The sequence below is a fragment of the Cupriavidus sp. 21MJTG02-4 genome, assembly GCF_057798975.1.
In genome coordinates this window covers 56,794-170,015 of record NZ_JBYOJP010000001.1, presented here as the reverse complement: position 1 = coordinate 170,015, position 113,222 = coordinate 56,794, and the positions used below count along the sequence as shown (strand labels likewise).

Below are 113,222 nucleotides of genomic sequence, written 5' to 3'. Positions count from 1 at the left end.
CCTGGACGAGGTCATGTCCGGCATGGGCCGCACCGGCTATCTCTTCGCTTGCGAGGAGGATGGCGTGGTGCCCGACATCGTCACCATCGCCAAGGGCCTCGGCGGCGGCTACCAGCCGATCGGCGCGATGATCTCCACGCGCCGCATCTACGACACCATCGTCGGCGGCAGCGGCTTCTTCCAGCACGGGCACACCTATATCGGCCATGCCACGGCGTGCGCCGCCGCGCTGGCCGTCCAGCGCACCATTGCCGAAGACAAGCTGCTGGCCAATGTGCGCGAGCGCGGCGAGCAACTGCGCGCGCGCCTGCGCGAGGTGTTCGGCAACCACCCGAACGTGGGCGACATCCGCGGGCGCGGCCTGTTCGTCGGCGTGGAATTCGTCGCCGATCGCGACAGCAAGGCGACGCTCGACCCCCAGCTCAAGACCCACGCGAAGCTGAAGGCCGCGGCGGTCAGGAACGGCTTGCTGGTCTATCCGATGGGCGGCACCGTCGACGGCGTACACGGCGACCACGTGCTGTTCGCACCGCCGTTCATCTGCACGGCGAAGGACATCGACAATATCGTCGAACGCTTTACCGGCGCGGTCGCGGCTGTCTTGCCGGCATAACCCCAGTCGATCGTGGGGTTGCGGTTGCCTGCGCAATCTGTCTTGTCGCTGCAACGCCGCGGTCCCGACATAGTAATTTCTTTGACCCGTGTAAAAGCGTGGCTTACACTTCGCGCCATAGCGCTGGAAATAGGTCATCCAGCACATAATATGCATCGGAGCGCGGCATGGGACATAGAAGCCCGGCAGTGCGACACGACAGCAGGGTCAAGCGTTTCGGGCTGTCGTTTCGGGTCATTGGGGTAAGCAGGTCTGGGATTGCCGGCGTGCCATGCCGGCATGCGCGCGCGCGTTCGCGCCGCGCCAGGCCGACACGCGGGTTTACGCTGATCGAGCTGATGATCACGGTGGCGATCATCGGGATCCTGGCGTCGATCGCAATTCCTTCCTACACGCAGTACGTCGTGCGCTCGAACCGGGCTGCAGCGGCAGCGCTGATGCTTGAAATTTCCGGCGCACAGGAGCGGTTCCTGCTGGACAACCGCGCCTATGCGGCCAACATGACTACGCTCGGGTATACCACGCTGCCGCCCGAAGTCGCTTCCAAGTACACCGTGACGATCACCCCCGTCGCGGGTCCCCCTCCTGGTTACCGCATCGACGCGGCGCCTCAGGGCGCCCAGTTGAGCGCTGACACGGCCTGCGGCACGCTGACGCTGACCAATGCCGGCGTCAAGTCAGCCTCGGGCAGCGGCACCACCTGCTGGAAGTGACCATGTCCGCCAGAGTCTCGCCTGTGGCGCCGCGCACTTCGTGCAATCCGTTCATTTCCCGCGCGGCTCGCCAGCGCCCGGCGCGTGGCGGCTTCACGCTCGTCGAGCTGATCGCCGTCGTCACCGTGCTGGGCATCGTCGCGTTCATGGCGGCGCCTTCGTTTCAGTCGATGATCGCGATGCAGCGCGTCCGCGGCGCGGCGCTTGACGTGTCGTCTGCGCTGGTGCTGGCGCGCAGCGAGGCCGTCAAGCGCAATGCCACCGTCAGCATGGCGGCGACCGGCGCCGCGTGGACCGGCGGCTGGATCGTCGCGGTCGGCGCCGAGACCGTGCGCAGCTTCGGCCCGTACAACGGGCTCACCATTGCCGCCAGCGCGGGCAACACGCTGAGCGTGGGCAACGACGGCCGCCTCACGGGCGGCGGCACGCAGACCTTCCAGGTAGCGCCATCGAGCGGGGCCACCAGCGCCTCAACCGTATGCGTCCAGATCAGCCAGACCGGCCGGGTCGCATCGTCCGCAGGAGCTTGTTCATGAGGCGTTTCCCCACGCGGGCATCGAGCGCGCGCAAGGCCCGGCAGCGGGGCTTCCTGCTGATCGAAGTCCTGGTCGCGCTCGTCATCCTGCTGGTCGCCCTGATGGGAACGGCGGGGCTGGTCGCGCGCTCCAGCCAGTCCGAGATGGAGTCCTACCAGCGCGTCCAGGCGCTTGCCCTGCTGCAGGACATGGCCACGCGGATCAATGCCAACCGGCAGATCGCCACCTGCTATTCGAATGGCGCCACCGGCATGAGCCTGGGCACTGGCGCTGTAGCCCCCGCGGCTTGCACGCAGGGCACGGCGGCGCAACAGGCCATGGCCACCAGCGACCTGGCGGCCTGGAATACGGCATTGCTTGGCAGCGCCGAAGCGCGGGTCAGTGCAAGTGGTGCGCAGGCCGTCGGCGCCATGATCGGCGCGCGCGGCTGCATCGAGAACGTGGATGTGGCCAACCAGATCTATCGCGTCACGGTCGCGTGGCAAGGCTTTACGCAGACGGTTGCGCCGTCCTTGCCTTGCGGACAGGGACAGTATGGCAATGACGCGAATCGCCGCGCGGTCAGCACGCAAGTCAGGATCGGAGTGTTGTCATGACCAGGGCGCGCCGCAGGCTCTTGCTGCGCCAGCAAGGCGTCTCGCTGGTCGAGTTGATGATCGGCATTACGCTGGGCCTGCTGCTGCTGACGGCGCTGGCCGGCCTTTACTACGCCAACAGCGTCAACCGGTCCGAACTGGTCAAGTCGAGCGAGCAGATCGAGAACGGGCGCTATGCCCTGGACCTGATCCGTCGTGACGTCGAGCTCGCGGGCTTTTTCGGTACGGGCGGCATTACCAAGGGCGCCACGCCGGCGCAACCGCAACCGGCACCATGCGAAACCTCGGTCGCCGCGCTGGGCTTCTCCACGTCGCCTTCTGTCACGTTTCCGCTCCCCGTGATGGGGTACGCGCCCGGAACCGCCGTGCCCTGCATTGCGGACCTCGCGCCAGCCTCCGAGATTGTGGTGATGCGCCGTGTTTCGACGTCGGTAGCTGCCGCGGCAGCCGTCGGGGTGCCGTATATACAAGTGTCTTCCTGCCCTGACGATGGCGCGCTCTTCGTGTTCGATGCCAGTGCCGCCGCCTTCACCATGCGCACCAAGGCCTGCGACCCGACCGTGCGCGCGCCGTTGCGCCAGGCCATGGTGCGCATCTTCTACCTGTCGGCGTGCGACCTGTGCGCCAATGGCGGCGACGGCATCCCAACGCTGAAGATGGCCGAACTTGTCAACGGTGCCTTCCAGACCCAGTCGCTCGCGCAGGGCATCCAGGACATGCACGTGCAGTATGGCGTGGACCTCGACAACAACGGCTCCGCGGATTGCTACGTCGACGATCCGGGGGTGAACAATGCCGCGGCCTGCCCGAGTGTGCCTGGCTATGACTGGAGTGTTGCCCTGACCAACTGGTCCAATGTCACCACGCTGCGGACCAGCGTGCTGGCGCGCAACATCCAGGCGTCGAACGGCCAGGTGGACAACCGCACGTACGACCTGGGCCGCGCGGCAGCAAGCGGGCCTTTCAATGACCGCTACAAGCGCCACGTGTACTCGGCGATTGCGCGGGTGGTCAATGTGGCCGGCGCACGGGAGCAATAAGTGAAATTCTTTCGCCGCAGCCAGTCCGGGGTGACGCTGATCGTCACGCTGATTTTCCTGGCGATGTTCATGCTGATCACGCTGGCTGTCGTCAATTCGGGCCTGACCAATGTCAAGGTGGCCGCCAACCAGCAGCATACGGTGGAGGCGCGCAATGCCGCGCAGCAGGCCGTGGAGCAGGTGATCAGCCAGGACTTTACGGCCGCCCCGGCATCCGCGGCCGCTGCAGTGTCCGTCGACGTGAACGCCGATGGCAAGGCTGACTACACCGCCCAGGTTGCCGCGCCGGCGTGTATCTCGGCCCTGCCGATCAAGAACACGCAACTGAACCTGAACGACCCCAACGATGTTTCCTGCTTCGTCGGTTCGGGCAGCCAGAACACCGGCATCATCACCGGTTCGACCAGCGGCGCGGGGAGTTCCCTGTGTGAATCGACGCAATGGGATGTCGCGTCCACGGTGAACGATGCCGGCGTGACCAATGCCGCCGTGACGGTTCACCAGGGCATCGGCGTACGCGTGCCGGCACCGGCGGTATGCCCTTGACGGACCGAATGCAACGACTGGCGCGATCGCGTTTCTCCGACGCCCGCGCCGGGACCACCATCCAAGACCCAGGATCCAGCATGTCAAATCAGGCTCCTCGTTTCCGTCGCTATGCGGCATGCGCGCTCACCTTGCTGAGCCTTGCCTGCGTCCGCAGCGCACTGGCCGAAGACATCGACCTGTTCACCGGCTTGCAGACCAGTACGACTGGCAAGCCCAACGTTCTGATCATCCTGGATAACGCTGCGGCCTGGGACGCGAACGTTACGGTCAACTGCAAGTCTCCCGGCTATGTCGCGCCCGGCAATGCCACCAGCAATGTTGGCGCCGAACAGTGTGCGTTGCACGCGGCTGTGTCGACTCTGGCGCAGAATCCTGCCATGGCCGGCAACATGAATATGGGGCTGATGATGTTCGACCCCAAGAGCGATGGCGGACGGTTCAGGTTCCAGGCGGCGACACCGCCGAGCCCGCCGCCGGCTCCGGCGCTGCCGCTGATGGATGCCACGGGAACGGCCAACTTCCTGGCCTATCTCAAGACGATTGATCGCCTGAACGACAAGGCTAACAACTCCCAGGTCGGTGGCGCCATGCAGGAGGCATGGGCATTCTTTTCCGGCAAGACCGGCCTGTCGACTACGAGCTATGCCAACAGATCGCCAATCACCGATCCATGCCAGCGGAATTTTGTCATCTACATCGCCAATGCGATGGGCAATGGCAAGCCCCAAGACGGCGGAAAGGTGGACGCCACGATTCTGGCAGCGGCCGGTGCAAGCACGGCACAGCAAAAGCAAATCACGATCCCTGGTCCCTATACGAAGTACCAAAGCAACTGGGGCGACGAGTGGGCCCGATTCATGTACCAGACTGACGTGAACGGGAGCCTGGCGAACAACCAGAACGTCATTACCTACACGATCGCCGTGACCGACGGCAACAACCCGGACTATGTTTCGTTCACCCAGAGCATGGCCAGCAACGGTGGCGGCAAGTCATATGTCGTCAAGCAAGGTGACATCGATGCCATGACCAACGCCCTGCTGGAAATCTTCAGCGAAATGCAGGCGGTCAACAACGTGTTCGCCTCGGTCAGCCTGCCAGTCAGCGTGAACAGCCAGGGCACCTACCTGAACCAGGTCTATATCGGCATGTTCCGCCCGGATGCCACGGCGGCACCGCGCTGGATCGGCAACCTGAAGCAGTACAAGCTCGGCTATGACACCAACAACCAGATCGTGATGCTGGATTCGAGCCCCGCGGGCCCGAACCAGCAGAGCGCCATCAGCAACGCCGGCACCGGCTTCATTTCGCCGAACGCCAAGAGCTACTGGAGTGCCGAGCCGCCACTCACGTTCAGCACTTCAGGCTATGGCAAGACCGGGATCACAAACTGGCCATCGACCGGCTTCTGGGTGAACAGTCCGTCCGGCAACTCGCAGGCGCTCGATCTGGCGGACGGCGAAGTCGTTGAAAAGGGCGGCGCCGGCGAAATGCAGCGCGCACAGTACCTGACCGACCAGAGCGGCCGCCGTCTTCTGACCTGCGCCAGCGGGGCATGCGCCGCTGGCACGGCGCTGGCCTCGTTCGACACCGGCAACAGCTGGCTGATCGGCACCAACGGCCAGACGGCACTCAAGTCCTCCGCCGCGGACGTCAACAACATGATCAACTGGGTGCGCGGAACGGACGTTTATGCGGCCCTCTCGGCGGCATCGGGTTCGTCAGGCAATGGCAAGGGCTCGAGCGGCTCGAGTACGACCATCGTGGCAGGGCCGGAGGCCGAAGTCGGTCCTGGCGGCCTGGTTACGGTGCGCCCGTCGATCCACGGCGATGTGCTGCATTCGCGTCCGGTGGTGGTGAACTACGGCGGCTCCACCGGTATCGTGGTGTTTTACGGCTCCAACGACGGCGTATTCCGCGCGATCAACGGAAACCAGTCGAGCGGCATCAACGGCGTGCGGCCCGGTGGCGAGCTGTGGGGATTCGTGCCCCCCGAGTTCTATAGCAAGCTTGGCCGGATCTATACCAATTTCCCCGCCATCAAGCTGCCCGGATCCACCTACGGTACGCCGCGCGACTACTTCTTTGACGGCACCACGACGCTCTACCAGGACATGCGCGATCCGAAGAATCCGCGCGTGATCCTGTACATCACCGCGCGGCGCGGCGGCTCCTTGCTGTACGCAATGGATGTGACCGACCCGGTCAACCCGAAGTACCTCTGGTCCGTGACGAATGCACAGATTCCGGAACTGGGCCAGACCTGGTCGCAGCCGCGCGTGGTGCTGGTGAAAGGGAACACGAATCCGGTACTGGTCATGGGCGCCGGCTACGACACCGCCGAAGACAGCGACCCGTCGTCCGGGTCGAACACGGTCGGACGCGGTGTGGTGGTGCTGGATGCCATCAAGGGCACGGTTGTGCAGGCATGGCTGGCGAATTGCGGCGGTCTGGGCAGCAGCGTTTGCTCAACCCCGACAGGCCTGAGCCGCGCCATTCCTTCCGACGTGGCCGCCGTCGATCGCAATGGCGACGGCTATGTCGACAAAGCCTATGTCGGCGATGTCGGCGGCAATGTCTGGCGCGTCGATTTCGAGACCAGCAAGGGTTCGGCGACCTCCAACTGGACCATGGGCATGCTGGCGGCGCTGGGCGGCGCGGCCAATACCAACGATGCGCGCAAGTTCCTCTACGCCCCCGACGTAGTGTCTACCGGAACCTACGATGCCATCGCGATGGGCACCGGTGACCGCGAGCATCCGCTCTACTCAGCGTCGACGGCAGCGGGCACGGCCTACAACGTGGTCAACCGGTTCTATGTGATCAAGGACACGGTTGTCACGGGTGGTTTGCCGGCGACATGGACGCCGTTGACGGAAGCGATCCTGTTCAATGCGACCGCCACGCAGTATGTGGACACGACCAGTGGCAAGGGCTTCTACATCACGCTGGGCCGGGGCGAGAAGATCGTGAACGCACCGCTGACGGTGTCGGGCTATACGTACTTCGGCACCAATACGCCCTCGGTGCCCACGCCGGGCGCGTGCTATCCGGACCTGGGCATTGCCCGCGGATATTCCGTGTCGTTCCTGACCGGGCTGGGCCAGAACGCCAACCGCTACGTCACCTTCGACGGCGGCGGCCTGCCGCCTTCTCCGGTGTTCGGCATTGTCTCGGTCACCGACGGCTCCGGTGTGACGAGCAATGTCGGCGTCCTGATCGGCGGTGGCAACCAGACGGGCCCTGGGGGTGGCAACAATACGTCGCCGCTGGGCGGACAGAAGGTCGTGCCCACGGGTGTGGGCAAGCGCAAGCGGCTCTACTGGTACTCGCAGATCGACCAATAAGGTCGGGCCCGAAGGCGTCGCTGGCGACGTCTTCGGGCCCCTGTCACAATACGGGCTTCGTCGTCGCTGCAAGACATTGGCGTTTCTCGTGTTCCTCAAATCCCTGATTTCGGTCCTGGTGTTGCTGGCTGTGACGTCCCCTGCCCGTTCGGCCGGGGGAGGGGGAGCGAGCGCGAGTGCGCCTGCGGCGGCCTCCGCCGTTCAGGCGCCACGACCGACCCGATCCGACCAGTATTCCCTGCGTCCCAACCGTGACGACCGGGCACAAAGCGGCTTTGGCCTGAAGCTGAGGCCATCCGGCGCGGCCCAGGAAGACGGCGCGCGCGGGCCGGGCATGTACAGTCCTTCAAGGTAACGCGGTTCCCCTGAAGCCGCCGCGCCGATACCCGGCATCGCTGGCGGCTTTGCGCTACGCTTGGCATCACTTGCCCACCGCAGGAATGCCCATGCCCGCCAGCCCAAGCCGCCACACGTCCGACCAGTCCGCCCCCGTCGCCCGCCCCACCGTCCGCCACCTGCGCGCCTCACGCATCCGCGAAGTCGCCAATGCCGGCATCGGCCTGCCTGACGTGCTGCCATTCTGGTTCGGCGAATCCGACCAGGCCACGCCGGCCTTCGTCCGCGATGCGGCTGCGCGCGCACTGGGTGGTGGCGCCACGTTCTATACCCACAATCTCGGCATCGCGCCGCTGCGCAGTGCGCTGGCCGACTATGTCGGCGCGCTGCATGGCGCGACGGGCATCGACAACGTGGCCGTGACGAGCGCAGGCGTCAATGGCCTGATGCTGGCCGCGCAACTGGTCGCCGGCCCTGGCGACCGCGTCGTGGCGGTGACGCCGCTGTGGCCCAACCTTGTGGAGATTCCCAAGATCCTCGGCGCCTCGGTCGAGACCGTCTCGCTCGACTATGGCGCGCACGGCTGGACGCTCGACGTCGACAAGCTGCTGGCCGCGCTGACGCCCGGCACGCGCGCGCTGATGGTCAACTCGCCCAACAACCCGACCGGCTGGGTGATGTCGCGCGCGGCACAGCGTACCGTGCTGGACCACTGCCGCCGGCATGGCATCTGGATCATCGCCGACGAGGTCTACGAACGCCTGTACTACGGCGACGAGCCCGGCGGCGGCGAGAGCCGCACCGCGCCGTCGTTCCTGGATATTGCCTCGCGCGAGGAACGCGTCATCTGCGTCAATTCATTCTCCAAGGCCTGGCTCATGACCGGCTGGCGGCTTGGCTGGATGGTGCTGCCATCATCGATGATCGACGATCTCGGCAAGCTGATCGAGTACAACACCTCGTGCGCGCCATCGTTCGTGCAGGAGGCCGGCGTGGCGGCGGTGCGCGACGGCGAGCCCTTCACGCGCGACCTGGTGCAGCGGCTGCGCAATGCGCGCGACCATCTGGTCGGCGCGCTCTCCGCCTTGCCGGGCGTGGATGCACAGGCGCCCGATGGCGCGATGTACGTGTTCTTCCGCCTGGCCGGCGCCGCTGACAGCCTGGCCCTGTGCAAGCAGCTCGTGCGCGAGGCAGGACTGGGCCTGGCACCGGGCAGTGCGTTTGGCGACGAAGGCGAGGGCTTCGTGCGCTGGTGCTATGCCTGTGATCCGGCCCGGCTCGACGAGGGCGTGCGGCGGCTGCGCGGGTTCCTCGGGCGCTGAGCGAGCCAAGCCCTTATTGCATGACCGGCGCCGCCGCAGCGGCGGCGCTGGCCTGCGCTTCTTCCTCCCACCAGCCACCACCCAGCGCCTGAAGCAACGCGGCGGAATCCGCAAGCCGGCTTGCAGTCGCCTGCGCCAGGTCCAGCGAGGCCTGCCGCGACTGGCGCTCCGCATCTAGCAGCGTGAGCTGGCTGACGCCGCCCAACCGGTATTGCTCCGAGACGATGGCCAGCGTGGCGCGCGCCTCGCGCGCATTGTCGGCGCGCGCGCGCAGCGTGACAGCGTCGGCTTCCAGCGCGCGCAGTGAATCGGCCACGTTCTGCAGGCCCTGCAGCACGGCCTGGCGATAGGCCGCCAGCGACTGCTCATAGGCGGCTTCGGATGCACGCTTGCGCGCCAGCAGTTCGCCACCGTGGAACACGGGCTGCACCAGTCCTGCGGCCAGGCTCCAGACATTGAAACTGTCGAACACGTTGCGCGCCGTGGTGGATTGCCAGCCGCCGCTGGCGCTGAGCGTGATCTGCGGGTAGAGATTGGCCGTGGCCACGCCGATATTGGCCGAGGCCTGGTGCAGCAGCGCCTCGGCCGCGCGGATATCCGGGCGGCGGCGCGCGAGCGTGGAGGGCAGGCTGACCGGCAGCGTATCGGGCAGCTGCAGGTCCTCCAGCCTGAACTCGGGCAACTGCGCCGCGGCGGGGGTCTGGCCCGTGTAGACCGCAAGCTGGTGGCGCGTGGCTTCGATCTGCTGCGCGAGCCCCGGGATCAGTGCCTGTGTCTGCGCGTATTCGGCGCGCTGGCGCTGCACGTCGACGCGCGCGATGCCGCCGGTGCGCAGCCGGTCCTCGGCAATCGCTACCTCGCGCTGCTGCGCCTCGGCAATCGCCACGGTCTCGGCCAGCTGCGCGCGCAGGCCCGCTTCGCGAATCGCGGCGGTGGCGACGTTGGCGGCGAGCGCCAGGCGCGCGGCCTCGAACTCGTAGCGCTGGTAATCCACGGCGGCCTGCAGGCCTTCCAGCTCGCGCCGCTGGCCGCCGAACAGGTCCAGCACGTATGAGACCTGCACCGTCGCGCCGTACAGCGTGAACGGCCCGGGACTCGGGATCGCCGTGATGCCGAGCGATTGGAAATTGACCTGCTGGCGCGTGGTGTTGAGGTTCGCGTCCACCGTCGGCCAGCGCGTGGCGCCGGTGCGCGCCGTCAGGTTCTCTTGTGCCTCGCGCAGCTTCGCCTGCGCCTGCGCCAGCGTGGGGCTGCCGTCGAGCGCGGCGCGGATGGTCGCATCGAGCGCAGGGCTGCGGAACAGCGCCCACCATTGCGCGGGCACATCGGTGCCGGCAGCGAATGACTGCGAGTGGCCGTGCGGCAAATTGCCCGGCATGTCGGCGGCAACAGTGGCCTGCGGCTGCGGGCCGGCCACATAGCCGGTGTCAGCGGGCGGCACCGGCGTGCGGAAATCGGGCCCGACCGCGCACGCCGCGAGCAGAAGGCAGGCAAGAAGCGGAACAGGTGAACGCATCGCGTTGGCTCCGTCAGTCGAGCGTGCGGCGGTAGAAGCGCACCGCAATCGTCATCACCACCACGATGAACAGCGCCATCGGCCACACATTGGGCCATAGCTCGGTCCAGCCGTTGCCCTTGAGCAGGATGCCGCGGATGATGCGGTGGAAGTATGTCATCGGCAGGATGTTGCCGATCGCCTGCGCCCAGCCCGGCATGCCCGCGAAGGGGAACATGAAGCCGGACAGCAGGATATTGGGCAGGAAGTAGAAGAACGTGAGCTGCATGGCCTGCAGCTGGTTCTGCGCCAGCGACGACAGCGTGATGCCCACGGTCAGGTTGGCCGCGATGAACAGCAGCGCCGCCATGTACAACACCAGCACGGAGCCGAAGAATGGCACCTGGAACACCCAGCGCGCGGCGATCAGCACGATGGTGGACTGGATCAGGCCAATGAAGATGTACGGGACGATCTTGCCGGTCATCACCTCGATCGGCTTCACGGGCGTGGCGAGCAGGTTCTCCATGGTGCCGCGCTCGCGTTCGCGTGTCATGGCCAGGCCCGTCATCATCACCATGGTCATGGTCAGGATCACGCCCATCAGCCCCGGGATGATGTTGTACTGCGTGATGCCTTCGGGGTTGTAGAGCCGCTGCACCTGCACGTCGAAGGGCGCCTTGCCGCCGGCCAGCGGCGCGAGCGATCCCTTCAGGTCGGTGCGCGCCACGCTGAACGGCAACTGCGCGAGCGCGGCAAGCGCTGCGCTGGTGGCGGACGGGTCGGTGGCATCGGCTTGGACCAGCAGCGCGGGCCGTTCGCCGCGCAGCAGCTTGCGCGTGAAATCGGGCGGGATGCTGACCACGAACTGCACGCTGCCCTTCATCAGCGCCTCGCGCCCGGCGTCTTCATCGGGCAGCGCGCCCACCATCTTGAAGTAGGTGGAGTTCTCCATGCCGGCGATGAACGATCGCGTGAATTCGCTCTGGTCGGCGGAAATCACGGCGGTCGGCAGGTGACGCGGGTCGGTGTTGATGGCAAAGCCGAACAGCAGCAGCTGCATGATCGGCAGCCCCACGATCATGCCGAACGTGACGCGGTCGCGCCGCAGCTGCAGGAACTCCTTGAGCACGATGCTCCACCAGCGCTCGAACGAGAAGGCGAATCGACCGTTGCGTGTCATGGCTGGTCCTTGCGCGCCTTGCGGCCCGCCTCGGTGTTCGCGCCCATGTTGTCTTCGGCGCGGCTCATCATGTGGATGAAGACATCTTCCAGGCTGGTCTGGGTTTCCGCGACGCGCCGGCCGGGGCCGGCCATGCGCCGCAGGGTCTCGCCGAGCAGTGCGCCGTCGCGGCCGGTCACGTGCAGCGCGGTGCCGAAGACCACGGTCTGCTCCACGCCCGGCGCACCGCGCAGCTGCTCGGAGAGCTGGGCCAGGTCGTCGCCCTCGACGCTCCAGGTCGCGAGCTTCTGGCTGGCGACGACTTCTTCGGCGGTGCCTTGCGCAAGCAGCTTGCCGTAGGCGATATAAGCGAGCTTGTGGCAGCGCTCAGCCTCGTCCATGTAGTGCGTGCTGACCAGCACCGAGATGCCGCGCGCGGCCAGCAGGTGCAGCTGCTCCCAGAAATCGCGGCGGGCCTTCGGGTCCACGCCGGCCGTCGGCTCGTCGAGCAGCAGCAACTCGGGCGCATGCAGCAGACAGGCTGCGAGCGCGAGCCGTTGCTTCCAGCCGCCCGACAGCGAGCCGGCAAGCTGCGCGGAGCGCGTGGCCAGGCCCAGGCCTTCGAGCGCGTGGTCAACCGCCTCGCGCCGGTTGGCCATGCCATAGACGCGTGCGACGAAGTCCAGGTTCTCGCGGATCGACAGGTCGTCCCAGTAGGAAAATTTTTGCGTCATGTAGCCGACGCGGCGCTTGATCTCGTCGGTCTCGCGCAGGATGTCGAAGCCGAGGCAGGTGCCTTGTCCCGAGTCGGGCGTGAGCAGGCCGCACATCATGCGGATCGACGTGGTCTTGCCGCTGCCGTTCGGGCCCAGGAAGCCGAAGATCTCGCCGCGCGCGACCTGCATGGTGAGATCGTTGACGACATGCTTGTCGCCGTAGTGCTTGTTGAGGCCGCGCACGTCGATGGCCAGGCCGCCGTTTGCGCCATTCGCGCCATTCGCCCCATTCGTGTGATGGGTGCCGTTTGCGCCAGGCGTGCTGCTCATGGCTGTTGTACCTCCACGGGCTGGCCGGGCCGCAGTTTAGGCGCGTCAGCCTCGGTGGGGCGCGCTTCGATCAGGAACACGAGCTTGCGGCGCGTCTCGTTGCTGTAGATCACCGGCGGGGTGTACTCGGCTTCGTTCGAGACATAGCTGATGGTGGCGGCCACCGGGGCCGGGCAGCCATCGCAATGCACCTGCACCGACTGGCCGTTGCGCAGCGCCCCGACCACGGTCTCGGGCACGTAGAAGCGCACCTTGACGTTGCCGGGCGGCAGCATGCGCACGACGGGGCTGCCCGCGGGGATCCATTCGCCAAGGCGATAGGGCGTGTCATAGACCAGCCCGGCCTGCGTGGCCGATACCGCCTTGCGCGAGAGCTTCCATTCGGCCTGGGCCAGCGCCGCGCGCGCGGCTTCGACCTGCGCGGCCTGTGCGGCTTGCTGGGCGTCGCGGCCCGGCAGGCGCGCGACGTCGATATCGCGCTGCAGTTCGCGCACGCGCGCGGCGTCGCTGGCCGCGGTGGCGCGTGATTCTTCCAGCTGCGCTTGCGAGATGCCGCCGATGTCGTACTGCCGCTGGTCGCGCCTGAACTGCGCGGCGCTGCGTTGCGCCGTGGCTTGCGCCTGCGCGAGCTGGGCGCGGCTGACGTCGACCTCGACCGGGCGCTTGCCGGTCTTCATGTCGGCCAGTTGCGCCTCGGCGGCGCGCACCTGCTCGGCTGCCTGCTGGCGCGCGGCGCGTTCATCGTCGGATTCCAGCACGAACAGCGCCGTGCCCTTGTCCACCTGCTGGCCGCGCTTGACCGCAAGGCTGTCCAGGCGGCCCGCGAACGGCGACGCGACGCTGACGAATTCGCCTTCGACATAGCCCTGCCACGTTGCGGACTTGTCCTGGCTGCATGCCGTGATCGCGAGCGGTAGCAGCAGGGCCAGGGTGCGCAAGGTTCGACGTGTGGTGGCGTGGCTGGCGGTCGGGGAGGAGGCTTGCATGGCAGCTCGGGGCATGGCGTGGGGGCGGTCAGTCGTTGGCGCCGTCGGACGGCGCCTTGGCAGTGGGTGCGAGGCCTTGGGTCAGCAGCGTGCTGACATGGCGGACCAGCGTCTCGGTATCGACATGCTCCGCGCCCGGCAGCCGCTGCCAGATATGCGAGGTGGCCAGCGGCAGCAGCGTCAGTCCGATCAGCGACGGCATCACCAGTGCCGGCTCCAGGTCCGGATTGAGCTTGCCACCGGCGATCGCCGCGGCCAGCGGCGCGCTCAATGCGCCTGCGCGTTGCAGCGCGAAGCGGTTCAGCACGCGTTCGCGCAGCAGGCCGTCGGCGCCGGCCACTTCATGAATCCATAGCCCGGGAAACCATGGCGTGGCGGCGGCCACGCGGATCATCCGGCCGGCAATGCCGACCAGCATGGCCACCGGGTCTTCGGGGTCCGCCGCGGGCGCAAAGATCGCGTCGACGAGTTGCTGCAGGCGTTCGTCGACGATGGCATCGAGCAGCTGGTCGCGGTCGCGGAAGTAGTAGTGCACCAGCGCCGGTGTCACGCCCGCATGCTCGGCAATCGCGCGGATCGGCGTGCCGGCGACGCCGTGGCGTGCGAACAGCTCGGTAGCGGCGTCGAGCAACTGGTCGCGCTGGCCAGGATTCCCGGCCGCCGGGCGGCCAGGCCCCCGGCGTTCGGCACGAGGCTTTGCGGTCTTCCGGGCGGCTGGTGGTGGCATCGGCTGGAATCGCTAATGGCGAGGGAAGCCGTTTGATATTAATTTTTGAGTTAATTAATTCAAGGCTTGTTACAACGTTGATGGTCAGTCACCTGTGCGTTCATGGCAGAATGCTGCGTTGCAGCAAGGGCGGTAGACACGTCATATCGCCTTGGCTATTCTTCGACCCGCCCATAGTCTGGTTCCAGGGTCCGAATCAGAACAACTCCCGCCCATGCGTTTTCGATTCCCGGCTGCATTGCCGAGCCAGATACTTGCCCGCTGCCTTGCCGCCATGCTGTCGGCGGGGGCTTGTGCGCCGGCTCTGTCGCAAGACGCTGCGCTCGCAGCCGACACGGACGCCGCGGCTGAAAGCCCGTTCGCCTTCCACGGCCAGGCCACCTATGTTTGGCAACGCAAGCCGGCGTTCAATGCCGCCTACTCGGGTCCGAACAGCCTGACCACGGATCGCGCCAAGAGCTACTCGTTCACGAGTACGCTCGATCTCGGTTTGCGCCTGTGGCAGGGCGCGGAATTTCACCTCAATCCCGAAGTCGCGCAGGGTGTGCCGTTTTCGCAGTTGCATGGCATGGCCGGGCTCTCCAATGGGGAACTTGCCAAGGGCGCGAGCACCAATCCCGTTGTCTACCGCGCGCGCGCCTTCATCCGGCAGACCTGGGGGCTTGGGGGGGAGACCGAGAAGCTCGACGCGGACTTCAACCAGTTTGCGCGCACGGTGGACAAGCGCCGCGTGGTGCTGACCGCCGGCAACTTTGGCGTGCTGGACGTGTTCGACCAGAACGACTACGGCTCCGATCCGCGCACCCAGTTCATGAACTGGTCGTTCCTCACGCATGGCGCGTTCGACTACGCCGCCGACGCGCGCGGCTACAACTGGGGCGTAGCGCTCGAATACATTGGCGACGACTGGTCCGCGCGCATCGGCCGGTTCCTGCAACCGCTGGAATCGAACGGGCTGGAGCTCGACACGCGGATGTTCGAGCACTACGGCGATGTACTGGAAGTCGAAAGGCGCTACTCCGTGTACGGGCGGCCCGGCACGGCGCGGTTGCTGTTCTTCCGCAACAAGGCGCGCATGGGGGCGTTCAATGACGCGATCCAGTTCGGGCAGGCCAACCATGTCACGCCTGACCTGGCCGACGTGCGGCAGGAGCATGCCAAGGTGGGCGTCGGCCTGACGATGCTGCAACAGGTCAATGATTCGCTTGGGGTGTTCTTCCGCGCCAGCATGTCGGACGACAAGACCGAGACCTATGCCTTCACCGAGATCGGACGGGAAGTGTCGTTCGGCGGCGTGCTCAATGGCAGTTCATGGGGCCGGGCACGCGATGCCGTCGGGATGGCATTTGCCGTGAACATGCTGGGTGCAAACCATCGCTCTTATCTTGCCGCAGGTGGGCAAGGGGCCTTCCTGGGGGATGGGGCGCTGAACTACGCGCCCGAGCAGGTCTTTGAAATCTATTACAGCTTTCAGCCGTTCAAATACTTGAGCATTAGCCCGGATTTTCAGTATGTCAGGAATCCGGGATATAACGCGGATCGCGGGCCGGCCAAGTTTTATGGGGTTCGGTTTCATGCCGAGTTTTGAGGTGTGACTTGGCGTGAATGATTGGGTATTCGTTCTTGGCAGGCGCGGCTGTTTCGCCGGCATAGCTGCGCTGCCTGCCGCGTAGATGATCAGGATAGACACCTCAGATGAGCGAACCCGGATTACTTGGTGGCTCCCGGTAGGACGCCTTCGGCTGCGCTGCGCTCGCTCAGTAAAAACCGAGGGAAGGAAGAAGCGGAAGCACCAGCATCTGCGCCGTTGATGTCGTCGCGTTGTCCGACTTGTGAGCCGCGTAGCAGCCGAAGGCGATGATGCGATATGGTGGGCAGTGTCGGGCCACGGACAGTTTCGGGGCTCGTTCAATCATTGATGGGGAGCCTGCATGCGGATGCGCTCCCCGCGGCAGGCAGCCGGGCAGACTCTGAAGCGAGTCCCCGTACGAAATTCTTCGCACGCTACGATCAATATTCGTCCGTTAGGACAAGTAAACGCGTTTTTTGGTTACTTTTTGTCGCTCGGACAAAAAGTGACTCGCAGGCTGCGCCTGCGAAACAGCCGCGCCTGCCAAGCACGACAACCAACCACCAACCCATCCCCTTACTGCCGGGCATTCCTAAAGTTATCCGGCCAAGCCGTATTAAAGTTAGTCCGAAACGGATTAATATCGAGCCCCCCGCGCCGCGTATATCGCGCATAGACGGCGAGCTTCACCGGCTTGCACTCCCTCATCACATCCATAAAGATCCTCTCCACGCACTGCTCGTGGAACTCGTTGTGGTTGCGGAACGAGATCAGGTACTTCAGCAGTCCTTCCTGATTGATCGGCGCGCCGACATAGCGGATCTGCACGCTGCCCCAGTCGGGCTGCCCGGTCACCAGGCAGTTGGACTTCAGCAGGTGCGACACCAGCGTCTCTTCCACCGGCGATTCGGTCTGGTCCGCGTGCAGCAAATCCGGCGCCGGCTCATAGCGGTCGACTTCAATGTCGAGCCGGTCCAGCAGCAAGCCATCGAGCTCGCCCATCTTCTGCTTGCCCAGGTCGGCCTCGGTCACCAGCCGCACCTGCACCGTCCCGCCCGTCGCTTCCGACAGGTCATGGTGCAGCAGTTGCTGCAACGCTTCGGGCGACGCGATCTTGCTCTGGTTGAACGAGTTCAGGTACAGCTTGAACGACTTGGACTCGATGATATTGGGCGTGCCAGCGGGAATGATGAACGTGGCCAGCGCCACCTGCGGCTTGCCCTTCATGTTCAGCCACGACACCTCGTACGCATTCCAGATATCCACGCCGAAGAACGGCACGGGCTTGCCTTCGGGCAGGCCGATCTCGGTGCGCTTGGGCTGGCGCGGAATCGGGAACAGCAGCGTCGGATCGTATTCGGTCTTGTAGGCCGAGGGCTTGCCCAGCGGCGAGTGTTCGGGAAGGCTCATGCTTGTTCTGCGCGGTCGGAGAGGAACAGCTTGTAGACCGGGTTCTCGGTCTCGTCCCAGTGTACGTAACCCAGCGTCGAAAGGAATGCACGGAATGCGCGCTTTTCGTTCTTGGGCACCTGGATACCGACCAGGATGTTCGACGTATCGCCGCCCTGGTTGCGGTAGTGGAACAAGCTGATATTCCAGTTCGGGCTCATGCTCGACAGGAACTTCATCAGCGCGCCCGGCCGCTCGGGGAACTCGAAGCGATAGAGCAGTTCGTCATGCGCCAGCGGCGAGATGCCGCCGACCATGTAGCGGATGTGCTGCTTGGCCAGCTCGTCGTTGGACAGGTCGAGCGTGTCGAAGCCGTGGCGACGGAAGTTCGCGGCGATCTTGTCGTTTTCGGCGCGGCTGGCAATCTGCACGCCGACGAAGATGTGCGCCATGCGCTTGTCGGCGATGCGGTAGTTGAACTCGGTCACGCTGCGCGTGCCCACCAGTTCGCAGAAGCGCTTGAAGCTGCCGCGCTCTTCGGGGATGGTGACGGCGAAGACGCCCTCGCGTGCCTCGCCCACTTCCGCGCGCTCGGCGACGAAGCGCAGGCGGTCGAAGTTCATGTTGGCGCCGCAAGCGATCGCGACCAGGTGCTGGCCCTTGAGCTTTTCGCGCTCGGCGTACAGCTTGAGGCCAGCCACGGCCAACGCGCCGGCAGGCTCCAGGATGCTGCGCGTGTCCTGGAATACGTCCTTCAGGCCCGCGCAGATCGCATCGGTGTCCACCAGCACGATCTCGTCGACCAGTTCGCGCGTGATGCGGAAGGTCTCCTTGCCGACCAGCTTGACCGCGGTGCCGTCGGAAAACAGGCCCACATCCTTGAGTTCGATGCGCTTGCCGGCTTCGACCGAGCGCTTCATCGCATCGGAATCGACGGTCTGCACGCCGATCACCTTGATCTCCGGGCGCACGGCCTTGATATACGAGGCGATGCCCGAGATCAGCCCGCCGCCGCCGATGGCAACGAAGATCGCGTGGATCGGGCCCGGATGCTGGCGCAGGATTTCCATGGCGATGGTGCCCTGGCCGGCAATGACTTCAGGATCGTCGAACGGATGGATGAAGGTCAGCTTGTGCTTCTTTTCAAGCTCCGCAGCGTGGTTGTAGGCGTCGCTGTACGATTCGCCGTGCAGCACGATTTCCACCCACTTGCCGCCGCGCTCGCGCACGGCATCGATCTTCACCTGCGGCGTGGTGACCGGCATGGCGATGATGGCCTTGCACTGCAGGCGCGCGGCCGACAGGGCCACGCCCTGCGCATGGTTGCCGGCCGACGCCGCGATTACGCCGCGCTTGATCTCTTCCTGCGTGAGCGACGCCATCTTGTTGTACGCGCCGCGCAGCTTGAACGAGAACACGGGCTGGGTGTCCTCCCGCTTGAACCACACCGAGTTGCCGGTGCGCGCAGACAGGTTGTGCGCGAACGTCAGCTCGGTCTCCTGCGCCACGTCATAGACCTTGGCGGTCAGGATCTTCCTGAGATAGTCGGGTTTGGAGGAGGCGGGCTTGCGGTTCATGTCTGCGGGTTGGCGAAGAGCCCTGGCGGCGCGACGGAACGGCGCTGGGAAGGGCAAAAATGGGGCGCAAGAAGGGCGCGCAAAAAAGCCGGAAATTTCGGCGGAAAGCGCCAATGATAAAGGATCGGAACGCCGCACAAGGCCCTGGACGCCAATGGGTATCCCGGCCGGGGTGGCGCCGTGAGCACTGCGAGGCGGGCAGGGCCAGGCCAATGTGACGAGCTGTCCCGTGTAGGACAGCGCCCGGTGGACGCTCGCCAGAATCACATGCTAGGGTTTTACGCGATGCCCCCGTTACCGCTTATCGAACCCAATACCGCGCTTTTTCTCGACTTCGACGGTACCCTGGCCGATCTTGCTCCGCGCCCGGAGCTGGTGCAGGTCGAGCCCGAACTGGTCGGGACGCTGCGCCGGCTCTACGACCGCCTGGAAGGCGCGCTCGCCATTGTTTCCGGCCGCCCCATCGTCGAACTGGACCACTTCCTGCAGCCGCTGCGCCTGCCGGCCGCAGGCATTCACGGGGCGGAACTGCGCACCGGCGGCGCGCAAGTCGAGATGAAGCCGGCGCCCGGCCTGGAGCCGCTGATCCCGCCGCTGGAAGCCCTGGTGCGCCGCTATCCGGGCCTGCGCCTGGAGCGCAAATCCGTGGCGGTTGCCATCCACTATCGCGAAGCCCCCGAACTGGAGGGGCTGGTGCGCGCCGCCGTCACGGACGTGCTGCGCCACGCGAACGGCCTTGAGGGCATGCCGGGCAAGATGGTCGTGGAGATCAAGCCCGCGGGCATCAACAAGGGCGACGCCATTGCCGCCTTCATGAACATGCCGCCATTCGCGGGGCGCGGGCCGGTCTTTGCCGGCGACGATGTGACGGACGAGGCAGGCTTTGCCGTGATCCGCAAGCTCGGCGGCCTCGGCGTGCTGGTTGGTCAGCGCGACACCATGGCCACGGTCAGTGTTACCGGGCCGGCCGCGCTGCGTTGCTGGCTGCACCGCTCAGCGCACGCGCTCGACGGCAGGCCGCATCCGGCTGATCTGCCGCCGGCGCCCAATCCACAACGACATCTTTGAGGGGGATTCGCTGTGACTTCCGCAAGCAATCCAAGTAGTCCGTCGGAGCTCGGCCAGCCGCCGTCCGAAGGCGTGTACAAGACCGTCGATGGCGGCAAGCGCCATGCCGGGCCGTCGCTGTCGCTCGGCATGATCGGCAACTGCGCGTTCTCGGCGCTGGTCGACTGCCGCGGCCGGATCGTGTGGTCGTGCATGCCGCGCTTTGACAGCGAGCCGGTCTTCAACGCGCTGCTCGACCCGAGCGAGAACGCCGGGCACTTCTCGATCGAGATCGAGGACTTCCACGCGTCGAGCCAGTGGTACGAACCGAATACCGCCGTGCTGCGCACGCGGCTGACCGATAGCCACGGCAACTGCCTGGAGATCACCGACTTCGCGCCGCGCTTCTTCCGGCTGGGCCGCTATTTCCGACCCATCACGCTCGTGCGCCGCATCCGCCCGGTGCGCGGGGCACCGCGCGTGCGCGTGGTAGTGGCGCCGCGCTTCGACTGGGGGCGCAAGGAGCCGGAGATCACGCGCGGCAGCAGCCATGTGCGCTACATCGGCGACAGCATGACGCTGCGCATGACCACCGATGCGCCGCTGGCCTATGTGCTGTCGCACACGCCGTTCCTGCTCACGCGCAGCCACAACTTCATCCTCGGCCCGGACGAAACGCTCAATCATGGCGTCGAGGAAACCGCGCGCGATTTCGAGCAGGAGACCACCTCCTACTGGCGCATGTGGAGCCGCCGTCTTGCGGTGCCGCGCGAATGGCAGGACGCGGTCATCCGCGCCGCGATCACGCTCAAGATGTCCTTGTACGAGGAGACCGGCGCGATCGTCGCGGCCATGACCACCAGCATTCCCGAGGCTCCCGGCAGCGGGCGCAACTGGGACTACCGCTACTGCTGGCTGCGCGACGCGTTTTTCGTGGTGCGCGCGCTCAACAGCCTGTCCGAAGTCGGCACCTTGGAGGACTACCTGCGCTGGCTGTCCAACGTGGTGATGCAGTCGCAGGACGGGCATATCCAGCCGCTGTACGGCATCGGGCTGGAGCGCGAACTGCCCGAAAGCATCCTCGACCACCTGCCCGGCTACCGCGGCATGGGGCCGGTGCGCCTGGGCAACCAGGCGCAGGAGCACTTCCAGCACGATGTCTACGGCAATGTCGTGCTGGGCGCGGCGCAGGCCTTCCACGACCACCGGCTGCTGCATCGTGGCGGCCCGGCCGAATTCCGCCGGCTGGAAGAAGTGGGCGAGCAGGCCGTGAAAGTGTTCGGCACGCCCGATGCCGGCATGTGGGAGTTGCGCACGCGTGCGCGCGTGCATACCTCGTCTGCGCTGATGAGCTGGGCGGCTTGCGACCGGCTCGCCAAAGTGGCGGAAAAGCTGGAACTGCAGGCGCGCGCGGAGTATTGGCACGGCCATGCGCAACGCATGAAGGAGCGCATCCTGGCCGAATCCTGGAATGAATCGCGCCAGGCATTTGCCGAAAGCTTCGGCGGCAAGGAGCTGGATGCCAGCGTGCTGCTGATGGCGGAGGTGAGCTTCATCGACCCGCGCGATCCGCGCTTCATGTCCACGGTCAAGGCACTCGAAGAGAGCCTGTGCGACGGTCCCTATATGCGCCGCTACGAAGCGCCGGACGATTTCGGCAAGCCCGAGACCGCCTTCAATATCTGCACCTTCTGGCGTATCGATGCGCTGGCACGCATTGGCCGGCGCGAGGAGGCGCGGGAGATTTTCGAGGCCATGCTGGCGGCGCGCAATCCGCTGGGCCTGCTGTCCGAAGACACCCATCCCGTCACGGGCGAGATGTGGGGCAACTTCCCGCAGACCTATTCGATGGTCGGGCTGATCAATGGCGCCATGCGCCTGTCGGCGCCGTGGGACAGCGTGATCTGACCGGGGGTGGCATCACTAACACGAACAACTCTATATGCCCAGACTAGTAGCGGTATCCAACCGCGTTGCCGATCCGCGCAATGTTGCCGCGGGCGGGCTCGCGGTGGCGTTGTCCGAAGCGCTGCGCCAGACCGGCGGCCTGTGGTTCGGCTGGAGCGGCAAGGCGCTGGAAACCAACCAGGGCGGCACGCCGGGCGAAGGCGAGCTGCACCTGCAGCAAGCCGGCAATGTCACGCTGGCGACGGTGGATATGTGCCGCGAGGACCATGACTCGTATTACCTCGGCTATAGCAACGGCGTGCTGTGGCCCGCGTTCCACTACCGCCTGGACCTGGCCGACTTCGACTCGAACTACCTCAACGGCTACCGCCGCGTGAACCAGCTGTTCGCGCGCAAGCTGGCGCCGCTGCTGAAGCCCGACGACATCATCTGGATCCACGACTATCACCTGATCCCGCTGGCGGCGGAGCTGCGCGCCATCGGCTGTGGCCAGCGCATCGGCTTCTTCCTGCATATCCCGTTGCCGCCGCCGCTGATCCTCGCGGCCATCCCGCAGCACGACTGGCTGATGCGGGCGCTGTTTGCGTATGACCTGATCGGCTTCCAGACCCACACCGACCTCGAGCATTTCTCGCGCTACGTGCAGAACGAAGCGTTCGCCGAACCGATGGGCGAGCATCGCTACCGTGCGTACCATCGCACCGTGCGTGCGGAGGCGTTTCCGATCGGCATCGATGTGGACGAGTTCGCCGAACTGGGGCGTGGCGCGGAGGCGCAGGAAACGTTCGAGATGATGTGCGCGCAGTATGCGCAGCGCCGGCTGCTGCTCGGGATCGACCGGCTCGACTATTCCAAGGGGCTGCCGCAGCGGCTGAAGGCCTTCTACCGGCTGCTCGCCGAGTACCCGGAGAACCGCAAGAGTGCGACGCTGGTACAGATCGCGGCACCATCGCGCGAATCGGTGGATGCGTATGCGGACTTGCGCAGCGAGATGGAACGTCTAAGCGGCGCTATCAATGGCGAATTCGGCGAGCTGGATTGGATGCCAGTGCGCTATATCCACCGCACCACGGCGCGCAAGCGGCTACCGGGCCTGTGCCGCGCGAGCCGCGTCGCGCTGGTGACGCCGCTGCGGGATGGCATGAATCTGGTCGCCAAGGAATTTATCGCGGCGCAGGACCCTGCGGATCCCGGCGTGCTGGTGCTTTCGCGATTTGCCGGCGCGGCGGAGCAGCTTAAGGAAGCGTTGCTGGTGAACCCCTATGACACGTACTCCACGGCGCAGGCTATCCAGCAGGCCTTGCACATGCCGCTGGCCGAGCGGCAGGCGCGGCATGAGAAGCTGCTGGAACGGGTCCGCTGCCAGGATGTGCATTGGTGGAGTCGGGAATACCTGCGCGCCTTGTCGGAAACCGAGGGCGGCTGAAGATTTGTTGCGGCTGCAGAAGGAGCATTGCCATGAGTGAGCAACTGGAAACTCAGACCTGCACGCCGTGCCGTGGTGGCGTTCCACCGCTGGAGCGTGCCGAGGCCGAAACGCTATTGGCCGACACGCCCGGATGGACACTGGCCGATGACGCCGGCAGGCTCGAGCGAAGCTTCACCTTCCGCAACTTCGCGCAGGCGCTGGCATTCGCCAATGGCGTGGGACAACTGGCGGAAGCGCAAGGGCATCATCCCGAGATCAGCTTTGGATGGGGGCATGCCACGGTGTCGTGGCGGACCAAGAAGATCAAGGGCTTGCACAGGAATGATTTCATTATGGCGGCCAAGACTTCTGGACTGGCGGAGCAGTTAGGGGAGGGCAGTTAGCGATCATTTGCCTTGAAATGCTGATGGCGTAACGCTCGTGACGCCGTGGCTCCCCTCTCCCACGCGTGGGAGAGGGGAGCCACCAGGCGGTACAGCATTCATGGCAGCTAGTTCAAATCCCCCGGCAGATCCACGTCCCTGAACGCCCCGTCATCCTCCGTCAGAATCCTCGTCACCGGCTGCGCCTTCAACAGCGCTCGCGCTCCCTCGTCCCCATCGAGCTTCAGCAATTCCTCCCGCCAGGCCGAGCCAAATCCAACCGGGTGCCCGCGCTGCCCGTCGCGCCACGGCGCGGCGATGGTGTCAGGCGTGGTGATGGTCAACGCCACCGCCCTGACCAGTTCCATCGGCAACCACGGCATATCGGCGAGCGCCACCACCCAGCCGCGCGCGTCGGGCGTGGCGGCGACAGCAGCGCGCAACGCAGCGCCCATGCCGGCCTCAGCCGCGGGGGCCTCGACCACACGGCAGCCCCCGCGCCGCAATTCCTCGGCGAGCGCCGGATGGCCAGGCCGGATCACGGCAATCGAGTCAGGCAGCGCAGCGGCCAATGTCCGCGCACTGCGCCACGCGATGGTGCGGCCGTCAGGCAGTTTCTCCAGCAGCTTGTTGCGCTGGCCGTTGGCGTCGAAGCGCCGGCCGAACCCCGCCGCCAGGAGAACCCCGGTCGGCAGGTCGGTCTTGATCAGGGGAGCATTGCGGGCGGCGGTCATGGCGCGTCCTCAGGTGCTGCAGCTGCTGCCGGTGCCGGCGGCCATTTCCCGCGCCGCCTTGGCACCTTCCACCTGCAGGATGTCGGGCAACGAAACATGGTTCTTGGCGGCCACCACTTCGGCCAGGATGGAAATGGCAATCTCCGGCGGCGTGCGGCTGCCGATGAAGATGCCGACCGGGCCATGCAGGCGGGCCAGCTGTACGTCGTTCAGGTCGAATTCCTTGAGCCGCTCGCGCCGTGCCTGGTTGTTGCGGCGCGAACCCAGCGCGCCGACGTAAAACGCGCGCGTGCGCAACGCTTCCATCAGCGCCAGGTCGTCGAGCTTCGGATCGTGCGTGAGCGCAATCACCGCGCAACGCTCGTCGAGGTTCATCTCCGTCACGGTGTCGTCGGGCATGGTCCGCACCATGCTCACACCCGCGATGTCCCACGTTTCCGTGTATTCCTCGCGCGGGTCGCACACGGTGACCTGGAAGCCCAGGCCCACGGCAATCTGGCACAGGTACTTCGACAACTGCCCCGCGCCGATCACGAGCATGCGATAGCGCGGGCCGTGAATGGTGCGCAACGTCTGGCCGTCGAAGGCCAGGCCATCGGTGGCCTCCGCCGGGCCCAGCGTGGCGTGACCAGTGGCCATGTCGAGCGTGCGCGTCACCAGCCGGCCGTTCTCGACGGCGTCGAGCAGTTCGGCGATGCCACTCGCGGGGGCGAGCGGCTCGGTCACCAGTTCGATCGTGCCGCCACACGGCAGGCCGAAGCGGTGGGCTTCCTCGGCGCTGATGCCGTACTTGACCGATTCGGGATGATCCGCGGTGATGCCGAGCCGGCGCACGCGGTCGATCAGATCGTCTTCGATGCAGCCGCCGGACACCGAGCCGACGACAAGCCCGTCATCGCGCACGGCCAGCATCGCGCCTTCGGGGCGGGGCGACGAGCCCCAGGTCCTGACTACCGTCACCAGCAGCACGCGGTGGCCTTCCTGCTGCCACCGAACACTGCTTCTCAGGACTTCGAGATCCACGCTGTCCATGATCGCTTCCGCTTGGGTTCCTCTGTTTGTTGCTCTGTTTGTTGCATATCGCCGCCATCGGGGGCGGCGTCTTGTTGTGGTTCGGCTTCATCGGCCGCCGGCGCAGCCAGTGCCTCGGTGAAACGCGTGAAGAAGGTCTCCGCCATCTTGCGCGCCGCGGCGTCTACCAGCCGCGAGCCGATCTGCGCGATCTTGCCGCCCACCTGCGCGTTGACCGCATAAGTGAGCACCGTTTCATCGCCCTCAGGTTCCAGCGTGACGCGTGCGGACCCCTTGCCGAAACCGGCCGCACCGCCTTGTCCGTCGAACTGGATGGTGTAGCTGTCCGGTGCCTGGATATCCTGCAGCGCCATGCGGCCCTTGAAGTGCGCCTTGACCGGGCCGACCGCCGCGGTCAAGGCGAGCTGGTAGGCATTTTCGCCGTCAGGCTGGATGCTCTCACATCCGGGGATGCACTGCTTGAGCAGCGCGATGTCGTTGAGCGCTTCCCATGCCACTTGCTGGGGCACCGGCAGGCGCTGGCTTTGATTCATTTCCATGGGGGGCGCTCCTTGTCTCTTGTGATTGGTTTCATAGGTGAAGCGAAAGCCGTGCCGGCGTCCGGCTCGGACAGCAAGGTCTGCAAGGCGAGCAGGCTGTCGAGATTGTGCGCCGGTCGCAGCGCATCCACATGCGGCAGGATGGCCTGCACGCCGCGCGCCTGCGGCGCGAAGCCGGGGTAGCGCAGCAGCGGGTTGAGCCAGATGATGCGATGCGCAAAGCGCCGCAGCCGCGCCATCTCCTGGCCCAGCAGGTCGATATGTTCGTGGTCCAGCCCGTCAGTGACAAGCAGCACCGTGGCGCGTCCCGACAGCGTGCGGCGTGCCCACTGGCGGTTGAAGCTCGCCAGCGCTTCGCCGATGCGCGTGCCACCGGCCCAGTCGCGCACCTGGCCGGTGATGACGGCCACGGCTTCGTCGGGATCGCGCTCGCGCAAGGCGCGCGTGATGTTGGTGAGCCGCGTGCCGAACAGGAATACGGATAACCGCTCGCGCGAGAGCGTCAGTGCATGGCAGAAGTACAGCACCGCGCGCGAGTACTGGCTCATCGATCCGGAGATGTCGAGCAGCAGCACCACCGGCGGCTTGCGTTCGGCATGGCGGCGGTATTTCCAGCGCAGCCATTCGCCATGCTGGCGCACGGCCAGGCGCGCGCTGGCGCGCAGGTCGGCACGCGTGCCGCTGCTGGCCGGGCGCAATCTGCGCGTGCGTTCCATGGCCAGGTGGGCGCGGCGCTTGCGCACCAGGTGCTGCAGCGCGCGCCATTCCTGCGCGGTGAGCGTCTCGAAATCGCGCTGCGCCAGCCGCTCCTGGTCCGAGAACGTCAACGGCACCGTCATCCGCTCCGCTTCGGTCTGCTGCGGCCGGGCGGGCAGGTCGGGTTGGCGTGCCGCCAGCGCATCGGCCAGCCTGTTGCTGCGCCGCGGCGGCGGCGCGCCGGCATCGACGCGCGGCAGCAGCATCGCGCGCAGCTTGCCTTCCCAGTCGGGGTCTCGCCAGAACAGGTCGAAGGCGGCATCGAACAGCGGCCGCTGGTCGGGGCCGGAGAGCACCAGCGCGGCCAATGCCGCGCGGACGTCGTCGCGCCGGCCGATGTCCACGTATTGCAGCGCATCGAGCGCGTCGACGGAATGCGCGGGCGACAGCGCAAAGCCGCCGTCGTGCAGCAGCCGCATGAAATGCGCGACGTTGCGCGCCAGCACCGGCAGGGCGGGGCCGGGCTTGCCGGCGCGGGCGGGGTGCAGCGTGGCCATCGATCAGGTCGCGGCGGATGCGCCTGCGAGCAATTCGGCCACGGTCGGGCCATCGGCGCGGGCCAGGTCGTCCTGGTACTTGAGCAGCACGCCGAGCGTGTCGCGCACGGACTGCGGGTCCAGTTCGGTCACGCCGAGCGCGGACAGCGCGCGGCACCAGTCGATGGCCTCGGCGATGCCGGGCGCCTTGAACAGGTCGATGCCGCGCAGCCGGTGGATGAAATCGACCGCCTGCGCCTGCAGCCGCGCGGCGGCTTCCGGCGCGCGGGCGGCAACGATCTGCAGTTCGCGCTCGCGCTGCGGATAGCCCATCCACTGGTACAGGCAGCGGCGCTTGAGTGCGTCGTGGACCTCGCGCGTGCGGTTCGAGGTGACGATGATCAGCGGTGGACGCTCGGCGCGGATCACGCCGATTTCGGGGATCGACACCTGGTATTCGGACAGTATCTCGAGCAGGAACGCTTCGAACGGTTCGTCGGCGCGGTCGATCTCGTCGATCAGCAGCACGCGCGGCGCGCCGGGTGCGGCGGGGTCGGGCAGCAGGGCTTCGAGCAGTGGGCGTTTCAGCAGGTAGTCGTCGTGATAGAGCGACTGCGCCTCGGGGCGCTCGCCGCGCGCTTCGGCTACGCGCAGGGCCATGATCTGGCGCGGGTAGTCCCATTCGTACAGCGCGCTGGCCGCGTCGAGGCCTTCGTAGCACTGCAGGCGCAGCAGGCGCGTGCCCATGACTTCGGCCATGGCCTGCGCCAGGGCGGTCTTGCCTACGCCGGGCTCGCCTTCGAGGAACAGCGGGCGCTGCATGCGCAGGGCGAGGTAGAGCACCGTCGCGGTTTCGCGGTCGGCGAAATATTGGTGGGATTCGAGGAGGGACAGGGTGTGGTCGATGGAGGTGGGAAGCATGGGCTGCAGCGACTGAAGCCGCTGATGAACGCATTGGTTGCTCCCCTCTCCCCAAGGGGGAGAGGAGAGCTAGGCAGAGGCTTGGCGCATGCCGGCTATCCCTTCAACGCCGCCTCCACCGCCCGCGCCGCCAGCACCGGAATCAAATGTGCCCGGTACTCCGCCGACGCATGCAGATCGGCATTGAGCCGCGACGGATCGACCTTTACCGCCTTCGCCGCCGCCGCGGTGAAGTTTGCCGCCAGCGCCTGCTCCAGCGGCTGGCAGCGGAACACGCTGTCGGCCGCTCCCGTGACAGCGACGCGCACGTTGCCGCCAGTGCGCGCGACCATCACGCCGACCAGCGCGAAGCGCGAGGCCGGGTTGCGGAACTTGATGTAGGCCGCTTTCTCGGGCACAGGGAAGCGCACGGCGGTGATCAGTTCGTCGGGCTCCAGCGCGGTTTCATACAGGCCCTTGAAGAAGTCATCGGCCGCAATGGTGCGGCGGTCGGTGACCACACTGGCGCCCAGGCCCAGCACCGCAGCGGGGTAGCAAGCGGCGGGATCATCGTTGGCGAGCGAGCCGCCAATGGTGCCCATCGCGCGGACCTGGCGGTCGCCGATGCCTTCGGCCAGCGCGGCCAGCGCGGGAATGCGCTGGCACACTTCCGCGTTGGCCGCGACATCGGCGTGGCGGGCGGCGGCGCCGATCACCAACTCGTTGCCTTCGACGCGGATATCGCTCATGCCAGGAATGCGGGCCACGTCGATGAGCGTGGACGGCGCGGACAGGCGCAGCTTCATTGCCGCAAGCAGGCTCTGGCCGCCGGCCAGGAACTTGGCGTCCGGATCGGCCTTGAGCTTGGCGACCGCCGCCTTGGCATCCGCCGCGCGTTCAAACTGGAATGCGTACATGTCGGTTTCCTTTACGGTTCGTCGGCGGGCTCAGGGTTGGGCGGCCTGGATGGCCTGCCACACGCGGTGCGGCGTGGCGGGCATCTGCAGGTCCTTCACGCCAAGCGGCGACAGCGCATCGACCAGCGCGTTGATGAACGCAGGCGGCGAGCCGATCGCGCCCGCTTCGCCGCAGCCCTTCACGCCGAGCGGGTTGTGCGTGCAGGGCGTGCCCTTGGCGGTTTCCACGGTGAAGTCTGGCAGGTCGCCGGCGCGCGGCATGGCGTAGTCCATGTAGGAGCCGGTCAGCAGCTGGCCGCTGTCGCGGTCGTAGATGCACTGCTCCAGCATGGCCTGGCCCAGGCCCTGGCCAATGCCGCCGTGTACCTGGCCTTCGACGATCATCGGGTTGATGATGTTGCCGAAGTCGTCGACCGCGGTGAACTTCATCACCTGCGACTCGCCGGTGTCCGGATCGACCTCTACCTCGCAGACATAGGCGCCCGACGGATACGTGAAGTTGGTGGGGTCGTAGAACGCGTTCTCGTTCAGGCCCGGCTCCAGCTTGTCGAGCGGATAGTTATGCGGCACGTATGCCGTCAGCGCGACTTCGCCGAAAGTCTTGGTGCGGTCGGTGCCAGCCACGCGGAACACGCCATTGCTGAACTCGACGTCGGCATCGGACGCCTCCAGCAAGTGCGCGGCGATCTTCTTGGCCTTGGCTTCGATCTTGTCCAGCGCCTTCATGATCGCCGACCCGCCCACCGCGAGCGAGCGCGAGCCATAGGTGCCCATGCCGAACGGCACGCGCCCGGTATCGCCGTGCACGATCTCGACCGATTCCAGCGCGATGCCGAGCCGGTCCGCCACGATCTGCGCGAAGGTGGTCTCGTGGCCCTGACCGTGGCTGTGCGAGCCCGTGAACACCGTCACACTGCCGGTCGGGTGCACGCGGATCTCGCCGACCTCGAACAGGCCTGCGCGCGCGCCCAATGCGCCGGCGATATTCGACGGTGCCAGCCCGCATGCTTCGATGTAGCAGGAGTAACCAAGGCCGCGCAGCTTGCCGCGCTGCTTCGCCTCGTCGCGGCGGGCCGGGAAGCCCTTCACGTCGGCGAGTTCCTGCGCACGTGCGAGGCAGGGCTCGTAGTCGCCGGTGTCATAGGTCAGGCCGACCGGCGTGGCATACGGGAACTGGCGGATGAAGTTCTTGCGGCGCAGCTCGGCCGGGTCGGTCTTCAGCTCGTGCGCGGCGGCTTCCACCAGCCGTTCGACCACGTAGGTGGCCTCGGGCCGGCCGGCGCCGCGGTAGGCGTCCACCGGCGCGGTGTTGGTGAACACCGCCTTGACCTCGGCGTAGATGGCCGGCGTGGCGTACTGCCCGGCCAGCAGCGTCGCATAGAGGATGGTGGGCACGCTGCTGGCGAAGGTCGACAGGTACGCGCCCATGTTCGCCGTGGTGTGCACGCGCATGGCCAGGAACTTGCCGTCGCTGTCGAGCGCGAGCTCGGCCTTGGTCACGTGGTCGCGGCCGTGCGCGTCGGTCAGGAACGACTCCGAACGCTCGGCGGTCCACTTGATCGGCCGGCCGACCTTCTTCGACGCCCACGTCAGCGCCACGTCTTCGGGATACAGGAAGATCTTCGAACCGAAGCCGCCGCCTACGTCCGGCGCGATGATGCGCAGCCGCGATTCCGGCAGGCCTAGCACGAAGGCGCCCATCAGCAGGCGTTCCACGTGCGGGTTCTGGTTGGCCACGTAGACCGTGTAGCTGTCGTCCTGGCGCGCGTAGCTGGCGTTGACCGCGCGCGGTTCGATCGCGTTGGGGATCAGCCGGTTGTTGACGATATCGAGCGTGGTCACGTGCGCGGCTTTCGCGAACGCGGCATCGGTCGCGGCCTTGTCGCCGTGGCCCCACGTGTAGCAGGTGTTGGCGGGCACGTCGTCATGCACGAGCGTGGAGGCGGCTGCGGCATCGGCAGCATTGACGACGGCGGGCAGCTCCTCGTAGTCGACCACGACCTGCTCGGCGGCGTCCTTCGCCTGCGCCAGTGTTTCGGCCACCACCAGTGCCACCTGGTCGCCGACATGGCGTGCCTTGCCCTGCGCGATGACAGGGTGGGGCGGTTCCTTCATCGGCGAGCCGTCGATGCTGTGGATCAGCCAGCCGCAGGGCAGGCCACCCACCTTGTCGGCGGCCATATCCTCGCCCGTCAGCACGGCGATCACGCCGGGCGAGGCCAGCGCGGCGCTCTTGTCGATCGACCGGATGCGCGCATGCGCATGCGGCGAGCGCACGAAATAGCCGTAGCTCTGCTGCGGCAGGACGATGTCGTCGGTGTACTGGCCGTTGCCGGTCAGGAAGCGGAAGTCTTCCTTGCGCTTGACGGGCGAGCCGACGAACTTCTGCGATTCGGGTGCGTTCATGGCTGGGCTCCCTTACTCGGCGCTCGCGGCGGTGTCCGCGCGCATGGCGGCCTGCCCCTGCTGCACGGCCTTGACGATGTTGTGGTAGCCCGTGCAGCGGCACAGGTTGCCTTCGAGCTGCTGGCGGATGGCGGTCGCATCGGCGTTCGGCTGGGCCTGCACCAGCGCGGTGGCGGCCATCACCATGCCTGGCGTGCAGAAGCCGCACTGCAGGCCGTGGCATTCGCGGAAGGCTTCCTGCATCGGGTGCATCGGCGCCCCGTTGCCGACGCGTATGCCGGACAGTCCTTCGATGGTGGTGACCTCGGCCCCATCGGCCTGCACGGCGAGGATATTGCAGGACTTGACCGCGCGCCCGTCCAGGTGGACCGTGCAGGCGCCGCACTGCGCGGTGTCGCAGCCGACATGGGTGCCGGTCAGGCGAAGCTGTTCGCGCAGGAACTGGACCAGGAGGGTATTGGGTTCTACCTGGGCGTCAACGGGCTTGCCATTGACCGTCAGGCGGATCGGAATCGCCATGCTTGTCTCCATGTGGGTGGACGCGCATGACCGATTCCCCGAAATCCCAAAATAAACAGCGCGGGACTGGCCACGACGCGGTACTGCCGTTTGCTACGGCTATTTCGTGATATTGGTGCTGCCGGTGCTGCCCACGGCCATTGCCGTGCGGGAGGAACCCCCCGGCGGCCGGCGAACGTTTGGCCGCGACGGGCTGTAACAGTTAATCACAAATCGCGGGCCACTGCCATGCGGGTTGCCCGTGCCCCGAAAGGGGGACAGCTAGAATGATCGATACCACCCGGGCACTCTCCCCGGCACCGATACCAGCCCCACGACATGGAAGCCTTCTTCGACTGGCTGTTCGACATCGTCGCCCTCCCCAAGGTGGGCCTGCCCGCCATCTTCGTCGTCAGCCTGGTGTCGGCCACGCTGCTGCCACTTGGCTCGGAGCCGGCGGTGTTCGGCTATATCAAGCTCAATCCGCACATGTTCTGGCCCGCCGTGGTGGTGGCCACGCTCGGCAATACGGCGGGCGGCGCGATCGACTGGTGGCTCGGCTACGCGGCCAAGCTTGCGCTGGTGCGCTACCACAAGCGGCGCCGGGAGCGCGAACACGAGCAGGAACACCTCGAACATCGCAAGCATGTGCGCAAGCCCACCAAGCCGAAGCTGGACGCGCGCTATTTCCATTGGATGCGAAGACTCGGCCCGCCCACGCTCCTGTTGTCATGGCTCCCCGCCATTGGTGATCCATTGTGCACATTGGCCGGCTGGCTGCGGCTGTCGTTCTGGCCGAGCCTGGTCTACATGGCGATCGGCAAATTCCTGCGTTATCTGGCCATGACAGCCAGCCTGCTGTGGATACCGGACAGTTTTTGGCACAACATTGCTGAAATGTTTCGCGCCTGGTTCTGAATCCGCATGTGACAGACAGTACACAAGGCGGCGCTAAACCCTTGTTCCGACACGGGTTGTGCCATGTTGCGGCGCGGCGAAACCGTGCCATGCAGTACAATCGCGCTTTAATGAACGATCGGCGCACACCTTCAGTGCGCCAGCAGGAAGCGGTCCCCCATGAACGCCCCACTCGTGCTCGACGCCAAGCTGGCCGCGCAGGACGCCCCTGCGCGCCTGCGTGAAATCCCCTATAACTACACGTCCTTTTCGGACCGCGAGATTGTCATCCGCCTGCTCGGCGAAGAGGCCTGGCGCATCCTGGACGAGCTGCGCGGCGAGCGCCGTACCGGCCGGTCAGCGCGCATGCTGTACGAAGTGCTGGGCGATATCTGGGTAGTCCGCCGCAACCCATACCTGCAGGACGACCTGCTCGAGAACCCCAAGCGCCGCCAGATGCTGGTGAGCGCGCTGCATCACCGCCTGGGCGAGATCGAGAAGCGCCGCGCCGCCGACCGTGCCGAGCACGCCGAGCCGGCCGCCGAGGATCGCTCGCATCGCGTGGAGCAGCTGGTCGCGTTCGCCAAGCAGGCGATCGAGGACTTCAAGAACGAGTTTGCCGCCGCCTACGACCTGCGCAAGCGCGCGCAGCGCGTGCTGGGCCGCGTCACGCAGAAGGACAATATCAAGTTCGATGGCCTGTCGCGCGTCTCGCACGTGACCGACGCCACCGACTGGCGCGTGGAATATCCGTTCGTCGTGCTGACGCCGGACACCGAGGAAGAGATCGCCGGCCTGGTCAAGGGCTGCTTCGAACTCGGCCTGACCATCATCCCGCGCGGGGGCGGCACCGGCTATACCGGCGGCGCCGTGCCGCTGACGCCGATGAGCGCGGTCATCAATACCGAGAAGCTGGAACAGCTCGGCCCGGTCGAGCAGACCGACCTGCCGAACGTCCCGCACAAGGTTGCCACGATCTTCTCCGGCGCCGGCGTGGTGACGCGCCGCGTGGCCGACGCCGCCGACAAGGCCGGCCTGGTGTTCGCGGTGGACCCGACCTCGATCGACGCATCGTGCATCGGCGGCAACGTCGCCATGAACGCCGGTGGCAAGAAGGCCGTGCTGTGGGGCACCGCGCTGGACAACCTGGCCTGGTGGCGCATGGTCGATCCGGAAGGCAACTGGCTCGAAGTCACGCGCCTGGACCACAACCTCGGCAAGATCCACGACGTGCCGGTCGCCACCTTCGAACTGAAGTGGTCCGACGGCAACCGTGCGCCGGGCGAGAAGGTGCTGCGCACCGAGACGCTGGCCATCGAGGGCCGCAAGTTCCGCAAGGAAGGCCTGGGCAAGGACGTCACCGACAAGTTCCTGGCGGGCCTGCCCGGCGTGCAGAAGGAAGGCTGCGACGGCATCATCACCAGCGCGCGCTGGATCCTGCACCGCATGCCGAAGTTCATCCGCACCGTGTGCCTGGAGTTCTTCGGCCAGGCGCGCGATGCGATTCCTAGCATCGTCGAGATCAAGGACTACCTCGACGCCGAGTCGAAGAAGCCGGGCGGCGCCATCCTTGCCGGCCTGGAGCACCTCGACGAGCGCTACCTGCGCGCGGTCGGCTATGCCACCAAGAGCAAGCGCAACGCCTTCCCGAAGATGGTGCTGATCGGCGATATCGTCGGCGACGATGAAGACGCCGTGGCGCGCGCCACCTCGGAAGTGATCCGCATGGCCAACGGCAAGAGCGGCGAAGGCTTTATCGCCGTCAGTCCGGAGGCCCGCAAGAAATTCTGGCTCGACCGTTCGCGCACCGCCGCCATCGCGCGCCACACCAACGCCTTCAAGATCAATGAAGACGTGGTGATCCCGCTGCCGCGCATGGGCGAGTACACCGACGGCATCGAGCGCATCAACATCGAACTGTCGATCAAGAACAAGCTCGCGCTGGTCGACGCGCTCGAGGCCTTCTTCGCGCGCGGCAATCTGCCGCTGGGCCGCAGCGACGACGCCAACGAGATCCCGAGCGCCGAGCTGCTGGAAGACCGCGTGCAGCACGCGCTCACGCTGCTGCGCGAAATCCGCGCGCGCTGGCGCTACCTGCAGGACCACCTCGATGTGCCGCTGGCCACCGCCAAGGCGTCGCTGATCGGGCACGGCCTGGGCCTGCTCGGCCAGGCCTTCGACGCGCGCCTGGTGCAGCAGCCCGATGCCAATGTGTTCCACCTGCTGCAGGACCGCACTATCCGCGTGTCCTGGAAGGCCGAAGTGCGGGCCGAGCTGCGCAAGATCTTCAATGGCGGCGAGTTCAAGCCGATCCTCGACGAAGCGCAGGCCATCCACAAGCAGGTGCTGCGCGGACGCGTGTTCGTGGCGCTGCATATGCACGCCGGCGACGGCAACGTGCACACCAACATCCCGGTCAACTCCGACAACTACGAGATGCTCCAGGATGCCCACCGCGCGGTGGCCCGCATCATGGACCTGGCGCGCTCGCTCGATGGCGTGATTTCCGGCGAGCACGGCATCGGCATTACCAAACTGGAATTCCTGACCGAGGATGAGATCGGCGACTTCCGCGCCTACAAGCAGAAGGTCGATCCGCAGGGCCGCTTCAACAAGGGCAAGCTGCTGCCGGGCGCGGACCTGCGCAATGCATACACGCCGTCGTTCGGCTTGATGGGACATGAGTCCATCATCATGCAGCAGAGCGACATCGGCGCCATTGCCGACAGCGTCAAGGACTGCCTGCGCTGCGGCAAGTGCAAGCCGGTGTGCGCCACGCACGTGCCGCGCGCCAACCTGCTGTACAGCCCGCGCAACAAGATCCTGGCGACCTCGCTGCTGGTCGAGGCCTTCCTGTACGAGGAGCAGACCCGCCGCGGCGTGTCGATCAAGCACTGGGACGAGTTCTCGGACGTGGCCGACCACTGCACGGTGTGCCACAAGTGCGCGACGCCGTGCCCGGTGAAGATCGACTTCGGCGATGTGTCGATGAACATGCGCAACCTGCTGCGCAAGATGGGGCAGAAGAAGTTCAACCCCGGCACGGCCGCGTCGATGTTCTTCCTGAACGCCACCAACCCCGAGACCATCAACCTGACCCGCAAGGTCATGATCGACTGGGGCTACAAGGCGCAGCGCCTGGGCAACGAGGTGCTGAAGAAGTTCGCGAAGAAGCAGACCGCGCATCCGCCCGCCACAGTGGGCAAGCCGCCGGTGCGCGAGCAGGTGATCCACTTCATCAACAAGAAGATGCCGGGCAACCTGCCCAAGAAGACCGCGCGTGCGCTGCTCGACATCGAGGACAACGAGATCGTCCCGATCATCCGCGACCCGAAGTCGACCACGGCCGAGACGGAGGCTGTGTTCTACTTCCCGGGCTGCGGCTCGGAGCGGCTGTTCTCGCAGGTCGGCCTGGCCACGCAGGCCATGCTGTGGCATGTGGGTGTACAGACCGTGCTGCCGCCGGGCTACCTGTGCTGCGGCTATCCGCAGCGCGGCAACGGCCAGTACGACAAGGCCGAGAAAATGGTCACCGACAACCGCGTGCTGTTCCATCGCGTCGCCAATACGCTGAACTACCTCGACATCAAGACGGTGGTGGTCAGCTGCGGCACGTGCTACGACCAGCTCGCCGGCTACGAGTTCGAGAAGATCTTCCCGGGCTGCCGCATCATCGACATCCATGAATACCTGCTGGAAAAGGGCGTGAAGCTCGAGGGCGTGACCGGTACGCGCTACATGTACCACGACCCTTGCCACACGCCGATCAAGACCATGGACCCGACCAAGCTGGTCAATGACCTGATGGGCGGCAACGCGGGCGCCGGCAAGATCGAGAAGAACGAGCGCTGCTGCGGGGAATCCGGCACGCTGGCGGTGACCCGCCCGGACGTCTCGACGCAGATCCGCTTCCGCAAGGAAGAGGAGATGACCAAGGGCGCCGACAAGCTGCGCACCGATGGCTTCACCGGCGACGTGAAGATCCTGACCAGCTGCCCGTCGTGCCTGCAGGGTCTGTCGCGCTACAACGAAGATGCATCGGTGCAGGCCGACTACATCGTGGTGGAGATGGCGAAGCATCTGCTGGGCGAGAACTGGATGCCAGAGTACGTGGCCAAGGCCAACGCCGGCGGCATCGAGCGGGTGCTGGTGTGATACGCGCAGCGGGTTGCCCGCTGTGTGAAGCCGATGGTGGCGAACTCGTCTGGATGGGCGACCGCGCCCGCGTGATCCTGGTCGAGCACGACCGCTTCCCCGGCTTCTGCCGCATCGTCTGGAACGACCATGCGGCCGAGCTGACCGACCTCGAGGATGGCGACCAGGCCTGGCTGATGCGGCTGGTGGCGCGGGTCGAGCGCGTGGTGCGCGAGGTCATGACGCCGGACAAGGTCAACCTGGCTGCGTTCGGCAACATGGTGCCGCACCTGCACTGGCACATCATTCCGCGCTACCGCTGGGACACGCATTTCCCCGAGGCAATCTGGGCCGCGCCGCAACGCGCGGCTGACGCCGCGCGCGTCGCCGAGCTGCAAGGCCGGTTGCCGGCGCTGCGTACGGCACTTTCGGCGCTAGCCACCGACGACTGAGCCAGGCGGGCGCAAGGAACCGCGCCGTGCCGGATGCGTCTGACTCCTGTTGTTATTGCAAGGGCCGCCGCGGCCCTTGCTTATTCCAGAAGAACCAGCCCGCTGCTGCGCCGGCGGGCGTACCGCTGCCGCTATGTCCACGACACCGACTTCCGTCACCGTACCGGGCCCGGCCGTTCCCGCCCAGGCCCTCAAGATCCAGAGCCGGCTGCGCATGGCCGCGACCTGGGCGCTGATCAAGCCCTACTGGAAGTCCGAAGACCGCAAGGCGGGCCTTGGCCTGCTGACGCTGGTGGTCGCGCTTAACCTGGGTATCGTCTATATCAACGTGCTGCTCAACGAGTGGAACCGCGTGTTCTACAACGCGCTGGAGCAGCGCGACTATGCCTCGTTCAAGGTGCTGCTGCTGCGCTTCTCGTGGATCGCGGCGTTCTTCATCGTGGCCGCGATCTCGCGGCAGTACTACACGATGATGCTGCAGATGCGCTGGCGTACCTGGATGACGGGCCGCTTCATGGACCACTGGATGGGGCACCAGGCGTACTACCGGATCGAACAGACCCATACCACCGACAACCCCGACCAGCGGATCTCGGACGACCTGCGCCAGTTCACCGATGGCGCGCTGACGCTATCGCTGGGCCTGGTCAATTCGGTGGTGACACTGCTGTCCTTCGTCGGCATCCTGTGGACGGTGTCGGGCCCGATCAGCCTGGCGCTGGGCGGCAATGAGATCGTGATTCCGGGCTACATGGTGTGGTTCGCGGCGGGCTACGCGGTGATTGGCTCGCTGATCGCGCATATCGTCGGACGGCCGCTGATCGGCCTGAACTTCCAGCAGGAACAATACGAAGCTGATTTCCGTTTCACGCTGGTGCGCCTGCGCGAAAACAGCGAACCCGTCGCGCTGTACCGCGGCGAGCCGACCGAGCAGGCCGGCCTGCGCGCGCGCTTCGACCGCATCCGCGCGAACTGGAACCAGCTGATGCGCTATACGCGGCGGCTGACCTTCGTGAGTTCCGGCTATGCGCAGTTCGCGATCATCTTCCCGATCCTGGTGGCGGCGCCGCGCTACTTCGCCGGCAAGATGACGCTGGGCGGCCTGATGCAGACCAGCTCGGCCTTCGGCCAGGTGCAGGGCGCGCTGTCGTGGTTCGTGGACAGCTACGCCACGCTGGTGGGCTGGAAGGCCGCGGCCAACCGGCTGATCGATTTCCAGGAAGCGATCCGCGTGGCCGAGCGGCAGGACGCGTCGCATACCGGCGTGCGCGATATCGAGGTCGAGCACACTGGCGAGCCGCAGGCCGGCATCCGCGTCGACGGCCTCGGCCTGGCGCTGCCGGTGCGTGCCCAGCGCGGCGCGAACGTCGGCCAGCGCCCGCTGGTGGCGCCGTTCTCGCTGTCGATCGCCCCGGGCGAGCGCTGGCTTGTGAATGGTCCGTCGGGCTGCGGCAAGAGCGTGCTGTTCCGCGCGTTGGCTGGAATCTGGCCATACGGCAGCGGCACCATCACCATGCCCTCCGACGCACGCACGCTGTTCCTGCCGCAGCGCAGCTACCTGCCGATCGGCACGCTGGCCGACGCGCTCGCCTATCCGGACGCGGGCACGGCCCACCCTGCCGCCGCGCTGCAGGCGGTGCTGCGACAAGCGCGTTTGCCGCAGCTCGTGGACCAGCTCGATGTCTTCGACAACTGGTCGCTGCGGCTGTCGCCCGGCGAGCAGCAGCGCCTGGCCTTCGCCCGCGCGCTGCTGCAGAAGCCGCGCTACCTGTTCCTGGACGAGGCGACCAGCGCGCTCGACGAGGAAACCGAGGGCATCATGTACCGGATGGTGGTCGACGCATTGCCCGACGCCGCCATCATCAGCATTGCCCACCGCAGCACGGTCGCGGCGTTCCATGGCCGCCACCTGCGCTATGTGCCGGATGACGGCGCCGGCACCCGAGATGGGCAAGGCGAGGGCGCTGCGGTAAGCTATCGGGTCGTATGCGAGGCGTGAACGCGCACCGCACCACGTCGCATCACGCCAACCCACCAGGCGCCCGCGCCGGCGAACACACTATGGCAGGCCTCGAGAAAGATACCCCCCATCCCAACGCGCTGACGGTGCACACGCAATCGCGCGTGCTTGAAGTCGGCTTCGACAACGGGCGCAGCTTCCGGTTGCCGTTCGAGCTGCTGCGCGTGTATTCGCCGTCGGCCGAAGTGCAGGGACACGGCCCCGGCCAGGAAGTGCTGCAGACCGGCAAGCGCGAGGTCGGCATTGCCGCCGTCGAGCCCGTGGGCAACTACGCCATCCAGATCCGCTTTACCGACGGCCACGATACCGGCATCTATTCCTGGGAACTGCTGTACCGCCTCGGCGACCAGCAGGATGTGCTGTGGGCCGACTACCTGCAGCGCCTGGAAGCCGCCGGCGCCGACCGGGACACGCCCATGGCGGCCGCCGGCGGCCATGGTTGCGGCCATCACCACTGATCTGTACCTGGAGTCTGAGATATGAGCGAAACCCACTTCGGGTTCGACAAGGTCGACGAATCGGAAAAGGCCGGCAAGGTCGCCGGCGTGTTCCATTCGGTCGCCAGCAAGTATGACGTGATGAACGACCTGATGTCGGGCGGCATGCACCGGCTGTGGAAGATGTTCACCATCGCCCAGGCCAACGTGCGCCCGGGCCATAAGGTGCTGGACATCGCCGGCGGTACAGGCGACCTGGCCAAGGCATTCGCGAAGCAGGCCGGTCCGACCGGCCAGGTCTGGCTGACCGACATCAACGAGTCGATGCTGCGCGTGGGCCGCGACCGCCTGCTCGACAAGGGCATCGTCACGCCAGTGGCGCTGTGCGACGCCGAACGCATCCCGTTCCCGGACAACTACTTTGACCTGGTCACGGTGGCCTTCGGCCTGCGCAACATGACCCACAAGGATGCCGCGCTGGCCGAAATGCGCCGCGTGGTGAAGCCGGGCGGCAAGGTCATGGTGCTGGAGTTCTCCAAGGTATGGAAACCGCTGGAGAAGGCCTACGATATCTATTCGTTCAAGGTGCTCCCGTGGCTCGGGGAGAAGGTGGCGGGGGATGCCCCCAGCTATCGTTATCTGGCAGAATCGATCAGAATGCATCCGGACCAGACTTCACTTGTACGCTTGATGGAACAAGTTGGGCTGGAGAAGGTCGAATACTTCAATCTGACGGCCGGAGTGGTGGCGCTCCACGTCGGGCGCAAGTACTAAATCGCCATTTCTGGCTTGAATTCGGCATTTGAGACCGGATTTGAGTGGAAACTGACAGGGGATCACTGAACATGTCTTCAATTCGCGGAAAATTCCTGGTGGGGTCGCTGATTGCCGCGATCGCGCTCGGCGCGGCGCTGGACGCCAATGCCAAGCGCATGGGCGGTTCGCGCAGCATCGGCAAGCAATCGTCCACCGTGACGCAGCAGCGCCAGCAGGCGCCGGCACAGCAAACGCCGTCGCAACAGCCGGCCCAGCAACCTGCGCAGCAGGCTGCGCCGGCCACCGCCGGGGCTGCCGGCGCAGCCGCGGCCGCGGCAAAGCCCAAGCGCAACTGGGCCGGCATGCTCGGCGGCCTCGCCGCGGGTCTGGGCATTGCGGCGCTGCTGTCGCACTTTGGCCTGGGCGGCGCGGCGGCCAGCTTCCTGGCCAACCTGATCCTGATTGCCCTGGTCGCGTTCGTGGTGATCTGGCTGATCCGCAAGTTCCGTGGCGGCAGCCAGCGTAGCCAGCAGCCGGCCTACGCCGGTGCCGGCAATGTGGGCGGCATGGGTAGTAACGCCGAGCCGATGCTGCGCCAGCCGGCGCCGGCTGCGAATCCGGTGATGCCGGCCGCAAGCGCCGCGCCGCTCGCCGGCGATGCCGTGGCCCAGCAGCCGTGGGGCGTGCCGGCCGACTTCGACACCGAAGCCTTCCTGCGCAATGCCAAGGTGCATTTCGTGCGCCTGCAGGCAGCGTGGGATGCCGGCAACCTCGACGACATCCGCGAATTCACGACGCCGGAAATGTTTGCCGAGATCAAGATGGACCTGGCCGAGCGCGGCACCGAAGTCAACAAGACGGACGTGGTCACGCTGGAAGGGCAGATGCTGGGTATTGAATCGTCGCCGACCCAGCACCTGGCCAGCGTGCGCTTCTCGGGCATGATCCGCGAGCGCGCCGGCGAAGCGGCGCAGCCGTTTGCCGAGGTCTGGAACCTGGCCAAGCCGGTTTCCGGGACGGGCGGCTGGCTCCTGGCCGGTATCCAGCAGGAATCCTGAGTGCCGTCACTGCCCCATGGCGGCGACGCCAGCGGGGAGTAGCTTAGAATGGAGGGCCCGTGCGCAAGCGCGGGCCTTTTCCGTTTGGAGGCGGCGCCCGGCGCTTTTGCCGGCCCTGCCTGTCCAGCCGTTCGCAGCAAGCCAATCGCCATGAACCCTCTGCCTTCCGCCCTGGCCGCGCCCGCCGTTGCCGCGCTGAACCACCTGCTCGAACAGGAACCCTGGGCCCGTGGCCAGCTGGTGGCGTTTGCCGGACGCGTGGTCCGCCTCGACGCGGCCGCGTTCGCGCTGTCGCTGCGCGTGACCGAGGACGGTGCCATCGAGCTGGCGCCCGCGGCCGAAGCACCGGCGGTCACGATTTTGGTGCCGCTGCAACAATGGCCGCTGGTTGCCGCCGACATGGCGGACGGCGGCCAGGCCGCGGCGATGCGCCATGTGCGCATCGAAGGCGACGCCGAGCTGGCCAACACGGTTTCGATGCTGGCGCGCAACCTGCGCTGGGACGCGGCCGAGGACTTGTCGCGCGCGTTTCGTGGGATCCTCGGCGGCCCGCTCAGCGACAGCCTGGCCCAGCGCATGGTCGATGGCGCGCGCCAGGCGCATGAGCAGGCCACGCGCGTCGGCCGCACGCTCGTCGAGAACGTCACCGAGTACCTGCTGGATGAAAAGCCGACGCTGGTGCGCCATGGTGCGCTGGACGGCTTTGGCGCCGACGTGGGCCGCCTGCGCGATGACCTGGCCCGCCTGGAGAAACGCCTGGAGCGGCTCGAGCGCGCGCGTCCCGCCGGGTCGACGGCGCTGCCGTCCGCCCATCGCTGATCGCGCCGCCGGCATGACGCCATTTTTTGCTGCCGCCCGCCTCGCGCAGCGCCACTGTTTCCTGAATTCCGTCGCATGACCCGCCTTCTGCGCCTCGGCAAGATCCTCTTCGTTATCCTGTACTACGGGCTGGACGAGCTTGTGCTGTCCGGTTTCCAGAACCGCAAGATCCGTTTCCTGGTCCGCGTCATGACCATCGGGCGCAAGCTGGACATGCCGCGCGGCGAGCGCCTGCGGCTGGCGCTGACCAAGCTCGGGCCGATCTTCGTCAAGTTCGGCCAGGTCCTGTCCACGCGCCGCGACCTGATGCCTCCGGATATTGCCGACGAACTTGCGAAGTTGCAGGACCAGGTGCCGCCTTTCGACTCGGCCGTGGCCGTGCGGATCGTCGAGCGTTCGCTCGGGCGCTCGCTCGACGAACTGTTCGAGACGTTCGAGCATCAGCCCGTGGCCAGCGCGTCCATCGCGCAGGTGCACTTCGCCACGCTGCGGGGCGGCCCGAACCATGGCCGCGAGGTGGCCGTCAAGGTGCTGCGCCCCGGCATGCTGCCGGTGATCGACAGCGACCTGGCGCTGATGCGCGACATGGCCACCTGGCTCGAGCGTTTCTGGGCCGACGGCAAGCGCCTGAAGCCGCGCGAAGTGGTGGCCGAGTTCGACAAGTACCTGCACGACGAACTCGACCTGATGATCGAGGCGGCCAACGCCAGCCAGCTGCGCCGCAACTTTGCCGATACCAACCTGCTGCTGGTGCCCGAAGTGTTCTGGGACTGGTGCAGCAGCACGGTGTTCGTGATGGAGCGCATGCACGGCATCCCGATCTCGCGCACCGAATCGCTCAAGGCGGCCGGCGTCGACATGCACCAGCTTGCCGAGGAGGGCGTCGAGATCTTCTTCACGCAGGTGTTCCGCGACGGCTTCTTCCATGCCGACATGCACCCCGGCAACATCCTGGTATCGGTGCAGCCGGAAACCTTTGGCCGCTATATCGCGCTGGACTTCGGCATCGTCGGCGCGTTGTCGGAGTTCGACAAGAACTACCTGGCGCAGAACTTCATCGCCTTCTTCCGCCGCGACTATCACCGCGTGGCGCTGCTGCACGTGGAATCGGGCTGGGTGCCGCCCGACACCCGCGTGGAAGAACTCGAAAGCGCGGTGCGTGCCTGCTGCGAGCCGTACTTCGACAAGCCGCTCAAGGAAATCTCGCTGGGCATGGTGCTGATGCGCCTGTTCCAGACCTCGCGCCGCTTCAACGTCGAGATCCAGCCGCAACTGGTGCTGCTGCAGAAGACGCTACTCAATATCGAAGGCCTGGGCCGACAGCTCGACCCGGACCTGGACCTGTGGAAAACCGCCAAGCCGTTCCTGGAACGCTGGATGCACGAGCAGGTGGGCTGGAAGGGCGCGTGGGAACGGATCCAGGTCGAGGCGCCGTTGTGGGCCAAGATGCTGCCCGACTTCCCGCGCCTGGCGCATCAGTTCCTCGAACGCCGCGCGCTGAACACCAATGGCGAGCAGGAGCGGCTGCTGGCCATGCTCGTTACCGAACAGCGCCGCACCAACCGGCTGGTCGGCACCGTGCTGCTGCTGGTCGGCGGCTTCCTGGCGGGCATCGTGCTGACCCATCTGCTGGCGTGGTCCGGCTACTGACAGGTCGAAGGAGAGACCACATGAACCCGGCCGACAAGGCAGCCAGCCCGCCGTCCTTCACCACCCGCAATGCCGCAGACCCGGCGTTCTGGGACGAGCGCTTCGAGCAAGGCTTCACGCCCTGGGACCTGCAAGGCGTGCCGGCGGAGTTCCAGCAGTTCGTGACCCGCAAGACGCCGTGCCCGACGCTGGTACCCGGCTGCGGCAACGGCTGGGAAGCGGGCTGGCTGTTCGAGCGCGGCTGGCCGGTCACGGCGATCGACTTTTCGCCGCAGGCCGTGGCCTCGGCCCGCCGTGCGCTGGGCCCGGCCGCTGCGATCGTGCGTGAAGCGGATTTCTTCGCCTATACGCCGGAGCCGCGCTGCGAACTGATCTACGAGCGCGCCTTCCTCTGCGCGCTGCCGCCGGCGCTGCGCGAAGCCTACGCCGAACGCGTGGCGGCACTGCTGCCGGCAGGGGGTTTGCTGGCCGGATATTTCTTCCTGGGCGACAAGCGCGGCGGGCCGCCGTTCGCGATGCTGGCGTCCGACCTTGATGCCCTGCTGGGGCCTGCCTTCGAACGGATCGATGACCGCCCGTCGGCCGCGCCGCTGCCGGTCTTCGAAGGGCAGGAGCGCTGGCAGGTCTGGCGCCGCCGGGCCTGACGCAGGCGCCGGCGCAACAGTCCGGCGCCTGCGCTGTGGCCGTTACGCTGCACGGCCGGCCCGATCGGGCCCGGCACCGGATTTTTCTTCGCCGGCCAAGTTCTGCATCGCTATAATCCGCGTTTTGATTCGGCTACGACCGCAGGCCAAGTGCGCCATCCCGCTCAGGGGACCGGCGTCGCAATGCCCCTCAAGCGGCCCCGACCGATGAATTGGACTCCGGGACGGCAGGCCAGCGCCTGCGCCCCGGCATTCGGTTTCTCGCCACAAGGGCACTTTCTGCATAGGGCAGCGGCATGCTGATCTGGTTCGTCATCATCTACTGGGTAATCTCGGTCGGCATCGGCTTGTGGGCCGCGCTGCGCGTGCGCAACACCGCAGATTTCGCCGTGGCCGGGCGCAGCCTGCCGTTCTACGTCGTCACCGCCACCGTCTTCGCCACCTGGTTCGGTTCCGAAACCGTGCTGGGCATTCCCGCGGTATTCCTGAAAGAAGGCCTGTCCGGCGTGGTCTCCGACCCGTTCGGCTCGTCGCTGTGCCTGATCCTGGTAGGCCTGTTCTTCGCGCGGCCGCTGTACCGGATGAACCTGCTCACTATCGGCGACTACTACCACAACCGCTACGGGCGGCTGGCCGAGGTGCTGACCACGCTGTGCATCGTGGTGTCCTACCTGGGCTGGGTGGCGGCGCAGATCAAGGCACTCGGGCTGGTGTTCTACACGGTCTCCGACGGCGCGCTGTCGCAGGACGCCGGCATGATGATCGGCGCGGCCAGCGTGCTGGTGTACACGCTGTTCGGCGGCATGTGGGCGGTGGCGGTGACGGACTTCCTCCAGATGATCATCATCGTGGTGGGCATGCTCTATATCGGTTACGAGGTCAGCGGCCAGGCCGGCGGCGTGGTGGCGGTGGTGTCGCATGCTGCGGCGGCCGGAAAGTTCGAGTTCCTGCCTTCGCTGGACCTGGTGCAGATCATCGGGTTTGCGGCGGCGCTGTTCACCATGATGCTCGGTTCGATCCCGCAGCAGGACGTGTTCCAGCGCGTCACGTCGTCGCGCACCGAACAGATCGCCGGGCGTGCCTCCGTGCTCGGCGGCGTGCTGTATTTCTTCTTCGCCTTTATCCCGATGTTCCTGGCCTATTCGGCCACGCTGATCGACCCGGGCATGGTGGCGAAATACATCAACTCGGATTCCCAGCTGATCCTGCCGCAGCTGATCCTGCAGCACGCGCCGATGTTCGCGCAGGTGATGTTCTTCGGCGCGCTGCTGTCGGCCATCAAGAGCTGCGCCTCGGCGACGCTGCTGGCGCCGTCGGTGACGTTCGCCGAGAACATCCTGCGGCCGTATTTCCGGCACCTCGACGACCGCAAGTTCCTGCGCGTGATGCAGACGGTCGTGCTGGTGTTCACGGCGATGGTGACCCTGTTCGCCCTGAACTCGCACCTGTCGATTTTCCATATGGTCGAAAATGCCTACAAGGTCACGCTGGTGTCGTCGTTCGTGCCGCTGGCCTTCGGCATGTTCTGGAAGCCCGCCACGCGCCAGGGCGGCCTGGCGGCCATCCTGCTCGGCCTCGGTTCCTGGCTGACCTGCGAGGTCGCGTTCGCCGACGCGACCATGCCGCCGCAGATGGTCGGCCTGCTGTTCTCGATCAGCGGCATGGTGGTCGGATCGCTGCTGCCGCAGTGGATTGCGGACCACGCGCCGGTCCAGGAAGTGCATATCGCCTGACCGCCCCCCGGCGGGACGGCTGCCTGATTGGCACGAAACCGGTCCTGCCGGCTGGATGTGCTGTTTCGTGCCCGTATTTCCGCCCGTCAGGCAACCCCGTAAGGGTTTATAATTCAAGGCTTTGCATCGTCGCGCGCGCTCGCCCGGACGATGCCTGCGCTGTTCCGATCCTGATTATTCGCCAAAGACATACCATGCCGATCTATGCCTACCGTTGCGACGCCTGCGGCCACGGGCGCGATGTGCTGCAGAAGATGAGCGACGCTCCGCTGACCGACTGCCCGTCCTGCGGCGCCGCCGGAAGCTTCAAGAAGCAGCTGACCGCGGCCGGTTTCCAGCTCAAGGGTTCGGGCTGGTACGTGACCGATTTCCGCGGTGGCAGCGGCGGCACCAGCGCCGCGGCGACCTCCGGCGCGGCGGCGCCTGCCGCCGCCGAGAGCACGGCTGCGGCATCGACCGAATCGTCCGCCAGCACCACGGCTTCCTCGGCGCCCGCCGCTGGCGGTTGCGGCAGCGCCTGCGCCTGCCACTGATCGCAGGACGGCCGTGGTCGCTAAGAAAACCTCCGCGCTGAAGACCTGGTTCCTGACCGGGTTGCTGGTGCTCGTGCCGCTGGGCATCACGCTGTGGGTGCTCAGCCTGATCATCGGCACCATGGACCAGAGCCTGGCGCTGCTGCCCGAGGCCTGGCGCCCGGACCAGTTGCTGTTCGGCAAGCGCGTGACCGGCCTTGGCGCCATCCTGACGCTGCTGTGCATCCTGCTGGTCGGGCTGCTCGCGCACAACTTCATCGGCCAGCGCCTGGTGCGCTGGTGGGAAGCGCTGCTGGGCCATATCCCGGTGGTGGGCCCGATCTACACCAGCGTCAAGCAGGTCTCCGACACGCTGCTGTCGTCGTCGGGCAATGCGTTCCGCAAGGCGCTGCTGGTGCAGTACCCGCGTGAAGGCTCGTGGACCATCGCCTTCCTGACCGGCCGTCCGGGCGGCGATGTGCAGAACCACCTGCAGGGCGAATACGTCAGCGTCTACGTGCCGACCACGCCCAATCCGACCTCGGGCTTCTTCCTGATGATGCCCAAGGCCGACACCATCGAACTCGACATGACCGTCGACGCCGCGCTCAAGTACATCGTATCGATGGGCGTGGTGGCACCGGCGGACCTGCCCCGCAAAAACGGCGGCCCGAGCCGCCCGGCGGATCCCGTCAGCCCTGCCAGGGCGACCGGCGCTGATGCCGGCCACGCGGCAGCGGTCGAGACGGCCGATCCTTCGCATACCAATTGATCACGGGCCGCCCGGCGGGCGGTCGCGTATTACCGGGAAACATCTATGTCCTCCATGCGTACTCACTACTGCGGTCTGGTGACCGAACAACTCTCGGGCCAGGAAGTGGCCCTGACCGGCTGGGTGCAGCGCCGCCGCGACCATGGCGGCGTGATCTTCATCGACCTGCGCGACCGCGAAGGCCTGGTGCAGGTGGTGTGCGACCCGGACCGCCCGGAGATGTTCAAGGCCGCGGAAGAGATCCGCAACGAGTTCTGCATCCGCATTACCGGCAAGGTGCGTCCGCGCCCGGCCGGCACCGAGAACACCAACCTGACCTCGGGCAAGATCGAGGTGCTGTGCCATGAGCTGACCGTGCTGAACCCGTCGGTCACGCCGCCGTTCCAGCTCGACGACGACAACCTGTCGGAAACCACCCGCCTGACGCACCGCGTGCTGGACCTGCGCCGTCCGCAGATGCAGTACAACCTGCGCCTGCGCTACAAGGTGGCGATGGAAGTCCGCAAGTTCCTCGATGCGCAAGGCTTCATCGACATCGAAACGCCGATGCTCGGCAAGAGCACGCCGGAAGGCGCGCGCGACTACCTGGTGCCGTCGCGCGTGAACCCGGGCCACTTCTTCGCGCTGCCGCAATCGCCGCAAATCTTCAAGCAGATGCTGATGGTGTCGGGCTTCGACCGCTACTACCAGATCACCAAGTGCTTCCGCGACGAAGACCTGCGCGCCGACCGCCAGCCGGAATTCACCCAGATCGACTGCGAGACCTCGTTCCTGACCGAGCAGGAAATCCGTGACCTGTTCGAGGACATGATGCGCGTGGTGTTCAAGAACGCCATCGACGTCGACCTGGACGCGAAGTTCCCGGTGATGGAGTTCCGCGAAGCCATGGCCCGTTTCGGCTCGGACAAACCGGACCTGCGCGTGAAGCTCGAATTCACCGATCTGACCGACGTGATGAAGGACGTCGACTTCAAGGTGTTCTCGGGCCCCGCCAACAGCGACAACGGCCGCGTGGTCGGCCTGCGCGTGCCGGGTGGCAGTGCGATTTCGCGCGGCGAGATCGACGCCTACACCCAGTTCGTCGGCATCTACGGCGCCAAGGGCCTGGCCTGGGTCAAGGTCAACGAAGTCGCCAAGGGCCGTGACGGCCTGCAGTCGCCGATCGTCAAGAACCTGCATGACGCGGCCATTGCCGAGATCCTGAAGCGCACCGGCGCCCAGGACGGCGACATCATCTTCTTCGGCGCCGACAAGGCCAAGGTGGTCAACGACGCCATCGGCGCGCTGCGCCTGAAGATCGGCCACTCGGAATTCGGCAAGGCCAACGGCCTGTTCGAAGACGTGTGGAAGCCGCTGTGGGTGATCGACTTCCCGATGTTCGAGTACGACGAGGAAGACGCCCGCTGGGTCGCCATGCACCACCCGTTCACCAGCCCCAAGGACGAGCACCTGCAGTACCTGGAAACCGACCCGGGCAAGTGCATCGCCAAGGCCTACGACATGGTGCTGAACGGCTGGGAAATGGGCGGCGGCTCGGTCCGTATCTATCGCTCGGACATCCAGAGCAAGGTGTTCCGCGCACTGAAGATCAGCGACGAGGAAGCCCGCGCCAAGTTCGGCTACCTGCTTGATGCGCTGCAATATGGCGCGCCTCCGCATGGCGGCCTGGCGTTCGGCCTGGACCGTATCGTCACCATGATGGCCGGTGCCGATTCGATCCGCGACGTGATCGCCTTCCCGAAGACCCAGCGCGCCCAGGACCTGCTGACGCAGGCGCCGAGCGCGGTCGACGAAAAGCAGCTGCGCGAACTCCATATCCGCCTGCGCGCCACCGAGCCGAAGACCACGGTCTGAGCCTGACGGTTCTCACCGAAAAAAAAACCGCGCCTTGTGCGCGGTTTTTTTGTTTCTGGTCGAAGTGATTCCGGAGCCGGACAGCGCGCCAAAGTTTCCATTTGTTACTGGTCGGAACATCACCCGGGCTCGCAGTGTCTCTTTTATCTAGGCGTTGACCGAGCTCCCGCATCCAAGGTGGCCGGCGCGCGGGAGGAAAATAACGTGAACCTGGATACAGACCTGATCCGCCAGTTCCTGCTGGCCCATGCCGAAACGCTCGTGACCTGGCTGGTGGCCGGCCTGGTGATGATGCTGCTGGCACGCTTCGAACTGCGCCGCGCGGTGCGCAAGTCGGCGCGGGCCATGTCGGAATCGGTGGCAACGACCGTGGCGGCCTGTGTGCCCGACATTGCCCACGCCGCCGCGCAGGCGACCAGCGGGGGGGCCGTGGCCGAGCCGGTGGAATCGAAGCGTGCCGACGCCCTGCGCCACGTGGCGCTGGACACCGTGGCCGCCGTGATGGCGCGCGGCCGCTGGCTGGAAGAGCTGGGCAACCTGCGCATTCCCGACGATGCCCTGTTGAGCGGCCAGCGTGCCGCCGGCGCCGATCCGCTGCTGGTTGTGGCGCCGCAGCCCGTGGTGCAGGCCTACCTGTTCGCGCAGCGCACCTTCGACGAAGAAGCCGCGCGCGTGCAGGACAGCCGCCGCGACGCCCAGCGCCGGCAGGACGCGCTCCGTGCGCTCGAAGCCGAGGCGGCCCATGTCGAGCAGGAGACCGCCAGCATCGTGATGCGCTTCGAACAAGCGAACGCCCGCTCGGCGCAGCGTGAGGAAGCCGGCGATCACCAGCGCTTCCTGATCCAGAAGTACAACGCCCTGGGCCAGCGCGAAAAGGAAATCGTCCAGCAGCGCGGCATCCTGCGCGAGCAGGCGCAGGGCAGTGCCGACGACCTGGCGTTCCAGGCGCGCGACGCCGCGCTGCGCTACCGGGAAGCGCTTGCGCCGCTGATGCAGCAGCTGCGCGAAGCCTGGGGGCACGGCGACGCGCCCGACGTCTTCGACACCTGGCTGAGCATCGACCCGATGCACCCCGAAACCGAACGCGACGCCGCCTGAACGCGGCGGTCATTTGCGTGGCAAGCGGGCGCGGCTGCGCTATCCTTGGGGGTGTCCATCGGACCCTGTTCCATGCCCTACAAGATTCCTGAATCCGTGCTGGTCGTGATCTACACGCCAGATCTCCAAGTGCTGTTGCTGGAACGTGCCGACCGGCCGGGCTTCTGGCAGTCCGTGACCGGCAGCCTGGACACCCATGACGAGCCGCTGGCGCTGACCGCCGCGCGCGAAGTGTTCGAGGAGACCGGCATCATTGCCGGCGAACACCAGCTCGCCGACTGGCAGCACACCATCCAGTACGACATCTATCCGCAGTGGCGCCACCGGTATGAGGCCGGCGTCACGCGCAATACCGAACACTGGTTTGGCCTGTGCGTATCCGGGCCGCTGCCCGTGACGCTTGCGCCACGCGAGCACCTGCAGTCGCGCTGGCTGCCATGGGAAGCCGCCGCGCAGCAGTGCTTCTCCAGCAGCAACGCGGAGGCGGTGCGCCAGCTTGCCTGGCGCGCCGCGGGCAGGCCGGCCGTCTGTGGAGCGGGGTGATGAAGCTGCGCGTGGTCACCTACAACATCCACAAGGGCGTGACCGGCATTTCGCGCCGCCCCCGAATCCAGAACGTGCGGGCAGGGCTGCAGGCCATGGACGCCGATATCGTGTTCCTGCAGGAGGTTCAGGACCGCAACGACCGCCTGGTCGCCGCGGCGCTGTTCGATCCCGAACACACGCAGCTGAACTACCTGGCTACGGATGCTTACCCGCACTCCGTGTATGGGCGCAACGCTGTCTACGAACACGGCCACCACGGCAACGCGATCCTGTCGCGACATCCGATCCTGATGTCGGAGAACCTCGATATTTCCGATCACCGCTTCGAGCAGCGCGGGCTGTTGCATGCGGTGGCCGACGTGAACGGCAGGGAAGCCCACCTGATCTGCGTGCATTTCGGCCTGTTCGCGCGCAGCCGCGCGCGCCAGGCCGAGGCGCTGGTCGAGCGTGTGCGCAACGTGGTGCCGCCCTCGGCGCCGCTGGTGATCGCCGGCGATTTCAACGACTGGAACCACCGGCTCGACGCGCAGATCTGCAATACGCTTGGCGCGGTGGAAGCTTCTCACGCACGTGGCGCGCGCCTGCATACGTTTCCGAGCCATATGCCGTGGTGGCAACTCGACCGCATCTACGTGCGCGGCTTCGAGATCGAGCGGGCGCATGCCCTGACCGGGCGCGACTGGGCGCAGCGCTCGGACCACGTGCCGCTGGTGGCGGAGCTGGCACAGAACGCCGATGACGGCAGCGCGGCCGGCGGGAAGGCCGCCTAGCCGGTTTCGGCCTGGTCCAGCCGGCTGCGGATGAACTGGAAGATCGCGTCGGGATCGCCGAGGTCCAGCACCGGCAGGGACGTCATCTGCGCCACGGCTTCCGGCGCATCAGTGGCCACGGCGATCACACCAGGTACTTCATCCCATAGGGGCGCACGCCCCAGCGATGGGCGAAACACTTCGAGCTTCGGGAAATCGCTGCGTTTATAGCCTTCGACCAGCACCAGGTCGGTATCCGCCGGCAGCACGGCCAGCGCATCATCGAGTTCCGGCGATGGGACATCCTCGGGGTAATGGCGCATCAGCGTCATGTGTCGCGCGCCGACCAGCACCACATTGCTGCAGCCGGACTCGCGCATGCGCCAGGAGTCCTTGCCCGGTGTATCGGGGTCGAAGCCGTGGTGCGTGTGCTTGATGCCGTTGACCCGCATGCCGGTGGCGACGAAGCGCGGGATCAGCGCGTCGAGCAGCGTGGTCTTGCCGCTGCCCGACGAGCCGGTGATGCCGAATACCTTCACAGTGCTGTCCCTGGGTGCCTGAGTGCATCGACGATAGCAGAGATGCGCCGCACCATGTGCAGATGGCGCCTTGTGTCCCATAATCGCGTCATGTCACGGATATCCGACACCGACAAGCCGGCCGCCACGGGTGCCGCCGCCGTGGCGCATGTTGCGGCGCGGGACGGCGAGCCCGGCACCACGGCCGCGACCGCGGGACGGCGGCGCCTGCTGCGCTGGGCCGGAAGGCATGGCAAGCCGGTGGGCGGCAACCAGGTACGCCTGCTGAGCGGGGGGCGCGATTTCTTCCCGGCGCTGATCGAGGCCATCGATGCCGCGGCCTTCCAGGTCATCATCGAGACTTACATCTATGCCGACGACGACGTCGGCCGCGCCGTCAGCGACGCGCTGGTCCGTGCGGTGGCGCGCGGCGTATCGGTACGGCTCACGGTGGACGGTTTCGGTGCCGGCGACATGTCCCCCGAGCTCGCGCAGCGCCTGCGCGACGGCGGCGTGCAACTGCGGGTCTACCGCGTCCTGAGCGGCTTTCGGCTGGCGCGCCGGCACCTGCGCCGCCTGCACCGCAAGCTGGCGGTGATTGACCGGCGCGTGGCGTTCGTAGGTGGCATCAACATCATCGACGACTACAATCACGGGCCGTTCGAGCAGGCAGGGCTGGGGGCTCGCTACGACTTTGCCGTCGAAGTCAGCGGGCCGCTGGTGGACCGCATTGCACTGACGGCCGAACGGCTGTGGTGGCGGCTTTCCCTGCGCGGCGAATTGCACGGCGTCGGCCTGGCGGGCGCGGCGGCGGGCTACCCGCTCGTCACCGACCTGCCGCCACGGCGCGACACCGCGGGCGGCGTGCTGGCGGCGCTGCTGCTGCGCGACAATCTGCGCAACCGCCGCACCATCGAGCGCGAATATCTGCGCGCGCTGGGCGTGGCCCGTGACGACGTGATCCTGGCCAACGCGTATTTCCTGCCCGGCCACAAGATGCGGCGCGCGCTGCTCGCGTGCCGCGAGCGCGGCGTGCGGGTACGATTGCTGTTGCAGGGCAGGGTCGAATACCGTCTCCAGCATTTCGCCACGCATGCGCTCTATGCCAGCTTGCTGGACGCCGGTGTCGAGATCTACGAGTACGCCGAAAGCTTCCTGCACGCCAAGGTCGGTGTGGTGGACGAGACGTGGGCCACGGTCGGGTCGAGCAATATGGATCCGTTCAGTCTGCTGCTCGCGCGCGAGGCCAACGTCTGCATTTATGATCCGGCCTTCGCCGCCTGCTTGCGTGCGGAACTGGAGCGGGCCATCGCGCAGCGCAGCGTGCGTGTCATGCCCGAAGCCCATGCACGCCGCTCCTCGCTGCGGCGCGTCGCGAACTGGGCGGCGTACATGGTGTTGCGTCTCGGCGTCGTCATCGCCGGCGTGACCGGGCGCTACTAGGGCGGCACATGAGGTATTGCTTCGCAGCACGATGCAGGCTGCGTGGCTTGAAGCAACAGGCGGCGCGATGATGTTGCAACGCAGCCTGTTTAGAAACGTGGGTCTAATTAAAAGCTTGATGGCAACGGGGCACGACAGAATAATCTGAACGACCGTTCTTTTTTGGCTTAGACTGCGTGCATTCGCGGCGAAAACCGGCATTTCTGCGGCCGCCGCATGCAATAAGCAACGTCAGGGTCATACGTGGTGCCCAGTGAAGGCGCCACAAGAACGGAGAAATAATTATGCGACACCAGTCAGCTCGTCTTGAATCCGCCACCGCTTCCCCCGCGCCGATGCGCAAGGGGGAAATGACGCGCGTGGCGATTCTGGATGCCGCACTGGAATTGTCGTCCCGCGACGGGCTCGAAGGTCTGACCATCGGGCTGTTGGCGGAACGCATGCAGATGAGCAAGAGCGGCGTCTTCGCGCATTTCGGTTCGCGCGAAGACCTGCAGGTGGAAGTTGTGCGCGAGTATCACCGGCGGTTCGAGCAGGAGGTTTTTTACCCTTCTCTGCATGAGCCGCGCGGGTTGCCTCGGCTGTGGTCGATGGTGCGCCGGTGGATGGAGAAACGCATCCAGGAAGTGACGACGGGATGCATCTACATCAGCGGCGCCGTCGAGTACGACGACCGCGCGGAAAGCCTGGTGCGTGACGAGCTGGTCAAGAGCGTCAGCATCTGGCGATCGGCGCTGACGCGTGCCATCAGCCAGGCAAAGGAAGAGGGGCACCTGCGCGCGGACAGCGATCCGCGCCTGATGCTGTTCGAGATGTACAGCCTTGAACTGGGCCTGCATCACGACGCACGTTTCCTGCGCCTGCCGGACAGCGCCGAGCTTGCCATGGTCGCGCTCAACAAACTGATTCAGTCTTACCGTACCTGAGGCTGTCGCGTACGGACCGTGTCGCCCGCCTGCCGGGTGGCACGGGCGGCGTGGCGGCATCGTAAAACTCCAAGGAGCTTTTGATGGGCCAGTACACCGCACCGTTGCGCGACATGCAGTTTGTCCTTCATGAACTGCTCGGCGCCGAAGCCGAACTCAAGGCGATGCCGCCGCACGCGGACATCGACGCGGACACCATCAACCAGGTCATCGAGGAAGCGGGCAAGTTCTGCTCGGACGTGGTGTTCCCGCTCAACCAGGTGGGCGACCGCGAAGGCTGCACCTACGTCGGCGACGGCGTGGTGAAGGCCCCGACCGGCTTCAAGGAAGCCTACGAGCAGTACGTGGAGGCCGGCTGGCCGGCGCTGGCCTGCGACCCGGCCTTCGGCGGTCAGGGCCTGCCGATCGTGGTCAACAACGTGCTGTACGAGATGCTGAACTCGGCCAGCCAGGCGTGGACCATGTACCCGGGCCTGTCGCACGGCGCCTACGAGGCCCTGCACGCGCACGGTACGCCGGAACTGCAGCAGGCGTACCTGCCCAAGCTGGTGTCGGGCGTGTGGACCGGCACCATGTGCCTGACCGAGCCGCATTGCGGCACCGACCTCGGCATCCTGCGCACGAAAGCCGAACCACAGGCCGATGGTTCCTACCTGCTGACCGGCACCAAGATCTTTATCTCCGCCGGCGAGCACGACCTGGCCGAGAACATCATCCACCTGGTGCTGGCGCGCCTGCCGGATGCGCCGCAGGGCACCAAGGGCATTTCGCTGTTCGTCGTGCCGAAGTTCATCCCCGATGCCAGCGGCAACCCGGGCGAGCGCAACGGCATCCAATGCGGCTCGATCGAGCACAAGATGGGCATCCACGGCAACGCCACCTGCGTGATGAACCTCGATGGCGCGCGCGGCTGGCTGGTGGGCGAGGCCAACAAGGGTCTGAACGCCATGTTCGTGATGATGAATGCCGCGCGCCTGGGCGTCGGCGCGCAGGGCCTGGGCCTGACCGAAGTCGCGTATCAGAACTCTGTGGCCTACGCCAAGGACCGCCTGCAGATGCGTGCGCTGACCGGCCCGAAGGCACCGGACAAGCCGGCCGATCCGATCATCGTGCATCCGGATGTGCGCCGCATGCTGCTGACGCAGAAGGCCTATGCCGAAGGCGGCCGCGCGTTCAGCTACTGGACCGCGCTGCAGATCGACCGCGAACTGTCGCACCCCGACGAGGCCGTGCGCAAGCAGGCCGGCGACCTGGTGGCGCTGCTGACGCCGGTGATCAAGGCCTTCCTGACCGACAACGCATTCACCAGCACCAACGAAGGCATGCAGGTGTTCGGCGGCCACGGCTACATCTCCGAATGGGGCATGGAGCAGTACGTGCGCGACGCCCGCATCAACATGATCTACGAAGGCACCAACACCATCCAGGCGCTGGACCTGCTGGGCCGCAAGATCCTTGGCGACATGGGCGCGAAGATGAAGGCCTTCGGCAAGATCGTGCAGGCATTCGTCGAGGAAGAGGGCACCAACGAGGCGATGCAGGAGTTCGTCAATCCGCTGGCCGACCTGGGCGACAAGGTGCAGAAGCTGACCATGGAAATCGGCATGAAAGCCATGGGCAACGCGGATGAAGTCGGCGCCGCGGCGGTGCCATACCTGCGCGTAGTGGGCCACCTGGTGTTCGCGTACTTCTGGGCCCGCATGGCCAAGATCTCGCTGGAGAAGGAAGGCACCGGCGACAAGTTCTACACGGCCAAGCTGGCGACGGCGCGCTTCTACTTTGCCAAGCTGCTGCCGGAAACGGCTGGCGAAATCCGCAAGGCGCGCGCCGGCTCGGCCACGCTGATGGCGCTGGACGCTGACTTGTTCTGACGGCCTGATTGCCCATCCTCTCTCCTCATGGCAGGAGGGAGGACCCGCCCTTCATCAAAACGCTCAATCCATCAGGAGCGCTCATGTCCAATTTCATCGTCAAGAAAGTCGCCGTGCTCGGCGCCGGCGTCATGGGGGCGCAGATCGCCGCCCATCTCGTCAACGCGCGCGTGCCGGTGGTGCTGTTCGACCTGCCGGCCAAGGAAGGCCCCAAGAGCGGGATCGCGCTGCGTGCCATCGAGAACCTGAAGAAGCTCTCGCCTGCGCCGCTGGGCATCAAGGATGAGGCCGGCCTGATCCAGGCCGCCAACTACGAAGACGATATCGCCCTGCTCAAGGAGTGCGACGTGGTGATCGAAGCGATTGCCGAACGCATGGACTGGAAGCACGACCTGTACAAGAAGGTCGCGCCGCACCTGGGCGCGAATACCATCTTCGCGTCCAATACCTCGGGTTTGTCGATCACCGGGCTGTCGGACGGCTTCGACGCCGACCTGAAGGCGCGCTTCTGCGGCGTGCACTTCTTCAACCCGCCGCGCTACATGCACCTGGTCGAGCTGATCCCGACCGCGACTACGCAGCCGGAAATCCTCGACAAGCTCGAAGCCTTCCTGACCACCACGCTCGGCAAGGGCGTGGTGCGCGCGAAAGACACGCCCAACTTCATCGCCAACCGCGTCGGCATCTTTTCGATCCTGGCGGTGTTCGCCGAGGCCGAGAAATTCGGCATCCCGTTCGACATCGTCGACGACCTGACCGGCTCGAAACTGGGCCGCGCCAAGTCGGCCACGTTCCGCACCGCCGACGTGGTGGGCCTGGACACCATGGCCCACGTGATCAAGACCATGCAGGACAACCTGCATGACGATCCGTTCGCGCCCGTCTACAAGACCCCGGCCGTGCTGAAGGGCCTGGTCGATGCCGGCGCGCTGGGCCAGAAGACCGGCGCCGGCTTCTACAAGAAGGAAGGCAAGGCGATCAAGGTGCTCGACGCCAAGACCGGCCAGTATGTCGAGTCGGGCAAGAAGGCCGACGAGATCGTCGTGCGCATGCTCAAGAAGGCGCCGGCCGAGCGCATCAAGCTGCTGCGCGAGTCGACCAATCCGCAGGCGCAGTTCCTGTGGTCGGTGTTCCGCGACGTATTCCACTACATCGCGGTCTACCTCGAACAGATCGCCGGTTCGGCGGCCGATATCGATCTGGCGATCCGCTGGGGCTTCGGCTGGAACTCCGGTCCGTTCGAGGACTGGCAGGCCGCAGGCTGGAAACAGGTGGCGGAGTGGGTGAAGGAAGATATCGAAGCTGGCAAGGCGCTGTCCGGCGCTCCGATGCCCGCGTGGGTGTTCGAAGGCCCCGTGGCCGAGAACCAGGGTGTGCATGCCGCGCAGGGTTCGTGGGCGCCGGCCACGCAGCAGTTCGTCGCGCGCAGCACGCTGCCGGTGTACCAGCGCCAGGTCTTCCGCGCCGCGCTGCAGGGCACGGCCGCGGTCGATCCGCGCAAGGCAGGCCGCACCGTGGAAGAGAACGACGCCGTGCGCATCTGGGTGGCCGAGGGCCAGGACGATGTGCTGGTGATCTCGTTCAAGAGCAAGATGAACACCATCGGGCCGGACGTGATCGACGGCCTGACGCGTGCAATCGACCTTGCCGAAGCCGAATACAAAGGCCTGGTCGTGTGGCAGCCGACATCGCTGCAGCTTGGCGCGCCGGGCGGCCCGTTCTCCGCGGGCGCCAACCTGGAAGCCGCGATGCCGGCCTTCATGATGGGCGGCGCCAAGGGCATCGAGCCCTTCGTGAAGAAGTTCCAGGACGGCATGATGCGCGTGAAGTATGCGGCGGTGCCCGTGGTATCGGCCGCATCGGGCATTGCGCTGGGCGGTGGCTGCGAACTGATGCTGCATTCGGCGGCACGCGTGGCGGCGCTGGAAACCTATATCGGCCTGGTGGAAGTGGGCGTGGGCCTGGTGCCTGCCGGCGGTGGTTTGAAGGAAGCCGCACTGGCGGCAGCGCGGGCTGCGCAAGCGGCCGGCAGCACCAACTACCTGCAGTTCCTGACCAGCCGCTTCCAGAACGCGGCCATGGCCAAGGTGTCGGCTTCCGCGCTCGAAGCGCGCCAGATGGGCTACCTGCAGGCCTCGGACACGATCGTCTTCAACGTGCACGAACTGCTCCACGTGGCGCAGAACCAGGTGCGCGCACTCGCCGACGCCGGCTATCGCGCGCCGCTGCCGGCATTGGTGCCAGTGGCCGGCCGCTCGGGCATTGCGACCATCAAGGCCTCGCTGGTCAATATGCGCGACGGCGGCTTTATCTCCGCGCACGATTTCTTGATTGCCGCGCGCATTGCCGAAGTGGTGTGCGGCGGCGACGTCGAGGCCGGCTCGCTCGTGAGCGAGGAGTGGCTGCTCGCGCTCGAGCGCAAGGCCTTCGTCGACCTGCTCGGCACCAGCAAGACGCAGGAACGCATCATGGGAATGCTGCAGACCGGCAAGCCCGTCCGCAACTAAGGCAGCGAGGAACAGACATCATGAAACAACTGCAAGACGCCTATATCGTTGCCGCCACCCGTACCCCGATCGGCAAGGCGCCGAAGGGCGCGTTCAAGAACATGCGCCCGGATGACCTGCTGGCGATGATCCTCAAGGCCGCCGTGGCGCAGGTGCCGTCGCTTGACTCGGCGCTGATCGAAGACGCCATCGTCGGCTGCGCGATTCCCGAAGCGCAGCAGGGCCTGAACGTGGCGCGCATCGGCGCGTTGCTGTCGGGCCTGCCGAACACCGTGGGTGGCATCACCGTCAACCGCTTCTGCGCCTCGGGCCTGAGCGCGGTGGCGATGGCCGCCGACCGCATCCGCGTGGGCGAATCCGATGTGATGATCGCCGCCGGCGTGGAATCGATGAGCATGGTGCCGATGATGGGCAACTCGCCATCGATGTCGCCCGACATCTTCACGCGCGACGAGAATGTCGGCATTGCCTATGGCATGGGCCTGACCGCCGAGAAGGTTGCGCAGCAATGGCAGGTCAGCCGCGAAGACCAGGATGCGTTCTCGCTGGCCTCGCACCAGAAGGCCATTGCCGCGCAGCAGGCGGGGGAATTCAACGACGAGATCACGCCGATCGAGATCGTCGAGAAGTTCCCGAACCTGGCCAGCGGCGAGGTCAGCGTCAAGACGCGCACCATCGCGCTGGACGAAGGTCCGCGCCTCGATACCTCGCTCGAAGGCCTGGGCAAGCTGCGCCCGGTGTTCGCCAACAAGGGCAGCGTGACCGCCGGCAACAGTTCGCAGACGTCCGATGGCGCCGGGGCGCTGATCCTGGTGTCCGAGAAGATCCTGAAGCAGTTCAACCTGGTGCCGCTCGCGCGCTTCGTGTCGTTCGCGGTGCGCGGGGTGCCGCCGCAGATCATGGGGATCGGTCCGAAGGAAGCGATTCCCGCGGCGCTGAAGGCGGCCGGGCTGACGCAGGATCAGATCGACTGGATCGAGCTGAACGAGGCCTTTGCCGCGCAGTCGCTGGCAGTCATGCGCGACCTGGAGCTTGATCCGGCCAGGGTCAATCGCATGGGCGGTGCGATTGCACTGGGCCATCCGCTTGGCGCGACCGGTGCCATCCGCTCGGCCACCGTGGTGCATGCGCTGCGTCGCCACAACCTGAAGTACGGCATGGTGACCATGTGCGTGGGCACTGGCATGGGCGCAGCCGGGATCTTCGAGCGCGTCTGAAGCATCGGGGGCGTTGCCTTGGCGGCGCCCCATCCCGTCATTGCAGCCACGTATTCCCACGAGAGGCATCCATGAGCATTCGCACCAGCATTGAGCAGGGCATCCTGACGATCGAATTCGATCGTGCCGAGAAGAAGAACGCCATCACGGCATCGATGTACCAGGCTATGGCCGACGCGCTGCGCGCGGGTGAGGCAGACAGCGCGGTCCGCGTGATCCTGATTCGCGGCAAGGACGAGATCTTCACCGCCGGCAACGACCTGGAAGATTTCATGCAGCGCCCGCCGACCGGCAGTGAAGGTACGGAGCCGGCACCGGTGTTCCAGTTCCTGGACCAGATCAGCCACGCGAGCAAGCCCATCGTCGCGGCAGTCAGCGGTGCGGCCGTGGGGGTCGGCACCACGCTGCTGCTGCATTGCGATTTCGTCTATGCATCGGAAACGGCCAAGCTGTCGCTGCCGTTCACGCAGCTGGGCCTGTGCCCGGAGGCGGCATCCAGCCTGCTGCTGCCGCGGCTTCTTGGCTACCAGCGCGCCGCCGAGAAGCTGATGCTGGGCGAGCCGTTCGGCGCGCAGGAAGCGCACCAGCTTGGTCTTGTCACACGCGTGCTGCCGGTAGCGGAACTGCACGTCTTTGCACTGCAGCAGGCGCGCAAGCTGGCCGCGCTGCCGGCCTCGTCGCTGCGCGAGACCAAGCGGCTGATGAAGGGTAACGACGTGGCAGTCGTCGAGAAGAAGATGGCCGAGGAGGGCGAAGTGTTCCGGCGCATGCTGGTGGCACCGGAAGCGAAGGAGGCGTTCACGGCTTTCTTCGAGAAACGCAAGCCGGATTTTACGAAGTTCAGCTGAACGGCGACCGCGCTGGCGATCCTGACGACGGCGCCTTACCGGAGCCTGGCTCGCCTCTCCCGCAAGAGGGAGAGGGGAGAAACCCCGCTGTGGCTCACTCCGCCGGCAACACCCTCGGCTGCCGGTCCTCATCCGTCGCCACATACGTCAGCGTGGCTTCCGTCACCTTGACGATCTCATTGCTGTGCCGCATGCGCTGCGCGTAGACCTCGACGGACACCGTGATCGAGGTGCGGCCGGTCTTCTCGATCTCGGCATAGAAGCTCACCAGGTCGCCGACAAACACGGGGTGCTTGAACAGGAAGGAATTCACGGCCACCGTGGCCACGCGGCCCTGGGCGCGCTCGACCGCGGGAATGGATCCGGCGATGTCCACCTGCGCCATGATCCAGCCGCCGAACACGTCGCCATGCACATTGGCATCGGCGGGCATCGGGACAACGCGAAGGGCGGGGCTCTTGCCGGCTGGCAGGGCGGGGACGGTATGGGGCGAGTTCATTGCGGGAAACCGGAAAGGAAGGGAAGGCGGCAATCGCGCCGAGGGGACGCAGCCGGGAGGCGCCCTGCCGGCCGGCGCGATCTCTGCGACAATCGGCCATTAGTCTGAATTCTATCGTATGCGCCGCTATTCCACGACCGCGGAACCGTCCCCCGCAAAGCCCGCCACGCTGTTCCCCGGCCAACGTCAGCCGCGCAGCGACTGGCAGACCGTACGCAACCTGGTGCCCTATGTCTGGCACTACAAGTGGCGCGTGATGCTTGCGCTGGTCTGCCTGGTGGCGGCCAAGGTCGCGAACCTGGGCGTGCCGGTGCTGATGAAGCGGCTGATCGACAGCATGAATATCACCGCCGGCGATCCACGCGCGCTGCTGGTGGTGCCGGTCGGCCTGATCGTGGCCTATGGCGTGCTGCGGCTCTCGTCGACGCTGTTCACGGAGTTGCGTGAAATCCTCTTTTCCAAGGTCACGCAGAGCGCGGTGCGGGAAATCGCGCTGCAGGTGTTCCGCCATCTGCATGCGCTGTCGCTGCGCTTCCACCTGGACCGGCAGACCGGCGGCATGAGCCGCGATATCGAGCGCGGCACGCGCGGCATCCAGTCGCTGATATCGTACTCGCTGTACAGCATCCTGCCGACGCTGGTGGAGATGGCGCTGGTACTGGGCTTTTTCGTGCTGCATTACGACATCTGGTTTGCTGCCATCACGGGCTGCGCGCTGGTGGGCTACATCGTCTTCACGATCGTCGTGACCGAATGGCGCACGCATTTCCGCCGCAAGATGAACGAGCTCGATTCGCGCGCGAATCAGAAGGCCATCGATTCGCTGCTGAACTTCGAGACCGTCAAGTACTTCGGCAACGAGGAGTACGAGACGCAGCGCTATGACGAGAACCTGCGCCACTACCGCACCGCGGCGATCCGTTCGCAGAACTCGCTCTCGTTCCTGAATTTCGGCCAGCAGACCATCATCGCGGCCGGGCTGATCCTGATCCTGTGGCGCGCCACCGTCGGCGTGGTGGCGGGCAAGCTGACGCTGGGCGACCTGGTGCTGGTCAACACGCTGATGATCCAGCTCTATATCCCGCTGAACTTCCTCGGCGTGATCTACCGCGAGATCAAGCAGGCCACCACCGACATGGATCGCATGTTCGTGCTGCTGGGCACGCACCAGGAGGTGGCCGACACTGCGGGCGCGCAGCCGCTCAGGGTGCAGGGCGCGGAAGTGCGCTTCCGCCATGTGCGCTTCGGCTATGAATCGAATCGGGTGATTCTCGACGATGTCGATTTCACGATCGCGGCGGGCACCACCACGGCGGTGGTGGGGCACAGCGGCTCGGGCAAATCGACGCTCGCGCGCCTGCTGTTCCGCTTCTACGACGTCAGCGACGGCGCCATCCTGATCGACGGGCAGGACATGCGCGAGATCACGCAGGACAGCCTGCGCCGGTCGATCGGCATCGTGCCGCAGGATACGGTGCTGTTCAACGACAGCATCTTCTACAACATCGCCTATGGCCGGCCCGATGCCACGCATGACGAAGTCATCGCTGCCGCGCGCGCGGCACAGATCGACCAGTTCATCCGCGAACTGCCGCAGGGCTACGACACGCCCGTCGGCGAGCGCGGCCTCAAGCTGTCGGGAGGTGAAAAGCAGCGCGTGGCCATCGCCCGGACGCTGCTGAAGAATCCGCCGATCCTGGTGTTCGACGAGGCGACCTCCGCGCTGGACTCGCGCACCGAGCAGGCCATCCAGGCGGAACTGATGCGGCTCGCGCAGAACCGCACCACGCTCCTGATCGCGCACCGCTTGTCCACCGTGGTTCATGCCGACCAGATCCTGGTGATGGACCATGGGCGCATCGTCGAGCGCGGCACCCACGCCGAGCTGATGCGCGCAGGCGGCCGCTATGCGGAGATGTGGGAAATCCAGGCGCGCAGCGCGGCACGCGGCGAAGCGGTACGGGACGAACTGGCGATCGACGTCGGCGACGCCACGCAGGACGCCTGAGCGCCGACGCTATGCGTAGTCGAGCGGCAACGCCGTGGTGTATTTGATCTGCTCCATGGCAAAGCTGGAACTCACGTCGGCGAGTTCCGAGCCCTGGATCAGCTTCTTGTACACGCGGTCATAGGCGGCGATGTCGGGCACGACCACGCGCAGCAGGTAGTCCGTGTCGCCGGCCATGCGGTAGAACTCGGTCACTTCCGGAATCGAGGCCACCAGCGCATGGAACTGCTTGAGCCATTTGACGTTGTGCTGGCTGGTGCGGACCGAGACGAACACCGTCACGCCGGCATTCAGCTTTGCGGCATCAAGCAGCGCCACGCGCTTGCGGATCAGGCCAGCTTCCTCGAGCTTCTGGATGCGGCGCCAGCACGGGGTGGAAGTCAGCCCGACGCGTTCACCGATCTCGGCCACCGGCACCGTGGCGTCTTCCTGCAGGATGGCAAGGATCTGTTTGTCGTAGCGGTCCATCGGTGTATGCGGTGTTCCCGGAAGTCGTGGCCCTTGGCGCCGCTACCGGGCGTGTCAGGCGTCGATGGTGTCAACCAGCAGGTTGACGCCGGTGGAAATGTGGTCCTGGTCCACGCCGTACACATGCAGCGACACCGCAACGGTGTCGCTGGCATTGCCGAGCGCATGGATGTGCTTCAGGCCTGCCGGCACGCTGAAGGTGGCGCCGGCACGCCGCTCGACGCTGCCGCTCTGCGCGGCGCGGCGGGTGGAAGGGTTCCACTGGTAGTGGCGCTCGCTCAGCGTGCCATGCAGCACGCGGTAGGCGCACCAGGTGCGATGCCCGTGCACCGGGCTCGACTGCCCGGGGCGCCAGACCAGCAACATGGCCGAGAACCGCGCGAGCGGATCGGCATAGACCAGGTGGCGCGTGTAGGCGTGCGGGCTGCCCAGCAGCGCGCCGGGCGGCAGGCAGGCCAGCAGCGTATCGGCGTCGGGCAGGCAGTTGTCGAGATGGCTGGCCACCATGCGGGCGCTGTGCGCGAAGGTGGCCTCCATGCTGAGCGCAAGCTGGCCCAGCGGGCCGGCGTGGACGGCGGTCGTGCTGCCTGCGGCGGCTGGACTGGGTGGCATGGCGGGCTCCGTGGCGTTCTTGGTATAGGGCAATCATAGGAGCGGCCGCGGAGCAAAGGCATGCATTCTGTCGTCGGATGTGGTGACGCCGTGCAATCACATGCTCTCAATATACAAATTGATGGAATGGCATTCTACTCCACCTCATTTTCACGAAATAGGTTGCATGCCAGTGCCACCGGCGCCCGGGCCGGTGGATAATCCGCGTCATGGAAATCAAATGGCTTGAAGACTTCGTCAGCCTGGCCGAGACGCACAGCTTCTCGCGCTCGGCCGAACTGCGGCATGTCACCCAGCCGGCGTTTTCACGCCGGATCCAGTCGCTGGAGGCGTGGGTCGGTACGGAGCTGATCGACCGCTCCAGCTACCCGACCAGCCTGACCGCCGCCGGCAAGGTGTTCTACGAACAGGCACTGGCGATGCTGGCGCAGGTCAGCGAGACCCGGGCGCTGATGCGCGGCCAGCGTTCATCCAACGCGCAGGTGCTGGAATTTGCCGTGCCGCACACGTTGTCGCTGACGTTCTTCCCGGAATGGCTCAAGGCGCTGGAGCGCAAGGTCGGCACGCTGCCGTGCCGGCTGCGCGCGCTCAACGTGCACGACGCGGTGCTGATGCTGGTGGAGGGCGGTTGCGACCTGGTGATGGTCTACCACCACGCGCGGCAGGCGATCCAGCTCGATCCATCACGCTATGACATGCTGGTGCTCGGCATGGAACGGCTGTCCCCTTACAGCGTGCCCGACGGCACCGGCAAGCCGCTGTACCGGCTGCCCGGCACGGACAAGAAACCGGTGCCGTTCCTGAGCTACACGCCCAATGCCTTCCTCGGCCGCATGGTGGACATGCTGCTGGCGGATACCTCGGAAGAGCTCAAGCTCGACAAATGCTACGAAACGGACATGGCCGAGGCGCTCAAGGTCATGGCGCTGTCTGGTCACGGCATGGCGTTCCTGCCCGAGAGCGCGGTGCGCGACGACGTGGCGCAGGGCCGGCTGGTGCGGGCGGAGTCCGCGCGCGGGTTGCCGCTGTCGATCGATATGGAGATCCGGCTGTACCGCGAACGTCCGGGCGAGAACGGCAACGACCGTCGGGCTACGGCGGCACGGAGGAAGCGGCAACTGGTGGATCAGGTCTGGTCGTCGCTGGTGCCGGCGCAGGCTTAACGATTGTTTGCTCCCTCTCCCGCAAGCGGGAGAGGGAGCAAACCGGCTGGTCTTCGCGGCGTTGCGCTGCCGCCAAACGTTATGCGCGTTTTGCATGACCGGATGAGCAAACGGCATTGGATTCCGAACTGGCCCCACGCCTAAGCTTGCGGGCATTCTCCACCCCGGAACCCACCCGATGTCTTCCGCAGCACCGACTCAAATTGCTGGCCAAAAGCACGCACTGCCGTCCTACCTCAACGCCGACAATCTCGGCCCCTGGGGCATCTACCTGCAACAAGTCGACCGTGTCACGCCCTACCTGGGCTCGCTGGCACGCTGGGTTGAAACCCTCAAGCGCCCCAAGCGCGCGCTGATCGTCGACGTACCCATCGAGCTGGACAACGGCACCATCGCCCACTACGAGGGCTACCGCGTGCAGCACAACCTGTCGCGCGGCCCGGGCAAGGGCGGCGTGCGTTTCCACCAGGACGTGACGCTGTCGGAAGTGATGGCGCTGTCGGCGTGGATGTCGGTGAAGAACGCCGCGGTGAACGTGCCCTACGGCGGCGCCAAGGGCGGTATCCGGGTGGATCCGCGCACGCTGTCGCACGCCGAGCTGGAGCGCCTGACGCGCCGTTACACCAGCGAGATCAACATCATCATCGGGCCGAGCAAGGATATCCCGGCGCCGGACGTCAACACCAATGCCCAGGTGATGGCGTGGATGATGGATACGTACTCGATGAACTCCGGCAGCACGTCCACCGGCGTCGTGACCGGCAAGCCGATCTCGCTGGGCGGCTCGCTCGGCCGCCACGAGGCGACCGGCCGCGGCGTGTTCGTGGTCGGCTCCGAGGCCGCGCGCAATATCGGCCTGGAGATCAAGGGCGCCCGCGTGGCGGTGCAGGGTTTCGGCAACGTCGGCGCGGTCGCCGCCAAGCTGTTCCAGGAAGCCGGCGCCAAGGTGGTGGCCGTGCAGGACCACCGCACCACGCTGTACAACCCGGCCGGCCTCGACGTTCCGGCGATGATGGAATACGCCTCGCACAGCGGCACGATCGAAGGCTACAAGGCCGAAGTCATCTCGTCGGAGCAGTTCTGGCAGGTGGACTGCGACATCCTGATCCCGGCCGCGCTCGAAGGCCAGATCACGGCGCAGAACGCGCCCCATATCCAGGCCAAGCTGGTCATCGAAGGTGCAAACGGCCCCACCACGCCGCAGGCGGATGACATCCTGCGCGAGCGCAATATCCTGGTGGCACCGGACGTGATCGCCAACGCCGGCGGCGTGACCGTGTCCTACTTCGAGTGGGTGCAGGACTTCTCGAGCTTCTTCTGGACCGAAGAGGAAATCAACCAGCGCCTGGTACGGATCATGCAAGAGGCATTCCGCGCAATCTGGCAGGTGGCGCAGGACAACAAGGTAACGCTGCGCACGGCCGCGTTTATCGTGGCCTGTTCGCGGATCCTGCAAGCGCGCGAAATGCGCGGCCTGTATCCCTGATGCGAACGCCGTTGCGCCGTGACTTTGATTGTTGCGGCGCAGCAACCTGGCAATAACCGCCTGACGCGGCCCGAGGATTTGTCTCAGGGCCGCGTTGTCGTATCCGGCAACGGGTGCGCACCTATGCCGTGAATTCCACTTCTAGGAGTAAAACCCAGTTGTTTTGAGCGGGATGCTGCGCAATACTGTTTCATCTGTGGGACATTCGTCATTAGAAACCCGCCTTTCTCTCTTCATGGTCAAGGAGATGTTATGAAATTTGCCAAGTTGGCTTCCCTGATGCTGGCCGCTGGCCTGGTGTGCGGTACCGCACAGGCAGCCGAGCAACTGACGGGCACGCTGAAGAAGATCAAAGATACCGGTGTGATTACGCTTGGCGTGCGCGATTCGTCGATCCCGTTCAACTACAACCTCGGCGGCGTGCGTCAGGTCGGCTATTCCTACGATATCAACATGAAGATCGTGGAAGCCATCAAGGACCAGCTCAAGATGCCGAACCTGCAGGTGAAGGAAATCCCGATCACCTCGCAGAACCGCATCACGCTGCTGCAGAACGGCACCATCGACATCGAGTGCGGCTCGACCACCAACAACCTGGAGCGCCAGAAGCAGGTTTCCTTCACGGATTCCATCTTCATCATCGGCACGCGCATCATGGTGAAGAAGGATGGCGGCATCAAGGACTGGGCCGACCTGAAGGGCAAGAACGTGGTGACCACGGCCGGCACCACCTCCGAGCGCCTGCTGCGCAAGATGAACGATGACCAGAAGCTGGGCATGAACATCATCAGCACCAAGGACCATGGCCAGTCGTTCCTGACGCTGGAATCGGGCCGCGCGGTGGCATTCATGATGGACGACGCGCTGCTGTACGGCGAGCGCGCCAAGGCCAAGAACCCGGCCGACTGGATCGTGGTCGGCAAGCCGCAATCGCGCGAGGCCTATGGCTGCATGATCCGCAAGGACGACCCGCAGTTCAAGAAGGTTTCCGACAACGTCATCGCCGGCATGATGAAGGACGGCGCCATCAACACGCTGTACACCAAGTGGTTCATGCAGCCGGTGCCGCCGAAGGGACTGAATCTCGATTTCCCGCTGTCGGACGACATGAAGGCGCTCATCAAGAACCCGAACGACAAGGCGCTCGACTGACCTGCTGAAATCAGGCGCGCGAAACGGAAGGCGAGTCCTTCCGTTTCTTTTTGAGGACGCATCATGAACTACAACTGGCATTGGGGAGTATTCCTCGAGCAGGCGGCCCAGAACGAGACCTACCTGGACTGGATGATTTCCGGCCTGAAGGTCACGGTCGCGCTCGGGCTATCGTCCTGGGTCATTGCACTCGCCATCGGCTCCGTGCTGGGCGTGCTGCGCACCGTGCCCAACAAGTGGCTGTCGGGCCTTGCCGCGGCCTATGTCGAGCTCTTCCGCAACATTCCGCTGCTGGTGCAGCTGTTCATCTGGTACTTCGTCGGCCCCGAGCTGCTGCCCGGCGGCGAGGCCATCAAGCAGATGAACCCGTTCACCCAGCAGTTCCTGGCGGCGATGCTGTGCCTGGGCACCTTCACTGCGGCCCGGGTCTGCGAGCAGGTGCGCTCGGGCATCAATTCGCTGCCGCGCGGCCAGCGCAATGCGGGCCTGGCCATGGGTTTCACGCTGCCGCAGACCTATCGCTTCGTACTGCTGCCGATGGCCTTCCGCGTCATCGTGCCGCCGCTGACGTCCGAGTTCCTGAACATCTTCAAGAACTCGGCCGTGGCGTCGACGATCGGCCTGCTCGAACTGGCGGCGCAGGGGCGGCAACTGGTGGACTACACCGCGCGCCCGTATGAGTCGTTCATCGCGGTGACGGTGATGTACGCGGTCATCAATATCGTCGTCATGCTGATCATGCGCTGGGTCGAGGCCCGCAGCCGCGTGCCCGGTTTCATCGGCAGCAAGTAAGGGGGCGCCATGGCATACGAATTCGATTTCAGCTCCATCACACCCGCCACGCTCGATGTGCTGGGCGAAGGCATGCTGGTCTCGCTCAAGATCACGGTTACGGCCATCGTGGTGGGTATCGTCTGGGGCACGATCCTGGCGATGATGCGACTGTCGTCCATCAAGGCGTTCAACTGGTTTGCGCAGGGGTACGTGACCATCTTCCGCTCCATCCCGCTGGTGATGGTGCTGTTGTGGTTCTTCCTGATTATTCCGCAACTCCTGCAGAGCGCCTTCAACCTGTCTCCGGCATCGGACCTGCGCATGACGTCGGCGCTGATCGCGTTCTCGCTGTTCGAGGCGGCGTACTACTCGGAGATCATCCGGGCGGGTATCCAGAGCGTGTCGCGCGGGCAGATGTTCGCCGCGCAGGCGCTCGGCATGACCTACGGGCAGACCATGAAGCTGGTGATCCTGCCGCAGGCGTTCCGCAACATGGTGCCACTGCTGCTGACGCAGGGCATCATCCTGTTCCAGGATACGTCGCTGGTCTACGTGAGCGCGCTGGCTGACTTCTTCGGCCAGGCCTACGGCGTTGGCGAGCGTGATGGCCGCATTGTGGAAATGCTGCTGTTCGCCGGCCTCGTGTATTTTGTTATCTGCTACTCCGTTTCGCTGATGGTCAAGCGTTACCAGAAAAAGGTGGCCCTATGATTGAAATCAACAATGTATCCAAATGGTATGGCTCCTTCCAGGTGCTGACCGACTGCACCACCAGGGTTGCCAAGGGCGAGGTCGTGGTGGTTTGCGGACCGTCGGGCTCGGGCAAGTCGACGCTGATCAAGACCGTCAACGCGCTGGAACCGTTCCAGAAGGGCGATATCCTGGTGGACGGCACCTCGGTCGGCGACCCGAAGACCAACCTGCCCAAGCTGCGTTCGCGCGTGGGCATGGTGTTCCAGAACTTCGAGCTGTTCCCGCACCTGTCGATCACCGAGAACCTGACCATCGCGCAGATGAAGGTGCTCGGCCGCTCGAAGGAAGAGGCCACTGCCAAGGGCCTGAAGTACCTGGAGCGCGTGGGCCTGAAGAGCCAGGCGGCCAAGTACCCGGGCCAGCTCTCGGGCGGCCAGCAGCAGCGCGTGGCAATCGCGCGCGCGCTGTCGATGGACCCGATCTGCATGCTGTTCGATGAACCGACTTCGGCGCTGGACCCGGAGATGGTCAACGAAGTGCTGGACGTGATGGTGCAGCTCGCGCAGGAAGGCATGACCATGATGTGCGTGACCCACGAAATGGGCTTTGCACGCAAGGTGGCCAATCGCGTGATCTTCATGGACGCGGGCAAGATCGTCGAGGACTGCGCCAAGGAAGAGTTCTTCGGCAATATCGAGCAGCGCTCGGATCGCGCGAAGCAATTCCTGTCGAAGATCCTGCAGCACTGAGCCTGCACTGAGCCTGTAGCACGCCGCAACAAGAAAGGGACGCCATGGCGTCCCTTTCTTGTTGGCGGATCCGTCCGGCGTCAGGTGCAGGCCGTATTGGCCGCGTTCTTCGCCTGCACTTCGGGTGGGATCGGCACGGACAGCGTCATCTCCGGACGTCCGTCGATGAACATGATCAGCTCGCCCGGCTCGAAGCGCGTCCAGGTCTCGTTGTCGGTCAGCGGCTGGGTGGCGATCACCGCAACCCGGTCATCCTGCGTGGTGATCTGGGCGAAGTCGATCGACAGGTCGGCGTCGATCAGGTGTGCGGTCGAGAACGGCCATTGCCGCACGATGTAGTACAGCCGCGTCGAGCAGTGCGCGAACAAGGCCTGCCCGTTGCAGAGCAGGTAGTTGAAGACGCCGTGCGTGGTGATCTCGCGCGTGATGTCCCCCAGCGCATGGCATAGCTCGTTCAGCGGCGGCTGCGAGCCCGGGAAGCGCTTGCGCAGGCCCTGCATCAGCGTGCAGAAGGCGAGTTCGCTGTCGGTGTCGCCCACGGGCTGGTAGACGCCGGACAGGAACGGCGCGAAGTTCAGCAGGTCGCCATTGTGCGCGAAGATCCAGTGCCGGCCCCACAGCTCGCGCATGAACGGGTGGCAGTTCTCGAGCAGCACCGTGCCCTGCGTGGCCTTGCGGATGTGCGAGATGACGTTCTTGGACTTGATCGGGTAGCGCTTGATCAGGTCCGCGACGGGCGATGTGCCGGCCGACTGGTTGTCGATGAAGAGCCGGCAGGCCTTGTCTTCGAAGAACGCCACGCCGAAGCCGTCGGAGTGGTGATCGGTCACGCCGCCGCGGGCGGCGAAACCGGTGAAGGAGAACGTCACGTCGGTCGGCGTGGCGCAATTCATGCCTAGCAGCTGGCACATGGCGGGGCACCGGGGCGGCAGGGGGCTGCCGCTTTGCAATAGAATGCAGACATTATCCAACGCCCCCGGGCCGCTGCCAAGCACATGCCCCAAGGGTGCCTCCGGCCATCCCGCAACACGCCTCCCGACCGCTATGAGCCAATACAAGATTGCCGTGATTCCCGGAGACGGAATCGGCACGGAAGTGATCCCCGAAGGCATTCGCGTCATGGATGCCGCCGCGCGCAAGTTCGGCATCGACTTCCAGTTCGACCACTTCGATTTCTCCAGCTGCGACTACTACGCCCGCCACGGCAAGATGCTGCCGGACGACTGGTTCGACACGCTTGTGAAATACGACGCGATCTATTTTGGCGCCGTCGGCTGGCCCGATGCCGTGCCCGACCACGTGTCGCTGTGGGGCTCGCTGCTGCAGTTCCGCCGCTCCTTCGACCAGTACGTGAACCTGCGGCCGGTGCGGCTGATGCCGGGTATCAAGAGCCCGCTGGCTGACCGGAAGCCCGGCGATATCGATTTCTACGTGGTGCGCGAGAACACCGAGGGCGAGTATTCGAGCATCGGTGGCCGCATGTTCCCGAATACCGAGCGCGAAATCGTGATGCAGGAAACGGTGATGAGCCGGGTCGGCGTCGATCGCATCCTGAAATTCGCGTTCGAACTGGCGCAGAAGCGTCCGAAGCGGCACCTGACCTCCGCGACCAAGTCCAACGGCATCTCGATCACGATGCCTTACTGGGACGAGCGCGTGGAGGCGATGGCGGCGCACTACCCTGGCCTGAAGGTCGACAAGTACCACATCGACATCCTGACCGCGCACTTCGTCCAGCATCCCGACTGGTTCGACGTGGTCGTGGCCAGCAACCTGTTCGGCGACATCCTGTCCGACCTGGGCCCCGCGTGTACCGGCACCATCGGCATCGCGCCATCGGGCAATATCAACCCGGACCGCACGTATCCGAGCCTGTTCGAGCCGGTGCACGGCTCCGCGCCGGATATCGCCGGGCGCGGCGTGGCCAACCCGATCGGCCAGATCTGGTGTGGCGCCATGATGCTGGAGCACCTTGGCCATGATGAGGCCGGCGCGGCGGTGCTGGGCGCGATCGAGAAGGTGCTGGCCGCAGGGCCCGAACATGCGCCGCTGACGCGTGACATCGGCGGCAAGGCCGGTACGGCGGACCTTGGCCGCGCGATCGCGGAGGCACTGTGATGGCGGCGGGCGGTTACAAGGGCGATCCGCGCGCGCTGCTGCTTGAGACGTTCCAGGCCGCGGTGGCGGCCGCCGATCCGCTCAAGATCGTGGCCGGGCACCTGCCGCCGCCGCAGGCTGGCGGGCGCACGCTGGTCGTGGGCGCGGGCAAGGCTGCGGCGTCGATGGCGCTGGCAGTGGAGCGGGCCTATGCCGGCAAGACGCAGATCGAGGGACTGGTGATCACGCGCTACGCGCATGGGCTGCCGACCGACCATGTGCGCGTGATCGAGGCCGGACACCCGGTTCCGGATGAGTCCGGCGAACAGGGCGCGGCCGAGATCCTGGCCCGCGTGTCGGCGCTGACGCCGCAAGACCGCCTGCTGGTGCTGGTGTCTGGCGGGGGCTCGAGCCTGCTGTCGCTGCCGGCCGAAGGCATTCCGATGGCGGACCTCAAGGCGACGACGAAGGAACTGCTGCGCTGCGGCGCGCCGATCACCGAGATGAATATCGTGCGCAAGCACATCTCGCGCATCCAGGGCGGGCGGCTCGCGCAGGCCAGCCAGGCGCCGGTGACGACGCTGATCGTCTCGGACGTGGCTGGAGATGACCCCAGCGCGATTGCTTCAGGGCCGACCGTGGCAGATCCCAGCACGTTCGCCGATGCGCTCGATATCCTGCGGCGCTATGGCGCCACCGTTCCGGCGAGCGTGCAGTCGCACCTGGAGCGCGGCGCCCGCGGGGAGATCCCGGAAACGCCCAAGCCCGGCGACCCGCTGTTCGGGCGCGTCGAAAACCGCATGATCGCCACCGCGCATGGCAGCCTGCAGGCCGCCGCGGCGCTGTTCCGGGAACGCGGCATCACCCCGGTGATCCTCGGCGATACGGTTACCGGCGAAGCGCAGGAGGTCGCGCGCGTCTATGCCGCGCTGGTGCGCGAAATTCGCGCGTACAATGCGCCGTTTGCCGCGCCCGTGGCACTGATCTCGGGCGGTGAATGCACGGTCACATTGCCGGCCGGCGGTGGCAGCGGCAAGGCGAGGGGCGGGCGTTGCTCGGAATTCCTGCTGTCGCTGGCTATCGAACTGGCAGGCATGGACGGCGTGCATGCCATCGCGGCCGATACCGACGGGATCGACGGTTCCGAGGACAATGCGGGGGCGCTCGCGGGCCCGACCACCCTCGCGCGTGCCGAAGCGGCTGGCGTGCCGGCGCGGCGCCAGCTTGACGCGCACGATGCCTGGGGCCTGTTCGATGCCATCGGCGGCCTGGTTGTGACCGGCCCCACGCGCACCAATGTGAACGATTACCGCGCCATCCTGATTCTCTAACTTCCAGACCGCCTGCCGCACTCGCGGCGGCAGGCCCAGCAAGCCATGACCCAGAAGCTCACCATTACCCGCCCGGACGACTGGCACCTGCACCTGCGCGACGGCGCCGCCCTGGCCGCCGTACTGCCCGATACCGCGCGCCAGTTCGGCCGCGCCATCATCATGCCGAACCTGAAGCCGCCCGTGACCACGGTGGAGCAGGCGCAGGCCTATCGAGCCCGCATCCTGGCCGCGCTGCCGGCCGGCATGAGCTTCGAGCCGCTGATGACGCTGTACCTGACCGACAACACCCCGGCCGAGGAAGTCGTCGCGGCCAAGGCGAGCGGCTTCGTGCACGGTGTCAAGCTGTACCCGGCCGGTGCCACCACCAACAGCGATGCCGGCGTCACCGACATCCGCCGTTGCGCGGCCGCGCTCGAGGCGATGCAGCGCGTAGGCATGCCGCTGCTGGTGCACGGCGAGGTGACCGATGGCGATATCGACATCTTCGACCGCGAAGCCGTCTTCATCGACCGCGTCATGACGCCGCTGCGCCGCGACTTCCCGGAACTGAAGGTGGTGTTCGAACACATCACCACGAAGGATGCGGCCCAATATGTACGCGACGCCAGCGGCCCGGTCGGCGCGACGATCACGGCGCACCATTTGCTGTACAACCGCAACGCGATCTTCACGGGCGGCATCCGCCCGCACTACTACTGCCTGCCGGTGCTCAAGCGCGAGATTCATCGCGAAGCGCTGGTGGCCGCGGCGACGTCCGGCAGCGAGCGCTTCTTTCTCGGCACCGACAGCGCCCCGCACGCGCGCGGCCTGAAGGAACATGCCTGCGGCTGTGCCGGCTGCTACACCGCGCTGCACGCGATGGAACTCTATGCCGAAGCGTTCGATGCCGCTGGCGCGCTCGACAAGCTCGAAGCGTTCTCCAGCTTCAACGGCCCGGCGTTCTACGGCCTGCCGCGCAATACCGGCACGCTGACGCTGGAGCGTGAAGATTGGGAACTGCCGGCCGAGCTGCCGTATGGCGATGCCACGCTGGTGCCGCTGCGCGCAGGCGAAATGCTGCGCTGGAAGGCGCGCTGAAGCGCAAGGCATTGAGGGCAGTCACCTCAGCGGCGAACCTGGCGTTCGCCGCTTCTCTTTCAGGGATCGACTGGGCGCGGCCGTGGTTCCGGCCGTTCGAAGCCATAGGCGCAAGCGTGGCCGGACGCGTGGCGGAGGGCGCCTCCTTGCATACGTGCCTGAACGAGCAGGCGACCCGGGCGGGTTTATGCAATATCCAGGGCGTTTCGCTCAGATTCGTCGTACAAGAGGCGTTGCCCGCCGGTATTGCCTACGAGGCGCATATTCACGCCACCGGCGAGGTGCCCACTCGCGATAATCTCCACGATTTCTTCAACGCGCTGATCTGGCTGCATTTCCCCCGGGCCAAGGCACGACTCAATGCGATCCAGGCCGGGGTGATCGAATGCGTCGGCGTGCAGGCTGGCCGTGGCGGCGTGCGGGATGCCGCAACGCTGTTCGACGAGAACGCCGTACTGTTCCTCAGCGCGGATGCTGGCCTGGAGGCTGCGCTGCGCGGGTTTGGGTGGCAGGAGTTGTTTGTCGGGCGCAGGGAAGACTGGGGTCGCCATTGCGTGGTGGTGCCGTTCGGCCACGCGCTGCTCGAAAAGCTGGTGGATCCGTACAAAGCCGTAACAGCCCATGCCTGGCCGCTGGCGCTGCCGGCGGCCGCGGCCGGATCGCCCATGCTCGATGACGCGCTGGCCGTGTCATTGCGTGCGGCGGCCGACGCCGGCACACTCCGCGGCGGTCGCAGCTTCGCGCCGCTGCCCGTCATGGGCATTCCCGGCTGGTGCGATGCCAATGCCGATGCGGCGTACTACGCGGACATGACGGTTTTCCGGCCGGGCCGGCGACAGTCGATCGTGGACTGACTGGCGGCCCGCAATGGTGTTAGACTTCGGGCCGCAAAGCAGGCCAGACAATCGCTGCTTGCATCGCAAGGTGCAAGGGGAGGAAAGTCCGGACTCCACAGGGCAGGGTGTTGGCTAACAGCCATCCACGGCAACGTGCGGAATAGGGCCACAGAGACGAGTCTTGCCGCCAGGTCTTCCTGGCGGGAAGGGTGAAACGCGGTAACCTCCACCTGGAGCAATCCCAAATAGGCAGGCATCGAGGCGGCCCGCTGAGCCTGCGGGTAGGGAGCTGGAGCCGGCTGGTAACAGCCGGCCTAGAGGAATGGTTGTCACGCGCCGCCCGCCGCAAGGTGCGGTGGCGTGCACAGAATCCGGCTTATCGGCCTGCTTTGCACTTGTCTTCCGATGTTTCCCCGGCCAGTCTCGGACTGCCCGGGCATCCGCGCTTCGTCAGCCTTCGACGATTTCCATCGTGTGCGTAATCTCCGCGGTCTTGGCGATCATGATCGACGCCGAGCAGTATTTCTCGTGCGAGAGCTTGATTGCGCGCTCGACCGTGGCCGGGCTCAGGTTCTTGCCGGTCACGACGAAGTGGAAATTGATGCGGGTGAAGACCTTGGGGTCTTCGCTGGCGCGCTCGGCTTCGAGCTTCACGCTGCAGCCGCTCACTTCCTGGCGGCCGCGCTTGAGGATCAGCACCACGTCATAGGCGGTGCAGCCGCCGGTACCCAGCAACACCATCTCCATCGGACGCGGCGCCAGGTTATGGCCGCCGCCCTCCGGTGCGCCGTCCATGGCGACAATGTGTCCGCTGCCGGTCTGGGCGACGAAGCTCATGCCCTCGGCGCCCATCCATGTCACTTTGCATTCCATTTTGTTCGTTCCTGTTATCTGAGTCGTGCGTTTGCGGTCACAAGCGCGTGATCTTGAATCTTGCTTTTTCCGGCCTATGACATCGTAAGCCGAGCGGGTCGAAGCCGATATCCCTGCTGAAACTGAGGGTTTCTTCTAATGTGTCAGCCCGATGGCAATGCAATTTTCTTGTCAACATGCTGATTTTAAAGGAAAAATCCACATTCCCGGTGAGGGGGTGGCTATCCCATGATGTGGAATTGCATTTCGCAGTGCAAATTTCTCTTGCATCAGGGATTACCCCATGTATAATTCCAATCATTGAACGACGGCGCAGACAGCGCGCCAGAGTGCGAAAACGAAGCCATCGGCCAAGTCCTCCGCACCGCCCGCATGAAACACCGTCGATCTCCCAGTGTCTCCTCCACCCTCCTCCTTTGGTGGATTCAAACCCAGGCCTCAACCGGCTTGGGTTTTTTTTCGCCTGTACCCGGCAAGTGCATCAAGCGCCTCGGCCCGTCGCATTCATTGTCAGCGGCGGTATGGCGATCTTGACGAAATCCCTTGGCTTTGCTTGTGTCCGTCTCGCGTTCGACAGTATAATCTACGGCTTTTCCGCCATGCCCGCGGGAAGAGAAGTAGGGAGAGCCTGCGAAGACAAGCAGGAAGGCCAGGTCCACAGGATCGGCCGACGAGATTTGCAGGGGCGAGTACAAGCCTTCGCGAGTCAGTAATCGGGCAGTTCTCTAATAGTCAGGAAAAATCATGAAGACCTTTTCCGCCAAGCCTCATGAGGTAAAGCGCGACTGGTACGTGATTGACGCGACGGACAAAGTCCTCGGCCGTGTTGCCAGCGAAGTGGCACGCCGTCTGCGCGGCAAGCACAAGCCGGAATTTACTCCGCACGTCGACACGGGTGATTACATCATCATCGTCAATGCAGCCAAGCTGCGTGTCACGGGTACCAAGGAAACGGACAAGAAGTACTATCGCCATTCGGGTTACCCGGGCGGTATCTACGAAACGACGTTTGGCAAGATGCAGCAGCGCTTCCCGGGCCGTGCCCTGGAGAAGGCTGTGAAGGGCATGCTGCCGAAGGGTCCGCTGGGCTACGCGATGATCAAGAAGCTGAAGGTTTACGCCGAAGCCGAGCATCCGCACGAAGCGCAGCAGCCCAAGGCGCTGGAAATCTAAGGAGGCCAATCCATGATCGGTAACTGGAATTACGGTACTGGCCGCCGCAAGAGCGCCGTGGCACGTGTCTTCATCAAGTCGGGCAAGGGCGACATCATCGTCAATGGCAAGCCCATCAAGGAATACTTCGCTCGCGAAACTTCCCTGATGATCGTGCGCCAGCCGCTGGAACTGACCGAACACGCCGCAACGTTCGACATCAAGGTCAACGTTACCGGCGGCGGTGAAACCGGCCAGGCCGGTGCCGTCCGTCACGGCATCACCCGCGCTCTGATCGACTACGACGCAACGCTGAAGCCGGCCCTGTCGAAGGCTGGCTACGTCACGCGTGACGCGCGTGAAGTGGAGCGTAAGAAGGTCGGTTTCCACAAGGCACGTCGCCGCAAGCAGTTCTCGAAGCGCTGATGTGTGTTCGCCAGTCCGGCATTGCCCGGATCGCGCGAAACAAGAAAAACCGCACGCTGGTCGTGCGGTTTTTTTTCGTCCGTGGCGGACGGGAGAGGTCCTTGCCTGCGGAAAAAGTCACAATTTCGGCGCCTGCTTTGGGGGGGAGAATGACTGCTTCAGCGATTACAATGCGCTCCGCATGTTGACGGCAGAGCGCTTTAGAATCCATCAAGGAGTGAGGGATGTTGTTTTCCAAGAAGAAGGGGCTCTCGATCGATACGCTGATCGGTGAAGGCACCGCCATCGATGGCGATCTGGTGTTTTCAGGCGGCCTTAGGCTCGACGGCAAGGTGCGCGGCAATATCCGCGCCGCCGAGGGCAAGCCGAGCATGCTCGTCATCAGCGAGAAGGGCATGGTGGAAGGCGAGATCGCCGTCGGCCACCTGATCCTGAATGGCACGGTGAAGGGGCCTGTCCATGCCGGCGAATTGCTGGAACTCCAGCCCCACGCACGCGTGCTGGGCGAGGTGCGCTATGCCGCGCTCGAGATGCATCAGGGCGCATTGGTGGAAGGGCGGCTAGTGCCGCTGGGCCAGGAAGAACTCAAGACGGTCCCGAAACTTCTGGCCGCCGAAGGTGCCGCCGAGGACATTGAAGGCGCCGATGCTGCGCTCGACGTTGCTGAAGCCGGGAAAGCGGCCTGAGCGCCACGTGCAATCTTTCGCAGAAGCCCTTGAAAACCAAGGGTTTCGGCACGATTTTCCAGTAGCGCTTAGAATACAGGCGTATCTAATCAGGAGAACCCCATGAACGCAGTCGCAGAGGCACCCGCAACCGAGGACGTGCCGGCACCGTTCGTCTTTACCGACAGCGCCGCCGACAAGGTCAAGCAGTTGATCGAGGAAGAGGGCAATGCCGAGCTGAAGCTGCGCGTGTTCGTGCAGGGCGGCGGCTGCTCAGGCTTCCAGTATGGCTTCACGTTCGACGAGGAAGTCAACGAAGACGACACCACCATGGTCAAGAACGGCGTCACCCTGCTGATCGACTCGATGAGCTATCAGTACCTGGTCGGCGCCGAGATCGACTACAAGGAAGACATCAACGGCGCGCAGTTCGTGATCAAGAACCCGAACGCATCCACCACCTGTGGTTGCGGCTCTTCGTTCTCGGTCTGAGGCAAGACGTTTCGGAAAAAGGCGCACCTCCGGGTGCGCTTTTTTTATTCCTGCGGCGCTCGCCAGACCACCGGAAACCAGTCTTCCCGCATCCGCTCGCCGGTTTGCTGGCCAATGCCCGGGAACGGCGGTGAAGTCCGACCTGGCCGCTCCAGGAACCGCACATCGTCGCCCAGGAAGCGTGCCGAAAACGCGCGGCGCCGACTGGTTCCCGTATTGCCGGCAGCGCCGTGAACGGTGCGGAAATCGAACACCACGGCATCGCCGGGTTCCAGTTCGGGCTGCAGGATGGTATGGCTGCCGTCTTCCACATCGGACATTTCCATGAAGGCGTCATCGCCGCCATAGAAGTTCTCGTTGCTGGCCCAGCGCTTGGGCCGGACCAGCCGTGGCCAGCGGTGCGAGCCCGCCACGACGCGCAGGGTGTTGGCTTGCGTCACCGGGTCCAGCGGAATCCAGTAGCTGGCGGTCTGCAGGCCATCCACGCAGTAATAGGGCAGGTCCTGATGCCACGGCGTTGGCTTGGCCGTGCCGGGTTCCTTGACGAGGATGTGCTCGTGGAACACCTGCGCCGTCAGCGATTGCATGATCTGCCCCGCAATGGCGGCGGCCGGTGAATGGCGGATGAACGCCTCGAACGGTTCGATGCGCTGCCAGTTGCAGTAGTCCTCGAAGAAACGGCCGCGTTCGCCGTCGCCCACGTTTTCGATCGCGAACGGGCCGGGCTGCGCCAGGTTTTGTTCGAAACCGTCGCGCAAGCGCTCCACCCAATCGGTGAAGGCGCCGCGCAACACCAGCACGCCGTCACGCTGGTAGCTGCGAATCTGTTCTGCGGTGATTTCCATGGCAAGGCTCCGGGGCGGGGACGAGCCCAGTATCGGCAACCCTGATCAATAGGAAAAGCATATATTTCTTATGCTGTAGTATAGGAAATCATGATCCCCTTCTCGTTCCGGCAACTCGAATACTTCGTGGCGGCGGCCGAGCACGGCAGCATCAGCGCCGCCGCGCGGGCGCGCCACGTATCCCAGCCGTCGGTGTCGACGGCCATCGCGCAGCTGGAAGACACGCTCGGCGAGGCGCTGTTCCGCCGCCAAGTCAGCCGCGGCCTGGAACTCACGCCTGCGGGCCAGCGCCTCCTGACCAAGGCGCGCGATATCCTGGCGCTGGCTGCCGGGATCACGGTGGATGAAGCGGGGCAGCAAGGGCTCAGCGGCCGACTGTCATTGACCTGCTTCCAGGATCTGGGCCCGTACTTCGTGCCGCGCCTGCTGGCGGGCTTCCGCGAGCGCCACCCCGGCATTTCCGTCACGCTGTTCGAAGCGGACCTGGCCAGCGTCCATCGCACACTGCAGGCCGGCAAGGCCGAACTTGCGCTGACTTATGACCTCGGCTTCGACCAGCGCGTCGATCGCTGGGTGCTGGCTAGCCTGCCCCCCTACGCGCTGCTGCCGGCCAATCATCCGCTCGCCGGCCAGCGCGATATCGGTCTTGCCGAACTGGCTGGCGAGCGCCTGATCCTCGAAGACATCCCGCAGACTCGTGAGTACTTCCTGTCGCTGTTCTGGGCCCACGGCCTGCATCCGACGCTGCACCAGTACACGCAGAGCTTCGAGATGCAGCGCGGCCTGGTGGCGCATGGCTACGGTGTCGCGTTGTCCTGCACGCGCCCGGCCGGCGACCACAGCTATGACGGCCTGCCCATCGCGTGCCTGCCGTTGCGCGAGCCGGTTACCGCGCAGCGTGTCGTACTGGCGCGCACACAGGCCGTGCGCGCGTCTCCGCTGGCGCGGGCGCTTATCGACTGGGTGGTGGAGAGCGGTGCGGCGGTGCCGGCCTGAGTGCGGCCGCCGATCGGTGGATCAGCGCGGGTAGATCGCGCCAAGCACGCGCGGACCGGCGGCGCCGGTGACGGTGGCGACATTGCCCGGCAGACGCAGCAGGCATTGGCGCGCCAGCCAGGCGAAGGCGATGGCCTCCACCTGGGAAACCGGCACCCCGAAGTCCTCGGTGGTCTGCACGGACAGGCCGGGCAGCGCCTGCGCCAGACGCCGCATGATGTAGCCGTTGCGGGCGCCGCCGCCGCACACGATCAGGCGTCGCGCCTGGGGCGAGTGGGCACGGACATCGCGCGCAATCGCCTCGGCCGTCAGCGCGGCCAGTGTCGCTTGCACGTCGGCCGGCGTCGGCTTGGGATTGCCGCGCGTCCCGAGGCGCGCTTCCAGCCATGCGGGATGGAACAGGTCGCGGCCCGTGCTCTTGGGCGGTGCGGCATTGAAATAAGGGTCGGCCAGGCATTCGGCCAGCAGCGCGTCGTCGACGCGTCCGCTTGCGGCCCACGCACCGTCGTTGTCGAACGGCATGCCGAGCTGTTCGCCGATCCAGTAATCGAGCAGCGCATTGCCCGGCCCGCAGTCAAAACCGATCACGGCACCACCGTTGCCGGGCAGCACGCTGATGTTGGAGATGCCGCCGATATTGCAGATCACGCGCGCCTCGGCCGCGTCGCCGAACAGCGCCTGGTGCAGCGCCGGCACGAGCGGTGCACCCTGGCCGCCGGCCGCCACGTCGCGGCTGCGGAAATCCGCCACCACGTCGATGCCCGCCAGTTCCGCCAGCAGTGCGGGATGCTGGCTTTGCCGGGTATAGCCGGTCTTGTCGTAAAGGCCCGGCCGATGGCGGATGGTTTGCCCATGCGCACCGATCGCTGCAACATCATCCGGCTGCAGTCCCGCCTGTCCGAGCAGCGAGGTCACGCAGCCAGCATAGACGCGTGCGAGCGCATTGGCGGCCAGCGCCTCGCGATGGATCTCGTTGTCGCCCGGCTGCTGCAACTGGCCGAAATCCGTGCGCAGCGCCTCGGGGAAGGGTTCGTGCGCAGCGGCCAGCACCGTGGGGCGCTCGCCGCTGAAGTCCACCAGCACGGCGTCCGCGCCGTCCATGCTGGTGCCAGACATGATGCCGATATAGCGGTCGCCGTGGGCGCGCATGGAGTCTCCGGGCGGAGCGGCTGTCAGTTGGCCGCGGTAAGGACGTTATAGGTGCGCAGCGCGTTGATGCGGCTGAGCATGGTGCTGGTATAGCCCAGGAATTCCTGGCGCGCCTTGCCGGTCAGCACAGGCGCTTCCATCAGTGCGATGCTCAGCGGGTTCTGCGGCACGTCGTTGAAGCGGAATTCGTAGTGCAGGTGCGGCCCGGTGGCCCAGCCGGTTTGCCCGACATAGCCGATTACCTGGCCCTGCGTCACTTTCTGCCCCTGCTGCACGCCGGCAAAGCCGGACAGGTGCGCATAGTAGGTCGAATAACCGTTCGCGTGCTTCAGGATGATGATGTTGCCGTAGCCGTTCTGGCGGCCGACAAAGTCGATGGTGCCTTCACCGGTGGCCAGCACCTTGGTGCCCGTCGGCGCGGCGAAGTCCACGCCCTTGTGCTGGACCCACTCATGATGCAGCGGATGATCGCGGCCGCCGAAGCCCGACGACACGCGCGAGAACTCCACCGGTGAACGCAGGAACGGCCGCTTCATGCTGCGGCCGTCGAAGGTGTAGTAGGCGCCGTTGCGCTCGCCTTCGGGCGCGAACCAGAGCGCCTGGTGGAGCTGGTTCCGGTTGATCAGCTCGATCGCCACCACGCGGCCGTTGCGGATGAACGCGCCGTCCTGGAAACCGGCTTCGTAGATGATGCGGAAGCGGTCGCCACTGGCGATGTCATGCTGGAAATCGATCACGCCGGAGAAGATCGACAGCATTTGCTGCACGATGTCATCGGGCACGTTGGCTGCGTCCATGGCCTTGAAGAAGCCGCCCGCGGAGATCGAGCCGGACGCCATCTCGTAGCGCAGGTCGTTGTCGACGTTCTGCACGCGCGCCTTGTAGCCCGTCGTGCCACCGGCCTTTGCCGGCTCGACGCGCTCGATCACGAGTTCGCGCGAGGTTGCGGCGTCGCCGCCCAAATTGGCCTGCAGCGACACCAGCATATTGCTGTCGTCGATCTGCGCCTGCACGGCCTGGCCCGGGTTGAGGTTGAACAGGCCTCGCGCGGTCGGGTTCTTCAGGATGAACGCCTGCGCGTCGGGATCGTCCACGCCCAGGCGGCGCAGCAGCGACGCAATGGTGTCGCCGCGCTGCATGCGCTCCTGGCGCACGTAGACGGCATCGGAATCGACATCGACAAGCTGCGCGAGCTGTTCGCGCACATCGGGCATGCGCAGCGTCTCGTTGACGCGCGGCGCATCCGGGTCGTTGAAGGCGCTGCGGGGCGCCACGCCCATGGCGGCAGCCATGCCGAGCGTGAAAATCGCGCCCACCGAAGCGGTGAGCTGCTTGCGCCGTCGCGCGTGCTGGGGGTTGGTCGGGTCGACGAGAACCACCAGCTCACGCGCGAAAACTTCGCGGAGTCTGGACCACATCACGTAAAATTCAGCCTTGGTCTGGGCACCGCTGCCGCGACGATGTCTGTCGTCTGCCTTCCTCCCCCGAGGTGCGGCGCGTGCTATTCAAATTTATTTGCCACCTGGTGTCGGCACTAGAATGGCGGGTGGCGCGCGGGCTTGGTACCGCTTGGCGCCAGGAAGCGCGGATTATACCAAGAATCGGCCCGGGGCCGAGTGGCGCATCCGCCAAATTTTCATGTATTTCAAAGACTTACGTCATGACTGAAGCATCCTCCGGCCCCGCGGCCAAATATCCCCTCACGCCGTCGGTCATGCACGCGCTTGAGGTCTCGAAGCGTGGCTGCGACGAACTGCTGATTGAAGCCGAATGGGCCCAGAAGCTGGCCCGCAGCGAAGCGACCGGCGTTCCCCTGCGCATCAAGCTCGGCCTCGATCCCACTGCGCCGGACATCCACATCGGGCACACCGTGGTCCTGAACAAGCTGCGCCAGCTCCAGGACCTGGGCCACCAGGTGATCTTCCTGATCGGCGACTTCACCTCGACCATCGGCGACCCGTCGGGCCGCAACAGCACCCGGCCTCCGCTCACGCGCGAGCAGATCGAGACCAACGCCCAGACCTACTACCGCCAGGCCAGCCTGGTGCTCGATCCGGCGCGCACCGAGATCCGCTACAACAGCGAATGGTGTGACCCCCTCGGCGCACGCGGCATGATCCAGCTTGCCGCCAAGTACACCGTGGCCCGGATGATGGAGCGCGACGACTTCACCAAACGCTTCCGGTCTGGGATTCCCATTTCGGTCCATGAGTTCCTTTATCCACTCATGCAGGGCTACGATTCGGTCGCGCTGAAGTCGGATCTCGAACTCGGCGGCACCGACCAGAAGTTCAACCTGCTGGTCGGGCGCGAACTGCAGAAGGAATACGGCCAGGAGCCGCAGTGCATCCTGACCATGCCGCTGCTGGTGGGCCTGGACGGCGTCGAGAAGATGTCCAAGTCCAAGGGCAACTACGTCGGCGTGACCGAAGCGCCCAGCGAGATGTTCGGCAAGCTGATGAGCATCTCGGACGACCTGATGTGGCAGTACTACACGCTGCTGTCGTTCCGCCCGCTGGCCGAGATCGACCTGATGAAGCAGGAAATCGCGCTTGGCCGCAACCCGCGCGACTGCAAGGTGATGCTAGCGCAGGAGATCGTGGCGCGCTTCCACAGCCAGGCCGATGCCGAGAAGGCACTCGAGGACTTCAACCACCGCGCGCGCGGCGGCGTGCCGGACGACATCCCGGCCGTCAGCCTGTCGGGCGCGCCGCTGGGCATTGCGCAGCTGCTCAAGCAGGCCAACCTGGTGCCGTCCACGTCGGAGGCCAACCGCAATATCGAGCAGGGCGGCGTGAAGATCGACGGTGCCACGGTCAGCGACAAGGCCGTCAAGGTCGCCGCGGGCACCTACGTGGTCCAGGTGGGCAAGCGCCGCTTTGCCCGCGTGACGCTGGCCTGAGCCGGGCGATGATCGCACTGATCCAGCGCGTCGCGCAGGCCCGGGTGACCGTCGGCGGCCGCACCACCGGGGAGATCGGCGCCGGACTGCTGGCGCTGGTTTGCGCCGAGCGTGGCGATACCGAAGCGCAGGCCGACCGGCTGCTGGCCAAGATGCTGTCCTATCGCGTGTTTTCCGACGCGGACGGCAAGATGAACCTGCCGGTGCAGAATATGGACGGCAACGGCGGCGCGGGCGGGCTGCTGGTGGTGTCCCAGTTCACGCTGGCGGCCGATACCAACAGCGGTACCCGGCCCAGCTTCACGCCTGCGGCGTCGCCCGAGGACGGGCGCCGCCTGTACGAGTATTTCGTCGAGCGGGCGCGCGCGTCGCACCCGGACGTGCAGACGGGCGAATTCGGGGCGATGATGCAAGTGAGCCTGACCAACGACGGACCCGTGACGTTCTGGCTGCGCGTGCCGCCGCCCGGCAACGCCTGAGCCTGCCGCAGACCGCCGCAACCCGGACCGGCAGCAGGAAACCACGATGGCCGCGTCCGCGCTGGCCATCCACAGACAGGAGAGACAAATGAAACTCTGGAGCAAGTCCTTCGCCGACAACACGCCGATCCCCGGCGAGTTCGCCTTCTGCGTGCCCGACGCCGCCGCCCACGTGGCCCTGTCGAGCAACCGCAACCCTGACCTGCATTGGGAAGACGCGCCGGCCCAGACGCGGTCCTTCGTCCTGATCTGCCATGACCGCGATGTCCCGAGCAAAGGAGACGACGTCAACCAGGAAGGCCGCGAAGTGCCGGCATCGCTGCCGCGCGTGGACTTCTACCACTGGGTGCTGGTCGATATTCCGCCGGGCCTGACCACTATCGCTGCCGGCTCGCACAGCGACGGCGTGATCGCGCGCGGCAAGCCGGGACCCGAAGCCGCCGGCGGCACGGCCACCGCCGGCGGCCTGCGCCACGGCATCAACGACTACACCGGCTGGTTCGCCAATGACGCCGACATGAAGGGCGACTACTACGGCTACGACGGCCCGTGCCCGCCGTGGAACGACACGCTGCTGCACCACTACGTGTTCACGGTTTACGCGCTGGACCTGGAGCGGGTGCCGCTGGACGGCAAGTTCACGGGCGCCCAGGTGCTGGAAGCCATCCGCGGCCATGTGCTGGCGCAGGCCAGCCTGACCGGCACTTACACGCTCAACCCCAAGGTGGCCGGCTGAGGTCGTGTGCCCGGCGTGCTCGCCGGGCAAGATAAGCAAGGAAAGGGCATGTTGCAAAGCTCCGGGCCGCATTCGCTGGCCTACACGCACCTGATCGTGATCCGTCATGGCGAGACGGCCTGGAACCGCGAGCGCCGGCTGCAGGGCCAGCTCGACATCCCGCTCAACGAGACCGGCGAAGCCCAGGCCCGGGCGCTCGCCGCGGCGCTGTCAGGCGAGCCGATCGACGCGGTCTACTCCAGCGACCTGGGCCGCGCCATGCAGACGGCGTCGCCTCTGGCCGAGGCGCTCGGCCTGAAGGTGAGGTCCGAGCCGCGCCTGCGCGAGCGCAGCTACGGCACCTTGCAGGGCAAGACCTACGCCGAGGTTGCCGAGCAGCTACCCGACGACTTTGCCCGCTGGCAGGCGCGCGTGCCGGACTATGCGCCGCCGCAAGGCGAGTCGCTGGCGCAGTTTCATGATCGCGCGGTCGAGATCGCGCTGTCGTTGTCGCGTCGTCATCCGGGCGAGCGCATCGCGCTGGTGGCCCACGGCGGCGTGCTCGACTGCCTCTACCGCGAGGCCACCGGCATGACGCTGGAAGCGCCGCGCCAGCATGAACTGCTCAATGCCAGCATCAACCGGCTGCGTAGCGACAGCCATCACCTGGCGCTGGCCCAGTGGGGCGACGTGACCCACCTGGAAGCGCTGGCGCTCGATGAAGTGGACCGGCGCGTTCCCTGACGGGACGCCACGGGCAGGCCGCCGGCCTCAGACGCGCAGGCGGAACGGCGTGAAGTTGGTGTTGCGGTCGTACCAGTCCTCATGCTCTGCGCGCTTGAGGAAGTTCACGACCTTGTAGGTGACCGGCGTCATCACGACTTCCCAGCCGGTCTTCAGCACATACTGCGCCACCGCGACCTGGAGCACTTTCTCCAGCGGCCAGATCCCGTAGAACGCAATCACGTAGAACAGGGACGAGTCGACCAGCTCGCCGGCCAGCGTCGAGCCGATGGTGCGGGTCCACAGCCAGCGTCCGCCCGTCCACAGCTTCATCTTGGCCAGCACATAGCTGTTGGCGAAGCTGCCGCAGCAAAAGGCAATCAGCGATCCTAACGCGATGCGCCAGGTATTGCCGAACACATCTTCCAGGCTCTTCTGGTAGTCGGCCATGAACGGCGCCACGGGCATGTGCAGCACCACCAGGCTCATGAATGTCGCAAACGCCAGGGCCGCGAAGCCCGCCCACACCACGCGGCGGTCGCGGCCATAGCCGTAGACCTCGGTCAGCACGTCGCCAAAGATGTACGAGATCGGGAAGAACAGCACGCCGGCCCCGAAGGTAACCGGCCCCAGCAGTGGGACTGTCACTTGCGCCGCCTTGGCGGCGCCGATCAGGTTGGAGCACAGCAGCACGGTGACGAAGGCCACCATGACGAGATCGTAGTAACGGTAGACGCGCCCGGTATGGGTGGAGGCGGCTGTGGCGGCGGTGGCGGCGGTGGGCAGGGCGGACATCGAGGTTCCCGGTTTGGCGGCGCTTTCCGCGCCTGCGTTTTTTCGCGCGATTATGCCAGCTGGAGACGTGCCTTGCCGTGCAGCAAGAAAAATCCCGGCCGTAGCCGGGATCGTGCGGAAAGTGTACCGGTTCGAGCGGCCATCCAGCCGCGGGTCTCCGGGATCAGATATCGAGTTTGGAGATCTTGGCGCCGTTGATCGACGCATCGAACATCAGGCCCGCATTGGTCTGCACGAAGCCCACCACCGGCTGCTGGCTGGTCAGGGTATCGAGCTGGCCATTGGCGCCGATCTTGGCCAGGGCCACGTTCGCGTCGGCGCCGGCCGTCCAGCCCTTGCTCGCCACGAACTTGTTGTAGGCCTCCGGCGTCATGAACATGATGATGACGGCCTTGGACTGCCCCCCTGCGGTCAGGCCAACCGAAGCCTGCGCGGTGCTGTAGTAGCCCACGGTGGACCCGTGCGAGCGCAGGGCCCCTTCGCCGTATTCGCCGCCGACCACCAGGCCCGCCGAGATGACGCGCGGGAACACCAGGATGCCCTGCGCGCGGTTGGCGAGTTCGCGCGAGCCGTTGGTCGAGGAATACAGGCGGTTCAACGCGCCATCCACACCCGCATCGATTTCCTGTCTTTTCGCTGCCGGATCGGACGAGGCCTTGGTGCCTGTCGTCGTGCAGCCAACCGTGAACGCGGTGGCGACGAGCAGCCCCGATCCGGCAACCCGGGTAACAAAATGGCGTCGATTCATAGGTAACCTCCTGGTGGGGTAAAGTACCGCGTCTGGCTTGGGGGTCAATTGGCTGCGGATGCAGCCGGGGCTCTGACCGTGATGGCTACGACTTCACGATAGACGATCTTTGCCATCTGGCCACGCTGGATCTTGCTGAGATCGATGGCAGGATCTTCCACCTTGACTGTGCGCAAGGTTTCGCGCGGGCCCCGGAACGTGACCAGGTGCTTGGCCGGCTCGACCTTCGTGATCTCCGCCGTCACCGTGGTGGTGACTTCGCGCATGATGCCGGGCTTGCTGCCTTCGGCCGCGCGCGAGGTCCGCTCCACCGACTCCGCCAGCGCGGACGACTTGCTGTCCACCGGTTCCAGCGACGCCACGAGCGCCGCGCCACGCGCGATTGTCAGGATGTCGCCCTTGTGGATCTGGCCGAAATTCTTCACTTCGTCGCCGCCCACCAGTTCGACGACGTTGCCGCGCGGGCCTTGTACCAGCACAGCCTTGGTGTTCGGATCGATATCGATGATCTTGCCGCTGACGACGGCCTCCTCGGCAACGCCGACCGGAGCCTGCGGACGCTGGGCGTAGGCGCTGGTGGCGATAAGCATGGCAGCCGCTAACACTGCGACTGGCAGGGAGGACGAACGACGGATCATGGCTTTCCTTGGCGATGGTGAGGGGCCATGCCAATCGGCACGGCTGCCGGGGCACCCTGGCTTGGGTGCCGTTGAAGCCATTGTGGACAATAGGGCAGGGGCCAGCAATCCACTTCGAAAAAATTTGGGATGCCGGACAAAAATGTTTAATTGACGACCGGGGCGGCGCCGCCCGGGGGGATGTGGCGGTGCAGCAATCACCTCGGCAGGCCGGGTTTCCTCAGCCGGGCAGCTCGCCGGTGCCGCTGTCGGGCGCTGGCAGGCCGAAGTGGAGGTAGGCGGCCGAGGTGGCAACGCGGCCGCGCGGCGTGCGTTGCAGGTAGCCCTGCTGGATCAGGTAGGGCTCCAGCACGTCCTCGATGGTGTCGCGTTCCTCGCCGATCGCCGCGGCCAGGTTGTCGACGCCGACCGGGCCGCCGCCGAACTTGTGCAGCACGGCCTCCAGCAGCTTGCGGTCCATCAGGTCGAAGCCCACGCCGTCCACGTCCAGCATGGCCAGCGCGGCATCGGCGATCTCGCGGCTGATGGTGCCGTCGCCCTTGACTTCGGCATAGTCGCGCACGCGGCGCAGCAGCCGGTTGGCGATACGGGGCGTGCCGCGCGCGCGGCGGGCGATCTCCAGCGCGCCCTGCGGGTCGATCCGGGCGCCCAGCAACTGGGCCGAGCGCGTGACGATGCGTGCGAGCTCCTGGGCCGTATAGAACTCCAGCCGCGCCACGATGCCGAAGCGGTCGCGCAGCGGGTTGGTCAGCATGCCGGCGCGGGTGGTGGCGCCGACCAGCGTGAAGGGCTGCAAGTCGAGCTTGACCGAGCGCGCCGCCGGGCCTTCGCCGATCATGATGTCGATCTGGTAGTCCTCTAGCGCCGGGTACAGGATTTCCTCGACGACCGGCGAGAGCCGGTGGATCTCGTCGATGAACAGCACGTCGTTGGTTTCGAGGTTGGTCAGCAGCGCGGCCAGGTCGCCCGGCCGTTCGAGCACCGGACCGGAGGTCTGGCGCAGGTTCACGCCCATTTCGCGCGCGATGATATGGGCCAGCGTAGTCTTGCCCAGGCCTGGCGGCCCGAACAGCAGCACGTGGTCCAGCGCCTCGCGGCGGTTGCGCGCCGCGTGCATGAAGATGTCGAGCTGTCCGCGCACCTTCTCCTGGCCGACGTATTCGTCGAGCAGCTTGGGCCGCAACGCGCGCTCGAACGCCTCTTCGTGCGAGGAAGCGGGCGTGGCGGCGATCACGCGGTCGGGGGCGGAGAACTTGTCGGTTTCAATCATGGCAGCGGCGTCAGGTGTCGCGCTATTTTACGCTTCACGCCTTGGACAGGGCCTTCAGCGCGAGCTTGATGCCATCCGAAACGCCCGTGCCGGCAGGCACCTGCTTGATGGCCGCGGCGGCTTCCTTTTCCGAGTAGCCGAGCGCCAGCAGCGCGTTGAGGATATCGACCGCGTTGTCATGCACGGGGGTCGCGCCCGGCGCATGGCCGAGTTCCGCGCCGAGCTTGCCCTTGAGTTCGAGCAGCAGGCGTTCGGCGGTCTTCTTGCCGATGCCCGGCACGCGCGTGAGGCGCCCGGCTTCCTGCAGCGTGATGGCCTGCGCCAGTTCCGGCACGGACATGCCGGACAGCACCGCCAGCGCCATGCGCGCGCCGATGCCGGTGATCTTGATCAGCTCGCGGAACGTGTTGCGCTCGGTCGCCGTGCCGAAGCCGTAGAGCAGGTGCGCGTCCTCGCGCACGATGAGCTGGGTCAGCAGCGTCACCGGCTGGCCGGTCGCGGGCAGGTTGTAGAACGTGCTCATCGGCACATCGACCTCGTAGCCGACGCCGTGGCAGTCCACGAGCAGGTGCGGAGGATTCTTCTCGATAAGGGTGCCGGCGATGCGTCCGATCATGGTGTTTGCGTGTGCGTTAGCGTTAGCGGTATGGGCAGGAGCGGGGTCGGTTCAACGGTATTGCGGTATTGCGGTCCTGCGAAAGGCCGCAAGTGTAGCCCAGCGGCGCATCCGCGCCTCACGGGTTCCGGGCGTCGATGGCACGCCGGCCGAGCGCGGGGTCGTCGGTGAAGACACCGTCCACGCCGGCAGCGACAAAGGCCTCCACCTCGCGCACCATGCCGGCGGGGCTGCGCGTGGCGGCATCTCCGCCAGTCTGGAAGGCCTTGGGCAGGAAGGCATTCTCGGGCCGGAATGTATAGGGATGCACCAGCAGGCCGGCCGCGTGCGCGTTGCGCACGACGGCGGAAGGCGCGCCCAGGCCGCCTTGCGCATCGCGCGGCACCACGCTGTTCTTCTCGGGGCCGATGCCGTCGGCGTAGGCAGCTACTTCGCGCAGGCCGGTCGGGCTCAGCATGTCGCCATAGGTCCGCGTGTCGCCGGCCAGCCGCCAGTCGGGCGGGGTCTGCTTCGGGTTGCCGATCAGTTGCACCAGCCTGACATTGGGCATGCCATGCCCCAGGGCCTTGCGCACCTCGCGCAGGCTGCCGGCCTCGAACGACTGGACGAAGACGGGCGCCTCGCGCAGGTAGGGCTGGCGGCGCAGCGCTTCGAGGAGTTTGTCTTCAAGCGGCTTGCCGATGCCGCGGAAGTAGCTCGGGTGCTTCAGTTCGGGATACAGGCCGATCTGCCGGCCGGTGCGCAGCGACGCCTGTTGGGCGAGCCGCACGATCTCGTCGAAGGTCGGGATCTCGAACTGGTCGTTGAGGCGGGCATTGTCGGAGCGCAGCTTCGGGATGCGTTCGCGGGCCCGCAGCGTCTTGAGTTCGGCCAGCGTGAAGTCCTCGGTGAACCATCCGGTCAGGCGTTCGCCGTCGATGACTTTGGTGCGTTTCCGGTCGGCAAACTGCGGCATCTCGGCCACGTTGGAGGTGCCGCCGATTTCGTTTTCATGGCGCGCCACGAGAACGCCGTCGCGCGTGATGACGAGATCGGGCTCGATGACATCCGCGCCGTCCTCGATGGCCTTGGCATACGCGGCCAATGTGTGCTCGGGGCGCAGCGCGCTGGCGCCGCGGTGTGCGATGACCAGCGGTTTGCTGGCCGGTGCGGGCGCGGGGATTTCTTTGGCTGCGGCGGTAGGCTTGGGTGCGGAAGGCGAGGGCAGCTTCGTGGCGCAGCCGGCCAGCACGATTGTTGCCAGGGTTGCGGGAAGACGGAATCGGAAGCGGAGCATGGTCGAGGGTTCGTGGCCGCCGCGCGGCAAATGCCCTCGATTGTAAGAGACGGGAGTGTTGGGCTCTTGCCGCGGTATTTGTCAGCCGATCAGCCGCCCGCGGCGCACGCGCATGCCCTTGCGGACGAGGTCGGGGGCCAGGCCGGACAGCGTGCCAAGCGTGTCGCCGCCATTGGCGTGGCAGATGGCTACGCCGAGGGCATCGGCGGCATCGGTGCTCGGACGCCCCGGCAGGCTCAGCAGTCGCATCACCATCTCCTGCACCTGCTCCTTGTTGGCGCGGCCATAGCCGACTACGGCTACCTTGAGTTGCAGGGCGGTGTATTCGAATACCGGCAGGCCTTGTCCCACCAGTCCGCAGATCGCCGCGCCGCGGGCCTGGCCCAGCAGCAAGGTCGACTGAGGGTTGACGTTGACGAACACCTTCTCGATCGCCGCGCAGTCCGGGGCGTAGGTGCGGGCTACCTCGCTGATGCCGTCGAACAAGGTCTTCAGGCGCGCAGGCAGGTCGGTGTCGCCATTGCTCTTGATGGTGCCCGAGGCAATGTAGGTGAGCTTGTTGCCATGCTTTTCCAATACGCCGAAGCCGGTGGTGCGGAGGCCGGGGTCGATGCCTAAGATGCGCATTTGGAGTGGGGTGGGGCCAGTTTAGGGCTATTTGGGACGGGGTCGTGCTTGACAAGCGCCGCTGTTTCGCCGGCGTAGCCGGCGAGTCACTTTTTGTCCGAGCGACAAAAAGTAACCAAAAAGCGCGTTTACTTGTCCTAACGGACGAATATTGATCGTAGCGTGCGAAGAATTTCGTACGGGTATTCGCTTCAGAGTCTGCCCGGCTGCCTGCCGCGTGGAGCGCATCCGTATGCAGGCTCTCCAACAATGATTGAACGAGCCCCGAACCTGTCCGTGGCCCGACACTGCCAGCGACATCGCATCATCGCCTACGGCTGCTACGCGGCTCACTAGTCTGTTGGCTGGCGCATCACAATCACTGGCGCACAAGGACACGAGCCATTGTCTTGGTAGTTCACTCCGGCCCGCGCGGTCAGACTACTGAGCCGCGCGTAGCGCAGCCGAAGGCGATGATGCGATATGGCTGGAGAGCCCGGGCCACGGACAGGTTCGGGGCTCGTTCAATCATTGTTGGAGAGCCTGCATACGGATGCGCACCATGCGGCAGGCAGCCGGGCAGACTCTGAAGCGAATACCCGTACGAAATTCGTCGCACACTACGATCAATATTCGTCCGTTAGACAAGTAAACGCGTTTCTTTGCTTACTTTCTTGTCGCTCGGACAAGAAAGTAAGTCGCCGGCTACGCCGGCGAAACAGCGGCGCCTGCCAAGAATCGCGCCCAATCAATCAGTGACGGAAATGGCGGGTGCCAGTCAGCACCATAGCAATCCCCCGCTCATCCGCCGCGGCAATCACCTCATCATCGCGCATCGAACCACCCGGCTGAATCACGCAAGTCGCGCCAGCGTCCACCACCACATCCAGCCCATCACGGAACGGGAAGAACGCGTCCGACGCCACAGCCGACCCGGCCAGGGTCAGTCCGGCATTCTGTGCCTTGATGCTGGCGATGCGCGCCGAATCCACGCGGCTCATCTGCCCGGCGCCGACGCCGAGCGTCATGCCGCCGCCGCAGAACACGATGGCATTGGACTTGACGTACTTGGCAACGCGCCATGCAAACATCAGGTCATCCATTTCCTTCGGCGTCGGATGGCGGCGCGTCACCACGCGCAGTTCCGTCGGCTTGACGTTCTTTGCATCCGGGCCCTGCACCAGCAGGCCGCCGCCCACGCGCTTGAAGTCATACTGGTTGACCCCCTTGCCCAGCGGGATCTCGAGCAAACGCACGTTCTGCTTCGGCGCGAACACGGCACGCGCAGCCGCGCTAAATGACGGCGCGATCAGCACTTCGACAAACTGCTTTGCCACGGCCTGCGCCGCAGCTTCATCGAGTTCCACGTTGAAGGCGATGATGCCACCGAAGGCCGAGGTCGAGTCGGTCTTGAAAGCCTTGTCATACGCTTCCAGCGCATTCGCACCGACAGCCACGCCACACGGGTTTGCGTGCTTGATGATCACGCAGGCCGGGGTGGCAACGTCGAAGGACTTCACGCATTCCCACGCCGCATCGGCGTCGGCGATGTTGTTGTACGACAGTTCCTTGCCCTGCAGCTGCACGTAGTTGGCCAGCGCGCCGTCCACGGCCTTCAGGTCGCGGTAGAACGCGGCCGACTGGTGCGGGTTTTCGCCGTAGCGCATTTCCTGCACCTTGTCGAAGGCCAGGTTCAGCGTCTGCGGATAGGCACTGCGGCCCTGGTGCGACTTGTCGGTGCCGAGGCTGGTCAGGTAGTTCGTGATCGCGCCATCGTACTGGGCGGTGTGCGCGAATACCTTGGTGGCCAGGCGGAAATTGGTGTCGTAGCCGACCTTGTTGCCATTGCCGCGCATTTCGTCGAGCACCACGGCGTAGTCGGCCGGATCGACGATCACCGTCACGTCGCGGTGGTTCTTGGCCGCCGAGCGCAGCATGGTCGGGCCGCCGATGTCGATGTTCTCGATCGCGTCCGGCAGCGTGCAGTCATCCTTGGCCACGGTCTGCTGGAACGGGTACAGGTTCACCACCAGCAGGTCGATCGTCGGGATATTGTGCTCGGCCAGCGCGGCCATGTGCTCGGGCAGGTCGCGGCGCGCCAGGATGCCGCCGTGCACCTTCGGGTGCAGCGTCTTCACGCGGCCGTCGAGCATCTCGGGGAAGCCGGTGTAGTCGGCCACTTCCGTGACGGGCAGGCCGCTGTCGGCCAGCAGCTTGGCGGTACCGCCGGTGGAAAGCAGCGTGACGCCGAGCGCGTTCAGTTCGCGCGCGAATTCGACGATGCCGGTCTTGTCGGAAACGGAAAGGAGAGCTTGCTTGATCATGGCTGTACGAAACGCTTCAAATTCAAATTAAACCGTGCAGCTGCAACTTCTTGCGCAGCGTATTGCGATTGATGCCCAGGTAGGCGGCGGCCAGCGACTGGTTGCGCTCCGCGCGCACCATCACGGCTTCGAGCAACGGACGCTCGACGGCCTCCAGCACCATGTTGTACATATTGGACGGCTCTTCGCCATCCAGATCCCGAAAGTAGCTGTCCAGGCTGTCCCGGATGCACTGGTCGATAGCGTTGCGGCTCATGCGGCAAGCAACTCCCCTTTTTTGTTGTTGTTGTCCGTTTCATCTTCCCTCTCGCCCGCACCGGCTTCATCGACATAGACCAGCCGTTCGGACCACTGCGCCTGCTCGTCAAAGAAGGCATTGACCGCGGCAAGCTGTTCGCCTGTGCTCTCCAGCGTGTTCATGCGATGGCGGAACACGTTCGCGCCACGCAGTCCGCGCGTGTACCACGCAATATGCTTGCGCGCGGTACGCACGCCGGTGAACTCGCCGTAGAAATCGTAGTGGTCTTCCAGGTGCGTGTTCATGATGGCGCGGATCTCGGCCACCTCCGGCGGCGGCAGCAATTCGCCTGTGGCCAGGAAGTGCTCGATCTCGCGGAACAGCCACGGCCGGCCCTGCGCCGCACGGCCGATCATGATGGCGTCGGCGCCCGTCAGCGCCAGCACCTGCTTGGCCTTTTGCGGCGTCGTGATATCGCCGTTGGCGACCACCGGAATACCGATGGTGGCCTTGACCGCGGCGATGGTCTCGTACTCGGCGTCGCCGTGGTACAGGTCGGCGCGCGTGCGGCCATGGATGGTCAGCATGCTGATGCCCGCGTCTTCCACCATGCGCGCGACGCGCAGGGCGTTGCGGTTCTCGCGGTTCCAGCCGGTGCGGATCTTCAGCGTGACCGGGACGCGATCCCCGACGGCACCGACCACGGCCTCGACGATGCGCACCACCAGCGGCTCGTTCTGCAGCAGCGCGGAGCCCGCGGCCACGTTGCAGACCTTCTTGGCCGGGCAGCCCATGTTGATATCGATGATCTGCGCGCCGCGGTCCACGTTGTAGCGGGCGGCCTCTGCCATCATGGCCGGCTCGGCGCCGGCGATCTGCACCGAGATGGGCTCTACTTCGCCGGCGTGGTTGGCCCGGCGCATGGTCTTTTCGCTTTTCCAGAGCTGTGCATTGGATGCCACCATTTCCGACACCGCATAGCCCGCGCCGAGTTGCTTGCACAACTGGCGGAACGGGCGGTCCGTCACGCCCGCCATGGGAGCGACGAACAGGTTGTTGCGAAGTTGGTGGGGTCCGATCTGCACGTTGAGGCGGTGATTCCGGCGGCCACGGCTCCCGGCGGCATGCGCATGGCGCAATGCGAAGCAGGTCGGCCCGGCTGCGTGGTTCTGGAGTGAAACGGAAAAACACGCCCGCGCCGAAACAGCTGTCGGCATCTTCACGGGCATGAGCGAGGGCTGGATTCTAACGCCAAACGACTGCCGCTGCCCAAGAATTGAGCATCAAGACAATAGGTGGCGTCTGAAAACGCTGGGCCCGGCTGGGCGAAAAGTGGTGAAAGCCACACGCGCGGCTTTCCCAGGGCTTTTCAGCGGCGCATGCCGAACATCATGTGCCGTGCCAGCGCGTGCTTGAGCGGCGCCAGGCAGGCCAGCGCCGCCAGCGAAGCCCCGCGCGCATGGGCGGCCATCGGGTAGTTGACGCCGAATGCGCGCGGCAACAGGTCGGTCACGCCGATGGTCACGGCCCGGTCCAGGCGGTGGCGCGAGGCGAACGCCTGCAGCGCGCGCGGCGTGCAGCCCGGGCGCAGCGAGTCGGCCAGCGCGAAGGCATCGCGCAGTCCGAGGTTGAGCCCCTGGCCCGCCACCGGGTGCAGGGTCTGGGCGGCATTGCCCACGGCCGCGATGCGGCCGTCGACCGTGACCGGCGCCGCGTTGAGCCCGAGCGGGAAAGCGTGGCGCTTGCCGGCCAGCGTAAAGCGGCCCAGGCGGTCGCCGAATGCCTCGCCAAGCTCGGCCGCGAAATCGGCGTCGGACAGCGCCAGGCGGCGCGCCGCCTGTTCGGGCGGGCAGCACCAGACCAGCGCGTAGCCGTCGACGCCATGTTCGTCGTAAGGCAGCAGCGCCAGCGGCCCTTCGGCGGTGAACCGCTCCCACGCCCAGCCCGGCCGTGGCCGCGAGCAGGCAACGTGCCCGATCACGGCGGTCTGGCCGTAATCGCGATGCCGCGCGCCCTGGCCCGCATGCGCGACCTGCTGGTGGAACAGGCCGCCTTCAGCCTGCACGGCAATGCGCGCGGCAAAGCGCGCCGCCTGCCCGTCGGCCGTCGTGCCGGCAAGGTGCACGGCGCCGGCCATGGCGTCCAGGCCGTCGAAGTCCCCGCCGATCAGCGGATCCTGCCGCAGCTCGTCGATGCGGGTCTCGAAGACGCGCAGCAGCCGAGATGCACCGGCCTGCTGGACGGCGCGGCCAAGCGCGCGTTCGAGCACGTTGCACAGTTCGCCGTAGCGGACCACATAGCCCAGCGCGGGTACGCCATAGTCTTCATGGTGGAGCTTCACATGGCCGAGATGGCCGCGTTGCGAAACATGGATATGCTCGATCGCCGTGCCCGCCACCGGCCACGCACCGACCTGCTCCAGCAGTTGCCGGCTGCCATGCGACAGCGCGATGGCGCGCGGGTCGCGCGCCGCCCGCGCCGGCGTGGCCGCATCGATGAGCGTGATGCGCCATTCGGTCGCCAGCAACAACTGGCAGGCCAGCGCCAGGCCCACCGGCCCGCCGCCGACGATGGCGATATCCCTGACTTCAGGCTCGGCCTGGGTCATTGCCGGCGCTCCCGTCCGTATTGAGATCCGGCGCCTGCTCGGGCGCGCCGCGTTTCCAGCAGATCGCGTCGGAGCGCGACTTGCCGGCCTCGGCATCGCGCAGGGCGTTGTCGAGTTTCTGCTGGTTGAAGCCGGGCAGGGCCTGCAGGCGCTCCAGCAGGGCGCTGGCATTGGCCGCGTCCATCGGCGCGACGCAGCCCTGGCCGCTGTCGGCGGCGCCCACCAGGATCAGCCAGGCCTTGCCGGCCCAGGGGGCGGCCCTGGAAACCCGTACCACCACGCGTTCGAGCGAATCCCACATGACCTCCTCGCGCTGACCATCGGGGCGGTGGACCACCACGCGGTCGTCGTAGAGGTTGAGCACGAACGGTTCGTTCGGATCGACGTGGCGTTTCGTGGGCGCGTGGTGCGGTGTTCCGGCGCCGGGGAACAGTCGTCGCAGCCATCCGATCATGCCTTGCCTCCGCCGGTGGTGTTGCGCTCGCGCATCAGGGCCTCGATCTCGTCGGCCTTGACCGGCACGCCGCGCGTGATGATCTCGCAGTCACCGCTGGTGACCACGGCATCGTCCTCGATGCGGATGCCGATATGCCAGTAGCGTTCCGGCACGTCCTCGGCCGGACGCACGTAGATGCCCGGCTCCACGGTCACCACCATGCCCGGCTCCAGCGGCCGCCACGGCCGTTCGCCGTCCACGGCGGGCGTGGCCGCGCGGTACTCGCCCACGTCGTGCACGTCCATGCCGAGCCAGTGGCCGGTGCGGTGCATATAGAAGCGCCGGTAGCTGCCGCTCGCCAGCACGTCGTCGAGCGTGCCTTCCTTGTTGCGGTCAAGCAGGCCGGTGTCGAGCATGCCCTGCGCGAGCACGCGCACCGCGGCATCGTGCGGCACGTTATAGGGGACACCCGCGCGCGTCTCGGCAATCGCGGCTTCCTGCGCGGCCACCACGAGGTCGTACAGCTCGCGCTGGGCCGGCGAAAAGCGTCCGGACACGGGGAAGGTGCGGGTGATGTCCGACGCGTAGCCGTCCAGCTCGCAGCCGGCGTCGATCAGGCACAGGTCGCCGTCGCGCAGTTCGGCGGGGCCGGCGCGGTAATGCAGCACGCAGGCATTGGGCCCGGCCGCGACGATCGAGTTGTAGGCCACGCTCTGCGCGCCGTGGCGGCGGAATTCGTACAACAGCTCGGCTTCCAGGTGGTACTCGCGCAGGCCGTGGCGGGTCGCCTGCATGGCGCGCACGTGGGCGCCCGCGGAGATCTCGCCGGCGCGGCGCATGGTGGCCAGTTCGCCGGCATCCTTGATCAGGCGCATTTCGTCGAGCAGCGTGCGGATATCCACCGCGACCGAGGGCGCCGCGACACCGGCGCGGCCCTGCATGCGCACCGCATCCAGCCAGCGGCGCACCTGCATGTCGGTGCGCGTCGACGCGGCCAGCGGATACGCCAGCTGCGCGCGGTTGGCGAGCAGGCCGGGCAGGATGGCGTCGATCTCTTCGACCGAATGGGCTTCGTCGAAGCCGAAGGCCGCGCGGGCGCCGTCGGGGCCGTAACGGAAGCCGTCCCAGATCTCGCGCTCTTCATGCTTCGGGCGGCAGAACAGGATGCTGCGGTCGGCTTCGGTGCCCTGGCCGGCGACGAGCACCAGCACGGACTCCGGCTCGGTGAAGCCGGTCAGGTAATAGAAATAGCTGTCATGCCGGTACGGGTAGTCGCTGTCGCGGTTGCGCATGGCTTCCGGCGCCGTGGGCAGGATGGCCACGCCACCGCCGCCGGCACGCAGGTGCTGCAGCACGCGCGCGCGACGATCGCGGCAAGACGCCAGGAGGGCTGTATCGGGTGCGGACATAGGATTGCCAACTGGATGGGGGAATGACTCAGATTCTAACGCCGACCGGGCAGGAGGCCCGGCGGCGCAGGCAGGCGGCTCAGGCGCCGCCCGCGGTGGCCGTGCCATGCGCGGCGACGGCGTCGTTCAGCGCGGCCAGCTGGGCCGGCGTGCCGACGTTTTCCCAGCGGCCGTCGAAGCGCTCGCCGCTGGCCGCGCCCGCTGCAATGGCGGCGCGATAGCAAGGCGTCATCGCCACCTTGGTGCCGGGGGCGATATCGCGGAACAGGCGCGTGTCATACAGGCCGATGTTGCCGAAGGTCAGGCGCTCGGCACCCGGCGCCGGGTCAAGCGCCAGCCGGCCGTCGGGCCACAGCGAGAAGTCGCCGGCCGGGTGGAACGGCGGGTTGGGCACCATCACCAGATGCATGCGCGGGACCGGCGCAGCGGCCATTTCCCGGGCACGCGGCAACAGCGCGCGGAAGTCGTACTCGCAGTAGATATCGCCGGAAACGGCCAGGAAGATCTCGCCGTGCTCCGCCTGAGGCGCCTGCGACAGCAGCGGCAGCGCCTTGGCGATGCCGCCGGCCGTCTCCAGCGCGCTGCCCTCGGCGGAGTAGGCGATGCGCGCGCCGAAGCGGCTGCCGTCGCCGAGCGCGGCCTCGATCTGCTCGCCGAGCCAGGCATGGTTGATGACGATATCGCGCAGCCCGGCGCGCACCAGTGCCTCGATCTTCCAGACGATCAGCGGCTTGCCGCCCACCGGCAGCAGCGGCTTGGGGCAGCTATCGGTCAGCGGACGCATGCGGTCGCCGCGGCCGGCGGCGAAGATCATGGCTTTCAAATCAGGGTCTCCATGGCAAGCAGGGCGGCCATGCCGCCGACGATGGTCCAGCCGATGCTGCGCGTGCGCGCCGCGATCACGATCGCGACCAGGCCCGCAACCAGCCTCGCGTTGAGCGGGCTCACGTAGAGTTCGCCGCCGCGCATCAGCAGGTCGGGGGCGATCAGCGCGGACAGCATGGCGGCCGGCACGAACTGCAGCGCGGTGCGGAACCACGCCGGCAGCCGCACGCGGCCTTCGACCGCGATGAACGACAGGCGGATCAGGAAGGTGGCCAGTCCCGCGCCAAGGAACACCCACAGCAAGGTCAGCGAGTTCATGCCGGCTCCTTGCCGACGGCGGCGTCCTTGCCGGCCGGACGTTGGCCGGACACGTTGCCACGGCCGAGCAGCAGCATGCCGGCGGCAATGCCGCCCAGTGCGGCGACCATCAGGCCGAGCTTGTGCGGCATGCCGAAGCACGCCACCGCGAGGGCGGTCGCCACCAGCGCCGCGGCGACCTGCGCGCGGTGCTTGAGCCCCGGCACGATGATGCCAATGAAGGTCAGCGGCAGGAAAAAGTCCAGTGGCCAGTCACGCGGCACCTGTGCGCCGACCAGCACGCCGGCCAGCGTCGACACCTGCCAGTTGGCCCACAGCGCGAAACCGCCGCCGAAGTAGAACCAGTGGCGGTAGCGCGCGCGCGGGCCGGTGTCGGCCAGCCGGTGCGTCATGGCGGCAAACGCTTCGTCGGTCAGCAGGTAGGCGATCAGCGCTTTCCAGCGGCGCGGCAGGTGGGCCAGCGTGGGGGCAATGGTGGCGGAGTAGAGCGCATGGCGCAGGTTCACCATGGCGACGGTGACGGCGATCACCAGGGCCGGCGTGCCGGCCGACCACAGTTGCGTCAGGATCATCTGCGAAGCGCCACCGAACACGATGGCGCTCATGGCGCAGGCCAGCCAGGCGGGCATGCCCGCGCCGACCGCCAGCACGCCATAGATGAGTCCGAACGGCACCACGCCCAGCAGCATGGGCGCGAGCGCGCGTACGCCCGCCCACCATTCGCCCGAGCGCGTGATGGCTCGGGGGTGGTCGGGATGGTCCGGCGGGGGCACTGCGCGAGCCCCGCTCAGAACGTATACCCGGCGGGACTCGCGGCGCCCTCGAGCGCGTCGAGCAGGCGGATCAGCTTGCGCAGTTCCGTGTAGCGGCCCGCGACCTGGCGCGTGTACTTGAGCACCAGGGGCAGGTTGGCCAGGTAGCCGTCCTTGCCGTCGCGGTGGTACAGGCGCGCGAAGATGCCGAGCACCTTCAGGTGGCGTTGCAGGCCCATCCACTCGAAATCGCGGTAGAACTCGCCGAAATCGGCGTTCACCGGCAGCCCGGCCTTGCGCGCGCGTTCCCAGTAGCGGATCAGCCAGTCCAGCTGCTGCTCCTCGTCCCACTCGATATAGGCGTCGCGCCACAGCGAGACCGCGTCGTAGGTGATCGGGCCGATCACGGCGTCCTGGAAATCGAGCACGCCGGGGTTGGCGCCGCCGGGGAGCACCATCAGGTTGCGCGAGTGATAGTCGCGGTGCACGTAGACCTGCGGCTGCGCCAGGATGTTGGCCAGCAGCACATCCATCACTTCGCGCAGGTCGGCCTGCTGGGCGTCCGTGAGCGTCGCGCCCAGGTGTTTCGCGATGTACCACTGGGGGAACAGGTCCAGTTCGCGCTGCAGCAGGGCGCGATCGTAGGCCGGCAGTTCGCCGGCACGCGTGGCGGCCTGGATGCGCACCAGCGCGACCGCGGCGTCGGCGTACATGCCGCTTGCTGAGGAATCGTCGAGCCGGGACAGGTAAGTCTGGCTGCCTAGATCGGCCAGCAGCAGGAAGCCCTGCTCCAGATCCTGGGCCAGGACCGTGGGCACCGTCACGCCGGCGGCACCGAACAACGCCGCGACATGGACGAAGGGCCGGCAGTCCTCGTGCGCGGGCGGCGCGTCCATCACAATGGCGGTCGGATGCGCGGCGTTGGCCGTGCTGACGCGGAAGTAGCGCCGGAAGCTGGCGTCGGCCGAAGCGGGTACGCAGGAATCGGGATCGACGGACCAGTCCGGACCGAGTCCGGATACCCAGGATTTGAGCTGGTCCAGGCGCGGGTCGTGAGGAAGTGCTGCCATGCCGGAAAGGTAGTATTGGTTGCCCCGTATAATACCCGACCAGACCCGGGCGCCGGGCGGCCCCCGGGAGGGGCCTTCGGTTGCCCCGCAGCCTGTTTCGACGGGGCTGGCGGCTCGCAGGCAAGCCGCCACCGACGACGTGACTGAAAACCCGCTCGCATGACCGAACAACGACGATCAACGAACCACCGAGCCAACAAGCCGCCTGCGCTTTCCGGCCCTTCCAGCCGCACTGGGCGGCTGCCTGCCGGCGCCCTGCGGCCGCTGGTGCTGGCCATGGCCGGCCTGTCGGTGGGCGCGCACGCGCAGATGTCGAGTTCCGCCATCCCCGACATAGACCAGACCGAGCCCCTCATCGAAGTCGCCCCCCAGGTGCCGCCCGCGCCGACGGTGTCGGGCGAACTCGTGCCGCGCCTGGCCGAGCCGTCCAAGTCGGGCGAGCCCGGCGAGAATCCGCCGGCATTCGTGTCCGGCGACCGGCTGAACGGCTACAACGAGCGTGGCGTGGAAATCGAAGGCAATGCCGAGCTGCGCCGTGGCGGTGCCGTGGTCAAGGGCGACAAGCTGACCTACGACCAGGATACCGACGAGGCCTTTGTCCACGGCAATGCCCGCGTGTCGCGCGGCGGCGCGCTGGCCGTGGGCCCCGAGGCGCGCATGAAGATCGAGGCGAACGAGGGCTACATGCTCTCGCCCGACTACTATTTCCAGCAGACCGGCGGCACGGGCAAGGCCGAGCGCATCGATTTCGTCGACAAGGACCGCAGCGTGATCAAGCGGGCCACGTACACCACGTGTTCGCCCGACAATGCCGACTGGTATTTCAGCGCGCGCCAGCTTGACCTGGACAGCGATCGCCAGGTCGGCGTGGCCTATGGCGGCGTGCTGCATTTCTTTGACGTGCCCATCGCAGGCGCGCCGGTGTTCAGTTTCCCGCTGACCGACGAGCGCCGCAGCGGCTTCCTGTCGCCCCTGTTCGGCTACGGCTCGAAATCTGGGCTCGATGTCACGCTGCCGTACTACTTCAATATCGCGCCAAACCGGGATTTGACGCTTTATCCGCGCATCATGACGTCGCGCGGCTTCATGCTCGGCGGCGATTACCGGTACCTGGGGCAAGGCTATTCGGGCCGGCTGCGCGCGGAAATCCTGCCGGATGACCGCCAGACCGGCACCAACCGCTGGTCCTACTCGTTCCAGCATACCCAGAACCTTGCCAAGGGGCTGAACGCCTACCTGAACCTGAACCGCGTATCGGACGACAAGTATCCGGACGACCTGACGCGCACGGTGTCGCAATCGACGCTGCGGCAGTACACCCAGGAAGGCGGCGTCACCTACAACTGGCAGGACTTCACGGTGTTGGCGCGCGTGCAGAAGTTCCAGACGCTGCTGCCGAGCGGGCCGTCCTACGAGCGCGAGCCGCAACTCAACGGCAAGTACATCCGCTATGACCTGGGCGGTTTCGATGTGCAGGTGGAAACGGATTACACGCGCTTCCGCATTCCGCTGACGTCCAACGGCTTCCAGCAGCCGCAGGGCGAGCGCATGTTCGTGCAGCCGACGATCAGCTATCCGATCGTGCGCCCGGGCTGGTTTGTGACGCCGAAGGTCATCTTCAATGCGACGCAATACCAGATGGAGGCGCAAAGCAACACGCCGACCGCGCAGACCAATTTCTCGCGGACGGTGCCGACCGTCAGCCTCGATTCCGGCATGACCTTCGAGCGCACCGCGCCGACGATGAGCCGGCTGTTCGGGGTCAACTACCTGCAGACACTCGAACCACGGCTGTTCTATGTCTACACACCGTTCCGCGACCAGAGCCAGTTCCCGCTGTTCGATACCGTGCAGTCGGACTTCGGCTACGGGCAGATCTTCTCCGAGAACCCGTTCACGGGCTACGACCGCGTCGCGGACAACAACAAGCTGACCGCAGGCGTGACTACGCGCCTGATCGAAGCCGATACCGGTGTGGAGCGTTTCCGCGGCACGATTGCGCAGCGCTACGACTTCACCGGCCAGCGCGTGCAGATCAACGGCACGCTTCAGGACCCGAAGGCCGGCAGCTCGGACCTGCTGGCCGCCACCACGATCCAGCTGTTCCGCGGCTACTACGTCGACGCGGGGATCCAATACAATCCGGATTCGGAGCACGTCAATTACTCGAACGTGGCGTTTGCCTGGCGCCCGGAGGCGCGCAAGCTGCTCAACGTGGGCTACCGCTACCGGCGCGCCACGTCGGTGACGGACAATACCGCCATCGACCAGTTCGAGATTTCCGGTCAGTGGCCGATTACCCAGCGCGCCTATGGCATCGGGCGGTTCGCCTTCGACCGGAACGCCAACCAGATGGTCGATGCGTTGGCCGGCGTGGAATATGCCGCCGATTGCTGGGTCGGCCGTGTGGTCTACCAGCGCTTCCGCAACACCTCGCAGGGCTACACCGGCCGCATCTTCCTGCAGGTGGAGTTCCGCGGGCTGTCGAAGATCGGCTCGAATCCGCTGGATATCCTGCGCCTGAATGTTCCTGGGTACGAACCTGTCACCGCCAAGCCGGTGCCGACGACCCAGTTCGATCACTATGAATGACGGATTACGATGAAACGTCAAGAATTTGCCGTGTTTTCCCTGGTGTCGTCGCCTTGGCGCCGCGTGCTGCTGTCGGCCGTGCTGGCCGCCGTGGCCGGGCCGGCCCTGGCCCAGCTCAAGGCGCCTTCGCAAGGGCCGCGCACCACCGGCATCTTCGTGCCGCAGTCCTCGGACGTGGCCGTCCCGTCGAGCCAGCCCCAGCTTGGCGTGCCGCAGCCGGGCAGCAGCGGCAAGCGTTCGCAGCTGGTCGACGAGGTCGTCGCGGTGGTCAACAACAGCGTGATCACGCGGCGTGAGCTGCTTGACCGCGCCGACGAGATCGAGAGCCAGCTTCGCGCCGCCAACCGCCCGGCCCCGGCACGTGCCGACCTGCTCGGCGAAGTGCTGGAGCGCCTGGTGATGGAGCGCGTGCAGACCCAGGCCGCGCAGGATGCCGGCATCAAGGTGACCGACCAGGAACTGGACCGTGCCATTGAATCGGTGGCGCAGCAGAACCGCCTGAGCCCCACGGAACTGCGCAGCCGCGTCGAGTCCAGCGGCATGACCTGGACCAAGTACCGGGACGAGCTGCGCAAGCAGGTGCAGGTGATCCGCCTGCGCGAGCGCGAAGTGGACTCGAAGGTACAGGTTTATGACGGCGAGATCGACAACTACCTTGCCGCGCGTGGCGGCCAGGGCGCGGCAGCTGCCGGGCCGACCGAGTTCAACGTCGCGCAGATCCTCGTGCGCGTGCCCGAAGATGCCTCCGATGCGCAGAAGCAGGCGCTGAAGACCAAGGCGGAAGGGCTGCTCAAGCAAGCCCAGGGCGGCGCCGATTTCGCCCAGCTGGCGCAGGCGAATTCGCAGGCGCCCGAAGCGGCGCAGGGCGGCTCCATGGGCTTTCGCGAGATCGGCCGCCTGCCGGCCATCTTCGCCAATGCGGTGGTCGACCTGCAACCCGGCGCCGTGGCGCCTGAAGTGGTGGAAAGCGCCAATGGCTTCCACATCCTGAAGCTGACCGCCAAGCGCGTGGCGCCGGCAGCGGCGGCCTCCAGCCCGGCCGCGGCCTCGCGCATCACGCAGACCCAGGTCCGTCACATCCTGATCCGCACCGGTCCGAACATGCCGGAAGCGGAGGCACGCCGCCAGCTCGGCACGCTGCGCGACCGCATTACACATGGCGGCGACTTTGCCGACGCCGCCAAGCGCTTCTCGCAGGACGGCTCGGCCCAGGCCGGAGGCGAGCTGGGCTGGGTGTCGCCGGGCGAGCTGGTGCCGGAATTCGAGCAGGCCATGAACCGGCTGCGCCCCGGCGAGATTTCGGAGCCGGTGGTGACGCAGTTCGGCGTGCACCTGATCCAGGTGGAAAACCGCCGCGAAACCGAGATGGCGCCCGAGAAGCAGCGCGACTTCGCGCGTGCGGAAATCCGCGAGCAGAAGCTGCGCGCGGCCTATGATGACTGGGTGCGCCAGCTGCGTTCGGCGGCGTACGTCGAGTACCGCGTCAACCGACAGCGCTGAGGCCCCGCCCGCACGACCCCGACATGCCCGACCCGCTTGCGCTAGCTATCTCGACCGGCGAACCCGCCGGTATCGGCCCCGACATCACCATCGGGGCGCTGTTGCGGCTCGCGGGCGAAAACGGCCACTGCCGCTACCATGTGCTCGGCGATGCGCCGTTGATGGCATCGCGCGCCGCCGCGCTCGGCGTGGCCCATGCCTGGGAGCGTCTGCTGGCCGAAGGCGATGTGGTCCTCCACCATGTCCCGCTGGCGGTTGCGTGCGAGCCCGGCCGGCTCGATGCCCGCAACGGTCCCTACGTACTGTCGATGCTCGACGCAGCCATTGCCGGCTGCCGCGCCCAACAGGGCAGCCCCGCGCGTTTCGCGGCCATGGTCACGGCGCCCGTGCAGAAGAGCACGATCAACGATGCCGGGGTGCCATTCACCGGCCATACCGAATACCTTGCCGAGGCGGCCGGCGTGCCGCGCGTGGTGATGATGCTGGCCGGCCCCCAGCCGGCGCATGCCAACGCCATGCTGCGCGTGGCGCTGGCCACGACGCACCTGCCGCTGCGCACGGTGCCCGACGCCCTGACCATACCGCTGCTGCTGCAGACACTGTCGATCATCGATGCCGACCTGCGGCGCTGGTTCGGCATTGCGCGGCCGCGCATCCTGGTGACCGGTCTCAATCCTCATGCCGGGGAAAGCGGCCACATGGGCCGCGAGGAGATCGACATCATCGAACCGGCGCTGGCGCAAGCGCGCGATGCCGGCATCGATGCGCGCGGCCCCTATCCCGCCGACACGCTGTTCCAGCCGCGCCACCTGCGCGACGCCGACTGCGTGCTGGCGATGTACCACGACCAGGGGCTGGCGCCCCTGAAGTACGGCACGTTCGGGCACGGCGTGAATATCACGCTGGGCCTGCCTTTCATCCGCACCTCGGTCGACCACGGCACCGCGCTCGACCTGGCCGCCAGCGGCCAGGCCGAACACGGCAGCATGATCGAGGCGATCCGCAGTGCGCTCACCATGGCCGGGCATGCCAACGGCAGGCATGCAACGGCCAGGCCATCGCACTAGTGGTGTAATCCTCCATGCGTTCAAACATGCACCAGGGCCACGTGGCCCGCAAGCGATTCGGCCAGAACTTCCTGGTCGACGATTCGATCATCCACGGCATCGTCAATGCCATCAATCCGACGGCAGACGATGTGCTCGTCGAGATCGGCCCGGGCCTGGGCGCGCTGACCGACCCGCTGCTCGAGCGCGTGCCGCAGATGCAGGTGGTCGAACTGGACCGTGACCTGGTCGAACGGCTGCGCCGCCGCTATGGCGACCGCCTGCTGGTCCACGCGGGCGACGCGCTGGCGTTCGACTTCAGCCGGCTGGCGGTGGCGGGGCGCCCGCTGCGCATCGTCGGCAACCTGCCGTACAACATTTCCAGCCCGCTGCTGTTCCACCTGATGGATTACGCCGACCACGTGCGCGACCAGCACTTCATGCTGCAGAAGGAAGTGGTCGACCGCATGGTGGCCGAGCCCGGCAGCAAGGCCTTCGGCCGGCTGTCGATCATGCTCCAGGTGCGCTACCACATGGAGCACGTGCTCGACGTTCCGCCGGGTTCGTTCAATCCGCCGCCGAAGGTCGATTCCGCGGTGGTGCGCATGATTCCGTGGCCGCGCACGGTGGACGGCCGACTGCGTTCTCCGCATGCGGATTGCGATATCACCGTGCTGGGCGATCTGGTCACCGCCGCGTTCTCGCAGCGGCGCAAGGTGCTGCGCAATACGCTATCGTTCCTGCGGGACCAGGTCGATTTCGAGGCCATCGGCTTCGACCTGAGCCGCCGCGCCGAAGAGGTGCCCGTCGGCGAGTACGTCGAACTGGCGCGCCGCCTGGGCGGTGCCGCTTCCGACCGGCCCGCCGCCTGATTGCCAGACCGATACCATCCCGAAATTTCCGCGAATTTCCGTCATGACCGCCAATACGCAAACCAACAAGCGACCCGTCATCCTGACCGGCGATCGTCCCACCGGCCCGCTGCACCTCGGCCACTACATTGGCTCGCTCAAGACGCGCGTGCAGCTGCAGGACACGCATGAGCAATACCTGCTGCTGGCCGACACGCAGGCCATGACCGACAACGCGCACGATCCCGACAAGGTCCGCCGCAACGTGCTGGAAGTGGCGCTGGATTACCTCGCCGTCGGCATCGATCCGGCGAAAACCACCATCACCGTGCAGTCGTACCTGCCGGCGCTGGCGGAACTGACGCTGATGTACCTGAACTTCGTCACGGTATCGCGCCTGGAGCGCAACCCGACCATCAAGGAGGAGATCCAGGCGCGCGGATTCGGCCGCGATATCCCGGCTGGCTTCATGTGCTACCCGGCGGCGCAGGCCGCGGACATCACCGCGTTCAAGGCCGACATCGTGCCCGTGGGCGAGGACCAGGCGCCGCTGATCGAGCAGACCAACGAGATCGTGCGCCGCATCAACCACCAGGTCGGCCGCGACGTGCTGAAGGAATGCCAGGCGCTGATCCCGAAGTTCGGCCGCCTGCCGGGCGTCGATGGCAAGGCCAAGATGAGCAAGTCCCAAGGCAACGCCATTGCGCTGGGTGCCGCCCCCGAGCAGATCAAGGCAGCCGTGCATAGCATGTACACCGACCCGGACCACCTGAAGGTCTCGGACCCGGGCAAGGTCGAAGGCAATATGGTCTTCACCTACCTCGATGCCTTCGACCCGAACACGGAAGAAGTGGAAGAACTCAAGGCGCATTACCGCCGTGGCGGGCTGGGCGACATGGTGCTCAAGCGCCGCGTCGAAAGCGTGCTGAACGAACTGCTGGGCCCGATCCGCGAGCGCCGCGAGCAGCTCGCCAAGGATCCCGACTATGTGTTCGACCTGCTGCGCGACGGCACCAACCGGGCCAAGGCCATCACCCAGCAGACGCTGGACGAGGTGCGCGAGGCACTGGGCATGTTCTCGTTCGGCAGCCGCTGAGCGGGACGGCCAACAAAAAAACGCGCGGTGCACCGCGCGTTTTTTTTATACCTTCATCACATGGCTGCCGTCAGCTGCGGCGATTGACCAGCACGATCCCCGCCAGCACCAGCACGGCTGCGACCGCAAAGCGCGCCCCGACCGCATCCTGCATCAGCACCACGCCGAAGGCGACGCCGAACAGCGGCGTCAGGAACGAAAACACCGAAAGCCGCGAGGCGAGGTAGCGCCGCAACAGCCAGAACCACGCCAGGTAGCTGGCAAACGCGATCAGCACCGACTGGTAGAAGAGACTGGCGAGCACTGCGCCGTTGAGCTGGACGCTGTCCGCCTGGCCGCCCATCAGCGCCATGGCCAGCAGCAGCACGCCCGATACCGCGAGCTGGTAGAGCAGGGTCTTGCTGGCCGGAGCGCTGGCCAGCGGCGTGGCGCGCACCACCACGGTGGTCGCCGCCCACAGCAGCCCCGCCACCACGCCCAGCGCATCGCCGGCCAGCGTGCTGCCATGCACGGATGCGGCCGTCATGCCGTCCGCAAAGGCCAGCACCATGCCGCAGAAGGCCAGCACCACGCCAAGCCACTGGGCCCCGCGCAGCCGCTCGCCCGCGACGGCGAAATGCAGGCCGACCGCGGTAAAGATAGGCGCGGTGTACAGGAACACCGCCATGCGCGATGCCGTGGTGTGGCCGAGCCCGACGAAGATGCAGAAGAACTCGGCCCCGAACAGCAACCCCGCCAGCAAGCCAGCGCGCAGCGTACCGTCGCGCTGCCAGATCGGCGCACCGCGCCACGCGGCAAAGCCGAACACCAGCAGCGCCGCGATGGCAGACCGTACGCCCGCCTGCAGCACCGCGCCCATCAGCGGCGCGGTCAGCTTGATCACGACCTGCTGCAGCCCCCAGGCGGCGCACAGCACCACCATCAAGCCGATCGCGGCGCCGTCCAGCGGGCGCCGGCTCAGGGTTTGCGCATCCATGCCGCGCGCTCAGGGACGGCTGGCGTCGCGCGTGGAATGGCGCTCGATCAGTTCGATCTTGTAGCCGTCCGGGTCTTCGACAAAGGCGATCACGGTGGTGCCGCCCTTGACCGGGCCGGCTTCGCGCGTGACCTTGCCACCTGCCACGCGGATGCGGTCGCAAGCCGCGGCGGCGTTGTCGGTCTCCAGCGCGATATGGCCGTAGGCGGTGCCCAGGTCGTATTTGTCGACGCCGTAGTTGTAGGTCAGTTCCAGCACCGCGGTTTCGCTTTCCGGGCCATAGCCGACGAACGCCAGGCGGTATTTGTACTCGGTGTTGTCGCTTTCACGCAGCAGCTGCATGCCGAGCACGCGGGTGTAGAAATCGATGGAGCGCTGCAGGTCGCCGACGCGCAGCATGGTATGGAGGAGTCGCATTTGAGATGCCCTGTGGGTCGTTCTTGAGGGGAATGCGACATTTTAGTGCGTTTGCGTGAAACGCACCGGCGCGGCCGGGCGTGCCCCCGCCACTCGGCACCGCCGCTCAGAACGTCGGCAGCAGCTCGGGCGGATGCGCGCGCAGTTGCGCGCGTGCGTCGCGGAACTCGGGGAAGATCGATTCCACGGTTTCCCAAAAGCGCGGGCCGTGGTTCATCTCCTTGAGATGCGCCAGTTCGTGCGCGGCGACATAGTCGATCATCGACATCGGGAAGTGCATCAGCCGCCAGTTCAGGCGGATCTTGCCGTCGGCGGTGCAACTGCCCCAGCGCGTGGCGGCGGAGGTCAGCGCGAAGCCGCTATGACGCACGCCCAGACGCTCGGCATACAGGTCGAGCCGTTGCGGCAGCAGGCGTCGGGCTTGCTGCTGCAACCAGCTCTGCACGCGGTCCTTGATCTGCTGCTCGTCGGCATGCGCCGGCATGGCCAGGTGGAGCACCAGCGTCTCGCCATTGAACAGCACCGCGCCGATCGGCGATTCCAGCATGAGCGTGATGGTCTGCCCAAGGAACGGCAGCGTGGCGCCATCGCGCCATTGCACCGTGGGCAGCACGCGCCGCGTTTCGCGCTGGCGCCATTCGCCGAGCTTGTTCAGGATCCAGCGCTGCTTTTCGCGGATGGCGCTCTCGACATCGGCCAGCGTGACCCAGCGCGGGGCCGTGATCGACAGGCCGCGGTCATCGACCGTGAAGCCGATGGTCCGGCGCGACGAACGCTTGAGGGTGTAGTGCAGCGTGTGCTCGCCCACCTGGAGCCGGCGGCCATCCGGTTGCGGTGCCGGCCATCCGGCCGCGGGTGGAGTCGGTGCCATCCCGGCCACGATGCCCGGCGCGCTGTCGGCCAGCGGCAGTTCCAGCTGTGCGCCGGGGGCATCGGGAGCGGGACGCAGCAAGCTCATGCGGCCTGTCCGTTGCCGTAGCT

At 66.1% G+C, this 113,222-nt stretch carries 106 protein-coding genes and 1 other RNA gene (2 of these 107 only partly in view); 62 read left to right on the top strand and 45 right to left on the bottom strand.

Annotated elements, in window-relative coordinates:
• The 8 genes from AC3FKH_RS00800 to AC3FKH_RS00765 form a co-directional block, all read left to right on the top strand.
• A protein-coding gene (locus AC3FKH_RS00800; RefSeq protein ID WP_488672136.1) for an aspartate aminotransferase family protein crosses the window boundary here: on the top strand, positions 1-613 show its 3' end. It extends 713 nt beyond the left edge of the window; the window shows 613 of its 1,326 coding nt (coding positions 714-1,326); the start codon falls outside the window, past its left edge; it ends in the stop codon at positions 611-613.
• Between the two features lie 167 nt (positions 614-780).
• Positions 781-1,326 (top strand): type IV pilin protein, encoded by a 546-nt coding sequence (locus tag AC3FKH_RS00795; protein ID WP_488672134.1) that lies wholly within the window; start codon positions 781-783, stop codon positions 1,324-1,326.
• A 2-nt stretch (positions 1,327-1,328) separates the two neighbouring features.
• Positions 1,329-1,862, top strand: a complete 534-nt coding sequence (locus tag AC3FKH_RS00790) for a GspH/FimT family pseudopilin (protein WP_488672132.1) — start codon at positions 1,329-1,331, stop codon at positions 1,860-1,862.
• Positions 1,859-2,458, top strand: coding sequence for a type IV pilus modification protein PilV (gene pilV / locus AC3FKH_RS00785; RefSeq protein WP_488672130.1), 600 nt, complete (start codon positions 1,859-1,861; stop codon positions 2,456-2,458). The genes AC3FKH_RS00790 and pilV overlap by 4 nt, the downstream gene beginning before the upstream one ends.
• A complete protein-coding gene (locus AC3FKH_RS00780) occupies positions 2,455-3,498 on the top strand; it encodes a PilW family protein (protein ID WP_488672128.1) in 1,044 nt (347 codons plus the stop codon). Before pilV ends, AC3FKH_RS00780 begins: the two co-directional genes overlap by 4 nt.
• Positions 3,499-4,044: a pilus assembly PilX N-terminal domain-containing protein gene (locus tag AC3FKH_RS00775; RefSeq protein ID WP_488672126.1), complete on the top strand. Its 546-nt coding sequence runs from the start codon at positions 3,499-3,501 to the stop codon at positions 4,042-4,044.
• An 80-nt stretch (positions 4,045-4,124) separates the two neighbouring features.
• Positions 4,125-7,394, top strand: a complete 3,270-nt coding sequence (locus tag AC3FKH_RS00770; protein WP_488672124.1) for a pilus assembly protein — start codon at positions 4,125-4,127, stop codon at positions 7,392-7,394.
• A 446-nt stretch (positions 7,395-7,840) separates the two neighbouring features.
• On the top strand, positions 7,841-9,052 hold the full coding sequence (locus tag AC3FKH_RS00765; RefSeq protein ID WP_488672122.1) for a pyridoxal phosphate-dependent aminotransferase: 1,212 nt from the start codon (positions 7,841-7,843) through the stop codon (positions 9,050-9,052).
• Positions 9,053-9,065: 13 nt separating this feature from the next.
• On the opposite strand, the gene AC3FKH_RS00760 is transcribed toward AC3FKH_RS00765, so the two are convergent.
• Genes AC3FKH_RS00760 through AC3FKH_RS00740 form a run of 5 tightly spaced genes read right to left on the bottom strand, consistent with a single transcriptional unit; the run spans position 9,066 to position 14,468 of the window.
• A complete protein-coding gene (locus AC3FKH_RS00760) occupies positions 9,066-10,568 on the bottom strand; it encodes an efflux transporter outer membrane subunit (RefSeq protein ID WP_488672121.1) in 1,503 nt (500 codons plus the stop codon).
• Between the two features lie 13 nt (positions 10,569-10,581).
• Positions 10,582-11,730: an ABC transporter permease gene (locus AC3FKH_RS00755; RefSeq protein ID WP_488672119.1), complete on the bottom strand. Its 1,149-nt coding sequence runs from the start codon at positions 11,728-11,730 to the stop codon at positions 10,582-10,584.
• Positions 11,727-12,755, bottom strand: coding sequence for an ABC transporter ATP-binding protein (locus AC3FKH_RS00750; RefSeq protein WP_488672117.1), 1,029 nt, complete (start codon positions 12,753-12,755; stop codon positions 11,727-11,729). Before AC3FKH_RS00750 ends, AC3FKH_RS00755 begins: the two co-directional genes overlap by 4 nt.
• Entirely contained in the window at positions 12,752-13,741 is a 990-nt protein-coding gene (locus AC3FKH_RS00745) for an HlyD family secretion protein (protein WP_488672115.1), read from the bottom strand. Before AC3FKH_RS00745 ends, AC3FKH_RS00750 begins: the two co-directional genes overlap by 4 nt.
• Positions 13,742-13,769: 28 nt before the next feature.
• Positions 13,770-14,468 (bottom strand): TetR/AcrR family transcriptional regulator, encoded by a 699-nt coding sequence (locus AC3FKH_RS00740; RefSeq protein ID WP_488672113.1) that lies wholly within the window; start codon positions 14,466-14,468, stop codon positions 13,770-13,772.
• A 214-nt stretch (positions 14,469-14,682) separates the two neighbouring features.
• Between AC3FKH_RS00740 and AC3FKH_RS00735 the strand changes: the two genes are divergently transcribed.
• A complete protein-coding gene (locus AC3FKH_RS00735) occupies positions 14,683-16,056 on the top strand; it encodes a carbohydrate porin (RefSeq protein ID WP_488672111.1) in 1,374 nt (457 codons plus the stop codon).
• Positions 16,057-16,614: 558 nt separating this feature from the next.
• Here AC3FKH_RS00735 and queF read toward each other — a convergent pair.
• Both queF and ilvA read right to left on the bottom strand, forming a co-directional pair.
• A complete protein-coding gene (gene queF / locus AC3FKH_RS00730) occupies positions 16,615-17,448 on the bottom strand; it encodes an NADPH-dependent 7-cyano-7-deazaguanine reductase QueF (RefSeq protein WP_488672109.1) in 834 nt (277 codons plus the stop codon).
• The gene (gene ilvA, locus AC3FKH_RS00725; protein ID WP_488672108.1) at positions 17,445-19,004 is read right to left on the bottom strand and encodes a threonine ammonia-lyase, biosynthetic; all 1,560 of its coding nucleotides are present in this window, start codon (positions 19,002-19,004) and stop codon (positions 17,445-17,447) included. Before ilvA ends, queF begins: the two co-directional genes overlap by 4 nt.
• A gap of 285 nt (positions 19,005-19,289) precedes the next feature.
• On the opposite strand from ilvA, the gene otsB reads away from it, so the two are divergent.
• The 4 genes from otsB to AC3FKH_RS00705 all read left to right on the top strand — a co-directional run bounded on the left by otsB (position 19,290) and on the right by AC3FKH_RS00705 (position 23,771).
• Positions 19,290-20,072: a trehalose-phosphatase gene (gene otsB, locus AC3FKH_RS00720; RefSeq protein ID WP_488672106.1), complete on the top strand. Its 783-nt coding sequence runs from the start codon at positions 19,290-19,292 to the stop codon at positions 20,070-20,072.
• A gap of 72 nt (positions 20,073-20,144) precedes the next feature.
• Positions 20,145-21,959, top strand: coding sequence for a glycoside hydrolase family 15 protein (locus AC3FKH_RS00715; RefSeq protein ID WP_488672862.1), 1,815 nt, complete (start codon positions 20,145-20,147; stop codon positions 21,957-21,959).
• Between the two features lie 34 nt (positions 21,960-21,993).
• Positions 21,994-23,385, top strand: a complete 1,392-nt coding sequence (otsA, locus tag AC3FKH_RS00710; protein ID WP_488672104.1) for an alpha,alpha-trehalose-phosphate synthase (UDP-forming) — start codon at positions 21,994-21,996, stop codon at positions 23,383-23,385.
• A 32-nt stretch (positions 23,386-23,417) separates the two neighbouring features.
• Positions 23,418-23,771: a 4a-hydroxytetrahydrobiopterin dehydratase gene (locus AC3FKH_RS00705; RefSeq protein ID WP_488672102.1), complete on the top strand. Its 354-nt coding sequence runs from the start codon at positions 23,418-23,420 to the stop codon at positions 23,769-23,771.
• Positions 23,772-23,878: 107 nt separating this feature from the next.
• Here AC3FKH_RS00705 and AC3FKH_RS00700 read toward each other — a convergent pair whose 3' ends face one another.
• The 8 genes from AC3FKH_RS00700 to AC3FKH_RS00665 form a co-directional block, all read right to left on the bottom strand.
• A complete protein-coding gene (locus AC3FKH_RS00700) occupies positions 23,879-24,484 on the bottom strand; it encodes a nucleotidyltransferase family protein (RefSeq protein ID WP_488672100.1) in 606 nt (201 codons plus the stop codon).
• A 9-nt stretch (positions 24,485-24,493) separates the two neighbouring features.
• Positions 24,494-25,516: an XdhC family protein gene (locus AC3FKH_RS00695; protein ID WP_488672098.1), complete on the bottom strand. Its 1,023-nt coding sequence runs from the start codon at positions 25,514-25,516 to the stop codon at positions 24,494-24,496.
• Complete coding sequence (locus tag AC3FKH_RS00690; RefSeq protein WP_488672096.1) at positions 25,489-26,055, bottom strand: SRPBCC family protein; 567 nt, start codon at positions 26,053-26,055, stop codon at positions 25,489-25,491. Before AC3FKH_RS00690 ends, AC3FKH_RS00695 begins: the two co-directional genes overlap by 28 nt.
• Positions 26,046-27,308 (bottom strand): vWA domain-containing protein, encoded by a 1,263-nt coding sequence (locus tag AC3FKH_RS00685; protein WP_488672094.1) that lies wholly within the window; start codon positions 27,306-27,308, stop codon positions 26,046-26,048. Before AC3FKH_RS00685 ends, AC3FKH_RS00690 begins: the two co-directional genes overlap by 10 nt.
• Positions 27,309-27,311: 3 nt before the next feature.
• Complete coding sequence (locus AC3FKH_RS00680) at positions 27,312-28,208, bottom strand: AAA family ATPase (protein ID WP_488672093.1); 897 nt, start codon at positions 28,206-28,208, stop codon at positions 27,312-27,314.
• Positions 28,209-28,303: 95 nt separating this feature from the next.
• Positions 28,304-29,104 carry an FAD binding domain-containing protein gene (locus tag AC3FKH_RS00675; RefSeq protein ID WP_488672092.1) on the bottom strand — a complete coding sequence of 267 codons (801 nt, stop codon included), beginning with the start codon at positions 29,102-29,104 and terminating at the stop codon, positions 28,304-28,306.
• Between the two features lie 30 nt (positions 29,105-29,134).
• Entirely contained in the window at positions 29,135-31,510 is a 2,376-nt protein-coding gene (locus tag AC3FKH_RS00670; RefSeq protein WP_488672091.1) for a xanthine dehydrogenase family protein molybdopterin-binding subunit, read from the bottom strand.
• Positions 31,511-31,522: 12 nt separating this feature from the next.
• Positions 31,523-32,029 (bottom strand): (2Fe-2S)-binding protein, encoded by a 507-nt coding sequence (locus tag AC3FKH_RS00665; protein ID WP_488672089.1) that lies wholly within the window; start codon positions 32,027-32,029, stop codon positions 31,523-31,525.
• 318 nt (positions 32,030-32,347) lie between these two features.
• Between AC3FKH_RS00665 and AC3FKH_RS00660 the strand changes: the two genes are divergently transcribed.
• The 17 genes from AC3FKH_RS00660 to AC3FKH_RS00580 all read left to right on the top strand — a co-directional run bounded on the left by AC3FKH_RS00660 (position 32,348) and on the right by AC3FKH_RS00580 (position 52,160).
• Positions 32,348-32,926 (top strand): YqaA family protein, encoded by a 579-nt coding sequence (locus AC3FKH_RS00660; protein WP_488672087.1) that lies wholly within the window; start codon positions 32,348-32,350, stop codon positions 32,924-32,926.
• A 159-nt stretch (positions 32,927-33,085) separates the two neighbouring features.
• Positions 33,086-37,060: a DUF3683 domain-containing protein gene (locus AC3FKH_RS00655; protein ID WP_488672085.1), complete on the top strand. Its 3,975-nt coding sequence runs from the start codon at positions 33,086-33,088 to the stop codon at positions 37,058-37,060.
• 53 nt (positions 37,061-37,113) lie between these two features.
• A complete protein-coding gene (locus tag AC3FKH_RS00650) occupies positions 37,114-37,491 on the top strand; it encodes an HIT family protein (RefSeq protein ID WP_483731214.1) in 378 nt (125 codons plus the stop codon).
• A gap of 133 nt (positions 37,492-37,624) precedes the next feature.
• A complete protein-coding gene (locus AC3FKH_RS00645; protein ID WP_488672082.1) occupies positions 37,625-39,490 on the top strand; it encodes an ABC transporter ATP-binding protein/permease in 1,866 nt (621 codons plus the stop codon).
• Positions 39,491-39,552: 62 nt separating this feature from the next.
• The gene (locus AC3FKH_RS00640) at positions 39,553-39,969 is read left to right on the top strand and encodes a gamma-butyrobetaine hydroxylase family protein (protein ID WP_488672081.1); all 417 of its coding nucleotides are present in this window, start codon (positions 39,553-39,555) and stop codon (positions 39,967-39,969) included.
• A 21-nt stretch (positions 39,970-39,990) separates the two neighbouring features.
• Positions 39,991-40,722 (top strand): bifunctional demethylmenaquinone methyltransferase/2-methoxy-6-polyprenyl-1,4-benzoquinol methylase UbiE, encoded by a 732-nt coding sequence (gene ubiE / locus AC3FKH_RS00635; RefSeq protein WP_488672079.1) that lies wholly within the window; start codon positions 39,991-39,993, stop codon positions 40,720-40,722.
• A gap of 71 nt (positions 40,723-40,793) precedes the next feature.
• Positions 40,794-41,762, top strand: a complete 969-nt coding sequence (locus AC3FKH_RS00630) for a Tim44 domain-containing protein (RefSeq protein WP_488672078.1) — start codon at positions 40,794-40,796, stop codon at positions 41,760-41,762.
• 150 nt (positions 41,763-41,912) lie between these two features.
• Positions 41,913-42,581, top strand: a complete 669-nt coding sequence (locus AC3FKH_RS00625) for a ubiquinone biosynthesis accessory factor UbiJ (RefSeq protein ID WP_488672077.1) — start codon at positions 41,913-41,915, stop codon at positions 42,579-42,581.
• Between the two features lie 75 nt (positions 42,582-42,656).
• Positions 42,657-44,231: a ubiquinone biosynthesis regulatory protein kinase UbiB gene (ubiB, locus tag AC3FKH_RS00620; RefSeq protein ID WP_488672075.1), complete on the top strand. Its 1,575-nt coding sequence runs from the start codon at positions 42,657-42,659 to the stop codon at positions 44,229-44,231.
• A 20-nt stretch (positions 44,232-44,251) separates the two neighbouring features.
• Positions 44,252-44,875: a methyltransferase domain-containing protein gene (locus AC3FKH_RS00615; protein WP_488672073.1), complete on the top strand. Its 624-nt coding sequence runs from the start codon at positions 44,252-44,254 to the stop codon at positions 44,873-44,875.
• Between the two features lie 296 nt (positions 44,876-45,171).
• On the top strand, positions 45,172-46,608 hold the full coding sequence (locus tag AC3FKH_RS00610) for a high affinity choline transporter 1 (RefSeq protein ID WP_488672071.1): 1,437 nt from the start codon (positions 45,172-45,174) through the stop codon (positions 46,606-46,608).
• A gap of 194 nt (positions 46,609-46,802) precedes the next feature.
• Positions 46,803-47,141, top strand: coding sequence for an FmdB family zinc ribbon protein (locus AC3FKH_RS00605; protein ID WP_483710419.1), 339 nt, complete (start codon positions 46,803-46,805; stop codon positions 47,139-47,141).
• A 13-nt stretch (positions 47,142-47,154) separates the two neighbouring features.
• Positions 47,155-47,892: a DUF502 domain-containing protein gene (locus tag AC3FKH_RS00600; protein WP_488672070.1), complete on the top strand. Its 738-nt coding sequence runs from the start codon at positions 47,155-47,157 to the stop codon at positions 47,890-47,892.
• Between the two features lie 45 nt (positions 47,893-47,937).
• The gene (aspS, locus tag AC3FKH_RS00595) at positions 47,938-49,746 is read left to right on the top strand and encodes an aspartate--tRNA ligase (RefSeq protein WP_483710421.1); all 1,809 of its coding nucleotides are present in this window, start codon (positions 47,938-47,940) and stop codon (positions 49,744-49,746) included.
• A gap of 204 nt (positions 49,747-49,950) precedes the next feature.
• On the top strand, positions 49,951-50,844 hold the full coding sequence (locus AC3FKH_RS00590) for a hypothetical protein (protein WP_488672069.1): 894 nt from the start codon (positions 49,951-49,953) through the stop codon (positions 50,842-50,844).
• 72 nt (positions 50,845-50,916) lie between these two features.
• Positions 50,917-51,387, top strand: coding sequence for a dihydroneopterin triphosphate diphosphatase (gene nudB, locus AC3FKH_RS00585; RefSeq protein WP_488672068.1), 471 nt, complete (start codon positions 50,917-50,919; stop codon positions 51,385-51,387).
• Entirely contained in the window at positions 51,387-52,160 is a 774-nt protein-coding gene (locus AC3FKH_RS00580) for an endonuclease/exonuclease/phosphatase family protein (protein ID WP_483710424.1), read from the top strand. The genes nudB and AC3FKH_RS00580 overlap by 1 nt, the downstream gene beginning before the upstream one ends.
• Here AC3FKH_RS00580 and mobB read toward each other — a convergent pair.
• The gene (gene mobB, locus AC3FKH_RS00575; protein WP_488672066.1) at positions 52,157-52,678 is read right to left on the bottom strand and encodes a molybdopterin-guanine dinucleotide biosynthesis protein B; all 522 of its coding nucleotides are present in this window, start codon (positions 52,676-52,678) and stop codon (positions 52,157-52,159) included. The two genes, AC3FKH_RS00580 and mobB, sit on opposite strands and share 4 nt — an antisense overlap.
• 54 nt (positions 52,679-52,732) lie before the next feature.
• Between mobB and clsB the strand changes: the two genes are divergently transcribed.
• The 6 genes from clsB to AC3FKH_RS00545 all read left to right on the top strand — a co-directional run bounded on the left by clsB (position 52,733) and on the right by AC3FKH_RS00545 (position 61,469).
• Entirely contained in the window at positions 52,733-54,100 is a 1,368-nt protein-coding gene (gene clsB / locus AC3FKH_RS00570) for a cardiolipin synthase ClsB (RefSeq protein ID WP_488672860.1), read from the top strand.
• A gap of 335 nt (positions 54,101-54,435) precedes the next feature.
• On the top strand, positions 54,436-55,026 hold the full coding sequence (locus AC3FKH_RS00565; RefSeq protein WP_211948946.1) for a TetR/AcrR family transcriptional regulator: 591 nt from the start codon (positions 54,436-54,438) through the stop codon (positions 55,024-55,026).
• Between the two features lie 83 nt (positions 55,027-55,109).
• On the top strand, positions 55,110-56,897 hold the full coding sequence (locus AC3FKH_RS00560; protein ID WP_488672064.1) for an acyl-CoA dehydrogenase C-terminal domain-containing protein: 1,788 nt from the start codon (positions 55,110-55,112) through the stop codon (positions 56,895-56,897).
• An 83-nt stretch (positions 56,898-56,980) separates the two neighbouring features.
• Positions 56,981-59,404 carry a 3-hydroxyacyl-CoA dehydrogenase/enoyl-CoA hydratase family protein gene (locus AC3FKH_RS00555; RefSeq protein WP_488672063.1) on the top strand — a complete coding sequence of 808 codons (2,424 nt, stop codon included), beginning with the start codon at positions 56,981-56,983 and terminating at the stop codon, positions 59,402-59,404.
• A gap of 17 nt (positions 59,405-59,421) precedes the next feature.
• On the top strand, positions 59,422-60,621 hold the full coding sequence (locus AC3FKH_RS00550) for an acetyl-CoA C-acyltransferase (protein WP_488672858.1): 1,200 nt from the start codon (positions 59,422-59,424) through the stop codon (positions 60,619-60,621).
• A gap of 71 nt (positions 60,622-60,692) precedes the next feature.
• Entirely contained in the window at positions 60,693-61,469 is a 777-nt protein-coding gene (locus tag AC3FKH_RS00545) for an enoyl-CoA hydratase (protein WP_488672061.1), read from the top strand.
• Between the two features lie 94 nt (positions 61,470-61,563).
• On the opposite strand, the gene AC3FKH_RS00540 is transcribed toward AC3FKH_RS00545, so the two are convergent.
• On the bottom strand, positions 61,564-61,968 hold the full coding sequence (locus tag AC3FKH_RS00540) for an acyl-CoA thioesterase (RefSeq protein WP_488672059.1): 405 nt from the start codon (positions 61,966-61,968) through the stop codon (positions 61,564-61,566).
• A gap of 118 nt (positions 61,969-62,086) precedes the next feature.
• On the opposite strand from AC3FKH_RS00540, the gene AC3FKH_RS00535 reads away from it, so the two are divergent.
• Positions 62,087-63,976: an ABCB family ABC transporter ATP-binding protein/permease gene (locus tag AC3FKH_RS00535; RefSeq protein ID WP_488672057.1), complete on the top strand. Its 1,890-nt coding sequence runs from the start codon at positions 62,087-62,089 to the stop codon at positions 63,974-63,976.
• Positions 63,977-63,985: 9 nt separating this feature from the next.
• On the opposite strand, the gene AC3FKH_RS00530 is transcribed toward AC3FKH_RS00535, so the two are convergent.
• Together AC3FKH_RS00530 and AC3FKH_RS00525 are read right to left on the bottom strand one after the other, a co-directional pair.
• Complete coding sequence (locus tag AC3FKH_RS00530) at positions 63,986-64,444, bottom strand: Lrp/AsnC family transcriptional regulator (protein ID WP_483731236.1); 459 nt, start codon at positions 64,442-64,444, stop codon at positions 63,986-63,988.
• Between the two features lie 54 nt (positions 64,445-64,498).
• The gene (locus AC3FKH_RS00525; protein ID WP_488672056.1) at positions 64,499-65,056 is read right to left on the bottom strand and encodes a cysteine dioxygenase family protein; all 558 of its coding nucleotides are present in this window, start codon (positions 65,054-65,056) and stop codon (positions 64,499-64,501) included.
• Positions 65,057-65,265: 209 nt separating this feature from the next.
• On the opposite strand from AC3FKH_RS00525, the gene AC3FKH_RS00520 reads away from it, so the two are divergent.
• The 6 genes from AC3FKH_RS00520 (at position 65,266) to AC3FKH_RS00495 (ending at position 71,073) form a co-directional block, all read left to right on the top strand.
• Positions 65,266-66,219: a LysR family transcriptional regulator gene (locus AC3FKH_RS00520; protein ID WP_488672054.1), complete on the top strand. Its 954-nt coding sequence runs from the start codon at positions 65,266-65,268 to the stop codon at positions 66,217-66,219.
• Between the two features lie 178 nt (positions 66,220-66,397).
• Positions 66,398-67,705, top strand: a complete 1,308-nt coding sequence (locus AC3FKH_RS00515; RefSeq protein WP_488672052.1) for a Glu/Leu/Phe/Val family dehydrogenase — start codon at positions 66,398-66,400, stop codon at positions 67,703-67,705.
• A 252-nt stretch (positions 67,706-67,957) separates the two neighbouring features.
• Positions 67,958-68,857, top strand: a complete 900-nt coding sequence (locus AC3FKH_RS00510) for a glutamate/aspartate ABC transporter substrate-binding protein (RefSeq protein ID WP_488672050.1) — start codon at positions 67,958-67,960, stop codon at positions 68,855-68,857.
• A gap of 63 nt (positions 68,858-68,920) precedes the next feature.
• Complete coding sequence (locus AC3FKH_RS00505; RefSeq protein ID WP_483710436.1) at positions 68,921-69,649, top strand: amino acid ABC transporter permease; 729 nt, start codon at positions 68,921-68,923, stop codon at positions 69,647-69,649.
• Positions 69,650-69,658: 9 nt separating this feature from the next.
• Complete coding sequence (gene gltK, locus AC3FKH_RS00500) at positions 69,659-70,342, top strand: glutamate/aspartate ABC transporter permease GltK (RefSeq protein ID WP_488672048.1); 684 nt, start codon at positions 69,659-69,661, stop codon at positions 70,340-70,342.
• A complete protein-coding gene (locus tag AC3FKH_RS00495) occupies positions 70,339-71,073 on the top strand; it encodes an amino acid ABC transporter ATP-binding protein (RefSeq protein WP_483710438.1) in 735 nt (244 codons plus the stop codon). Before gltK ends, AC3FKH_RS00495 begins: the two co-directional genes overlap by 4 nt.
• A gap of 80 nt (positions 71,074-71,153) precedes the next feature.
• On the opposite strand, the gene AC3FKH_RS00490 is transcribed toward AC3FKH_RS00495, so the two are convergent.
• Entirely contained in the window at positions 71,154-71,984 is an 831-nt protein-coding gene (locus AC3FKH_RS00490) for a class II glutamine amidotransferase (RefSeq protein WP_488672046.1), read from the bottom strand.
• A 133-nt stretch (positions 71,985-72,117) separates the two neighbouring features.
• On the opposite strand from AC3FKH_RS00490, the gene AC3FKH_RS00485 reads away from it, so the two are divergent.
• The 5 genes from AC3FKH_RS00485 (at position 72,118) to rnpB (ending at position 76,812) form a co-directional block, all read left to right on the top strand.
• Positions 72,118-73,191 carry a tartrate dehydrogenase gene (locus tag AC3FKH_RS00485; protein ID WP_488672044.1) on the top strand — a complete coding sequence of 358 codons (1,074 nt, stop codon included), beginning with the start codon at positions 72,118-72,120 and terminating at the stop codon, positions 73,189-73,191.
• Entirely contained in the window at positions 73,191-74,501 is a 1,311-nt protein-coding gene (locus AC3FKH_RS00480) for a glycerate kinase type-2 family protein (protein WP_488672042.1), read from the top strand. Before AC3FKH_RS00485 ends, AC3FKH_RS00480 begins: the two co-directional genes overlap by 1 nt.
• A 45-nt stretch (positions 74,502-74,546) precedes the next feature.
• Positions 74,547-75,581, top strand: coding sequence for a dihydroorotase (pyrC, locus tag AC3FKH_RS00475; protein ID WP_488672040.1), 1,035 nt, complete (start codon positions 74,547-74,549; stop codon positions 75,579-75,581).
• A gap of 11 nt (positions 75,582-75,592) precedes the next feature.
• Positions 75,593-76,435, top strand: a complete 843-nt coding sequence (locus AC3FKH_RS00470) for a DUF3025 domain-containing protein (RefSeq protein ID WP_488672038.1) — start codon at positions 75,593-75,595, stop codon at positions 76,433-76,435.
• 35 nt (positions 76,436-76,470) lie between these two features.
• Positions 76,471-76,812, top strand: an RNA gene (gene rnpB / locus AC3FKH_RS00465) — RNase P RNA component class A.
• Between the two features lie 55 nt (positions 76,813-76,867).
• Here the strand turns inward: rnpB and AC3FKH_RS00460 are convergent.
• Positions 76,868-77,290 carry an OsmC family protein gene (locus AC3FKH_RS00460; RefSeq protein ID WP_488672036.1) on the bottom strand — a complete coding sequence of 141 codons (423 nt, stop codon included), beginning with the start codon at positions 77,288-77,290 and terminating at the stop codon, positions 76,868-76,870.
• A gap of 744 nt (positions 77,291-78,034) precedes the next feature.
• Here AC3FKH_RS00460 and rplM point away from each other — a divergent pair.
• From rplM to erpA, 4 genes are all read left to right on the top strand, one after another.
• The gene (rplM, locus tag AC3FKH_RS00455; protein WP_010813907.1) at positions 78,035-78,463 is read left to right on the top strand and encodes a 50S ribosomal protein L13; all 429 of its coding nucleotides are present in this window, start codon (positions 78,035-78,037) and stop codon (positions 78,461-78,463) included.
• A gap of 12 nt (positions 78,464-78,475) precedes the next feature.
• Positions 78,476-78,868 (top strand): 30S ribosomal protein S9, encoded by a 393-nt coding sequence (gene rpsI, locus AC3FKH_RS00450; protein ID WP_483710445.1) that lies wholly within the window; start codon positions 78,476-78,478, stop codon positions 78,866-78,868.
• Positions 78,869-79,092: 224 nt separating this feature from the next.
• Complete coding sequence (locus AC3FKH_RS00445) at positions 79,093-79,554, top strand: bactofilin family protein (RefSeq protein WP_488672030.1); 462 nt, start codon at positions 79,093-79,095, stop codon at positions 79,552-79,554.
• A 102-nt stretch (positions 79,555-79,656) separates the two neighbouring features.
• Complete coding sequence (gene erpA / locus AC3FKH_RS00440; RefSeq protein WP_211948827.1) at positions 79,657-80,025, top strand: iron-sulfur cluster insertion protein ErpA; 369 nt, start codon at positions 79,657-79,659, stop codon at positions 80,023-80,025.
• 44 nt (positions 80,026-80,069) lie between these two features.
• On the opposite strand, the gene AC3FKH_RS00435 is transcribed toward erpA, so the two are convergent.
• On the bottom strand, positions 80,070-80,870 hold the full coding sequence (locus tag AC3FKH_RS00435; RefSeq protein ID WP_488672028.1) for a phytanoyl-CoA dioxygenase family protein: 801 nt from the start codon (positions 80,868-80,870) through the stop codon (positions 80,070-80,072).
• 90 nt (positions 80,871-80,960) lie between these two features.
• Between AC3FKH_RS00435 and AC3FKH_RS00430 the strand changes: the two genes are divergently transcribed.
• A complete protein-coding gene (locus AC3FKH_RS00430; protein WP_488672027.1) occupies positions 80,961-81,866 on the top strand; it encodes a LysR substrate-binding domain-containing protein in 906 nt (301 codons plus the stop codon).
• A gap of 21 nt (positions 81,867-81,887) precedes the next feature.
• On the opposite strand, the gene AC3FKH_RS00425 is transcribed toward AC3FKH_RS00430, so the two are convergent.
• Both AC3FKH_RS00425 and AC3FKH_RS00420 read right to left on the bottom strand, forming a co-directional pair.
• Positions 81,888-83,015 (bottom strand): anhydro-N-acetylmuramic acid kinase, encoded by a 1,128-nt coding sequence (locus tag AC3FKH_RS00425; RefSeq protein ID WP_488672025.1) that lies wholly within the window; start codon positions 83,013-83,015, stop codon positions 81,888-81,890.
• Positions 83,016-83,038: 23 nt separating this feature from the next.
• Positions 83,039-84,433, bottom strand: a complete 1,395-nt coding sequence (locus AC3FKH_RS00420) for a M23 family metallopeptidase (RefSeq protein WP_488672024.1) — start codon at positions 84,431-84,433, stop codon at positions 83,039-83,041.
• Positions 84,434-84,675: 242 nt separating this feature from the next.
• Between AC3FKH_RS00420 and tyrS the strand changes: the two genes are divergently transcribed.
• The 4 genes from tyrS (at position 84,676) to AC3FKH_RS00400 (ending at position 87,855) form a co-directional block, all read left to right on the top strand.
• Positions 84,676-85,917, top strand: a complete 1,242-nt coding sequence (tyrS, locus tag AC3FKH_RS00415; RefSeq protein ID WP_483710451.1) for a tyrosine--tRNA ligase — start codon at positions 84,676-84,678, stop codon at positions 85,915-85,917.
• A gap of 8 nt (positions 85,918-85,925) precedes the next feature.
• A complete protein-coding gene (dtd, locus tag AC3FKH_RS00410) occupies positions 85,926-86,396 on the top strand; it encodes a D-aminoacyl-tRNA deacylase (protein WP_488672022.1) in 471 nt (156 codons plus the stop codon).
• An 88-nt stretch (positions 86,397-86,484) separates the two neighbouring features.
• Positions 86,485-87,132 (top strand): YbhB/YbcL family Raf kinase inhibitor-like protein, encoded by a 648-nt coding sequence (locus AC3FKH_RS00405; protein ID WP_488672020.1) that lies wholly within the window; start codon positions 86,485-86,487, stop codon positions 87,130-87,132.
• A gap of 48 nt (positions 87,133-87,180) precedes the next feature.
• The gene (locus AC3FKH_RS00400; RefSeq protein WP_488672018.1) at positions 87,181-87,855 is read left to right on the top strand and encodes a histidine phosphatase family protein; all 675 of its coding nucleotides are present in this window, start codon (positions 87,181-87,183) and stop codon (positions 87,853-87,855) included.
• Positions 87,856-87,882: 27 nt separating this feature from the next.
• On the opposite strand, the gene AC3FKH_RS00395 is transcribed toward AC3FKH_RS00400, so the two are convergent.
• From AC3FKH_RS00395 to AC3FKH_RS00315, 17 genes are all read right to left on the bottom strand, one after another.
• Positions 87,883-88,629, bottom strand: coding sequence for a queuosine precursor transporter (locus AC3FKH_RS00395; RefSeq protein ID WP_488672016.1), 747 nt, complete (start codon positions 88,627-88,629; stop codon positions 87,883-87,885).
• A gap of 163 nt (positions 88,630-88,792) precedes the next feature.
• Complete coding sequence (locus AC3FKH_RS00390; RefSeq protein ID WP_488672014.1) at positions 88,793-89,377, bottom strand: BPSL1445 family SYLF domain-containing lipoprotein; 585 nt, start codon at positions 89,375-89,377, stop codon at positions 88,793-88,795.
• Between the two features lie 44 nt (positions 89,378-89,421).
• Positions 89,422-90,015: a hypothetical protein gene (locus tag AC3FKH_RS00385; protein WP_488672012.1), complete on the bottom strand. Its 594-nt coding sequence runs from the start codon at positions 90,013-90,015 to the stop codon at positions 89,422-89,424.
• 220 nt (positions 90,016-90,235) lie between these two features.
• Entirely contained in the window at positions 90,236-91,285 is a 1,050-nt protein-coding gene (gene ruvB / locus AC3FKH_RS00380; RefSeq protein ID WP_488672011.1) for a Holliday junction branch migration DNA helicase RuvB, read from the bottom strand.
• Between the two features lie 34 nt (positions 91,286-91,319).
• The gene (ruvA, locus tag AC3FKH_RS00375; protein ID WP_488672009.1) at positions 91,320-91,901 is read right to left on the bottom strand and encodes a Holliday junction branch migration protein RuvA; all 582 of its coding nucleotides are present in this window, start codon (positions 91,899-91,901) and stop codon (positions 91,320-91,322) included.
• A 118-nt stretch (positions 91,902-92,019) separates the two neighbouring features.
• Positions 92,020-93,177 carry a glycerophosphodiester phosphodiesterase gene (locus AC3FKH_RS00370; protein WP_488672007.1) on the bottom strand — a complete coding sequence of 386 codons (1,158 nt, stop codon included), beginning with the start codon at positions 93,175-93,177 and terminating at the stop codon, positions 92,020-92,022.
• An 81-nt stretch (positions 93,178-93,258) separates the two neighbouring features.
• Positions 93,259-93,804, bottom strand: coding sequence for a crossover junction endodeoxyribonuclease RuvC (gene ruvC / locus AC3FKH_RS00365; RefSeq protein ID WP_488672006.1), 546 nt, complete (start codon positions 93,802-93,804; stop codon positions 93,259-93,261).
• A gap of 731 nt (positions 93,805-94,535) precedes the next feature.
• Positions 94,536-96,107 carry a bifunctional phosphoribosylaminoimidazolecarboxamide formyltransferase/IMP cyclohydrolase gene (purH, locus tag AC3FKH_RS00360; RefSeq protein ID WP_488672004.1) on the bottom strand — a complete coding sequence of 524 codons (1,572 nt, stop codon included), beginning with the start codon at positions 96,105-96,107 and terminating at the stop codon, positions 94,536-94,538.
• A gap of 22 nt (positions 96,108-96,129) precedes the next feature.
• Positions 96,130-96,363 (bottom strand): Fis family transcriptional regulator, encoded by a 234-nt coding sequence (locus tag AC3FKH_RS00355; RefSeq protein WP_211948844.1) that lies wholly within the window; start codon positions 96,361-96,363, stop codon positions 96,130-96,132.
• A complete protein-coding gene (dusB, locus tag AC3FKH_RS00350) occupies positions 96,360-97,430 on the bottom strand; it encodes a tRNA dihydrouridine synthase DusB (protein ID WP_488672002.1) in 1,071 nt (356 codons plus the stop codon). The genes AC3FKH_RS00355 and dusB overlap by 4 nt, the downstream gene beginning before the upstream one ends.
• Positions 97,431-97,714: 284 nt before the next feature.
• Positions 97,715-98,953, bottom strand: a complete 1,239-nt coding sequence (locus AC3FKH_RS00345; RefSeq protein WP_488672000.1) for a UbiH/UbiF/VisC/COQ6 family ubiquinone biosynthesis hydroxylase — start codon at positions 98,951-98,953, stop codon at positions 97,715-97,717.
• Positions 98,934-99,407: a hypothetical protein gene (locus AC3FKH_RS00340; RefSeq protein ID WP_488671998.1), complete on the bottom strand. Its 474-nt coding sequence runs from the start codon at positions 99,405-99,407 to the stop codon at positions 98,934-98,936. The genes AC3FKH_RS00345 and AC3FKH_RS00340 overlap by 20 nt, the downstream gene beginning before the upstream one ends.
• Entirely contained in the window at positions 99,404-100,798 is a 1,395-nt protein-coding gene (locus AC3FKH_RS00335; protein ID WP_488671996.1) for an aminopeptidase P N-terminal domain-containing protein, read from the bottom strand. Before AC3FKH_RS00335 ends, AC3FKH_RS00340 begins: the two co-directional genes overlap by 4 nt.
• Before the next feature lie 79 nt (positions 100,799-100,877).
• Entirely contained in the window at positions 100,878-101,621 is a 744-nt protein-coding gene (gene murU, locus AC3FKH_RS00330) for an N-acetylmuramate alpha-1-phosphate uridylyltransferase MurU (RefSeq protein WP_488671994.1), read from the bottom strand.
• Positions 101,618-101,941, bottom strand: a complete 324-nt coding sequence (locus AC3FKH_RS00325) for an AzlD domain-containing protein (RefSeq protein WP_488671992.1) — start codon at positions 101,939-101,941, stop codon at positions 101,618-101,620. The genes murU and AC3FKH_RS00325 overlap by 4 nt, the downstream gene beginning before the upstream one ends.
• A complete protein-coding gene (locus tag AC3FKH_RS00320) occupies positions 101,938-102,630 on the bottom strand; it encodes an AzlC family ABC transporter permease (RefSeq protein WP_488672856.1) in 693 nt (230 codons plus the stop codon). The genes AC3FKH_RS00325 and AC3FKH_RS00320 overlap by 4 nt, the downstream gene beginning before the upstream one ends.
• A 98-nt stretch (positions 102,631-102,728) precedes the next feature.
• Positions 102,729-103,763 (bottom strand): aminoglycoside phosphotransferase family protein, encoded by a 1,035-nt coding sequence (locus AC3FKH_RS00315; protein ID WP_488671990.1) that lies wholly within the window; start codon positions 103,761-103,763, stop codon positions 102,729-102,731.
• A gap of 159 nt (positions 103,764-103,922) precedes the next feature.
• Between AC3FKH_RS00315 and AC3FKH_RS00310 the strand changes: the two genes are divergently transcribed.
• From AC3FKH_RS00310 to trpS, 5 genes are read left to right on the top strand one after another with little or no spacing between them, the layout of a single operon-like run.
• Positions 103,923-106,355, top strand: a complete 2,433-nt coding sequence (locus AC3FKH_RS00310) for an LPS-assembly protein LptD (protein WP_488671988.1) — start codon at positions 103,923-103,925, stop codon at positions 106,353-106,355.
• A 9-nt stretch (positions 106,356-106,364) separates the two neighbouring features.
• Positions 106,365-107,855 (top strand): peptidylprolyl isomerase, encoded by a 1,491-nt coding sequence (locus tag AC3FKH_RS00305; protein WP_488671986.1) that lies wholly within the window; start codon positions 106,365-106,367, stop codon positions 107,853-107,855.
• Positions 107,856-107,878: 23 nt separating this feature from the next.
• Positions 107,879-108,922: a 4-hydroxythreonine-4-phosphate dehydrogenase PdxA gene (gene pdxA / locus AC3FKH_RS00300; protein ID WP_488671984.1), complete on the top strand. Its 1,044-nt coding sequence runs from the start codon at positions 107,879-107,881 to the stop codon at positions 108,920-108,922.
• Between the two features lie 14 nt (positions 108,923-108,936).
• Positions 108,937-109,773 carry a 16S rRNA (adenine(1518)-N(6)/adenine(1519)-N(6))-dimethyltransferase RsmA gene (gene rsmA, locus AC3FKH_RS00295; protein WP_488671982.1) on the top strand — a complete coding sequence of 279 codons (837 nt, stop codon included), beginning with the start codon at positions 108,937-108,939 and terminating at the stop codon, positions 109,771-109,773.
• 43 nt (positions 109,774-109,816) lie between these two features.
• Positions 109,817-110,848 (top strand): tryptophan--tRNA ligase, encoded by a 1,032-nt coding sequence (gene trpS / locus AC3FKH_RS00290; RefSeq protein ID WP_483731272.1) that lies wholly within the window; start codon positions 109,817-109,819, stop codon positions 110,846-110,848.
• Between the two features lie 70 nt (positions 110,849-110,918).
• Here the strand turns inward: trpS and AC3FKH_RS00285 are convergent, their stop codons facing one another.
• The 4 genes from AC3FKH_RS00285 to AC3FKH_RS00270 form a co-directional block, all read right to left on the bottom strand.
• A complete protein-coding gene (locus AC3FKH_RS00285; protein ID WP_488671979.1) occupies positions 110,919-111,824 on the bottom strand; it encodes a DMT family transporter in 906 nt (301 codons plus the stop codon).
• Positions 111,825-111,833: 9 nt separating this feature from the next.
• Positions 111,834-112,241: a lactoylglutathione lyase gene (gene gloA / locus AC3FKH_RS00280; protein ID WP_488671977.1), complete on the bottom strand. Its 408-nt coding sequence runs from the start codon at positions 112,239-112,241 to the stop codon at positions 111,834-111,836.
• Between the two features lie 106 nt (positions 112,242-112,347).
• Entirely contained in the window at positions 112,348-113,199 is an 852-nt protein-coding gene (locus tag AC3FKH_RS00275; RefSeq protein WP_488671975.1) for a M48 family metallopeptidase, read from the bottom strand.
• Positions 113,196-113,222, bottom strand: the 3' portion of a protein-coding gene (locus AC3FKH_RS00270; protein ID WP_483710478.1) for a lysophospholipid acyltransferase family protein. Its footprint extends 726 nt past the window's final position; 27 of the gene's 753 nt are visible here — the last part of the coding sequence; the start codon falls outside the window, past its right edge — the gene reads right to left on this strand; its stop codon occupies positions 113,196-113,198. Before AC3FKH_RS00270 ends, AC3FKH_RS00275 begins: the two co-directional genes overlap by 4 nt.

Coding starts and splice junctions, on each gene's coding strand:
- AC3FKH_RS00305 (WP_488671986.1), top strand. CDS start 106,365: ATGAAACGTCAAGAATTTGCCGTGTTTTCCCTGGTGTCGTCGCCTTGG.
- AC3FKH_RS00530 (WP_483731236.1), bottom strand. CDS start 64,444: ATGGACCGCTACGACAAACAGATCCTTGCCATCCTGCAGGAAGACGCC.
- AC3FKH_RS00335 (WP_488671996.1), bottom strand. CDS start 100,798: ATGTCCGCACCCGATACAGCCCTCCTGGCGTCTTGCCGCGATCGTCGC.
- AC3FKH_RS00315 (WP_488671990.1), bottom strand. CDS start 103,763: ATGGCAGCACTTCCTCACGACCCGCGCCTGGACCAGCTCAAATCCTGG.
- AC3FKH_RS00640 (WP_488672081.1), top strand. CDS start 39,553: ATGGCAGGCCTCGAGAAAGATACCCCCCATCCCAACGCGCTGACGGTG.
- AC3FKH_RS00750 (WP_488672117.1), bottom strand. CDS start 12,755: ATGAGCAGCACGCCTGGCGCAAACGGCACCCATCACACGAATGGGGCG.
- otsA (WP_488672104.1), top strand. CDS start 21,994: ATGCCCAGACTAGTAGCGGTATCCAACCGCGTTGCCGATCCGCGCAAT.
- AC3FKH_RS00755 (WP_488672119.1), bottom strand. CDS start 11,730: ATGACACGCAACGGTCGATTCGCCTTCTCGTTCGAGCGCTGGTGGAGC.
- AC3FKH_RS00485 (WP_488672044.1), top strand. CDS start 72,118: ATGAGCCAATACAAGATTGCCGTGATTCCCGGAGACGGAATCGGCACG.
- AC3FKH_RS00685 (WP_488672094.1), bottom strand. CDS start 27,308: ATGGCCACGCTGCACCCCGCCCGCGCCGGCAAGCCCGGCCCCGCCCTG.
- AC3FKH_RS00405 (WP_488672020.1), top strand. CDS start 86,485: ATGAAACTCTGGAGCAAGTCCTTCGCCGACAACACGCCGATCCCCGGC.
- AC3FKH_RS00510 (WP_488672050.1), top strand. CDS start 67,958: ATGAAATTTGCCAAGTTGGCTTCCCTGATGCTGGCCGCTGGCCTGGTG.
- AC3FKH_RS00665 (WP_488672089.1), bottom strand. CDS start 32,029: ATGGCGATTCCGATCCGCCTGACGGTCAATGGCAAGCCCGTTGACGCC.
- AC3FKH_RS00705 (WP_488672102.1), top strand. CDS start 23,418: ATGAGTGAGCAACTGGAAACTCAGACCTGCACGCCGTGCCGTGGTGGC.
- AC3FKH_RS00630 (WP_488672078.1), top strand. CDS start 40,794: ATGTCTTCAATTCGCGGAAAATTCCTGGTGGGGTCGCTGATTGCCGCG.
- pdxA (WP_488671984.1), top strand. CDS start 107,879: ATGCCCGACCCGCTTGCGCTAGCTATCTCGACCGGCGAACCCGCCGGT.
- clsB (WP_488672860.1), top strand. CDS start 52,733: ATGTGCAGATGGCGCCTTGTGTCCCATAATCGCGTCATGTCACGGATA.
- AC3FKH_RS00695 (WP_488672098.1), bottom strand. CDS start 25,516: ATGGACAGCGTGGATCTCGAAGTCCTGAGAAGCAGTGTTCGGTGGCAG.
- AC3FKH_RS00345 (WP_488672000.1), bottom strand. CDS start 98,953: ATGACCCAGGCCGAGCCTGAAGTCAGGGATATCGCCATCGTCGGCGGC.
- pilV (WP_488672130.1), top strand. CDS start 1,859: ATGAGGCGTTTCCCCACGCGGGCATCGAGCGCGCGCAAGGCCCGGCAG.
- ruvA (WP_488672009.1), bottom strand. CDS start 91,901: ATGATCGGACGCATCGCCGGCACCCTTATCGAGAAGAATCCTCCGCAC.
- rsmA (WP_488671982.1), top strand. CDS start 108,937: ATGCGTTCAAACATGCACCAGGGCCACGTGGCCCGCAAGCGATTCGGC.
- gltK (WP_488672048.1), top strand. CDS start 69,659: ATGGCATACGAATTCGATTTCAGCTCCATCACACCCGCCACGCTCGAT.
- AC3FKH_RS00650 (WP_483731214.1), top strand. CDS start 37,114: ATGGGCGACCGCGCCCGCGTGATCCTGGTCGAGCACGACCGCTTCCCC.
- AC3FKH_RS00610 (WP_488672071.1), top strand. CDS start 45,172: ATGCTGATCTGGTTCGTCATCATCTACTGGGTAATCTCGGTCGGCATC.
- AC3FKH_RS00370 (WP_488672007.1), bottom strand. CDS start 93,177: ATGCTCCGCTTCCGATTCCGTCTTCCCGCAACCCTGGCAACAATCGTG.
- AC3FKH_RS00325 (WP_488671992.1), bottom strand. CDS start 101,941: ATGAACTCGCTGACCTTGCTGTGGGTGTTCCTTGGCGCGGGACTGGCC.
- AC3FKH_RS00515 (WP_488672052.1), top strand. CDS start 66,398: ATGTCTTCCGCAGCACCGACTCAAATTGCTGGCCAAAAGCACGCACTG.
- AC3FKH_RS00735 (WP_488672111.1), top strand. CDS start 14,683: ATGCGTTTTCGATTCCCGGCTGCATTGCCGAGCCAGATACTTGCCCGC.
- AC3FKH_RS00580 (WP_483710424.1), top strand. CDS start 51,387: ATGAAGCTGCGCGTGGTCACCTACAACATCCACAAGGGCGTGACCGGC.
- AC3FKH_RS00625 (WP_488672077.1), top strand. CDS start 41,913: ATGAACCCTCTGCCTTCCGCCCTGGCCGCGCCCGCCGTTGCCGCGCTG.
- AC3FKH_RS00505 (WP_483710436.1), top strand. CDS start 68,921: ATGAACTACAACTGGCATTGGGGAGTATTCCTCGAGCAGGCGGCCCAG.
- AC3FKH_RS00495 (WP_483710438.1), top strand. CDS start 70,339: ATGATTGAAATCAACAATGTATCCAAATGGTATGGCTCCTTCCAGGTG.
- AC3FKH_RS00390 (WP_488672014.1), bottom strand. CDS start 89,377: ATGAATCGACGCCATTTTGTTACCCGGGTTGCCGGATCGGGGCTGCTC.
- AC3FKH_RS00435 (WP_488672028.1), bottom strand. CDS start 80,870: ATGGAAATCACCGCAGAACAGATTCGCAGCTACCAGCGTGACGGCGTG.
- ubiE (WP_488672079.1), top strand. CDS start 39,991: ATGAGCGAAACCCACTTCGGGTTCGACAAGGTCGACGAATCGGAAAAG.
- purH (WP_488672004.1), bottom strand. CDS start 96,107: ATGATCAAGCAAGCTCTCCTTTCCGTTTCCGACAAGACCGGCATCGTC.
- ubiB (WP_488672075.1), top strand. CDS start 42,657: ATGACCCGCCTTCTGCGCCTCGGCAAGATCCTCTTCGTTATCCTGTAC.
- trpS (WP_483731272.1), top strand. CDS start 109,817: ATGACCGCCAATACGCAAACCAACAAGCGACCCGTCATCCTGACCGGC.
- AC3FKH_RS00545 (WP_488672061.1), top strand. CDS start 60,693: ATGAGCATTCGCACCAGCATTGAGCAGGGCATCCTGACGATCGAATTC.
- AC3FKH_RS00275 (WP_488671975.1), bottom strand. CDS start 113,199: ATGAGCTTGCTGCGTCCCGCTCCCGATGCCCCCGGCGCACAGCTGGAA.
- AC3FKH_RS00445 (WP_488672030.1), top strand. CDS start 79,093: ATGTTGTTTTCCAAGAAGAAGGGGCTCTCGATCGATACGCTGATCGGT.
- AC3FKH_RS00690 (WP_488672096.1), bottom strand. CDS start 26,055: ATGGAAATGAATCAAAGCCAGCGCCTGCCGGTGCCCCAGCAAGTGGCA.
- AC3FKH_RS00615 (WP_488672073.1), top strand. CDS start 44,252: ATGAACCCGGCCGACAAGGCAGCCAGCCCGCCGTCCTTCACCACCCGC.
- AC3FKH_RS00340 (WP_488671998.1), bottom strand. CDS start 99,407: ATGATCGGATGGCTGCGACGACTGTTCCCCGGCGCCGGAACACCGCAC.
- AC3FKH_RS00760 (WP_488672121.1), bottom strand. CDS start 10,568: ATGCGTTCACCTGTTCCGCTTCTTGCCTGCCTTCTGCTCGCGGCGTGC.
- rplM (WP_010813907.1), top strand. CDS start 78,035: ATGAAGACCTTTTCCGCCAAGCCTCATGAGGTAAAGCGCGACTGGTAC.
- AC3FKH_RS00770 (WP_488672124.1), top strand. CDS start 4,125: ATGTCAAATCAGGCTCCTCGTTTCCGTCGCTATGCGGCATGCGCGCTC.
- AC3FKH_RS00745 (WP_488672115.1), bottom strand. CDS start 13,741: ATGCAAGCCTCCTCCCCGACCGCCAGCCACGCCACCACACGTCGAACC.
- pyrC (WP_488672040.1), top strand. CDS start 74,547: ATGACCCAGAAGCTCACCATTACCCGCCCGGACGACTGGCACCTGCAC.
- AC3FKH_RS00355 (WP_211948844.1), bottom strand. CDS start 96,363: ATGAGCCGCAACGCTATCGACCAGTGCATCCGGGACAGCCTGGACAGC.
- AC3FKH_RS00700 (WP_488672100.1), bottom strand. CDS start 24,484: ATGACCGCCGCCCGCAATGCTCCCCTGATCAAGACCGACCTGCCGACC.
- AC3FKH_RS00480 (WP_488672042.1), top strand. CDS start 73,191: ATGGCGGCGGGCGGTTACAAGGGCGATCCGCGCGCGCTGCTGCTTGAG.
- AC3FKH_RS00655 (WP_488672085.1), top strand. CDS start 33,086: ATGAACGCCCCACTCGTGCTCGACGCCAAGCTGGCCGCGCAGGACGCC.
- AC3FKH_RS00425 (WP_488672025.1), bottom strand. CDS start 83,015: ATGCGCGCCCACGGCGACCGCTATATCGGCATCATGTCTGGCACCAGC.
- AC3FKH_RS00520 (WP_488672054.1), top strand. CDS start 65,266: ATGGAAATCAAATGGCTTGAAGACTTCGTCAGCCTGGCCGAGACGCAC.
- AC3FKH_RS00525 (WP_488672056.1), bottom strand. CDS start 65,056: ATGCCACCCAGTCCAGCCGCCGCAGGCAGCACGACCGCCGTCCACGCC.
- aspS (WP_483710421.1), top strand. CDS start 47,938: ATGTCCTCCATGCGTACTCACTACTGCGGTCTGGTGACCGAACAACTC.
- ilvA (WP_488672108.1), bottom strand. CDS start 19,004: ATGAACCGCAAGCCCGCCTCCTCCAAACCCGACTATCTCAGGAAGATC.
- erpA (WP_211948827.1), top strand. CDS start 79,657: ATGAACGCAGTCGCAGAGGCACCCGCAACCGAGGACGTGCCGGCACCG.
- AC3FKH_RS00740 (WP_488672113.1), bottom strand. CDS start 14,468: ATGCCACCACCAGCCGCCCGGAAGACCGCAAAGCCTCGTGCCGAACGC.
- otsB (WP_488672106.1), top strand. CDS start 19,290: ATGCCCCCGTTACCGCTTATCGAACCCAATACCGCGCTTTTTCTCGAC.
- gloA (WP_488671977.1), bottom strand. CDS start 112,241: ATGCGACTCCTCCATACCATGCTGCGCGTCGGCGACCTGCAGCGCTCC.
- dtd (WP_488672022.1), top strand. CDS start 85,926: ATGATCGCACTGATCCAGCGCGTCGCGCAGGCCCGGGTGACCGTCGGC.
- AC3FKH_RS00790 (WP_488672132.1), top strand. CDS start 1,329: ATGTCCGCCAGAGTCTCGCCTGTGGCGCCGCGCACTTCGTGCAATCCG.
- AC3FKH_RS00385 (WP_488672012.1), bottom strand. CDS start 90,015: ATGATCCGTCGTTCGTCCTCCCTGCCAGTCGCAGTGTTAGCGGCTGCC.
- AC3FKH_RS00660 (WP_488672087.1), top strand. CDS start 32,348: ATGGAAGCCTTCTTCGACTGGCTGTTCGACATCGTCGCCCTCCCCAAG.
- AC3FKH_RS00670 (WP_488672091.1), bottom strand. CDS start 31,510: ATGAACGCACCCGAATCGCAGAAGTTCGTCGGCTCGCCCGTCAAGCGC.
- tyrS (WP_483710451.1), top strand. CDS start 84,676: ATGACTGAAGCATCCTCCGGCCCCGCGGCCAAATATCCCCTCACGCCG.
- rpsI (WP_483710445.1), top strand. CDS start 78,476: ATGATCGGTAACTGGAATTACGGTACTGGCCGCCGCAAGAGCGCCGTG.
- AC3FKH_RS00400 (WP_488672018.1), top strand. CDS start 87,181: ATGTTGCAAAGCTCCGGGCCGCATTCGCTGGCCTACACGCACCTGATC.
- AC3FKH_RS00490 (WP_488672046.1), bottom strand. CDS start 71,984: ATGTGCCAGCTGCTAGGCATGAATTGCGCCACGCCGACCGACGTGACG.
- AC3FKH_RS00765 (WP_488672122.1), top strand. CDS start 7,841: ATGCCCGCCAGCCCAAGCCGCCACACGTCCGACCAGTCCGCCCCCGTC.
- nudB (WP_488672068.1), top strand. CDS start 50,917: ATGCCCTACAAGATTCCTGAATCCGTGCTGGTCGTGATCTACACGCCA.
- AC3FKH_RS00560 (WP_488672064.1), top strand. CDS start 55,110: ATGGGCCAGTACACCGCACCGTTGCGCGACATGCAGTTTGTCCTTCAT.
- AC3FKH_RS00535 (WP_488672057.1), top strand. CDS start 62,087: ATGCGCCGCTATTCCACGACCGCGGAACCGTCCCCCGCAAAGCCCGCC.
- AC3FKH_RS00780 (WP_488672128.1), top strand. CDS start 2,455: ATGACCAGGGCGCGCCGCAGGCTCTTGCTGCGCCAGCAAGGCGTCTCG.
- AC3FKH_RS00605 (WP_483710419.1), top strand. CDS start 46,803: ATGCCGATCTATGCCTACCGTTGCGACGCCTGCGGCCACGGGCGCGAT.
- AC3FKH_RS00540 (WP_488672059.1), bottom strand. CDS start 61,968: ATGAACTCGCCCCATACCGTCCCCGCCCTGCCAGCCGGCAAGAGCCCC.
- AC3FKH_RS00680 (WP_488672093.1), bottom strand. CDS start 28,208: ATGCTTCCCACCTCCATCGACCACACCCTGTCCCTCCTCGAATCCCAC.
- AC3FKH_RS00795 (WP_488672134.1), top strand. CDS start 781: ATGGGACATAGAAGCCCGGCAGTGCGACACGACAGCAGGGTCAAGCGT.
- AC3FKH_RS00320 (WP_488672856.1), bottom strand. CDS start 102,630: ATGCTGCTGGGCGTGGTGCCGTTCGGACTCATCTATGGCGTGCTGGCG.
- AC3FKH_RS00285 (WP_488671979.1), bottom strand. CDS start 111,824: ATGGATGCGCAAACCCTGAGCCGGCGCCCGCTGGACGGCGCCGCGATC.
- AC3FKH_RS00555 (WP_488672063.1), top strand. CDS start 56,981: ATGTCCAATTTCATCGTCAAGAAAGTCGCCGTGCTCGGCGCCGGCGTC.
- AC3FKH_RS00395 (WP_488672016.1), bottom strand. CDS start 88,629: ATGTCCGCCCTGCCCACCGCCGCCACCGCCGCCACAGCCGCCTCCACC.
- AC3FKH_RS00310 (WP_488671988.1), top strand. CDS start 103,923: ATGACCGAACAACGACGATCAACGAACCACCGAGCCAACAAGCCGCCT.
- AC3FKH_RS00565 (WP_211948946.1), top strand. CDS start 54,436: ATGCGCAAGGGGGAAATGACGCGCGTGGCGATTCTGGATGCCGCACTG.
- AC3FKH_RS00675 (WP_488672092.1), bottom strand. CDS start 29,104: ATGTACGCATTCCAGTTTGAACGCGCGGCGGATGCCAAGGCGGCGGTC.
- ruvC (WP_488672006.1), bottom strand. CDS start 93,804: ATGCGCATCTTAGGCATCGACCCCGGCCTCCGCACCACCGGCTTCGGC.
- ruvB (WP_488672011.1), bottom strand. CDS start 91,285: ATGATTGAAACCGACAAGTTCTCCGCCCCCGACCGCGTGATCGCCGCC.
- AC3FKH_RS00460 (WP_488672036.1), bottom strand. CDS start 77,290: ATGGAATGCAAAGTGACATGGATGGGCGCCGAGGGCATGAGCTTCGTC.
- AC3FKH_RS00430 (WP_488672027.1), top strand. CDS start 80,961: ATGATCCCCTTCTCGTTCCGGCAACTCGAATACTTCGTGGCGGCGGCC.
- queF (WP_488672109.1), bottom strand. CDS start 17,448: ATGAGCCTTCCCGAACACTCGCCGCTGGGCAAGCCCTCGGCCTACAAG.
- AC3FKH_RS00420 (WP_488672024.1), bottom strand. CDS start 84,433: ATGTGGTCCAGACTCCGCGAAGTTTTCGCGCGTGAGCTGGTGGTTCTC.
- AC3FKH_RS00645 (WP_488672082.1), top strand. CDS start 37,625: ATGTCCACGACACCGACTTCCGTCACCGTACCGGGCCCGGCCGTTCCC.